This is a genomic window from Aestuariimicrobium kwangyangense DSM 21549, from assembly GCF_000421525.1.
Classification (GTDB): Bacteria; Actinomycetota; Actinomycetes; order Propionibacteriales; family Propionibacteriaceae; genus Aestuariimicrobium; species Aestuariimicrobium kwangyangense.
Genome location: NZ_ATXE01000003.1, coordinates 1 through 115,343 on the forward strand (window position 1 = coordinate 1; position 115,343 = coordinate 115,343).

At 67.1% G+C, this 115,343-nt stretch carries 83 protein-coding genes and 1 pseudogene; 54 read left to right on the forward strand and 30 right to left on the reverse strand.

All coding sequences use genetic code 11. The features are described 5' to 3' along the window. The 3 genes from H507_RS0110070 to H507_RS0110080 form a co-directional block, all read right to left on the reverse strand. A partial coding sequence (locus tag H507_RS0110070) for a PKD domain-containing protein (protein WP_169512705.1) occupies positions 1–4,457 on the reverse strand: 4,457 nt, incomplete at its 3' end. A 192-nt stretch (positions 4,458–4,649) separates the two neighbouring features. Next, a complete protein-coding gene (locus H507_RS0110075; RefSeq protein ID WP_022910590.1) occupies positions 4,650–5,447 on the reverse strand; it encodes a hypothetical protein in 798 nt (265 codons plus the stop codon). A 55-nt stretch (positions 5,448–5,502) separates the two neighbouring features. Next, positions 5,503–6,447, reverse strand: coding sequence for a glycosyltransferase family 2 protein (locus H507_RS0110080; protein ID WP_026378076.1), 945 nt, complete (start codon positions 6,445–6,447; stop codon positions 5,503–5,505). Between the two features lie 183 nt (positions 6,448–6,630). On the opposite strand from H507_RS0110080, the gene H507_RS0110085 reads away from it, so the two are divergent. The 9 genes from H507_RS0110085 to rfbA all read left to right on the forward strand — a co-directional run bounded on the left by H507_RS0110085 (position 6,631) and on the right by rfbA (position 16,470). After that, a complete protein-coding gene (locus H507_RS0110085) occupies positions 6,631–7,836 on the forward strand; it encodes a glycosyltransferase (protein WP_022910592.1) in 1,206 nt (401 codons plus the stop codon). A gap of 111 nt (positions 7,837–7,947) precedes the next feature. Further along, entirely contained in the window at positions 7,948–9,387 is a 1,440-nt protein-coding gene (locus H507_RS0110090) for a glycosyltransferase family 39 protein (RefSeq protein ID WP_026378077.1), read from the forward strand. Between the two features lie 125 nt (positions 9,388–9,512). After that, positions 9,513–9,887, forward strand: coding sequence for an adenylyltransferase/cytidyltransferase family protein (locus H507_RS17370; RefSeq protein WP_084707767.1), 375 nt, complete (start codon positions 9,513–9,515; stop codon positions 9,885–9,887). A 4-nt stretch (positions 9,888–9,891) separates the two neighbouring features. Continuing rightward, entirely contained in the window at positions 9,892–10,371 is a 480-nt protein-coding gene (locus tag H507_RS16050) for an FAD synthase family protein (RefSeq protein WP_040438372.1), read from the forward strand. A 4-nt stretch (positions 10,372–10,375) separates the two neighbouring features. Further along, complete coding sequence (locus H507_RS16055; protein WP_022910596.1) at positions 10,376–11,635, forward strand: DUF1972 domain-containing protein; 1,260 nt, start codon at positions 10,376–10,378, stop codon at positions 11,633–11,635. Further along, positions 11,632–13,689: a glycosyltransferase gene (locus H507_RS17705; protein WP_022910597.1), complete on the forward strand. Its 2,058-nt coding sequence runs from the start codon at positions 11,632–11,634 to the stop codon at positions 13,687–13,689. Before H507_RS16055 ends, H507_RS17705 begins: the two co-directional genes overlap by 4 nt. Positions 13,690–13,700: 11 nt before the next feature. Then, entirely contained in the window at positions 13,701–14,426 is a 726-nt protein-coding gene (locus tag H507_RS16065) for a CDP-alcohol phosphatidyltransferase family protein (protein WP_040438331.1), read from the forward strand. A gap of 114 nt (positions 14,427–14,540) precedes the next feature. After that, positions 14,541–15,539, forward strand: a complete 999-nt coding sequence (rfbB, locus tag H507_RS0110120; RefSeq protein ID WP_022910598.1) for a dTDP-glucose 4,6-dehydratase — start codon at positions 14,541–14,543, stop codon at positions 15,537–15,539. A 61-nt stretch (positions 15,540–15,600) separates the two neighbouring features. Further along, the gene (gene rfbA / locus H507_RS0110125; protein WP_022910599.1) at positions 15,601–16,470 is read left to right on the forward strand and encodes a glucose-1-phosphate thymidylyltransferase RfbA; all 870 of its coding nucleotides are present in this window, start codon (positions 15,601–15,603) and stop codon (positions 16,468–16,470) included. 12 nt (positions 16,471–16,482) lie between these two features. Here the strand turns inward: rfbA and H507_RS17375 are convergent, their stop codons facing one another. Both H507_RS17375 and H507_RS0110135 read right to left on the reverse strand, forming a co-directional pair. Then, positions 16,483–17,214: a C40 family peptidase gene (locus H507_RS17375; protein WP_022910600.1), complete on the reverse strand. Its 732-nt coding sequence runs from the start codon at positions 17,212–17,214 to the stop codon at positions 16,483–16,485. 249 nt (positions 17,215–17,463) lie between these two features. Further along, a complete protein-coding gene (locus H507_RS0110135) occupies positions 17,464–20,427 on the reverse strand; it encodes a PQQ-binding-like beta-propeller repeat protein (protein ID WP_022910601.1) in 2,964 nt (987 codons plus the stop codon). Between the two features lie 331 nt (positions 20,428–20,758). On the opposite strand from H507_RS0110135, the gene rplJ reads away from it, so the two are divergent. The 4 genes from rplJ (at position 20,759) to H507_RS0110155 (ending at position 27,394) form a co-directional block, all read left to right on the forward strand. Further along, positions 20,759–21,391: a 50S ribosomal protein L10 gene (gene rplJ, locus H507_RS0110140; RefSeq protein WP_022910602.1), complete on the forward strand. Its 633-nt coding sequence runs from the start codon at positions 20,759–20,761 to the stop codon at positions 21,389–21,391. 15 nt (positions 21,392–21,406) lie between these two features. Next, positions 21,407–21,796, forward strand: coding sequence for a 50S ribosomal protein L7/L12 (rplL, locus tag H507_RS0110145; RefSeq protein WP_022910603.1), 390 nt, complete (start codon positions 21,407–21,409; stop codon positions 21,794–21,796). 274 nt (positions 21,797–22,070) lie between these two features. Next, positions 22,071–24,182 carry an FkbM family methyltransferase gene (locus H507_RS0110150; RefSeq protein ID WP_022910604.1) on the forward strand — a complete coding sequence of 704 codons (2,112 nt, stop codon included), beginning with the start codon at positions 22,071–22,073 and terminating at the stop codon, positions 24,180–24,182. Continuing rightward, positions 24,179–27,394 (forward strand): glycosyltransferase family protein, encoded by a 3,216-nt coding sequence (locus H507_RS0110155; protein WP_022910605.1) that lies wholly within the window; start codon positions 24,179–24,181, stop codon positions 27,392–27,394. Before H507_RS0110150 ends, H507_RS0110155 begins: the two co-directional genes overlap by 4 nt. A gap of 28 nt (positions 27,395–27,422) precedes the next feature. Here H507_RS0110155 and H507_RS0110160 read toward each other — a convergent pair whose 3' ends face one another. After that, the gene (locus H507_RS0110160) at positions 27,423–29,075 is read right to left on the reverse strand and encodes a heparinase II/III domain-containing protein (protein WP_022910606.1); all 1,653 of its coding nucleotides are present in this window, start codon (positions 29,073–29,075) and stop codon (positions 27,423–27,425) included. Positions 29,076–29,239: 164 nt separating this feature from the next. Between H507_RS0110160 and H507_RS0110165 the strand changes: the two genes are divergently transcribed. The 5 genes from H507_RS0110165 to H507_RS17380 all read left to right on the forward strand — a co-directional run bounded on the left by H507_RS0110165 (position 29,240) and on the right by H507_RS17380 (position 38,455). After that, positions 29,240–29,998 (forward strand): DUF6270 domain-containing protein, encoded by a 759-nt coding sequence (locus H507_RS0110165; protein ID WP_157438956.1) that lies wholly within the window; start codon positions 29,240–29,242, stop codon positions 29,996–29,998. A gap of 227 nt (positions 29,999–30,225) precedes the next feature. Then, positions 30,226–31,878 carry a glycosyltransferase family protein gene (locus tag H507_RS0110170; RefSeq protein ID WP_051139774.1) on the forward strand — a complete coding sequence of 551 codons (1,653 nt, stop codon included), beginning with the start codon at positions 30,226–30,228 and terminating at the stop codon, positions 31,876–31,878. Positions 31,879–31,897: 19 nt separating this feature from the next. Beyond that, on the forward strand, positions 31,898–33,088 hold the full coding sequence (wecB, locus tag H507_RS0110175) for a non-hydrolyzing UDP-N-acetylglucosamine 2-epimerase (protein ID WP_245558901.1): 1,191 nt from the start codon (positions 31,898–31,900) through the stop codon (positions 33,086–33,088). Positions 33,089–33,101: 13 nt separating this feature from the next. Further along, positions 33,102–36,125: a hypothetical protein gene (locus H507_RS0110180; protein ID WP_022910610.1), complete on the forward strand. Its 3,024-nt coding sequence runs from the start codon at positions 33,102–33,104 to the stop codon at positions 36,123–36,125. Continuing rightward, positions 36,122–38,455, forward strand: coding sequence for a DUF6270 domain-containing protein (locus H507_RS17380; protein ID WP_157438957.1), 2,334 nt, complete (start codon positions 36,122–36,124; stop codon positions 38,453–38,455). The genes H507_RS0110180 and H507_RS17380 overlap by 4 nt, the downstream gene beginning before the upstream one ends. 47 nt (positions 38,456–38,502) lie before the next feature. Here H507_RS17380 and H507_RS16080 read toward each other — a convergent pair whose 3' ends face one another. Genes H507_RS16080 through H507_RS16100 form a run of 6 tightly spaced genes read right to left on the reverse strand, consistent with a single transcriptional unit; the run spans position 38,503 to position 50,483 of the window. Beyond that, the gene (locus tag H507_RS16080) at positions 38,503–41,175 is read right to left on the reverse strand and encodes a heparinase II/III domain-containing protein (RefSeq protein WP_022910612.1); all 2,673 of its coding nucleotides are present in this window, start codon (positions 41,173–41,175) and stop codon (positions 38,503–38,505) included. A gap of 11 nt (positions 41,176–41,186) precedes the next feature. Further along, positions 41,187–45,752 carry a glycosyltransferase gene (locus tag H507_RS0110195; RefSeq protein ID WP_022910613.1) on the reverse strand — a complete coding sequence of 1,522 codons (4,566 nt, stop codon included), beginning with the start codon at positions 45,750–45,752 and terminating at the stop codon, positions 41,187–41,189. 19 nt (positions 45,753–45,771) lie between these two features. Then, positions 45,772–46,674, reverse strand: coding sequence for an ABC transporter ATP-binding protein (locus H507_RS16085; RefSeq protein WP_022910614.1), 903 nt, complete (start codon positions 46,672–46,674; stop codon positions 45,772–45,774). After that, entirely contained in the window at positions 46,658–47,551 is an 894-nt protein-coding gene (locus H507_RS16090; RefSeq protein WP_022910615.1) for an ABC transporter permease, read from the reverse strand. The genes H507_RS16085 and H507_RS16090 overlap by 17 nt, the downstream gene beginning before the upstream one ends. Continuing rightward, the gene (locus H507_RS16095) at positions 47,551–49,278 is read right to left on the reverse strand and encodes a glycosyltransferase family 4 protein (protein ID WP_051139776.1); all 1,728 of its coding nucleotides are present in this window, start codon (positions 49,276–49,278) and stop codon (positions 47,551–47,553) included. Before H507_RS16095 ends, H507_RS16090 begins: the two co-directional genes overlap by 1 nt. Then, positions 49,275–50,483, reverse strand: coding sequence for a glycosyltransferase family 4 protein (locus tag H507_RS16100; RefSeq protein WP_022910617.1), 1,209 nt, complete (start codon positions 50,481–50,483; stop codon positions 49,275–49,277). Before H507_RS16100 ends, H507_RS16095 begins: the two co-directional genes overlap by 4 nt. Before the next feature lie 169 nt (positions 50,484–50,652). Between H507_RS16100 and wecC the strand changes: the two genes are divergently transcribed. Further along, complete coding sequence (gene wecC, locus H507_RS0110220; RefSeq protein WP_022910618.1) at positions 50,653–51,906, forward strand: UDP-N-acetyl-D-mannosamine dehydrogenase; 1,254 nt, start codon at positions 50,653–50,655, stop codon at positions 51,904–51,906. A 43-nt stretch (positions 51,907–51,949) separates the two neighbouring features. Here wecC and H507_RS0110225 read toward each other — a convergent pair whose 3' ends face one another. Next, entirely contained in the window at positions 51,950–52,684 is a 735-nt protein-coding gene (locus H507_RS0110225) for a hypothetical protein (RefSeq protein ID WP_022910619.1), read from the reverse strand. Positions 52,685–53,153: 469 nt separating this feature from the next. On the opposite strand from H507_RS0110225, the gene rpoB reads away from it, so the two are divergent. From rpoB to tuf, 6 genes are all read left to right on the forward strand, one after another. Next, positions 53,154–56,630 carry a DNA-directed RNA polymerase subunit beta gene (rpoB, locus tag H507_RS0110230; protein ID WP_022910620.1) on the forward strand — a complete coding sequence of 1,159 codons (3,477 nt, stop codon included), beginning with the start codon at positions 53,154–53,156 and terminating at the stop codon, positions 56,628–56,630. Positions 56,631–56,763: 133 nt separating this feature from the next. Further along, positions 56,764–60,654, forward strand: coding sequence for a DNA-directed RNA polymerase subunit beta' (locus tag H507_RS0110235; RefSeq protein WP_026378080.1), 3,891 nt, complete (start codon positions 56,764–56,766; stop codon positions 60,652–60,654). 398 nt (positions 60,655–61,052) lie between these two features. Next, positions 61,053–61,424: a 30S ribosomal protein S12 gene (rpsL, locus tag H507_RS0110240; RefSeq protein ID WP_022910622.1), complete on the forward strand. Its 372-nt coding sequence runs from the start codon at positions 61,053–61,055 to the stop codon at positions 61,422–61,424. Next, the gene (gene rpsG, locus H507_RS0110245) at positions 61,424–61,894 is read left to right on the forward strand and encodes a 30S ribosomal protein S7 (RefSeq protein ID WP_022910623.1); all 471 of its coding nucleotides are present in this window, start codon (positions 61,424–61,426) and stop codon (positions 61,892–61,894) included. The genes rpsL and rpsG overlap by 1 nt, the downstream gene beginning before the upstream one ends. 113 nt (positions 61,895–62,007) lie before the next feature. Continuing rightward, complete coding sequence (fusA, locus tag H507_RS0110250) at positions 62,008–64,110, forward strand: elongation factor G (RefSeq protein WP_022910624.1); 2,103 nt, start codon at positions 62,008–62,010, stop codon at positions 64,108–64,110. A gap of 193 nt (positions 64,111–64,303) precedes the next feature. Then, complete coding sequence (gene tuf / locus H507_RS0110255; protein ID WP_022910625.1) at positions 64,304–65,497, forward strand: elongation factor Tu; 1,194 nt, start codon at positions 64,304–64,306, stop codon at positions 65,495–65,497. 89 nt (positions 65,498–65,586) lie between these two features. Here the strand turns inward: tuf and H507_RS16105 are convergent, their stop codons facing one another. Continuing rightward, positions 65,587–66,660 (reverse strand): LacI family DNA-binding transcriptional regulator, encoded by a 1,074-nt coding sequence (locus H507_RS16105; protein WP_022910626.1) that lies wholly within the window; start codon positions 66,658–66,660, stop codon positions 65,587–65,589. Between the two features lie 55 nt (positions 66,661–66,715). On the opposite strand from H507_RS16105, the gene H507_RS0110265 reads away from it, so the two are divergent. Next, the gene (locus H507_RS0110265) at positions 66,716–68,158 is read left to right on the forward strand and encodes a DUF2252 domain-containing protein (protein ID WP_022910627.1); all 1,443 of its coding nucleotides are present in this window, start codon (positions 66,716–66,718) and stop codon (positions 68,156–68,158) included. A 31-nt stretch (positions 68,159–68,189) separates the two neighbouring features. Here H507_RS0110265 and H507_RS0110270 read toward each other — a convergent pair whose 3' ends face one another. Next, the gene (locus H507_RS0110270) at positions 68,190–68,996 is read right to left on the reverse strand and encodes a nucleotidyltransferase domain-containing protein (protein ID WP_026378081.1); all 807 of its coding nucleotides are present in this window, start codon (positions 68,994–68,996) and stop codon (positions 68,190–68,192) included. A gap of 52 nt (positions 68,997–69,048) precedes the next feature. On the opposite strand from H507_RS0110270, the gene gltX reads away from it, so the two are divergent. Next, positions 69,049–70,512, forward strand: a complete 1,464-nt coding sequence (gene gltX, locus H507_RS0110275; protein ID WP_026378082.1) for a glutamate--tRNA ligase — start codon at positions 69,049–69,051, stop codon at positions 70,510–70,512. 49 nt (positions 70,513–70,561) lie between these two features. On the opposite strand, the gene H507_RS16110 is transcribed toward gltX, so the two are convergent. The 6 genes from H507_RS16110 to H507_RS16115 all read right to left on the reverse strand — a co-directional run bounded on the left by H507_RS16110 (position 70,562) and on the right by H507_RS16115 (position 79,425). Then, positions 70,562–71,839, reverse strand: a complete 1,278-nt coding sequence (locus tag H507_RS16110; protein ID WP_022910630.1) for an AI-2E family transporter — start codon at positions 71,837–71,839, stop codon at positions 70,562–70,564. A 46-nt stretch (positions 71,840–71,885) separates the two neighbouring features. Then, a complete protein-coding gene (locus H507_RS0110285; protein WP_022910631.1) occupies positions 71,886–73,589 on the reverse strand; it encodes a glutamine--tRNA ligase/YqeY domain fusion protein in 1,704 nt (567 codons plus the stop codon). Between the two features lie 59 nt (positions 73,590–73,648). Beyond that, positions 73,649–74,395, reverse strand: coding sequence for an exonuclease domain-containing protein (locus H507_RS0110290; protein WP_022910632.1), 747 nt, complete (start codon positions 74,393–74,395; stop codon positions 73,649–73,651). Between the two features lie 3 nt (positions 74,396–74,398). Further along, on the reverse strand, positions 74,399–76,324 hold the full coding sequence (locus H507_RS0110295; RefSeq protein ID WP_022910633.1) for a putative nucleotidyltransferase substrate binding domain-containing protein: 1,926 nt from the start codon (positions 76,322–76,324) through the stop codon (positions 74,399–74,401). Positions 76,325–76,343: 19 nt separating this feature from the next. Further along, complete coding sequence (locus tag H507_RS0110300) at positions 76,344–78,146, reverse strand: potassium transporter Kup (protein ID WP_425393314.1); 1,803 nt, start codon at positions 78,144–78,146, stop codon at positions 76,344–76,346. A 397-nt stretch (positions 78,147–78,543) separates the two neighbouring features. Beyond that, a complete protein-coding gene (locus tag H507_RS16115) occupies positions 78,544–79,425 on the reverse strand; it encodes a ThuA domain-containing protein (protein WP_022910635.1) in 882 nt (293 codons plus the stop codon). A 434-nt stretch (positions 79,426–79,859) separates the two neighbouring features. Here H507_RS16115 and rpsJ point away from each other — a divergent pair, with 434 nt between their 5' ends. From rpsJ to rpsQ, 11 genes are read left to right on the forward strand one after another with little or no spacing between them, the layout of a single operon-like run. Continuing rightward, positions 79,860–80,171 carry a 30S ribosomal protein S10 gene (rpsJ, locus tag H507_RS0110310; protein WP_020488540.1) on the forward strand — a complete coding sequence of 104 codons (312 nt, stop codon included), beginning with the start codon at positions 79,860–79,862 and terminating at the stop codon, positions 80,169–80,171. An 11-nt stretch (positions 80,172–80,182) separates the two neighbouring features. Then, positions 80,183–80,842, forward strand: coding sequence for a 50S ribosomal protein L3 (gene rplC, locus H507_RS0110315; protein ID WP_026378085.1), 660 nt, complete (start codon positions 80,183–80,185; stop codon positions 80,840–80,842). Next, complete coding sequence (gene rplD, locus H507_RS16120) at positions 80,839–81,537, forward strand: 50S ribosomal protein L4 (RefSeq protein ID WP_022910637.1); 699 nt, start codon at positions 80,839–80,841, stop codon at positions 81,535–81,537. Before rplC ends, rplD begins: the two co-directional genes overlap by 4 nt. Further along, positions 81,534–81,842 carry a 50S ribosomal protein L23 gene (gene rplW / locus H507_RS0110325; RefSeq protein ID WP_022910638.1) on the forward strand — a complete coding sequence of 103 codons (309 nt, stop codon included), beginning with the start codon at positions 81,534–81,536 and terminating at the stop codon, positions 81,840–81,842. Before rplD ends, rplW begins: the two co-directional genes overlap by 4 nt. 34 nt (positions 81,843–81,876) lie before the next feature. Continuing rightward, entirely contained in the window at positions 81,877–82,713 is an 837-nt protein-coding gene (gene rplB / locus H507_RS0110330; protein WP_022910639.1) for a 50S ribosomal protein L2, read from the forward strand. Positions 82,714–82,728: 15 nt separating this feature from the next. Next, positions 82,729–83,010, forward strand: coding sequence for a 30S ribosomal protein S19 (gene rpsS, locus H507_RS0110335; protein WP_022910640.1), 282 nt, complete (start codon positions 82,729–82,731; stop codon positions 83,008–83,010). A 29-nt stretch (positions 83,011–83,039) separates the two neighbouring features. Continuing rightward, positions 83,040–83,474, forward strand: a complete 435-nt coding sequence (gene rplV / locus H507_RS0110340; RefSeq protein ID WP_022910641.1) for a 50S ribosomal protein L22 — start codon at positions 83,040–83,042, stop codon at positions 83,472–83,474. A gap of 2 nt (positions 83,475–83,476) precedes the next feature. After that, the gene (gene rpsC, locus H507_RS0110345) at positions 83,477–84,292 is read left to right on the forward strand and encodes a 30S ribosomal protein S3 (protein ID WP_022910642.1); all 816 of its coding nucleotides are present in this window, start codon (positions 83,477–83,479) and stop codon (positions 84,290–84,292) included. A gap of 3 nt (positions 84,293–84,295) precedes the next feature. Further along, a complete protein-coding gene (gene rplP / locus H507_RS0110350; protein ID WP_022910643.1) occupies positions 84,296–84,715 on the forward strand; it encodes a 50S ribosomal protein L16 in 420 nt (139 codons plus the stop codon). Further along, a complete protein-coding gene (gene rpmC, locus H507_RS0110355; RefSeq protein WP_022910644.1) occupies positions 84,715–84,969 on the forward strand; it encodes a 50S ribosomal protein L29 in 255 nt (84 codons plus the stop codon). Before rplP ends, rpmC begins: the two co-directional genes overlap by 1 nt. Positions 84,970–84,974: 5 nt before the next feature. Continuing rightward, positions 84,975–85,265 carry a 30S ribosomal protein S17 gene (rpsQ, locus tag H507_RS0110360; protein ID WP_022910645.1) on the forward strand — a complete coding sequence of 97 codons (291 nt, stop codon included), beginning with the start codon at positions 84,975–84,977 and terminating at the stop codon, positions 85,263–85,265. A 347-nt stretch (positions 85,266–85,612) separates the two neighbouring features. On the opposite strand, the pseudogene H507_RS17710 reads toward rpsQ, so the two are convergent. Next, positions 85,613–86,222 (reverse strand): annotated as a pseudogene (locus H507_RS17710) (transposase); the annotation flags it as partial. A 2,028-nt stretch (positions 86,223–88,250) separates the two neighbouring features. Continuing rightward, entirely contained in the window at positions 88,251–89,156 is a 906-nt protein-coding gene (locus H507_RS0110380) for an AraC family transcriptional regulator (RefSeq protein ID WP_022910647.1), read from the reverse strand. A gap of 134 nt (positions 89,157–89,290) precedes the next feature. Here H507_RS0110380 and H507_RS0110385 point away from each other — a divergent pair, with 134 nt between their 5' ends. The 16 genes from H507_RS0110385 to H507_RS0110460 all read left to right on the forward strand — a co-directional run bounded on the left by H507_RS0110385 (position 89,291) and on the right by H507_RS0110460 (position 104,121). Next, a complete protein-coding gene (locus H507_RS0110385) occupies positions 89,291–91,447 on the forward strand; it encodes an alpha-galactosidase (RefSeq protein WP_026378087.1) in 2,157 nt (718 codons plus the stop codon). Continuing rightward, on the forward strand, positions 91,444–94,914 hold the full coding sequence (locus tag H507_RS16130; protein ID WP_022910649.1) for a DUF5107 domain-containing protein: 3,471 nt from the start codon (positions 91,444–91,446) through the stop codon (positions 94,912–94,914). Before H507_RS0110385 ends, H507_RS16130 begins: the two co-directional genes overlap by 4 nt. Then, a complete protein-coding gene (locus tag H507_RS0110395) occupies positions 94,911–95,774 on the forward strand; it encodes an aldose epimerase family protein (RefSeq protein ID WP_022910650.1) in 864 nt (287 codons plus the stop codon). The genes H507_RS16130 and H507_RS0110395 overlap by 4 nt, the downstream gene beginning before the upstream one ends. 276 nt (positions 95,775–96,050) lie before the next feature. Continuing rightward, the gene (gene rplN, locus H507_RS0110400) at positions 96,051–96,419 is read left to right on the forward strand and encodes a 50S ribosomal protein L14 (RefSeq protein ID WP_022910651.1); all 369 of its coding nucleotides are present in this window, start codon (positions 96,051–96,053) and stop codon (positions 96,417–96,419) included. After that, entirely contained in the window at positions 96,420–96,830 is a 411-nt protein-coding gene (gene rplX, locus H507_RS16135; protein ID WP_022910652.1) for a 50S ribosomal protein L24, read from the forward strand. Continuing rightward, entirely contained in the window at positions 96,827–97,462 is a 636-nt protein-coding gene (gene rplE, locus H507_RS0110410; RefSeq protein ID WP_022910653.1) for a 50S ribosomal protein L5, read from the forward strand. The genes rplX and rplE overlap by 4 nt, the downstream gene beginning before the upstream one ends. Positions 97,463–97,476: 14 nt before the next feature. Further along, entirely contained in the window at positions 97,477–97,662 is a 186-nt protein-coding gene (locus H507_RS0110415; protein WP_022910654.1) for a type Z 30S ribosomal protein S14, read from the forward strand. A gap of 88 nt (positions 97,663–97,750) precedes the next feature. After that, entirely contained in the window at positions 97,751–98,158 is a 408-nt protein-coding gene (gene rpsH / locus H507_RS0110420; protein WP_022910655.1) for a 30S ribosomal protein S8, read from the forward strand. 29 nt (positions 98,159–98,187) lie between these two features. Further along, positions 98,188–98,730: a 50S ribosomal protein L6 gene (gene rplF, locus H507_RS0110425; protein WP_022910656.1), complete on the forward strand. Its 543-nt coding sequence runs from the start codon at positions 98,188–98,190 to the stop codon at positions 98,728–98,730. Between the two features lie 2 nt (positions 98,731–98,732). After that, the gene (gene rplR, locus H507_RS0110430) at positions 98,733–99,116 is read left to right on the forward strand and encodes a 50S ribosomal protein L18 (protein ID WP_026378088.1); all 384 of its coding nucleotides are present in this window, start codon (positions 98,733–98,735) and stop codon (positions 99,114–99,116) included. An 18-nt stretch (positions 99,117–99,134) separates the two neighbouring features. Further along, entirely contained in the window at positions 99,135–99,752 is a 618-nt protein-coding gene (rpsE, locus tag H507_RS0110435) for a 30S ribosomal protein S5 (protein WP_022910658.1), read from the forward strand. Beyond that, a complete protein-coding gene (gene rpmD / locus H507_RS0110440; RefSeq protein ID WP_022910659.1) occupies positions 99,752–99,934 on the forward strand; it encodes a 50S ribosomal protein L30 in 183 nt (60 codons plus the stop codon). The genes rpsE and rpmD overlap by 1 nt, the downstream gene beginning before the upstream one ends. A 1-nt stretch (position 99,935) precedes the next feature. Further along, positions 99,936–100,376, forward strand: a complete 441-nt coding sequence (gene rplO / locus H507_RS0110445; protein ID WP_022910660.1) for a 50S ribosomal protein L15 — start codon at positions 99,936–99,938, stop codon at positions 100,374–100,376. 291 nt (positions 100,377–100,667) lie between these two features. Beyond that, a complete protein-coding gene (locus H507_RS16140; RefSeq protein WP_022910661.1) occupies positions 100,668–102,035 on the forward strand; it encodes an extracellular solute-binding protein in 1,368 nt (455 codons plus the stop codon). A gap of 110 nt (positions 102,036–102,145) precedes the next feature. Next, entirely contained in the window at positions 102,146–103,189 is a 1,044-nt protein-coding gene (locus H507_RS0110455) for a carbohydrate ABC transporter permease (RefSeq protein ID WP_022910662.1), read from the forward strand. A gap of 107 nt (positions 103,190–103,296) precedes the next feature. Further along, positions 103,297–104,121: a carbohydrate ABC transporter permease gene (locus H507_RS0110460; RefSeq protein ID WP_051139795.1), complete on the forward strand. Its 825-nt coding sequence runs from the start codon at positions 103,297–103,299 to the stop codon at positions 104,119–104,121. Positions 104,122–104,220: 99 nt separating this feature from the next. Here H507_RS0110460 and H507_RS0110465 read toward each other — a convergent pair whose 3' ends face one another. From H507_RS0110465 to H507_RS0110495, 7 genes are all read right to left on the reverse strand, one after another. Beyond that, positions 104,221–104,883, reverse strand: coding sequence for an HAD family hydrolase (locus tag H507_RS0110465; protein ID WP_022910664.1), 663 nt, complete (start codon positions 104,881–104,883; stop codon positions 104,221–104,223). Between the two features lie 125 nt (positions 104,884–105,008). Then, a complete protein-coding gene (gene pntB / locus H507_RS0110470) occupies positions 105,009–106,415 on the reverse strand; it encodes a Re/Si-specific NAD(P)(+) transhydrogenase subunit beta (RefSeq protein WP_022910665.1) in 1,407 nt (468 codons plus the stop codon). Then, entirely contained in the window at positions 106,412–107,977 is a 1,566-nt protein-coding gene (locus tag H507_RS0110475) for a Re/Si-specific NAD(P)(+) transhydrogenase subunit alpha (protein ID WP_022910666.1), read from the reverse strand. Before H507_RS0110475 ends, pntB begins: the two co-directional genes overlap by 4 nt. Before the next feature lie 204 nt (positions 107,978–108,181). Beyond that, on the reverse strand, positions 108,182–110,113 hold the full coding sequence (locus tag H507_RS0110480) for an ABC transporter ATP-binding protein (protein WP_022910667.1): 1,932 nt from the start codon (positions 110,111–110,113) through the stop codon (positions 108,182–108,184). Beyond that, the gene (locus tag H507_RS16145; protein WP_022910668.1) at positions 110,110–111,288 is read right to left on the reverse strand and encodes an ABC transporter permease; all 1,179 of its coding nucleotides are present in this window, start codon (positions 111,286–111,288) and stop codon (positions 110,110–110,112) included. The genes H507_RS0110480 and H507_RS16145 overlap by 4 nt, the downstream gene beginning before the upstream one ends. Continuing rightward, the gene (locus H507_RS0110490) at positions 111,285–112,805 is read right to left on the reverse strand and encodes an ABC transporter permease (protein ID WP_022910669.1); all 1,521 of its coding nucleotides are present in this window, start codon (positions 112,803–112,805) and stop codon (positions 111,285–111,287) included. The genes H507_RS16145 and H507_RS0110490 overlap by 4 nt, the downstream gene beginning before the upstream one ends. Positions 112,806–113,101: 296 nt before the next feature. Continuing rightward, positions 113,102–114,967, reverse strand: coding sequence for an ABC transporter family substrate-binding protein (locus tag H507_RS0110495; protein ID WP_022910670.1), 1,866 nt, complete (start codon positions 114,965–114,967; stop codon positions 113,102–113,104). Positions 114,968–115,343 lie beyond the last annotated feature (376 nt).

The following is a 115,343-nucleotide window of genomic DNA, read 5'->3' on the forward strand; positions in this document are numbered from 1 at the left end:
GAACTGGGGTCGACCACCGAGTACGAGGTGACCGTGATCACCCGGTTGCCGTTGGTGGCGGCCGCCGACTGTGCCTTGACCCCCACCGCACCCGCGACCTGCATGGATGCAGTCGAGTCCGAGGCGGTCAGGTTGAAGGCCGTCGGCTCCGGGGTGCCGTTCACCCACACCTTGCCCTTGATGGTGGTGGGGCTGGTCCCAGTCACTTCCACCGACAGGTTGAGCACGTCGCCCGCCTGGTAGGTGTAGTTGGGGATGACGTAGCTGCCCGTGAGAGAGGTCTCGTCCCGCAGGAGGTACAGCCGGATGCCACCGGACTCGATCCTGGCGCGGGCCGAGTAGACCGACGAGCCCGCTTGGCGGCCGATCAGCGTGACCGCCTGCACGCCGCCGTCGTAGGCATGGTCGGACGAGAAGGACACCGTGCTCCGGGTGCTGGTTGAGGAGACACCTGGCAGGTTGGCCTGACGCGACCACGAGGGCTGAAGCAGGATGTGTCCCGTTCCGTCGACGGTGAAGGCTGCAGCGCCTCCGCTGGTCACCCAGTCCCCGCCCACGTCCGCGGTACCCCAGCCACCCGTGACGGAACGGCCGAACGAGTCGGACGCGATCACCCTGAACGCGCTCACCACCACCGCTTGGCTCGTGGTGCCTGTTCCTCCTTGGTTGTCAGTGACCGTCAAGGCCACCGTGTAGGTGCCCGCCGCCGCATAGGTGTGAGAGGTCTTGGCGCCGGTGCCGGTGGTGCCGTCCCCGAAGTCCCACGCGTACGAGGCCACGGTCCCATCCGGGTCGTTGCTGGCGGTGCCATCGACCGACATCGTCTTGCCGTCGGTGGTGGCGGTGAACCGCGCGTTGGGTGCCTGGTTCGGCGGCGCCGCGACGGTCACCGTCGTGGTCTTGACCGAACTGCCTCCGCGATCGTCGGTGACGGTGAGGCTGACCTGGTACTGGCCAGCCGCTGCATACGTGTGCTGCGCGGTCGCGCCGGTGCCCACCGTGCCATCGCCGAACGCCCACGAGTACGACTGGATGGTGCCATCGGAGTCGGTGCTGGACGATCCGTCGAAGGACAGGTTGAGGAAGTCAGCGACGACCGTGAAGTTCGCCACCGGCAGTTGGTTGGGTGCCCTGACCACGACAGGGGCCGTGGCGGTTGCCGTGGCACCCCGATCATCGGTCACCGTCAATGACACCTGATAGGTGCCCGCGGCGGCGTAGGTGTGCGTGGGTGTGACGCCGGTGCCGCTGGTGCCGTCCCCGAAGTTCCAGCTGTAGGAGGCGATCGTCCCGTCCGAGTCGCTCGACGTCGACCCGTCGAAGGTTGCAGTCAGGTCACTGGTCACCGTGGTGAACTGCGCGACGGGGGCGTTGTTCGGAGTGCCCGACGACCCGAGGAAGTAGTGCTCCTGCACCTGGGCGTCGGTCAGTGGGGCGGGGTACACGGCCGCCTCGTCGATGGTTCCGTCGAAGTACGTGTCACCAGCCCAGCTCGTGTCACCGCCCAGACGCCAGTAGCCCTGGTAGTCCTGCGACGCCGTGTTCGGGTTGGTTCCCTGCAGCACCCCGTCGACGTAGAACTGCATGCCCGAGGCCGAGATCTGGCCCACCACGTGGTGCCACACGCCGTCATTCAGGGCTCGCGTGCTTCCGATCGTGGCGGCCGACCCGTTCCAGACACCGAACTGGACGAAGCCGTTCGCGTCCATGTAGATGTGGCGGTCGTAGTTGGTGCTGGTGGACCCGGAGGGAGCGTTGCCGAAGCCGATGATCTTGCCGCCGGTCGTGCTGGTGCTCTTGAACCAGGTCTCGAGCGCGAAGGTCGTCGGGCCCGAGACCAAGGTCTTGGCCACGACCGTCCCATTCTTGCCGTTGAACAAGGCCGACTGGTTGCTCACGCCGACCAGGGCGCCCGGCTGACGCTGAGTGACACCGTTGGAGTAGGTGCCGGTGTAGCCGTTGATACCGGAGTCCGCCGCAGTTGTCCCCCCTTGGTCGTTCAGCCTCCAGTACAGCGAGGGGTTCAGGTTGTAGACCATGGCACCGTACGAATCGGAAGGAGCGGGCTGGATCGTCGACGTGCGGCCGCTGGCGACCCAGTGGTTGTCGATCTCTGTGCGGGTCAAGGCGCGGTCGTAGACGGCGACGTCGGCGATGCTTCCCGACAGGTAGTTGCTGCTTCCGGTGTTCGGCCAACCCGAGATGTTGTCGCCGCCGATCCGCCAGTAACCCGAGTAGGCCTGGGCGGAGGTGACGGACGCGTTGGTGCCGATGAGCCTCCCGTCCAGCCACAACTTCTGTCCGTCGCCGGCCAAGGATGCGACCACCTGGTGCCATTGACCGTCGTTGTAGCCGGTTGAGCTGCTGATGCTCTGCACGCCTCCTGGGTAGACACCGAACGTCACTCGCCCCTGATTGCTCAGGTACACGTGGCGGTCGTAGCTGCCCGACAGGCCAGAGGACGAACTACCGAAACCGATGATCTTTCCGCCGCTCGTGCTCGTGGTCTTGAACCAGGCCTCAATGGTGAACGTCTGGGGCCCGTTGACCGCCCCGCTCGTGGAAGCGAACGACGAACTGGTGCCACCAAACTGCGTCGCCTGACTGGTGGCGTTCAACTGCTGGCCGGCGACGTTTCGGGTGGCACCGGTGACGGTCTGGTCGTAGCCCCCAGCCCAGTCGTAGCCCAAGGTCCCTGAGGATTCACCGAGGGGCCAGTAATCGGTCGGAAGACTGTTCAGCACCGAGTCGGAATAGGGCGTGGCCTGGGTCGTGCTGGTCACGGTCACGGGGGTCCAGTCGGTCCTCGTGCTGTTGCCCGCCGGGTCGGTCACCTTGATCGTGTAGTTGTAGGTCTGGCCAGCGACCAGGTTCGAGTCGGTGTACTGCATCACGGGCAGCATCCAGAAGGTCGACTTCTGGGTGAAGGTGGCCAAGGGCGTGGTCAGGCCGAGGTCCTGACGGAACACCTGGTAAGTGAGCTGGGGATCGTCCGGGTCGTTGTTGGCGGCCCACGTCAGGCGGGCCTCGCCGGCGCGGAAGGACGAGGTCGTCAGCTTGTAGGCACCACCCTTGGTCTGGGGGCCCATCTTGTTCGGAGCCTTCGCTCTGGTCGTGAAGCGCACCAGACCCTGCTGGTTCGCCCCAGCGACGCCGAGGAACTCACCGCCCACAACCACGTAGTCGCCGGAAGCCTTGATGGTCCAGCCGGCCTGCGACTGCCCGGTGAACGTGCCGACCACCCAATTGGGGTACCACACCAGGGGCCTGGGAGCCTGCATACCGGTGTAGCTCTTGTAGCCGTAGATGTCGGGGGTGATCAGGTTGCCGGTCGGGTCCTTGCTGAACGCCAGCGAGTGATGGAATCCCCACGGGTTGGTCTGTGGGAAGCCGCCGATGTTGCCGCAATAGTGAGAATGGCTGACCACGTACACGGTCTTCGTCGTGTCGTTCGAGGCGACGTCGTAGGAGTCGCCGTGGCAGTCCTCGAGCCAGACGATCGAACCATCCGTCCACGACATGCGGACGGACCCCTCGAAACCATCCTCCGAACCGCCGCCGTAGTCCCACCCGGTCGCATAGACCGAGTCGCCATCGGACGACATGTTGTAGATACCAGCCTTCGTGTCGGCATTCCGCACGACGCTGTTTCCCAGCCAGGGCAACGAGGCGCCGGTGGACGAGTCGAGAGCGGCCAGCCCGCGGCCGGGATTGGTCGATCCGTTGGCCGACGTGAAGTCTCCGCCGACCACGACCTTGGAGCCGTCTGGGGAGACGACGACACTGCGCGCCCCGTAGCCACCGGCCAGGTCTGCCATGAACGGGAGCACTGCGCCTGTCGAGGCGCTGAGGGCAGCCACCCGGGGGCGGCTGATGCCGTTCACCGCGCTGAACTCTCCCGCGATGAAGACGACGCCGTCCTTCAGGACGATCGAGTTCACTCGGCCGTTGACCTCGGGTGCCCACGAGGTGAGCGCCCCGGTGGTGGAGTTGAGGGCTGCGACGCGATAGCGGGTCACGCCGTTGATCTGGGTGAACTGGCCGGCCACGTACACGGTCGAGCCGTCGGCCGACACGTTCAGGCCGCGAATGGGCGAGTTCGAGGTGGGGGCCCAGCCGGTGATGAGCGTGCCCGTGCTCAGGTTGTAGGCGAGCAGGTTGGTGCGCGGGGTGAGATTGGTACCGGCCGCCGCACCAGCCGGACGGGCGTTGGTGAACTGGCCGCCCACGAAGACCGTGTTGCCCGAGATCACCTGCGTCCAGGCCACGCCGTCCATCTGCACCGTCGGCAGCGGGTCGGCGGTGACCGGTGCCTGGTCGTAGATGATCGCGGGTGCGCTCGGCTCTGCTGCGCGGGCCGGTGATGCGGTGGGACCGAGCAGCGCCATGCTGGCGCCCAGACTCAGTGCGACAGCGCCGACCAGACCAGCCTTGAGCGCGCGAAATGATGACTTCACGAGAATTTCCCCCATTAACCTCTGACGCGAGTGCGACGCACCCGCCCAGCCCCCCAAGGCTGCATTGAAACTGCTGGTCGAGACCTAACCCAGTTCCAGTCGCGATGCTATCCCACCGCTGGGGGCACGACAATGCCCCCGTAAGGGTGATCTGTGAGGTCCTTTACCGGCGTCTGCGGAAGACGCCTGAAGTCACTGCCGAACGTCCCCGCGAAAAACCGATGCGGGTGTCCCGGCCTGCAGGTCGACTGTGATGGTGACATCCGATCGGTCGGAGGGGTCGACGGCGAACAGGTACACGGCCGTGGCCTCGGCGCCCGGCTTCACCGAACCCCCGAACGGTCGACCTCCTGGCGATGTCAGCGACTCCAAGGGGGCGCGAGACGCTCCCGCATAGGCGTTCACCACCACGGCATCGAGACCCACAGCGGCGTTGCTGTCGTTCTGCACCCGGATGGTCACCCGAATCGCCGCTCCCGCCACCTCTCCGGGCAATTGCGCCTGACCGGCGACGCTCTCGATCAGCGGGAGCGACACGACGACCCCGCCAGCCCGGTCAGAGTCGGCCGTGACGTCGACGGGAGGCATCTCCGGCAGTGCACCTGAGGCCTTCGGAGGCGTGGGAAGCCGTGTGGTGGCGGACGGGCCCGACGGCGCCGGTCGACTGCTCGAAGGGGCCGGCGACGTCGTCGGAGTGCCCGACGAAGCAGTGGTGGTCGGACCAGTGGCCCCGACAGAGGCGGTGGGACTCGTCGATGGCGTCTCGACGGAACTGGGGTCCTGCTGGCTCCTGACGATCAGCGCTGCTGCTGTGAGGGTGAGCACGAGAGCGGCGAGCACGAGCCAGACCCATCGACGCGGAGCGTGCGAGCGGACGAGTCCGTCGCCGCCTGCTGGACTCGCCTCGGAGCCGGGGTTGGATGCCGGCGGCACGAACTCGGGACCCTGGGCCTCGCCCCTGTCGTTCTCGTTCACGTCGTTCTCGTTCATGACCCCACCCCAGATCGATCAAAGGCCGAGCGGAGCACGGTCGGCGCGACACATGCTAGCGGGCCTTCTTGCGCCGGTAGGGGGAGGCGGCCACGCCCAGACCTGCGGCCAGTGCCCCCAACCCGCCCATGACGAAGCGCTCACCGTGGGCCCGTCTGCGCAGTGAGCCCCCCATTCGTCCTGACACGGCCATGGTCGTACCCATGCCGATCTGTGCGACCCCTCGGGCCAAGCACACCGCACGGGTGCCGAGCCGGTCCAGACCAGGGTCCGCGAGCATCAATTCGACGCGTGCGCTGGCGTTGGACAGGCTGAAGCGGCGCCGCAGGTTGTAGTCACGGTTGGCTCGCTCGGCCGGCACCAGGTCGTCGACCACTGCCTCGGCGCACCAGACCATGCGGGCGCCGGCCTTGTGCAGTTGGCCGGTGAAGAAGGAGTCCTCGCCGCCCGTGAGCCCGAAGCGCTCATCGAAACCCACGCCCAGCTCGCGCACCTTCGCCATGTCGAGAAGCAGGTTGTTGGTCGCGGCCCTGGTGATCTCGTCACCCGTCCGCAGATGGCTGCGATGCAGCCGCAGGTGCGAGTCGCTCGCCTCGAGCCATGGGTCAAGCGGCCCCTCGAACACGGACTGGACGGGTCCACTGACGACATCCGCGTCCCGTTCGAGGTAGGTGCGCAGCAGATGGGTGAGCCATTGGGGCTGGGGGAGTTCGTCGTCGTCGATGAAGATCAACACATCGCAGTCCGAGGCGGCGCGCAGCACCGCGTTGCGGGCGCTCGTGACCCCCGGCCGTGGCTCGATGGAGTAGCGGACACGGGAGTCACCGGTGGGGTTTGCGGCCTCTTCGCCGCTGCCGCCCGCGTCGTTGTCGACCACGATCACGGCCCACTCGCACTCGAGATCCAACTCGCGCGCGGCCTCGGCGGCCTGCTGCAGGACGGCCGGGACCAGCATTCGCAGGTTGCCCTGACGCTTGTAGGTCGCCATTCCAATGGCCACCAGGTTCGGCTGTCTCACAGTCGCACGCCTTTCCATGGGCGAACAATGTCGCCACGATTGAAGCAACCCTAGGATATTGACCGGGCCCGTCCGCTGCGGTCGAGGCGACCAACCGGTGGGTTTCCCCTTCGCACTGGTGTCGATCCGAAGCCACCGCCGGTGGCAGGGAAGTGGAGGAACCACGTGACCAGTCCACGCCGGCGTCGAGTCGTCATCGGTGCCTACGCGTGCGGCCCTCTGGAGGAGCCCGAGGCTGGCGCCGGCTGGGCCCACGCGGTGGCGGCGGCGGCCACCAGCGACGTCTGGGTCGTGACGCGCCGTCGCTTCGCCGAGTCCGTCGAGGCCGCGCGGCGCGCGGACCCCGAACTGGCCCGACACCTCACGGTCACCTACATCGACCTGTCGGATCGGGTGATGGCACTGCGCCGGCACGACTGGGACATGTACTGGTACTACCTCCTGTGGCAGCGACAGTTGGCCAGGACCGTCCGTGGGTTGCACGCCCAACACCACTTCGACGTGGCGCACCACGTCACCTTCGCCAACGACTGGTTGCTGTGCGGTCTGGCCGGTCTGGAGGACGTGCCGCTGGTGTGGGGTCCGGTGGGCGGCGCCAGCGACATTCCCTACTGGCGGCTCAGGCAGTGGCTGGGCCTGAAGGGGCTGCGCACCGAGATCGTCCGCGACCTGGTGACCACCCTGCCCAGGGCAGTCTGGGGTGAGTCGGCCGCCAAGCGGGCCTCGTTGGTGGTGGCCCAGAACGCGGACGTCGCGCGACGTTTTGCCCGGTTCGCCGACACCGTCGTAGAACCGAATGCCGCCCTCGAGCCAGTGGACCTGGCGAATGCGCCGCGGCGCGTCCGGGCAGAAGGTCCCAGGACGGCGGTCTTCGCGGGCAGGCTGATCGGGCTGAAGGGCGTCCGTCTTGCCATCGACGCCGTTGCCAGAACCCCGGCGCAGGCCTGGCGGCTGGTCGTCTACGGTGACGGACCCGATCGCGAGCTGTTGATCGAGCGCGCGCGGCGGCTCGGGATCGCCGATCGCGTGGAGTTCCGCGGCCATCGGCCCCGCACCGAGGTGCTGTCGGCCTTCGCCAGCGCCGACGCCATGCTCTTTCCCTCCATGCATGACCAGGCGGGTTGGGTGGCCGGGGAGGCCAGTTCCCTGGGATGCCCGGTCGTCTGCCTTCCGCTCGGTGGTCCGCCCCTGCTGGCGGGGCCGAACGCTTTCGTGGCCAGCCTGGATGGCGACATCGTGGCCAATGTGGCCGAACAGCTGGAACGGGCAGGCGAGGCCGGGGGCACGCGGCACAACCGCTGGTCCCACGACCGGCTCCCCGATCTCGTGGACGGGTGGTATCGACGGGCGACCGGGGCTGGGTCCTCGTGAACCATGGCTGAGCCTCCGTACGGTGCTCGAACCAATGCTTCGGGCGCTGCCGCGGACTGGGGGTGGGCCACAGCTCTTGGTGCACTCGCTGCGCTCTGGGCCTCGGTGCGCATGTCTGTGCCTTCACTGTGGGCGGACGAAGGAGCCACCCTCAGCGCCGTCCAGAGAAGTTGGCCTCAGCTGTGGGCACTGCTCGGGCACATCGATGCGGTGCACGGCGTCTACTACGCACTCATGAAGGTCTGGCTCGGTGTCGCGCCGATCAACGCCTTCACGTTGCGCCTACCCAGTCTGCTGGCGGTCGGTGCCCTCGTGGCCCTGAGCCACATGGTGGCGCGGGTCTGGTTCAGTCGGGGCTGGGCGACCGTGGTCGCCGTCCTTCTGGCTCTCCTGCCCCGGACAACCTGGATGGCGATCGAGGGGCGGTCATGGGCGATCGGCTCGCTCGTGGTGCTGGCTGCGACGTTTGCCCTGGTGAAGTGGGTGCAGAACCGACGCACCAGCGCGCTGGTGCTTCACGCGCTGCTGCTGGCGGTGGGGATCAGCATGAACATCTACGTCGTGTTCCTGGTGGTGGCGCACGGGGTCAGCCTGCTGATCCAGCGACTGCCCCGGCCCTCGCTGGTGCGCTGGGGGGTGGCGGTCATCCTGGCGATCGGCGCGGCCGCTCCCGTCGTGGTCGCGGCCGGGCAGCAGCGGGGCCAACTCGGCGATCGTCAGCCCCTGGGAGTGATCGGCTGGGCCAGGGACGTGGTGGTCAACCAGTTCGCTCTGGGCGACACCCCGGGTGGGGCGGCAACCTGGGTCCCGCAGACGCTGTGGGCGGTCGCTGCCGTCGGGTTCGCCCTCGTGGGTTGGTGCTTGGTGCTGGTGGCCACGGTCCGTGCCGTGATGGAGAGCCGATCGGGGGCCGAGCGCTCGCCATCGCGACAGGTACTCGTCTGGGCGCTGCCCTGGGTCGCCATCCCACCCTTCCTCGTCCTGGTGGCTTCCTTGGTCACCCAGGGCAACCTGTACCACCCCCGCTACTTCGCCTTCACCGCACCCGCCTTCGCACTCGCGGTGGCCTCGGGTCTGCAGTCCCTCGGGGGGCATCGGCTCTCCCTGCGGAGGGCCCGAGCAGTGGTGGCGGCTCTGCTGGTCGTCCTGAGCGTGCCGGTGCAGCTGTCCCAGCGCGACACGAACTCCAAGGGCGGCTACGACTGGTCCCAGGTCGCCGCCGTGGTCAGCTCACGCTCGCGCGCCGGCGACGGCGTGTACTTCGGCTCGAACCCGCCCACGCGTGTGGTGTCCCTGGCCTACCCGTCCGCCTTCGGTTCGCTGACCGACGTCACCGTGGTGCAGACGCCAGCCGCAGAGGGATCGCTGGATGGTGAGGCGGTTCGGCTGACCCCGGAGGTGCTGCAGAAGACGCCTCATCGCCTCTGGGCGATCTGGTCAGATCGCGACCGCGGCGAAGCCGCTGATCTCTCCATTCTGGTGGCGGCGGGATACAGCGAGGCATACCGCTGGTCGGGCACCGAATCGACAGTGGTTCTGATGGAACGCTGAGGGCACTCGACGTGGGGTGGGGAACTCCACGCGCAAAAGCGTGACCGAGGCCTTTTGTTTCTGGTCGACAGCTGTCAGGCTGAGCACGGGGAATTGTCTTTCGGGGGGAAGTCGAGGGCCGCGCCATGGACGCGCCGTCTGGAGTTGGTTACGTCATCGGCACGTTTGACATGCTCAACGTGGCCCACTTGAGCGTGGTCAACCAGGTCAGGGACCGTTGCGAGGTCTTGGTGATCGGGGTGCTCAGCGACGAAGCGGTGCTCCAGGAGACGGGGCATCGTCCGATCACCTCGGCAGCCGAGCGGGTGGAGGTGTTGCGGCATGTCCGCGGGGTGGATCAAGTGGTTGAGCACGATCCGCGCTGGCCGCAGGAGCATCCCGGGACCCGGGTCTATGCCCTCGGTGAACGGGGCGACGTCCACATCGACGACATCGTTCGGCCCGCCGAGTATCCCGCCAACGTCCTCCTCTGGTCCGATGGCCTCGGACGAGTCAGCTGAGCCGGTGGTAGCGGACACCATCACGGGGTACGTCCCGGGCGCCTGGGACATGTTCCACATCGGGCACCTGAACATCCTGCTGCGCGCCAGGGCGCTCTGCGACCGACTGATCGTGGGTGTGGTGACCGACCAGGCGCTGTTCGACGCCAAGGGCAAGCACCCCATGGTGCCCCTGGCGGAGCGGATGCAGATCCTGGCCGCACTGGGCATCGTCGATGAGGTGGTGATCGACCAGGGCAGCAAGCTCGATGTCTGGCACCGCCACAACTTCGATGTGTTGTTCAAGGGCGATGACTGGTTGGGGACCCCCAAGGGTGACAAGCTCGTGGCGGACATGGCGACCGTCGGCGTGAGGGTGCACTTCTTCCCCTACACACAGTCCACCTCGTCGACGAGACTTCGTGGCATCGTCACCTCGCGCGAGCCGGACCTCGGTGCAGCCACTGCACAGAAATCGGTCGATCATCCAGCGGGGAAAGAGTGACGTCATGAGAGTGGCACTCATCGGGACCAGGGGCGTGCCGGCCCACTACGGGGGCTTCGAGACTGCCGTCGAAGAAGTCGGACGACGGCTTGTCGACAGGGGCCACGAGGTCGTCGTGTTCTGTCGGCCCGTCGGCGGCGAGACATCTGCCGAGCAGTACCTCGGCATGCGCCTCGTGCACCTGCCGGCGCTCAGGCACCCTGCCGTCGAGACCTTGAGTCACACCGCACTGTCAGTGGTCAGCCCTCACCTGAAGGACGTCGACGCCGCGATCGTCTTCAATGCGGCCAACTCGCCGCTGCTGCCGGTCCTGCGGGCTCGAGGCATCCCCGTCGCCACCCACGTCGACGGACTCGAATGGAAGCGGGGGAAGTGGGGGCCGGTCGGGCGCGACTACTACCGACTGGCCGAGGCGCTCTCGGTGCGTTGGTCGGATGCGCTGATCGCGGACGCTCGCGGCATCGCCGACTACTACACCGAGGAGTTCGCCGCGCCGACCCGTGAGATCGCCTACGGGGCTCCGCTCATCACCGGGGCGGCCTCCGACAAGCTGGCCGGTCTCGGCCTGCAGCCCCGTGGATACCACCTGGTCGTCGCCAGGTTCGAGGTCGAGAACCACGTGCTCGAGGCCGTCGAGGGATACGCCCGCAGCAGTGCCACTGCGCCGCTCGTGGTCGTGGGGAGCGCTCCCTACTCGCATGGCTACGTGGCGAGCGTCCGGGAGGCAGCGCAGCGGGACAGCCGCATCAGGCTGGTCGGTGGCATCTGGGACAACGACCTGCTGGACCAGCTGTACGCCCACTGCCTGAGCTATGTGCACGGCCACTCGGTCGGCGGCACCAACCCCTCACTGCTGCGGGCTGCGGGTGCGGGCGCGCACGTCATCGCCTGGGACGTGGCGTTCAATCGTGAGGTGATCGGCCCGCACGGTCAGCTCTTCTCCAGCCCCGCCACCCTGGCTGAGGGCGTGGAGTGGGCGGAGGCGCATCCGCAGGAGGCGCGCGCCGACGGGGAGGGCCTGCAGCGCGACATCGCTCGTTACTCCTGGGACGACGTGGCCGACCAGTACGCACGGTTGCTGACCGATCTCGCCCGCGGGGGGCCCACACCTCGCACGGCTCGTCCGAGTGGCGCCCGGCGGGAGGGCACCTTGGCGGCGAGCGCGGCCACTGTCGGGCTGCGCATGCTCGAACGTGTGCCGCACGCTGCGGTTCGCGTCATGCGGACACTCATCGATCGATCCACCTCGGGAGCGCTCCCATGAGCACGGGCGTCGTCGTCGTCTCGTACGGTTCCTCGTCCATGGTCGACGAGAACCTGTCCGCACTCGATTCCAGCCTGACGGTCGTGCTGGTCGACAACTTCTCCGGCGACCAGGAGCGGCGGGCGGCGAGCGCATTGGCTGAGCGCCGCGGGTGGCAGTTCATCGGACAGGCGAACGTGGGCTTCGGTGGCGGGGTGAACGCCGGCTGTCGCCGTGCGGTCGAGTTGGGCTGCACCAGCCTGGTGCTGCTCAACCCCGACGCCAGCGCCACCAGTGAGGCGCTCGAGCGGCTGGCCGCCCGGGTCGAGGCCGAGCCAGATCTACTGGTCTCACCGCGGATCGTCGACGCAGATGGGGAGATCTTCTACCGCGGCTCGACCCTCGACCTGAGCACGGGACACCTACGCGGTGGTTGGGTCGAGGACGACGACCCCACCCGCACCAACTGGTTGAGCGGGGCATGTCTGGCCTTCAGCTCCCAGGCCTTCGAGCGCCTCCACGGCATGCGGGAGAGCCTGTTCCTCTACTGGGAGGATGTCGACTTCAGTTGGCGGGCCACCCGGGCAGGGCTTCGCCTGGCCGTGCTGCAGGACGTCGTGGTGACCCACGACGAAGGGAGCACCCATGGCTCCGCCGCCCCCAGGAATGCCAAGTCAGACCTCTACTACTACTGGAACACGCGGAACCGCCTCGCCTTCGCGGCCGACAACCTCGCCCCGTCGGTGGTACGAGCGTGGCTGCGGAAGACACCAGCCGAGTCCGCCCAGATCTGGCTCCGGGGCGGTCGACGACAACTGCTGCACCACCCTGCCGGTGCCTGGGCCGCCGTGCGAGGAACCTTGGCGGGGATCAGACTCGCGCTGCCGGCTGCCCTGCCTCGTCAGCAACCGCGTCGTGGCGCCACCGCCTCCCGGATGCGACGCAGGGTCCTGGTCGCCCATCCGAGCCCCGACCTGTACGGATCGGACCGCGTACTGCTCGACACGGTGCAGGCCTTCGTCCGGTCGGGTGACGAGGTCACCGTGGCCCTGCCGTCGGAGGGCCCCCTGGTCGCGCACCTGGAGTCCCGGGGTGCCTCGGTCGTGGGATGCCCCAGTCCCGTCATCCGCAAGTCGGCCCTGAGTCCTGGCGGATTCCTTCACCTGGTGGCCGAGGTGCTGGGCACGCTGGGCCCCACGGTTCGCCTGCTCCGCCGCACGCGACCCGACCTGGTGTTCGTCAACACCGTCACGATCCCGATGTGGCAGGTGATCCCCAAGTTCTTGGGCAAGCGCGTCGTCTGTCACGTCCACGAGGCCGAGGGTGGGCAGCGGGCCGTGGTCAAGAAGCTCCTGTACGCGCCCTTGCTCGTCACCGATCACCTGGTCGTCAACTCCCGCTATGCCCTGGAGGTGCTGGCGGGCGCGTGGCCGAGCCTGCGTCGGCGGTCAACCGTGGTCGACAACCCCGTTCCCGGTCCGCCTGAGCCCGCCCCGCTGAGGGAGACCTGCGAAGCACCCAGGCTGTTGTTCATCGGACGCCTTTCGCCGCGCAAGGGCCCGCAGGTGGCGCTTGCCGCCCTCAGGCGCCTGCACGATGCCGGGGTGCCTGCCCACCTCGACCTGCTCGGCGCCGTGTTCGAGGGCTACGAGTGGTTCGAGCGAGAACTCCACGAGCAGGTCTCCGAATTGCACCTCGACGACCATGTGCGCTTCCTCGGGTTCAGGCCCGACGTGTGGTCCGTGGTGGCGTCCGCCGACATCGTGGTGGTCCCCTCCGTGGCGGACGAGCCGTTCGGCAACACGGCGGTCGAGGCGATCCTCGCCGGGCGTCCTGTGGTCGTCAGCGACACGTCGGGACTGAGGGAGGCCGCAGGCGGTTATCGATGGGCGCGCAGGGTGACGCCCAACGACCCTCAGGCGATCGCCGACGCCGTCGTCGACATCGTCGGCCATTGGGACGAGGTCCGGGAGTCGATCGACGACGACACGAATCGGGCGCGGACGCGTCACGCCCCGGACCTCTATCAGGGCAGACTGGTCGAGGTGGTGGGTTCGTCCATCACGCGCCAGTAGAGAGGCCCCCTGTGCCGGGTTCCTTCGCCGACAACCACCGTCAACTCGCACTCGCCCAGAAGTCGAACGCGGGCGCGCCCATCTACTCCGTGTTGGTGAATCGGCGATTGGGGCGGTTCTTCGCCGCCCTCGCCCACGTGGTCGGCCTCACCCCGAACGCAGTCACCGTGATCTCGGCGGTCTTCACCTACGCGGGCATTCTGGTTCTCGGAACCGCCCGACCCAGCTGGCCGATGGCCGGCATCGTGACGGCCTGTCTCGTGCTGGGCTATGGGCTGGACGCGGCCGACGGACAGCTGGCAAGGCTGCGCGGTGGGGGATCCTTGCTGGGGGAGTGGCTCGACCACGTCATCGACTCCGGGAAGATCGTGCTGCTGCAGGTCGCGGTGACCGCTATGTTCTACCGCCACTATGGGGATCGCTCCTGGTGGCTGCTGGTGCCGGCCCTCTTCCTGGTGGCGACGGTCGTCCACTTCTTCGGGATGCTGCTCACCGAGTTGTTGACGCGGCTCGACCTCGCCCGGCGCGGTGAACCCACGCCCCCCAAGCGGGCGGGTTCGATGCTCATGTCGTGGGCGAAGCTCCCCACCGACTACGGGTTGCTCTGCTGGGTGTTCCTGCTGGTGCCGCTGGCGACCGTCTTCCACTGGGTGTACCTGATCCTGGCGGTGCTCACCTCCGCCTACACGCTGCTGGTGCTGGTCAAGTGGGCCAGGGGACTGCCGCGCACCCGCTGATGCCACCGGCCCGCGGGGCGCTGTCGGCGTCATCGGGCCAGTTCGTGCCACAGCGCTGCACGAGGCGTCCTGCCGCCACGCCAGTTGGTGCGCCACCATGCAAGGATGACGGCCATGGGAAACATCGTGGTGACCGGCGGTGCAGGATTCATCGGCAGCAACTTCGTCCATCACCTGCTGGCGCACACCACGCACGATGTGACCGTACTGGACGCCCTCACCTACGCCTCGAACACCGCCTCACTCGACGGGGCTGACGAATCGAGGATGCATCTGGTGGTGGGATCGGTCGCCGATGCCGACCTGGTCGACAGCCTCGTGGCCAAGGCCGATGCCGTGGTGCACTTCGCGGCCGAGAGCCACAACGACAACTCGCTGGACGACCCGAGCCCCTTCATCGAGACCAATGTGACCGGCACGTTCGTGCTGCTCGAGGCCGTGCGCCGCCACCACACTCGCTACCACCACGTCTCGACTGACGAGGTCTACGGTGATCTGGCCCTCGATGACCCGCATCGGTTCACCGAGGCGACGGCCTACAACCCGTCCAGCCCCTACTCGGCGTCCAAGGCTGCCAGCGACCACCTGGTACGTGCCTGGGTGCGCAGCTTCGGGGTGGAGGCCACGCTCAGCAACTGCTCCAACAACTACGGTCCCCGCCAGCACGTCGAGAAGTTCATCCCGCGGCAGATCACCAACGTGATCGACGGGGTTCGTCCCAAGCTCTACGGAGCCGGCCTCAACGTACGCGACTGGATCCACGTGGACGACCACAATGCGGCGGTCCTGCGGATCCTGGAGTCGGGCCGGATCGGGGAGACCTACCTCATCGGTGCCGACGGCGAGAAGAACAATGTCTCGGTGATCGAGCTGATCCTGGCGTTGATGGGCCAGCCGACCGATGCCTACGACCACGTCAACGACCGCGCCGGTCATGACCTGCGCTACGCGATCGATTCCAGCAAGCTGCGCTCCGAACTGGGCTGGCAGCCGCAGTTCACCAGTTTCGAGGATGGTCTCGCCGACACCATCGCCTGGTACCGCGACAACGAGGCCTGGTGGCGACCCATGAAGCAGGCCACCGAGGCCAAGTACCAGAAGGTGGGCCAGTGATCGTCGGGGCACACGGCCGTGGGTCAGAGGACGCCTGGGTGGCGACCGAGGAGGAGATCTGATGAAGGGCATCATCCTGGCCGGGGGCACCGGCTCGCGGCTGCACCCGATCACGCTGGCGACCAGCAAGCAACTGGTCGTCGTCTATGACAAGCCGATGATCTACTACCCGCTGTCGACGCTGATCTTCGCCGGGATCCGCGAGGTGCTGGTGATCACGACCCCGCACGAGGCCGAGGGATTCCACCGGCTGCTGGGGGACGGGTCGCAGTTCGGACTCGAGATCAGCTACGCCACCCAGCCCGAACCCCAGGGTCTGGCGCAGGCGTTCACGATCGGTGCCGAGTTCATCGACGGCGACTCGGCGTGTCTGGTGCTCGGCGACAACATCTTCTACGGCACCGGACTGGGCAGCCAACTGAGCCGTCACCACGACGTCGAAGGGGCCAAGATCTTCGGCTACTGGGTCAGCGACCCGACGGCCTACGGCGTGGTCGAGGTCGACCCCCAGGGTCTGGCCGTCTCCATCGAGGAGAAGCCGGCCCACCCGAAGTCGAACTATGCGGTGCCGGGCCTCTACTTCTACGACCCGCAGGTGGTCGAGATCGCGAGGGGGCTGCAGCCCTCCGCGAGAGGTGAGTACGAGATCACCGACCTGAACCGGGTCTACATGCAGCGTGGCCAACTCGCGGTGGAGATCCTGCCGCGGGGAACGGCGTGGCTCGACACCGGTACGTTCGACTCACTCAACGACGCCAGCAACTACGTGCGGACGATCCAGGCCCGCCAGGGCCTCCAGGTGGGATGTCCCGAGGAGGCGGCCTGGCGGGCCGGACTGCTGACCGATGAAGAGCTGCGGCAGCGTGCCGAACCGCTGGTCAAGTCGGGCTACGGCAGCTACCTGCTCAACCTGCTGCAGTTCGGTCGCTGACCCGGGCAGGGGTCAGCCGACCGGACGAACGGCCTTGTAGAACGGCATCGAGCTGACGGCAACCTTGCTCACGGGCTTGCCCGGACGAGAGCTGTGGATGACGTAGCCGCTACCGACGTAGATGCTGACGTGGGATCCGGAGTAGAAGCCCACGATGTCTCCGGGCTGCAAGGACGACCGCGACACCGAGCGGTAGTTGCTCAGCTGCGCCTGGCTGGTGCGCGAGATGGTGAGACCCGCCGACTTCCACGAGGCGCCGGTCAGTCCCGAGCAGTCGTAGGACGAGGGACCCGTGGCGCCATAGGCGTAGGGCTTGCCGATCTGGGCGTAGGCGAACTTGACGGCGACCTGTCCCTTGGTCAGTGCCGGACGAACGGGGCCTGCGCCGACGCGCATCCACCGCAGCGTCTTGTAGTTCAGGGCGCCGGTCACCGTGAGCCCGCGGGATGACTGGTACCGCTTCACGGCGGTGACGGTGTAGGTGTTGTAGTGCCCCGTGTCACCCACGGCGAAGCCAGCCTGGGTGAGAGCGCGCTGCAGGGCGTGCACGTAGTAGTTGCGGGCGTTGTACCTGGCTGCGTACGTGGTGCGATTGGCCCAGTACATCGAGCAGTGGATGTTGGCCGGGCTGGGCGTGCAGGTGACAGCGGCCGAGGCGTTCGGGACTGGACCGGCGACGAGCATGCCCGCACCGAGAGCCAGGGAAGCCGCAGCAGCGGCCATGGTGTTGCGGAGCTTGGACATGACGTCCCCTCTGGTCGTTCGCCGGGGGTCGACAGGACCGGCGATTGGTTGCTGGTGCCGTCGTTCCGTCCAACGGCTCACGCAGCATAAGCTTCATCTTCCTCTCAGGCAAAACTCAGCTTCAACCACAGTGACCGATTCGCCCCGCCGTTACTGCCAGATGGCTACGGAGAAGGTGACGTGAGCGAGCTCACCGTCCCGCATCAGGGCCGATCTTCTCTCAGGAACGGCTCGGGTGCGCCGGGGAGCTCAGCGGACGATCCTGCGCAATTCGGGGCCGCTGGGGTAGTAGACGTCGTTGCCCACGACGGCAAGGTGTCGATGGGTGACGCCGCTCGGAACAGGGGTCTCCACCCGCAGGCTGATCGGGTCGATGGTGTACACCCGGTCGATCGCCGCCAGGTACAGCAGGCCGTTCACGTATTCGAGGTCGACGTTCTTCCAGGTCGTCTCCACCGGCTGCGGCAACGTGTTCACCATGATCCGACGCAGCACCCGCCCGGAGTATCGGTCGAGTTGGTAGAGCACCGGCCCAGCCGCCGCCCACAGCTTTCCGTCCGGGGCGACCAACACCGCACCGTAGCTCTGCACACCGGCCGCCGGGGCCACCGACCACAGCAGTCGATTGGTGGAGGCGTCGTAGGCGAACAGACGAGCAGTGTCGGTCGTCGGGGTGGAACCCATGCCGCCCCAGCGGGAGGTACCCCCGTAGACCACATTCCCGGACGCCGCCAGCGAGACGACTGACTGGTCCTTCACCGGTGCCGGGACGATTCGTGGTGTCGAGGTCGGGGTGTCGATGATGCCCAACACCCCACCGAGCCGGCCATAGGCGGGAACGGTCCCGAAGAACGTTCGTTGGCCGCTCACGGCCCATCCCTGCGGCCGGTCCTGACCCTGCGACGACAGATCGACGAGCAGCGTGGGATTGCTGCCGTCCACCCACGGCTGGGTGGTGTCCTGCCGGAAGATCTTGGCCCGCGTGTAGGTGCCGAGGAACTGGTACTGGCCTTGGTTGATCGAACCCTCGACCTCACCGATCACGTTCTTCGCGCCGGGATCATTGGGGTACGTCTCGTGGGCCCCGGTTGCGGTGTTCACGACGGCAAGGCTGGCTCCGCCGTAGCCACCGGCATAGACCGAGCCGTTGGCCCCGGGGGCCAGCGACTTCATGCGCAGGCTCACCGGGGTGAAGACCAGGGGGTATGTGACCTTCTGGTACGTGGCAACGTTCACCGCCTCGACCCCGCGAGCAGGGTCATGGCTCACCAGCCACTCTCCCTTCACCCCGCCCAGCGTGCCGGCGTAGATCTGCCGGTTCCGCCCGGGATTCAGGTCGGTTCGGGCCAACGGGGTGTAGGTGCCGTACTGGTCGACCGCGTTGAGGTAGTTGGCCGCGAGGTAGAAGAAGCGCTTCTTCGAGTCCATCCCGGCGGGCGACTGGCCCGGCACGTTCGCGGGCACGTCCCACGTCTGCTTCGTCAGGTCGTAGAGGTAGCGCTGTGAGCTGTAGCTCTGGCCGGACTCGGTGGTCCCGGCCGGCAGGGCGGTGGCCAGGAATCGTCCGTACACCTCGAGTTCGGTGATGTTGCCCGAGGTCAGCTGCACCGGGGGAGCGATCTGCACCTTGGTGCTGGGGGAACTCTGGTTCAGCCGCCAGATGGTGGGGCGAACTGATCCGACGGCCACGTACACGTACTGGCCGTCCACCGCAAGGCTGCGGGCATACGAGTCGCCCTGCGCCACCTGTCCGTGGTTGACGGTTCCGCTGGCTCCGGGGGTGTAGCTGAAGACCTCCCCGCCGGGGTAGGTGCCACCCCAGATGCGTCCGTCAGGTGCCGTCTCGAGGTCGTAGACGTTGGACGAGGTGGGCGTGGCCCGTCCGAGGGGGTCGAGGCTGGTGGACCCCGGGCGCCATCGGAACAGGTAGCCGCCCTGGGTACCGAGGTAGACGTTCCCGTCGAGCCCGGTGGTCATCGCGCCACTCTGGCTGTTGTTCTCGTTGTCGAAGGGGATGTCGACCTCGACCCTGCCCGTCTGCACGTCGGCCACCTCGAAGTGGGCCGGATAGCCCGACACGACGGTGTACAGCTTGGGGCGACCGCCGACCGTGGTCATCACCGAGGTCTGGCTGTTGCTGAACGTGTCGAGCGGCTCACCGAGACTCTCGGTCCTCGTCGTGGTGACGGAGGTACCGCTGGCGGGCTTGAGGGTGAAGGCGTCGAGGGCCCCGACTCCCGTCTGTGTGGACGAGGTCCAGAACTGCGCCGAGACGTAATGGGCGTTCTCGGGGGCGATCGCCGTGCGCGCGACGAGCTGCCACGAACCCGGCGTGAGGTTCAGGGAGAATCCCTCCGACCCCACCAACGCGCGGTTGGCGTCGTACCACCGCATCGTCAGGGTCACGCGGCCCTGACTCAGCTTCATCCAGAAGCGCGCCTGGGTGCCTGCGGCGGGGAAGGCTGGCACCAGGGGCGACTGCAGCAGCGCCTTGCCGGTGGTGCTCGTGTCGTTGATGAGCGCGGACTGTTGACCCGACCTGCTCCCCGTCGTTGCCGTGGTGACGCTCGCGCCCGAGCTGGCGCTGCTGGTCCACTGCGCCACCGGCTGGTCGGCGGTGGGTTGCTCCTCGAAACCCGAGTTGGGGGTGGTCGGTTCGAGGTGAGCGATGGCGTCCCACCATCCCTCCGAGAGCATCGTGCTGCTGCTCGAGACCTGGATGCGTGCGGTCGCAGCGGTGCTGGGCGTCACCCCGCGGAGTGAGATGCGTGACCAGGCCATCCCGGCGGTCGAGGCGTTCGACGTCACCCGGTGCACGACGGCACCACTGGCGTCGTAGTAGAGGATGGCCAGGGTCTGGGACCCCGTCGTGATGTAGGCGTAGCCCTGGACGAAGACGTCGACGGACCGGGTCACGGGAAAGGATGGGCCGGTCGCGACGGCGCCGAGGCTGGTGGAGGTGTCCTGGACCCGCATCGACCTGAGTCCTGAGATGGCCCGACTGCCCGACGCCACGATCGAGTTGGGCGAAGGGGCGCTCACGGACCAGCCGCGCACTGTCGTGCCGGTGGTCTCGAAGTCACCGACGGCGTCGGTGGAGGTGACCTGCTCCAGCGCGGACGCTCCCGGAGCGCTTGGGGCGACCGTCGAGAAGATGACGATGAAAATGGTGGCAACGATGGCCAGGGCGGATCGGGCCGAGCGGACAGACACTGTCGGACTCTCTTCTTGAGCCCCCTGACGCAGCCCCCACGCGGGAGTCTAGGTCGATCGGGGTCCGAGGAGCAGATCGCCCATGATGTTGGCAGGATTTGGTCGCCCTCACGGGTTGCCGTACTGTTCAGTTCGTACCGAAGACCGCCGGTGGAGGAATCCCCAAGGTTGGTGGCAACACCAACGCCTGCGCAGGACTGCTGAGATGGGATCGTGCCCCGCACGTCCTCGCCCCGAAGCCCTGTGCTCGGGGCTTTTTTGTTGGGTCCAGATGTCTGGCCCGACTTCCGGCTGACGACGGTGTCAATCCAGGAAGTGGGAAGGAGACCCAATGGCGAGGCCTGACAAGGCAGCCGCGGTCGCCGAGCTGACGGAGAAGTTCTCCTCAGCCGACGCGGTCGTGCTGACCGACTATCGCGGACTCACTGTGGCGAACCTCAAGGACCTTCGCCGGTCCCTTGGGCAGGACGCCACCTACGCCGTTGCGAAGAACACCCTGACCACGATTGCTGCCCGTGAGGCGGGCATCGAGGGACTCGACGACCAGCTCGTCGGCCCCACGGCAATCGCGTTCGTGAACGGAGACGTTGCCTCCGTCGCGAAGGGTCTGCGTGACTTCGCAAAGGCCAACCCGCTTCTGATCATCAAGGGTGGTGTGATGGACGGTCGCGTCCTGAACGCCGACGAGGTCAAGAAGTTGGCCGATCTCGAGTCGCGCGAGGTTCTGCTCGCGAAGCTCGCCGGTGCCATGCAGGCCAACCTGCAGCGCGCCGTGTTCTTGCTTGCCGCCCCGCTCTCGCAGGCCGCCCGTGCACTGGGTGCCCTCGAGACCGCCGCACAGGCAAACCCTGATCTCATCGCCGGGGCCGGAGAGGCCGCCGCCGTCGAGATCGATCAGAAGCAGGACGAACCCGCCGCTGATGCGGCAGACGACAACACCGCCGTCGCGGCGGAGACTGAGTAAGGAAGGACGCCCAACATGGCAAAGCTCAACAACGAAGAGCTCCTTGAGGCTTTCAAGGAGATGACCCTGATCGAGCTCTCTGAGTTCGTGAAGCAGTTCGAGGACACCTTCGGCGTCACCGCCGCTGCCCCCGTGGCCGTCGCTGCGGCCGCTGCCCCCGCCGCCGCTGGTGGCGAGGAAGCTGTCGAGGAGTCGGACGAGGTCGACGTGATCCTCGAGGCCGCTGGTGACAAGAAGATCGGTGTCATCAAGGAGGTGCGCGCGCTGACCAGCCTCGGCCTGAAGGAGGCCAAGGACCTGGTGGAGGCCGCCCCCAAGGCGATCCTCGAGAAGGTCAAGAAGGACGTCGCCGCCAAGGCCAAGGAGCAGCTCGAGGCTGCCGGCGCCACCGTTTCGGTCAAGTGATCTGGGCGGGTTCGCCCGCTTGCGTCACCCCCGCCCGGTGAGGGCGGACGAGACACAGCTCAAGGCTGGTTCCCTGCGGGGAGCCAGCCTTGAGTGCTTGTGGGGAGGAATTTCGAGGGCGGACCGGCGGTGAAGGGCTGGTTGCCGAGGTGAACGCAGTGAGGCGCATCGAGCCGTCTGCTCTTCCCTGAACAGGGGACGACCCTGACACGGGTTTCGCTATGGTTCGGGAGGAACCGGCCAGACCGTGGTCGACTGGGTTCGAGGAGCCAACGTGACAGACACGGAGTCAAAGCATGGGTCCGACGTCTTCCAAGTGCGCCTTGACGAGCTCGACTACTGCCTCAGTCTCCCCTCGTCCGACGAGGACTCGATCCAGCAGATCATCAGGAAGAGCGGTGCTCCCTACGAGCCCGAACTCGTGCGAGACGTCATTCGGCGGTGTCCTGCCGGCGGGCTGGTCTTCGATGTCGGCGCCAACATCGGCAATCACACCGTCTCGTGGGCTGTCGCCGGCTTGGACGTCTGGGCATTCGAGCCACTTCCCGAGCTCCGATCCACCATGGAGCGATCCGTCCAGTTGAACCATGTCGAAGAGCGCGTGCGCCTGTTCGACGTGGCCCTGTCGGATCGTGACGGACACGGCCTGCTCGTGCCTCCCGACTCCACGAACCTCGGCACGGCCCATCTGGTCGACGACGGCTCGGCCGAGTCGACCCGGGCGACCTCCGTCACCTTGGTGCCCATGCCTGACCCAGGACGTGACCTGGTGGCCGTCAAGATCGACGTGGAGGGCAGCGAGGGGGCTGTCATCTCCGGTGGCGTCGCCGTCCTGAGCAAGTACCGCCCCCTCCTCTACGTCGAATGTCTCGACCGTGCGTCCTTCATGGAGGTGTGGCGCCTCATCCAGCCGCTGGGCTACAGGTACCGAGCGACGTTCAACGCGTCTCCCACGCACCTGTTCGTCTGGGAGGGCGCTCCAGCTGAAGGGGACGACCCTGTGCTGGGGCTGATGGACCGCTTCTACCAGGACCACGCCGCCTATGTGACCACGCGCGACCGGCTGCTGGCGGCCAACCAGAAGTATCGGGAGGTGACGGCCACGATAGGCACCCTTCAGGGGCAGGTGGCTTCGATGCGCGAGAAGGCGGCGTCAGACCCCTTGAGCGCGCTCAGTGCGCATGACGCGCTCATCTCTTCCATGGAGCTCACGCAACGGCTGGAGCGCCAACTCCTCCAACAGCAACAGGACGGACGGGAGGCGCGCAGGCAGGCGGAGGCGGCAGCAGCCGAATCGGCCGACCTGAGGCTCCGACTGGAGGAGGCGCGGGCCGCGCTCGCATCCATGGCGGCGGACCGGGAGTCACTCCAGTCGGTCTTGGGCCAGGTCGAGGCCGATGCGTTGGCCAAGGGTCAGGTCGCCGACACGGCCGTGGCCGATGCCGACCGTCTGCAGACCGAACTGGACGAAGCACGGGTGGAGCTGGCAGCGGTCACCGACGAGGTGAGCCGGATGAGCGCGCACCGACAACTCGAGCGCCAACAGTACGAGGACGAACTGAGCAGGCTGCGCCAGCGGTCCGACCAGACGCTGAGGTTGGAGGGCGAGGTCGCGAGGCTGGGGCTCGTCGTGTCCGAATGGGTCGAACGGGCTGACATCGAAAGGGTGAAGGCAAGGCAACTACCCGAGCAGGTGAGCGCTGACTCAGCGACGAGCGTCGGGCGGGTGCGCGTCAGTCGCGAGGATCTCACCTATCTGCGCGAGTGGATTCAGGGGCGCCAGGAGGCGGAGGCTGCGGCTGATCAGGAGACGGCGAGGCTGCAAGAGCGGTGGGAGTCGACCACGGCTGAACTGAAGAAGGTACGGGCCGAGGCCGAGGAGAGCACGAAACGTTCGATCCGGACGGCCGAGCAGCGCGACGAGCAGCTCGCCCTCCATGTGCAGGAGATCGATCGCCTCCAGCAGCACCTGAGTGAGGCGCACCGACGGCTGGAGGCTGAACAGGAACAAGCGCTCTCGCTGCGCGAGTCGTTGTCGGAGAGCAGTGCTCAGGCGGGCCGGTTGACCAGCGAGATCGAGGAAATGAGGGCGGAGTGGGACGCGCACCGGAGTGATCTGGAGTCGCGATCCTTGAAGGCCGAGGCGACATCGCAGGAACTCCAGGGCCTCGCGGCGCGACTGGAGCGTGAACTGGCGACGGTGAGCGCAGAACGGGCCTCCCTCCGGGCCACTCTCCACGAGGTTCGAGGCAGCCGGACATTCCTCTCTGGGAAGGCACTTCGGGAGACGCGAGGTCCTCGGGGGGCGATCACCCTGCCGTGGCGACTCTGGAAGGCCGTGCAAGCGGCGCCCCGAAGCGATGAACCGAAGGAGATCGACAAGTGAGCAATGTCCCGGCCTTCATGGCAGAAAGGCAGCTCAACCGATCCGAGGTCCCGATCCGCAGGCGCAGCGGGCCGGCTGGGCACCTCACGGTGGCGTGCATCCTGGACGACTTCTCCGCAGCCTGTTTCTCGCCGGAGGTGGACCTCTCTCCCCTGACCATGCGCGACTGGAGGGCGGAGTTGATCGCCACCCAGCCCGACATGCTCCTCATCGAGTCAGCATGGCGAGGGCATCGACAGACTTGGTGGAACCAGGTGTTCCGCATGGGCCCCGAGATCCGAGGGGTGCTGGAGTGGTGCAGGGAGCGCAACATTCCGACCGCCTTCTGGAACAAGGAGGACCCGGTCCACTACCGCACGTTCCTGACCCTCGCCAAGGAGTTCGACGCAGTCTTCACCACCGACCTCGACATGGTCGGCCACTACCGTGCGGCCCTGGGACACCACAACGTCCATTTCCTGCCGTTTGCCGCTCAGCCGAGCATCCACAACCCGATCGAGGAGTTCCGGCGGATCGAGGGCTGTGCATTCGCGGGGGCCTACTACAAGAAGTATCCGGAGCGGACCGAGGATCTGGGAAACCTCTCGGAGTCTCTCGCGAGTGTGGCGCCGTTCCACATCTACGACCGCAACTTCGGTGGCAGTGATCCGGACTACGCCTTTCCTGAGTCGTACCAGACCTTCATCGTCGGGGGATTGGCGCCCGACCAGATCAACGTTGCCTACAAGGGGTACACGACAAATCTGAATCTCAACTCCGTGAAGCAGAGCCAGTCCATGTTCGCCCGAAGGGTGTACGAACTGATGGCCTCCGGCACCTTGGTCGTGAGCAACTTCTCCCGTGGCCTGCGGACCATGTTCGGCGAGTTGGCCATCGTGTCCGATTCTCCCGGCGAGATCCAGACGACCCTGCAGCGTGTGGATTCGGTACCGAATGGGCGTGAGCGACTGCGAGCCATGGCCCTGCGCAAGGTGATGGCCCAGCACACGTATGGGGAGCGCATCGCCTTCATCGCTCACTGCCTGGGTCTGATCGAGGCGCCGCGGGCGACGGCACCCCGGGTGTTGATGGTTGCTCCATGCGGTGATGAGGAAGACGTCGAGGCCAGCGTGCGCACCGCCCTGTCGCAGAGCCACCCCGAGTGGCTGCTGGCCACCGTCGGACCGGCTGGCGGTTCGCCGCGTGACGACCGGGTCCGCCATTTCGTCGATGACGAACAAGCCATGCAGTGGGGCAGGTCCCAAGGGGCTGAACATGCAGCCCTGCTCGATCCCAAGGACTGGTACTCACCCAGCTACTTGTCGGACTTGGTGGCGACCTTGGAGTGGGCTGACGTGAAGTGCGTCGGCCTCGACGAGCACTTCCGACTGATTGACGGGATCCCGACCCGCACCCGGGCCGGGCACGGTTGGCAGATGGCGCGCGAACTGGCTCCGACCCGCTGCATGGTCACCGGGGAAGCGTGGCACAGGATCTCCAGCCTCTCGGAGTGGGCGAACGCCACGTTCGACGGATTGGCTGTCGGCGCGCTCGGCTACTGTGCAGGCGGGCGCCAGGCCGGAGCCGAACACCTTGCGAGTCTGGACGACCTGCAGGTTGACCTCGGGAGTGACCTGGCCGTGCTCCGAGACCATTCCCGCGCACTTGATCCACCGGACATGCCCACCAGCCCATGGGACTTCGATCTGCCGAGACTTCAGGAGTTGTTCCCGGCCACCGCAGAGGTGGCGGTCGAACTCGACGACTTGGGGCGGGTGCACGTGCGGTCCGAACTCGAGCCCGGAATGCACAGATACGTCTACCTCCCGCCGATGGACATCGATGGCAACATCAACCCACTGGATCGGACCGTGATGTTCTCGGTGGGTCCCGGCTTGGACGTGACGCTCGCGGTGATCTTCCTCGACGGCGCTGGCAACAGGCTGGGGCATGCCATGGCCAACAACGGCCACAACACCCCCATCGTGGCTCCCCCTGGGGCAGAGCTGATGCAGCTCGGACTCCGCGTGAAGGGACGCGGAGACGCGATCTTCGAGAGACTGACGGGGGAGACGGTACTGACCGCCCCCAGCCCCGTCATTGTTCCCTCGTCGACGCTGCTGGTGAGCAACATCTACCCCGACTACCACCAGCTCTATCGCAACGCGTTCGTTCACTCCCGGGTCAAGGCCTATCGTCGCCACGGAGCGGACGTCGACGTCATGGTGGTCGACCCCCGGATCGCGGGTCGACGTTTCCGAGAATTCGAGAACGTCGATGTGACCGTCTGCGACGCCGCCACGTTGGATGCCACTCTGCAGCTTGGACAGGTCAGCAGTGTTCTGGTGCACGGCCCCACGCCTGAGGTCTGGAACGTGCTCGCCAGCCACCCCGAGTTGGATCGGGTCGCGGTCTGGGTGCACGGGTTCGAGATCCAGCCGTGGTGGAGACGGGCCTTCAACCTGTCCACTGAGGCAGAGCGAAACGCCGCGAAGGAGGTCTCCGACGCCCGCATGGCCTTCTGGCGGGCTGCCTTCGAGAACTTCCCGGCCAACTTCGAAATGGTCTTCGTGTCGCGGCAGTTCGCTGCCACGGCGTTCGAGGATGTCGGGAGGACCCTGGAACCCCATCAGTACCGCGTCATCCACAACCCCATCGACACTGATCTGTTCCAGTACGTGGCCAAGGATGCCGCCCAGGCGACACGCGTGCTGTCGATCAGGCCCTACGTGAATGCGACCTATGCGAACGACTTGGCCGTCGCTGCCGTCCTGCATCTCTCCGAGCGGGAAGGTTTCGAAGACCTGAGCTTCTCGTTCCATGGTGATGGCCCGCTGTTCGACGCGACCCTCGCCCCGTTGCAGAAGTTCCCCAACGTGACCATCCACAAGGGGTTTCTGCGACATGACGAGATTGCCGCGCTGCACCGCTCCCACGGCATCTTCCTCGTGCCCACCCGGATGGACACCCAAGGTGTCTCCCGCGACGAGGCGATGTCCTCGGGGATGGTGCCGGTGACGACCGCGGTCGCCGCAGTGCCGGAGTTCGTGGACGAGACCTGCGGAGCCTTGGTCCCCGGCGAGGACTCGTGGGCCCTCGCCGAGGCGGTCTGGTCGCTGGCGCACGCTCCGGACGTCTTCCTGGAGAAGTCGGAGAAGGCCGCGAAGCGAGTGAGAAGGCAGACCTCCGTCGACGTCGTCATCCCACAGGAGTTGTCGATCCTGCCGACGTGACGAGAAGGTGTCACCCGCGACGCAGGCTTCACCAATCCAGGTAGAGCGCCAGGGCCGTGGGGGAGCAGTCATGCAAGGAGTGGGCGGGACCCAACTTGAGTAGCGTCGCGAACCTGCCTGCGACGGCGTCGGTCGCGAAGTCGAGCCCTGTGGTCGGGGTCTTCACGCCGTTGGTGACGGAGCGCCATCCTCTGGGCTGGTCGCCTGCAACTCCTCGGTACTCCTCCACTGGTCTGGATGGATCACTGAAGAGCGTCGCGCTGATGACACCATCCGCGAGGCCGATCCTGCCTGGGCTGGTGTTCGTCACCTGCATTTCGGGCCCCAGGAGGAAGCGGCTGACCCACCCGGGGGAACTCGTGGAGGAGTCATGGAGGTAACTGTCGACCACCACGATCTCGTCGGGCCAGACAACGGACACCTCCCGCTTGGCGCGAAACGCCCCGTCCTGTGTCGAGGCGGTTCCCACGACCTGCGAGAGGAGTTCGGACTCGACGAACTGATCAGTGACGTCGTGCCTGCCCCCGTGCTCACGGACGATCTCTCGGCGCGTGCGCCAGTCGTAGGCCTTGGGAAAGATGCCGGAGTGGCCCCGAGTTGACTCCAGACACCTACGGTAGGGATCGGTGTGATCGTAGTTGTACGAGCCTGCGTCAATGAGTACGTCGTGGTTCCGGAAACGAACAGTCAGGGCTGTGTCATCCATGTGCTTGTGGGCCTCTGAAGCGGAGCCGCACACAAAGCTGACGTAGAGCTCATCGTCCTTGATAACAGTGAGTCCACTCGCGGAGAAGCTGCGCGAGGTGTTCTTTGGCGCGAGTCCTGGCCGGTAGACGGGGGAGTCACCGATGGGCGGAACGGAGCCGTCCTGCCACAAACAGTGCGCCAACGCCTCTCTCGCGCTCTCGACCACCTTTTGCAGGTGTTCGACGAGCCCCGGGCTGATGTCGACCGCGGTGATGAATCTGAGGATCTCGTTGTAGAGGATGATGTTGAAGTTCAAGTATCCCGGCGTGTTCTCATTCGCCATGCCATCAGCGTCGAAGCACTCGTCAGCCAACCGGGTGATGCGCTCACGCGCCACCTCAGTGTAGAGCCTGCCACGTTCACCATCGAACAATGCGCCAGCGTGAAGAAGAGCCATCGCAGCCATCACTCCGTGATTGTTGATCGCAAAGGGCGCCTCGTTCGCAAGCCAGTCGGCGTTGTCGCCGATGGCGTCAACGACCGCCGCCACGAGTGATTCCTCTACAGCCTCGTCCGGTGTCTGCTGAATGCAGCGCAGATAACTGATGAGACAGGTCACCCGGACTGCGGCAGAGTGGTCTGCACTCGGCATGCGCTTGCTGAGTGTCCGCAACTCGGAGTCGACCTCCGCGCGAAGGTACGAGCGGACGATCGCGGTCGCGTGGCTTGCACCGTGCCCGCTCACGAGCTGTGTCTTCGCCAACGCGCCGACGGCCCACAGTGACCACAGCCACATCCTGTTGCTTCGCTCTTGTCGCTCGAAGTCCTGCAGGAAGTCCACCCCATGTGACAGCGAGACTTCTACGGGGTCGCCACTCGGCAGTGTGATCCAGAATGACGAACTCAAGGGGTCGATGGTCAAGGCCTTGGGCTGGAGTGGCTCCATGAGGAACGGGATCCCAGACGCCCGGTCGAGCAATTCCTGGTAGTGCATGATTCTCCTGTGTTCTCCCCGGGCAGGTGTATGGCGAGTCGCCATGGTCGTCGCACATGGGCCATCCACCCTTGATCGACGCTGCCCTGACGAGTCTAGGCGAGCGGTCGCGCCCCCATGTTCCCATCCAGGCCTGCGCACAGCGCCCGTGGTAACCTTGGACGGTGAAGTCCCCTACCGCCGTGGCCATCTTGGGTAGCTGCGTCACGCGCGACGCTTTCGAGTACGCCGAACAGGGGCGCTTCGAGGTCGCTGAATACATGGCGAGGTCGGGACTCGGCAGTTTCTTCGGCCGGCGTAGCGAAGCCTTCTCGCCCAACTTCGACGTGATTGATTCGGCCTTTCAGCGTCGAATGGTGCAATGGGACGTGCTGAAGTCCGGGCGTGGCATCCTGCGGCGAACAGCATGGGACGTGCTGGTGTATGACCCCATCGACGAGCGGTTCGCGCTGGCAGTCTTCCCAGACCTCGGCATTGCCACGATCTCGAGCGAATTCAGCAAATTGGGCGTGGCCGAGTCGGAGTTCAGCACCATCCGCCCGTGGTCCGCGGAGCACTTCGACAAATGGCGCGCGGGTTGGTCGACCTTCATGGTGCTGCTCGACCAGATCGGAGCCAGGGAGAGGCTGGTCGTCCATGACGCCTCGTGGGCCACCAAGGTGCGTGGTAGCGATGAACCGCCCATGGCGATCGGCGCGATCGATCGGGCCAACGACTGGCTCAGAAACGCCAAGCAGGTCATGGCGAGGGACATCCCCGCCGACCAGTTCATCACCGTGTCGGAAGACCTCAGGGCGGCCGAGCCCGACCACAAGTGGGGTCTTTCCCCCTTCCACTACGTCGAACCCTACTATCTCGAATTCCTAGAACGCCTGACCGAGATCTCCGGCCGCATTGCCGGCGAGCGCGTCGCTTCCTCCTGATTCCTGTCCCAGTGTTTGTCGTGAGCAGTGTGAGTCGTAGCCTCGACCATCTCCGACGGATGCTGTGGCATGCCCGCCACGGGGGCTGGCGGCAGGTGCGGCGATACCTTGAGAACGTCCGGTTCGGCTCCCTTCGTTCGCGCAAGGTGCTACGCACTTCTGACGGTGTCTCAGTGGCCCCTTGGAGTTGGCCTGAGCGCGCCCCGGCCAGGCAACACGCTGCCTTGGTGATTGCTGACGACTTCACGCTCGCCGCCTTGCGCTACGAATGGCGGCAGATCGAGGCCGACCCCACGACATGGCCCGAGCAGATCGACGGCATTGACGTGCTCTTCGTCGAGTCAGCCTGGTCTGCGAACGGCGGTAGGTGGGCCCATCATCTGACGGGGCCCAAGGCACCGTCCTCCGAACTCCGCGCCCTCGTGGATGCCTGCAGGAGCCGTGGTGTCGCCACCGTCTTCTGGAACAAGGAGGACCCTGCTCACTTCGAGGACTTCATCGAAACTGCCGCCCTGTTCGACCACGTGTGGACGACCGACCTCGATGTGGTGGATCTCTACCGAGAGCGGCTGGGTCATGATCGAGTCGGGGTGCTCCCATTCGCGGTGCAGCCTGCGGTGCATCACCCGCTGCGCACCCTCACGGACAAGCCAGCGGGAATCGCGTTTGCCGGCACCTGGTTCCAACACAAGTTCCCCGAGCGGCGTGAACAGATGGAACTCCTCTTCCCCGCTGCGGAGGCCGTCGCCACCGAGACCGATCCGTTCGAGATCTGGTCACGCTTCGCGGGCAAGGGTGAGCAGTACGAGTTCCCCGAGCCGTGGGCCAGCCACGTGGTCGGGTCTCTCGGCTACGACCAGATGCTCAGTGCCTATCGCGCCTACAAGGTCTTCCTCAACGTCAACACCATCACGCGTTCGCCGACCATGTGCGCGCGGAGGGTCCTCGAGATCACCGCTTGCGGCACACCGGTGGTCTCGCCTCCCGCATCCGCCCTCCGATCCTTCCTGGGCGACGGAGTGGCCGTCGTCCGCTCGACCGCCGAGGCCACGGACGTACTCGGCCGGTTGACCAAGGACGACCACGAGCGCGCCCGCCTCGTTCATCTCGGACAACGGGAACTGTGGCGCCACCACACCTATTCGCACCGCGTCGATGACGTTCTCGCGCCGTTGGGCCATGAAAGACGTGCCGGTGTGCGCCCCACGGTGAGTGTCGTCAGCGCGACCAGGCGCCCGGGGCAGATCGTCCACCTATTGCGCCAGGTCGGGCAGCAGTGCGAGGTCGAGTACGAGCTTCTGTTGGGCACCCACGGCTTCGAGCCGACGGCAGCCGAACTCGGTCTCGCGGCCGAGCTTGGGCTGGCGGTCAAGGTTCTCCCGCAGCCGCCCGAACGGCTGCTGGGAGCGATCCTCAATGACCTGGTGGCGCACGCGGATGGCGACGTGGTCTCGAAGATGGACGACGACGACCTGTACGGCCCCCAGTACCTGGCCGACCTACTGGACTGGAGATTCGTCAGTCAGGCCGACATCGTCGGGAAGCAGGCACGCTTCGTGCACCTCGCTGGTTCGGGTGAGACGCGCTTCATGTCCGGGCACATGGAGCACTGCCCTACGACGTTCGTGGCCGGTCCCACGATCACCCTCGCCAAGGACGCGGCACTGGAGCTCCGGTTCCCGGACGTCTCGACGGGTGAGGACTCCGGACTCCTGAAGCGGGCACGCGAGTCCGGGCTGACCCTGGCCGCTGCCGACCGTTTCAACTTCGTGCAGATGCGCAGTGCCGACCTCAGTGGCCACACCTGGATGGCCACCGACGAGAACTTCTCACACGGCGAGTTGGTCCAGAGTTCACCCACCGACCTGATGTTGCTCTGACGGATCGGTACCGTCGCCCATGGCGGCATCACACGAGGAGAAGAGGCATCCCATGGCGGGCAAGGTACTGGTCGTGTACGGCACGCGCCCCGAGGCGATCAAGGTGGCGCCCCTGATCGCGGAACTGGGCCGCTCAGAGGTGCTCGAGGTCAAGACCGCCGTCACAGGCCAACACCGAGAGATGCTCGACCAGGTGAACGAGTTGTTCGGCATCGTGCCCGACGTCGACATGGACCTGTTCGCTCCCGGACAGTCCCTCAACACACTGGCTGCCAAAGTGATCCGCGGTACGGACGAACTGCTCGACCACATGTCCCCAGATGCGGTCGTGGTGCAGGGCGACACCACCACGGTGGCCATGGTCGCCATTGCTTCGTTCATGCGCGGGGTCAAGGTCGTACACCTCGAGGCCGGGCTCCGGTCCCACGACATCCTGTCGCCCTTCCCGGAGGAGGCCAATCGCCGCCTCGCGGGGCAGGTGACGGCCCTGCACCTCGCTCCCACCACCCAGGCGCGTGACAACCTCGTCCGCGAGAACTTCAACGTCGACGACATCGCCGTCACGGGGAACACGGTGATTGATGCGCTCCTCGAAGCCGCAAAGAAGCCGGTGGTCTTCGACGATCCGCGCGTGGCCCAGGTGGTCGAGTCGGGGGAGAAGATCCTGCTGCTCACGGTTCACCGGCGCGAGAACCTCGGGGAACCGATGGCGCAGATCGCTCGCGCCATCGCCGACCTCGCCCGCTCCTACCCGAGCCTGCAGGTGGTCTTCCCGGCGCATCGCAATCCCAAGATGCGCGATGTCGTCTTCCCCATTCTCGAGTCATTGCCCAATGTCACGATCACCGAACCGCTCGACTACCTCCAGTTCGTGCACCTGCAGAAGGCGGCCCACATCGTGCTCACCGACTCCGGCGGCGTCCAGGAGGAGTCACCGGGGCTCGGCAAGCCCGTGCTGGTGCTCCGCGAGAACACCGAGCGTCCAGAAGCCGTGCAAGCCGGCACCGCGCGCCTGATCGGCACCGACACCGATCGCATCGTCTTCGAAGCGCGCCGCCTGCTCGATGACCCCGCCGCCTACCTCGAGATGGCTCAGGCGACGAACCCCTACGGTGACGGCAAAGCCTCGCAGCGGGCCGTGGCGGCCATCGCCCACCTGCTCGGGCTCGGAGTGAGGCTTCCCGACTTCGGAGCCCCCGTCGCCCCATGACCAGCGGTTCGACGTGACACCGCGCAACCGCTGGACGATCCTCGCCGTGGTCGGCGTGGTGGTCATCGTGCTGGTGAGTGCAGCGATCCTGCGGGTGACCGGATCGTCGCGAGCACCCGGCCCGACCCCGACCAGTCCATCGGGCAGAGGGGCCACGCCGCGGCCGCAGTCGAGTTCCACGACCGACTTGGGTCAACTCGGGGACTTCGAGGCAGGCAACCCCATCCCTCTCGGATGGCAGGTCAATGCTCCTCGCGGCGTGACCGTCGAGACGTCGTCCACGAGAGCCGTGACGGGGAAGCGCTCCCTGTATGTTGCCGACGAAACGCCCAGTGCTGGCGCGACGGTGATGGGGCCGGCCCTCACCATGGTCGGCGGAGCCGTCACCTACCTGCGGGGCCGGGCCTTCATCACCCAGGGCCAGCAGGACATGTCGCTGGTCTTCTACGACCGACTCGGCAAGGAACTGGGACGAGTCAGCGGATCCGCCGTGCCCTCGGCGGGTCGCTGGTCGACCGTGACCCTGCGGGGGGTCGCACCCGAGGGCGTCGCTGTCGCACAGGTCGTCATCTCGACAGCGGACAAGGGCTTGTCCCAAGGGTGGTGGGACGCGTTGGCGTCACTCGAGCCTGCCCTGCGAAACGGCGGGTTCGAGGATGCGCCATCGAGGACGGAGCCGGTACCCGGATGGACCGATGCCTCCAACGCTGCTGGATCGGCTCGGGTGGTGACCGACGATCCCCGAACAGGGAGGAGGGCTCTGGAACTGCTTGCGGCCGAACCTGCCGACACCGCCCGGGTCACCAGTTCCCTCACTCCTGTCTTCGGGGGCGGGGCAACCCGCCTGAGGATGTGGGTGAGGCAGGGGACCAGAGCCCTGGAGGTCACCGTCGACTGGTTTGCCTCCGATGGCACGCCAGCGGGAACCGAACATGTCGACCTGACCTCGCCCGGTACCCAGTGGCGTTTGGCCTCGCGCGATCTGAACGCCCCCACCCTCGCCTCCACCGCTCGCGTGACCTTCACGGCGTGGGGTCCGTCGAGCGTGACCCTCGATGGCGTGACACTGCTGCCGATCGTGGACGGTCTGTCGCTCCCGGGCGAGGGTGGCATCGTCGGTGACCCTCTGGACGACTTCAGCAACGTCGTGCAGACAACCCTGACCACGGTCGATGGACGACTGAAGGCCTGCGCCATCGTCTCGGGATATCCCGCCCACTTCCAGGTCGTCGACGTGGTCACCGGCGATCTGGAGGCCGACCTACCGTTCGACAACCCCAACTTCAGTCAGAGCGGCGCGATCGCGGTGGCTGACGACGGCAGCGTCTACACCGGTAGTCAGGGCGGGCACGTGTACCACTGGGACCCTGTGACCAACACTTTGCAGGACCTGGGCCGGGCCACGGCGACGGCCACCGCCGTGTTCGACCTCACCCCGGGGCCGGACGGCCGTATCTGGGGCGGAACCTATCCAGGGGGTGAACTGATCAGCATTGATCCGACCAGCCACCTGGTGAGCAACCATGGACAGGTCGCCCCGGGTCGTGACTACGCCCGCGCCATCGCGGTGGATGAGAGCTACGTGTACGTCGGTGTGGGCAGCAGCACCCCAGCCATCGTCCGCATCCAGGCCGATGACACGACGAAGAGGACCACCATTCCGCTCCCGGTACCGGTCACGACCGGAACGGTGTCGGAACTGTCCGTCTACGGGAACTTCCTGGCGACCAACGTGCCGACCGGCAAGACACCCGACGGGACCTCGCACCCCGGTCAGCGCTATCTGTACGACCTCACCAGGAAGACATGGGACGTTGCGGCCAACGTGCCGGGTCAGGCGCCGGTGGGGGAGGACTCCAAGGGCCGCTTCTTCTACCTGCGGGGCGGCTCGCTGGTCGGAGTCGACTCGAGCAGTGGGCGCGCCTCGACGATCGCCCGCCACATCAAGGTCGATCCCTGGCAGGGGCGCACCATCCATCAGGGCGTCATGGCCGGTCTGGACGGCGAGTGGATGGTCCTGTTCCAACCGGCATCGGGACTGCAGGCGGTGAATCTCGCGAACGGCAAAGTGGTGACGGTGAACTTCAGCTTCAGGCCCGTGAGCCTGAGGATGAAGTCCTTGGCCGTCGGTCCGGAAGGCTCCCTGTACGTCGGTGGCTACGGCGGAGCCAGCCTCGCGGTCGTCGACCCCGCCACCGGGGAGGCCTCGCAGTACCCCCTCGATCGCACCGCCAGGGGAGTCATCGGTGAGGTCGAAGGCATGATCAGCCAAGGCAGGTACCAGTTCCTCGGCACCTACACGAGGGGCAAGATCTTCCGGTACGACACGACCCAACCATGGGTCGACGGTTCGAACCCCACGCTCGTCGCCGACCTCTCCGGCGACCTCCAGGACCGTCCGCAGGCCTGGGCGACGAGCGGAGGGAGAACCTACTTCGGAACCGTGCCGGCCTACGGCCATCGGGGCGGGGTGCTCGGAGTCATCGAGACCCCGACGTCAGCCCCCCGGGTCATCGAGCAGCCAGTGCCGGGACAGAGCGTGGTCTCCTTGGCGGCCTCCGGCGACATCGCCTACGGCGGGACGTCGCGCTGGGGGGGTCTGGGTGCAACCCCGATCAAGGGCGATGCTCGCGTCTTCGCGTATGACACCCGCTCTGGGCGGCTCCTGTGGTCAGTGGCACCCGTGTCTGGCGCCCAGAGCTTCGGTGGCATGGTGCTGACCCACGACGGACAACTGTGGGCCGCGACCGGAGGGACCCTGGTTCGCCTCGATCCCACCACCGGTCGGGTGATGAAGACCGTTGTTGCGGCGAAGTTGAGTCAGCCCGAACGGGTGGCGTGGCGCAACGTCGACCTGAAGGAGGCCGAGGGCAGGCTCTACCTGGCTGCTGGTGGGTCCATCCACCGAGTCGATCTCGCGAGCGGGGCTGTCACCACCCCCGTACCCTCAGGGGTGACCCACCAACTGTTGGCGGTGGTCGATGGTGAGGTCTATTTCCCGACCGGCGCATCGTTGCGTAGGGTGCCTGTGTCGTGAGCACACCGCTGAAGGGAACCGGTACTGGTATGGCCAACTCGGGGCTTCCGGCTGCTTCGGACTACGGACGATGGGGGGAAGCCCCTGCCGCCTGGGACTCTCTGAAGTCGTTCGGCGAGGCGGCTCAGTGGCGGCCCGGGGTTCACGTGATCTGGCTGTCGCCGGCCACTCACCTCGACGTGCTCGTCGTCGGGGACCTGCATGAGGCGGCGGCCGATCGCGCGGTCCCGGTGTTCCTGAGTGGTGCGGTGACGGGGCGCAACGGCGCGTCCGGGCCGTTCTTCTCAGGCTTGGGCGTGATGTCCGAGGTGGGTGGCCCGTACCTGTGCTTGTCGGACCCGACCCTGGACCACGACTCCGAACTCGCTCTGGGCTGGTACACGGGACTTCCCGGCGAGGGCGTGCGTGAAGCCATGGCCCACTTCCTTGCGGCCGTCCACACCCGATTGGGTCGGGAGTTGTTGTTGGTCGGGGGCAGCGGTGGTGGCTTCGCGGCACTCTCTCTGGCCGAGGTCACTTCGGTACCCACCTCGGTCTTCGTCTGGAACCCCCAGACCGACATCCTGCGGTACTCGCCCGGTCCCGTACTCGACTACCTCTCTGCCATCACCGGCTTCACCACAGCGGACCTGCGTGCGCTGAATGACGACGACCGCGCCGCGTTGTTGTCTGAGCGCGGGATCACCCATGCGGTGAAGGCTCGTGCAGTGGCCGCGAACCCACACGTACGACGGCTGATGTACGGCCAGAACGCCACTGACTGGCATGTCGGCAGCCACTTCTTCCCCTGGCTCGACGACTCACCCCTCGAGGCGAGCGGACGTGACTCGTATGTCCGTGGTGACACCCACGTGGCGCTCCTGTCCGAGATCAGCGTCGGGCACGACCCGTGGCCGAAGCCCGTCATCGTTCGGGTGCTGCAGGTATTGGTGAGGTGCGAGAACAACCCCGTCCCGCTGGTCGACCGCCTGAAGCAGGAGGGTCTGCTTCCGGCCGACGGGCTCGACAACCTGCCCCGCCGCTGGGATGCGCGAGAGGGTCTCGAGCAAGACCTGCGGGCGATTGTCTGGCGAGCAACGGATGGAATCCGAGTGCGAGCCACGTGCGTTTCCGGGGCCACCCAACCAGCTGGGCTCTCGGCTCTCGCTGACCCGGCGCCCGAGGGCGAACTGGTGACCGTGTCGCTGCGAGACGGGCTGGGCGTCGAGATCGGTCAGCGTCAGGTGCCAGCGGTGACCCCTCCTGCTCGGCTCAAGATCTTCGTGTACGGCAGTTGCGTCTCCCGCGACACGTTCGCCTACTTCGACAGCACCGTCTTCACCCTCAGCAACTACGTGGCGCGACAGAGCCTGGTGTCGGCCTTCGCTCCCGCCGGCGATCCCCTCATCGACCCGGCCAAGCTGTCGAGCTCCTTCCAGCGCAGGATGCTCGAGTGGGACGCTGAGTCTGCGCTGCCACGCCTTCTGTCCCAGCGGGCGCCAGAAGTTGACCTGCTCCTCTGGGACCTCACCGACGAACGACTCGGCGTCTGGCTGTACGACGACGGCCACGTCACCACGTCGTCGGTCGACATCGCCCCGCACCTGCCCGACGGGCTCGTCAACCGGCGGAGGATCCCGTTCGGTACCGACGAGCATTTCTCACTGTTCCGGGCGGCCCTTCACCAGTGGCGGTCTCTGTTGGAGCAATGCGGAGTGCTCCACAAGGCGGTGCTCCTCGCGCCACCGTGGGCCACGCAGACTCTTCCAGTTGGCGTTGCCGTGGAGGGGCGCGGACCCACGGCCGAGGAGGCGAACCGTGTCATGCCCCGCTACCTCGACCTGATCGAAGAGGTCACGGGAGTGCCTGTCGTGGGACGGGGCCTGAGCGACGTCCGGTCACCCACGGCGCATCGTTGGGGAGTGGCACCCTTCCACTATGACGAAGCCACCCACGTGGAGCTCGCCCGTGCGGTGCTCGGCCTCCACGGTGGCCTGATCCGTGAACGAGTGTCTTCCGCGATCGACCCGCTCGCCCTCGTCACCCGCGTACCTCCACGCCCACCCATCGTGGAGGCGGAACGACGGTCGGCCGTCAACCGAGGCGGTGCAAACATCCGCCAGGTGCGCCGACAGATCGAGGTCACCCTGTCAGGCGTCCCATTCGCTTCGGTGAGGATCGACCTCTATCGGGGCAGCGAGCGGGTTTCGGCCGGCCCGTGGTCGAAGGAGGCGAGCGCCACCATCCCGATCGACGAGGCAGGTCTGTATCGGGCCCGGGTGCACGTGCTTGATCGCCAGGGATCCCGGATCGCCATTGCCTCGAACACCTTGCGGGTCAGCCGGCTCTGACGAGAACGGTGCCTGGGCGGCGACATCGCCCCGCGGCCGGGCGCGCGTCATCCGCCGGCAGGGACGACGACCCAATTGCTCGTGAGCGCAACCGGCTGGTCGTCGGCCCCACCCCGCCCGAACACGCGAACGCGGTAGCGGCCGGGCGACAGGCCCTCGAAGACGAATTCGCGTCGCGGACCATACGCAACGGTGGCCACATGGTCGCCGCCGCGAAACAGCCGGGCCGAGTACTCCCGCCAGCTGCCCTGGACGACCCTCGCCGTCACCCCACCCGACTCAGCCGCTGCCTGGATGACCAACAGGTCTGCATCGGTGGGCGTCGAGTCGCCGTGCAGCACCTGGGCCAGGTGGCTGGCCAGAGCGTCACGGTAGGCCGGCCCGAAGTCCCCGTGGGTGAGTCCGGGCAGGGTCACCAGGGAGGGCGTACCACCCAGCGCCTGCACGTGCTCGATGAACGGAAGCACGTGACCCTTGTAGTGGTGATCCTTGTCGCCGACCAACACGGTGATGCGGGAGTTCCGCCAGAGCCCGAGGTTGTCGGATGCGAGGTCGTAGAGGGCACGGTTCAGCTCCTCGATGTTCTCCTCAGAGGTGCCGCCCGTCATGAACTCGAGCACATTGGGGTGGGGTGTCGCGACGAAGTTGCCGATCAGCGTCTGGGGCCCTCCGACGAAGATGTCTCCCGCCCCGAGGGCCATGCCGTGCATCAGCGCCGCCGTCGCACCCTTCGAGGACCCGACACACACCAAGTCGTCCGGGGTGAGGCCCAATTGCTCCAGGGTGCGGCGGATCAGCGCCTGCACTGAGCGGAAGATGGCGCGGTCCCCGTGGTCCTGCAGGTAGTACGCGCCCTGGTCGCCGAAGTCGTCGAGGATGTACAGGGCCTCGGCCTCGGCGGCATCGATCACGGGCTTGTAGTTGTAGGTGAAATCCCCGCGCTGGTGCATGCTCGTGAAGGCCACGACCAGCCGACGCTGCGTCCTGCCCTTGGTGCGCAGGTGGTTCACTCCCACCTCTGACTCGAACCGTCGCCAGCCTGAGCGGGGGCCGACGCCGCGGTCTCGGTAGGTGAAGTCGTGCAGACGGATGCTGGTCCCGATCTGCACATCAGTTCCTGCGAATGACACCACCGCCACGTCGTTGGGCTCGTGCTGACCCATCGCCGGGAATCGCCAGCCCAGAGGCTTGCGACCGGCGACCCCCTTCTTGACGCTCGTGCGAGTCGGGACGTCGGCTTGCCACCACGCGTCCATCACCTTGGTGCCGTGATGGTGAACCTCGTAGCCCTGTCCATGGGGAATGACCTCGAGGTCCTCACCCGCGTGCCAGAGCAGTTCATAGGCGTGAGGCGAAGGGGCCGTGATCCGGTCGGTGACCTCGATGACAGGTCCGCCGTCGGCGTCGACCACGTCGACCGTGCGCTCATGCACGACACCGTCACGGAGTCGCGCGTTGCGGCCGGTTGCGGTGAACCCGTCGTCATCTGCGCTGCTCACGCTCATGGTCACGGTCGCCAGGTCACCACCGGTGCGGGGGATGCTCGTGCCGTCGACCACCAGGGTGCTGTGGGCGTACTGGGAGTAGGCGTACTTCGTGAGCGGATCGCCGTAGTTGTAGCCGTTGGGCCCGGCCTCACTGATGAGGTCGAGGCGCTCGTGGCGCAGGAACAGGGAGTTCTCGTCTGCGTGCTTGTGGTAGTCACCGTTGTAGGCGGAGCTGAAGAAGACGTAGGTGGCGTCGGGATCTCCCCAGGCGCTGCGGTGGATGGCGTACCCCGATTGCGGCAGGACCAAGGTGCGCGTGTCTGGCTCGACGCCCCGCTTGCCGACGGTGGCGGCGTACGAGAAGTGGTCGTCGCCGAAGCTGCTTGCTCCGCCGGCGAGCGGAGCGACGGTCGTGTCGCTGACCGGTGGGTAGACGCCGGTGGGTGTGACGGCGTGGGTGGCGTAGGCGAGTGTGCCCGCGAGCAGGTCTTCGAAGCTGGTGAGCTCGACATGGTCGACGGCTCGCAAGACCTCCAGGTGGGCCATCAGCTGTCGCGACACCATCAGGTGGTAATTGGGGGCGTGCTCGATGTGGACGCCCTCGGCGGTGAAGGCGTGCCGGAAGTAGGCGTTGAGTCGACCCAGCGCGGTCGCCAGGAGGGACTGCCTGAGTTCCTCGGATTCCCACGTCGCCACTCCGGCCCAGTTGACCACGGCGATGTCCTGGAACATCCCGTGGTTGTTGAGGCCCGCGTGGAAGGCGTCTGAGGCCAACAAGTCGGCTGTCTGGTCGACGAACTCGTGCAGTTCACGCAGTCGACCCTCGTCCAGGTGCTTCGACCAAGCGTCCATCATGGCGAGATGCATCGTGAGCCGCTGGGCTGTCGTCTCGTCGTGGAACGCCATGCTCGAGGGGTCGCTGCGCCATTCGTCGGCGTGGGCTCGCCACTGACGGGTCAGCTCCAGGGCCGTTTGGGCCAGTTCCGCGTCGTCGCCCGCTGCAGCGACCCAGTCGGTGAACCAGAGGAAGCCGTGCGCGTAGCGGGCCCGCGAGCGATCGGTCTGCTCGGTCCACATCCCACCTTCGTGGAAGGCGATGTCACCGAACTGGGCAGACTCGAACACGCGCTCCGCCATGAACCGGCGAGCTCGCGCAGCGGCAGGCCCGTTGGTCGCGTGGGGGAGGCGGCGACGTACCACCGGCTCCAGTGCGCCCAGCGACGACGTGGCCATGACCGGCCCCGTCATCCGGCCAGCACGCCGCGCAAGGCGGCGAGGACGTTCGACTGGGCGAAGTGGGCGCGGACGAATGCCTTGCCCGCCTCGACGTCATGGTCGCCGGCGATGATGTGGTCCACCAGCTCGTCGACCGTGGGCTCGATCCACGCAGCGGGATAGATCAGGTCGGCGCCCGACCAGGCCACCGTCACCGGCAGGGCGCCCGAGGCGGCCCCGTCGGCGATCGTGAGGTGGAAGGACTCGAAATCGCTGGTCGAGAGGACCACACCTATGGAGCGGTACCACTGCGGCATGTCGTCGCCGTGGCCGTCGAAGACGACGGTTCCCGGGGCGGCCTCGTTCAGGCGGTCGATCCGTTCCTGCTGGGCGGCGTACCACTTCATCTCGTCGGGCCGCTGTGCCATCCAGGGGTAGTCCTCCAGTCGCTTCCCCTTGATCCGCAGCCGGTGGTCGTGGCCGCGGTCACGCAGTCGCTCGACCACCTCGATGGCTCGGTCGAGTCGCTTCGTCTGGGGCACGATACCGACGAAGCCGATGGTGTGTTCCGCTCCGGGCAGCTTGGGCAGGTCGAGTGCATCGACATCGACAGGGTTGGGGATCACCACCGCCTTGTGGGCGGGCACCCCGTGACTGCGAATGGCCGCCTGCCGGATGAGTTCGCCGACGAACACGTAGCGATCGACGGCAGCATGTCTGATCTGCGACAGGTACGGGCGTCGAAGTTCCTGGGAGTGCACCCGCACGACCAGGCGCTGCTGCGCTGAGACGTGCTTGGAGTACCACACCGCGTTGCCCAGCCCCCACTCGCAGAGCACCACATCGGCCTGCGCCAGCAACTGCAGTGAGGTGGCTTCGTCGTGTTTGGTGTGGGACTGCCAGACGTCGGTGAGCACGGTGGCTCCCGCCTTTTCCAGCGACGTGATCAGGGCCGTCGCGAACTTCAGGTCATGGCCGGCGACCAGCACCGTGCGGCCTTCGAGGGACTGACCTGCGGTCTTGTCAGTCATGTCGACGATCCCGTGGTTCGAGTCGTGCGGGGGTGCACTCATCGTGGTCAGCCTCACCCCGGTCACCCCGTTGCGATGCAGGGCCTCGTCCAGGCCCATCTCGTCCACCAGGACGCGGGCGACCAGGCCTGCCGAACTGCTCGGTGCGTCTGTCGGCGTCGCCAACGGGGACGAGAGCGACAGGCCCTCGTCCGCTGCGGGCTCGATCCGTTCCCATGGCCCGTAGGCATTGCTCAGCAGCAGGTCCTCGAACCACGTACGCGTGAGTGCGGCGAGGGTCGATTCGTCCAGGATTCCGACGTAGTCGGCCGTGGCCTCACCGCGCGGCACCACCTCGATGCCCAGCTCGGCCAGCAGGGCGTGGGTTTCCTGATCGACCTCGCCCATGACCTGACGAGGCAGAACCGACTGCTGCGCCACTGCTCGGAGCGCGAGGGCGGGATCCGAATGGCGAATGTCCAAGGCGTAGGTCGCCAAGGTCACTCCCTCCACCGACAGCCCGGCTGTACGGGTCAGGATGGTGAGTGCGCTGGCGACGGTGTGCGCCCGCAGCACCGACCGAACTTGCAGCCATGCCTCCGCGAGCCTGGCCTGGGGGTTGCGGGACCAACGGCCGAGCCAGGCGCGCCACATCAGCGGATCGGCACTGACGGGGATGGCTGAGCCGAAGGTCTCCTCGATACCGCGACCGGGACCGGAGAGAACCACCCCACCGCACGCGGCGATCTCGACCACGCGTCGGGAGAACATGGAGGGCGAGTCAGAGACGCTGTTGACGTTCAGGTTCGCGAGGTGGGTGGAGTAGGCATCGATCACCTCGTCGTAGGGCAGGCTGCCGCGGACGAAGGGCTGCAGCGAGGCGGGGAATCGGTAGGGAGAATCGGGATCGTCTGCCTGCCGGTCGTAGATCGTCAGGCCGAACGGCTCGGCTGTCGTGAGCAGCGAGGCGAGTTCCGCCGAGCGCTTCTTGTAGCGGTCACCGTAGAACGTTCCGGCGTAGGCAACCGTCGGCTCGAAGGTGCGCGACCTCGCCAGGGGATTGTGAATCCTCGGCTGGGCGTAGAAGGGAAGTGCCGAGGCTGTTCTCACCGTCCCGAGCCCAGCCCGCAGGTACGGGCCGATCATGTCGGCGTCGGTGGTGAACACGTGATCGCAGAGGGCAGCGGTGTCGACGAAACGCGCGAAGTGGACTGGGTCCTCCTTGTTCCAGAAGACTGTCGGGATTCCGCGTTCGCGCGCGGATGAGAGCAGCGCGGCGATGTCTGCGTGTTCGTCGTCCTCGTACCGTCCGACGCCCCTGAACCACTGACCGTGGTTGCCCTTCCAGGCCGACTCGATGAAGACGAGGTCGAGTCCTGCCAGTTGGTCGGCCCAGCGGTGCCTGTCCAAGGGTTGGGTCTGCATGGAGGCCGCCAACGTCTGGCTCGTGAACTCGTCGGCGATGAGTCCGACCCGCAGGTCGGACAGACTGCGCGCCGGGGTGGCATCGGCGAGGCGCTGCTGCTCCAGCCCGGCGTCGGTGTGGGCCTGTCGCACCTGGGCGGCGACGACGTCCCACGTGCGCTCTCGCAGGCACCACTGCCTCCCGGCCCGGCCGAGATCGGCCCGGCGGTCAGGATCGTCGATCAGGTCTGCCAGCGCGTCGGCCAGGCCCACGGGGTCGCCAGCGGGGACGAGCAACCCGCGGGGCGGCGCCGTGGGATCGTCCGCCCCGGCGTAGATGCGGTGCGGTTTCACGTCGGAGAGCACCACTGCCTTGGCGCTGCTCAGGGCCTCCAGCGGCTTCAGTGGTGACACCATCTCGGTGACGGGAAGACTGAGGCGGGGGAGCGGCATGATGTCGAACAGACTGAGCAGCCGGGGCATTTCCGCGTTGGGCAGCCGTCCGAGCAGTCGCACCCGGTCGCTCAGTCCCAACCTGGTGACCTGCTTGGCGAGGTCGGCTTCGGCCTTCCCGCTGCCAGCGATCGCGATGGTGAACTCGCGGCCCCGGTCCCGCAGCAGGGCAGCCGCGTCGAGCAGGGTTGCCAGTCCTTCGTAGGTGACCAGGCTGCCTGCGAACCCGATGACAGGGTGCTCCAGTGGGATTCCGTGGCGGGCTGCGTAGGCCTCGTCCTTGGGCAGGGGGAGGAACTCGTGGGGATGCACCGCGTTGGGTGCGAGACGGATGCGCGCGGGGTCGACACCCCGAACGACAAGTTCGTCCCTCAATTCCTCGGTGATGGCCAGCACTGCATCTGCTTCGGTGAGCACCAGGTTCTCGAGCGAGACCTGCATCTCGTAGCGTTCTGTGCCCTCGAAGCCGGGGCGGTCGGAGGCCTCGGTGATCTCCCAGAGACCGCGAACCTCGTAGACGAACGGCAGCCCGAGGCGTCGCGCGGCGATCAAAGCGGGCAGGGCAGTGCGATGGTTCGAGGCGGCGTGGATCAGGCTCGGGCGCTGCAGTCGCGCCTCCCTCACGTAGGCGTCTGCCGCCTGCAACAGGTAGTGGTCGAGAGGGGTGCGCGTGAGGTCGGGGCCGGGCAGGTGCACGTACTCCACGTCGTTGATGGTGCGCGACCACCGCTTGCGCCTGGGGTGCTTGGCCTCGGTCTTGGTGTCCCAGGGGTAACCGGCGCGTGCGACCACCGTGACATCGTTGCCGCCGGACCGTAGGGCCGAGACGATCCCGCCCGTGCGCGTGGAGTATCCGTTCGTGTGGAAGGCCGGGGTGGAGTGTGCGCAGTACATGATGCGCCCCCGCTCCGGGTGGTACGCAGCACCGGGGCTGCGCGGCGGCACCACCACGGCTCCCGTGATGATGCGTTCGTCCCCCAACGCTCGGGCGGCGAGGGCCTGGCCCCAGTCGCCCATCGCACCCACGAGCTCGGAGTGCCGCCGCAGGGCGGCGCAGACTTCGGAGACATGTCCGCCGACGTTCCACCCGTACTGGAGCACGTCCAGCAGGTTCGCAGGGGCCGGATCCGCATCGAGGGCTGTCACCAGCAGCTGCAGTTCCCGCGCATTCGACGTGCCCGTGGACGTCGCCGTTGGGCGGGGCGAGGAACTGCCCGGAGCGGCCGCGGTCGCCGACCGGTGCGCGGGTGGCCCGTTCGAAATGGCGGGGGCGCTCTGGGAAGGAGCGGCGGGCGGGGGAGTGGACGCAGTGCTCGCGAGCTGCGCAGCGGTGGCCACGGTGGAAGGGCGGCCGACGGCACGACGGGTTGCCGATGCCCGCTGCTTGACCATGGCCAACGGATGCAGCGCCCACCTGCCCACGAGCCAGGTGCGAGACCCGCGGAGTCGCTTCAGGTCGTCCTTGAGGCGCTTGTTCTCCACCCGGTAGGCGGCCAGGGCCGCGTTGGCCTGGGCCAACTGGGACTTCTGCGCAGCAAGGGCAGCGCGGGCACGCTCCGCCTCCCGCTTGTTCGTCTCGGCGTCCTTGCCCTTCGCGGAGCCCTTGGGTGAGGTGGAGCGTGCCGCCATGCCGAGGTACTTCGTCCAGAATTCGTCGAAGTGGGTCAAGGCGTCCTCACGGCGCAGGTCGTCGATCTGTCGTGGGTCGCGCGTCTCGTCAGCGTGCACGTCTCGTCCTCATCGGGGGTCAGATCTCTTCATCAACGACCCAACCCTCGGGTTCCTCCCGAGGTTTGGCCGCCAGTTGCTCGCGTTCCCTCTCGGCCCACAGGTCGCCCGCAAGGGTGTCGCGCATCACCTTGTCGGCCTCGGCGAAATTCTCCTGCGCCACCTGCCAGGCCCACTGCCGGTACGTGCGGGCCACGATGACGGCGTCACCGTCGGTCACCAGTTCACCCTCATGCAACCACACTGCGCGGGTGCACAGCCTTTCGATCGTCTGAGCGGCGTGCGAGACGAGGAAGATCGTGCCCGCCTGTTCACGCAAGCGCTTGATGGTGCGGGCCGAGCGCTCCGCGAAGGAAGCGTCTCCCGTGCCGAGGGCCTCGTCGATCAGCAGGATCTCCGGATTCGAAGCTGCGGCGATGGCGAAGCGCAGCCGGGCACCCATTCCCGAGGAGTAGGTCGACATGGGACGATTGATGGCGTCCCCGATACCGGCCAGTTCCAGGACGCGCGGGGTGATCTGGGCAACTTCCACCGGGGAGAAGCCCAGCGCCAACAAGCCGAGTCGCACGTTCTTGCGGCCGCTCATGTGGGGGAGCAGCGCGGCGTTCACGCCCAGCAGCATGGGAGTCGCCGTGGCGAGCACCTGGCCGTGATCGGGTGGCTGCACGCCGGCAATGACCCGCAGCAGGGTGCTCTTTCCCGATCCGTTGGATCCCACGATCCCGACGTGCTCGCCCTCCCGCACCGTCAGCGACACGTCACGCAGGGCGTGCACCTTGGTGCGCGAGACCCGGCTGACGACGCTGTGCGCCAGTCGGTGAAGGGCGTTGCCGTCGGGCGGTGGCTCGATCTCGCTGTCGTAGGTGACCGAGACATCCGTGATGACCACGGAGACCTGGGCTTCCTCAGCGGACTCGACCATAGGAGACCTCCCCACGCCAGAACCAGACGAGCCCGAACGTGCTGACACCCACCGCCCACATGGTGAGTTGGATCCATTCCCCGGGTCGTGGCATGTAGCCGCGCATGAGCAGTTCGCGGTACATGTTGATCAACAGGAACAAAGGCTGGTGTTGCACCACTGCCTGGGCGTGGGGAATGGCTGCGAACCGGTCGACGGACCACATGACTGCTGATCCGTACATCAGAATTCGAATGAGATATCCCAACAAGTGCCGCGCATCGGGAAAGGCAGCCCCGATGCGCGCCGTGATGAGGGCGGCGCCCACGTTGAACAATGACTGCAGGGCGAACAGGAACGGCACCATGATTGCCGTGGAATGGGGCCAGTGCTGCGAAAGCACGTGAACGACGATGAACATCACCACCACGACCGGCAGCGTCTGCAGGGCCTCACGCAGGGTGGAGGCAAGCGGGAGCGATGCCCGAGGGAACGAGAAGGCCCGGATCAGGCCGGTGCTGTTGTGGACGCTGTTGACTCCGCTGGTCAGGGCGCGCGTGGTGAAGCTGAACATCAGCACGCCGATCACCACGTACGACGGGAAGTTGGCGATGCGTGACTGGAACAGCACCCCGAAGATGAGGATGTAGATGCCCGCGTCGAACAGCGGGTTCAGCACGAGCCAGAGATTGCCCAGCACCATGCCCCGGTTGCCCGAGAGGGCTTGGGCCCTGGACTGCGCCCAGATGAAATGGCGGCGATCCCACAACTGCCGCATGTAGTCGCGCAGGGGTGGCCGGCCACCCACCCTTCTCAGTTCGGCGTAGTCGAGGCCACGCCGGGGAGTCTCGCGGCTCAGCCTGGGCAGCGCGAATGCGGCCCTCCGAGACGGTTCCATCAGTCAGCTCCCAACGTGGCGTACACCCGATCGTAATGGGAGGCGGCCCGCCGCCACGTCCGCTCGGCTGCCCATGAACGTCCCAGCAGTCCTGCTCGTTGGAGCGCGTCGGGGTCGTCCAGCACCGCTGAGAGGTGCTCCGCCAGACTCAGCGGGTCGCCCGCACGAGCCAGGGATCCGCCCGCCGGTGACACCACCTCCGCCAACGCCGGAAGGTCGCTCGCGACCACGGGGCGAGCCAGGGCCCACGCCTCCACAGGCTTCAGCGGGGTCACCATGCGACACACCGGGGTGTCGAGTCTGGGCACGGCCACGACGTCAAGAGCCTCGACCCAGGTCAGGGCACGAGCGCGGTCCTGACGCCCAGGGAACTGGCAGACCCTGTCCAAACCCAGGTTGTGGGCCAGGGATTGCAGCGAGGGCAGCGCCACTCCGTGACCGACGATGGCACACCTCACGTCCCTGCCGCCGGCGCGCAGCAGGTGCACGGCTCGTAGCAGTACGTCGAACCCCTCGTAGCCGACCACCGAGCTGACCGATCCCACCCACTCACCCTCCCGCGGCAGTCCGAGCTGGGCACGCGCCTGGCTGGGTGTCGCGTCGCGGTTGAAGAGGGATTCGTCCACTGCATTCGGCACCACCGTGATGTGGTCCTCGGGGACGCCTCGCTTGAGCAGGTCGGCACGCTGCACCTCGGACAGCACCACCACTGCGTCGGCCGACATCGCCAGTTCGGTCTCACGGTCCCGCTGCAGGCGCAGGCGTTCGCTGGTTTCGGCTTCGTGCCGGGCCCAGTCGGGGCGGCTCGCCAGCCAGGTGTACTCAAGTTGCCCGCGCATCTCGTAGACCCACGGCAGTCCGGTGCGTTCGGCGACCTCGCGAACGGCCACACCGTTGGTGTGGTCGGTGGTCGTGTGCAGCACCCGGGGGCGGAACTCCCCGACGAGGTCGGTGAGCAGGTCGGCCTGCAGGGTCAGTCGCTGCATCAGGCTGGCTGGCTGATGCCAGGGCAATAGCCGGTGCACAGGAACCGTGCCGACCTGTTCGAGGTGTGGGCCCCCCAGGCGACCGATGGTGGTGGGGTAGCCCAGCCGGGTCGCCGCCTGCACCTCCCACCCCGCTTGTTGCACTGCCTGCATCACGGCTTGGCTCCTGCGGGTGTAGCCCGACTGGGTGTGCGGCAATGAGTTGGTGAGCACGAACAGCACACGTCGGCCGGCGGCGCGCACGTGGAGCGGGGGGCGCTCGGGGAGTCGCACGCCGGGGGTCATGGCATCCCGCTCGCTGCGGATGCGCTGAGCCAGGGGGCTGGCGGGGTCGAGCTCGGCGAGGGCGCCGCGGAAGTCACCTGCCTGCAGGCGCAATCGGGCCCGGTCACGGTTGGTCAGCAGGTCGGCGGGGACGAGTTCGGCCAACCCGCGGTTCACCGCGACCGACACCGCCAAGGCATCCCACGCCCGCCTCGCCCGCGTGCCCGGCATCGGGGATGGACCCCACCAGGCCTCGAGTTGGGTCCTGACGGCATCCGGACGGTCAGAGATGTGGGCCATCAGTGCCTGCCAGGCGGCATTTCCGTGGTGGGGGAGGTGGGTGACGCCCACCCGGCGGGCAACTTGGACGACCGCATGGGCGGCGTCGTCGTGGAGCAGTGCGGCCCCGGTCGAACCCGCCAGCCATAGGTCACGGACCATCGAGCCGAGTCGCCCCGGCCTGCGGGAGGCGGTCATGCACGACCCAGCGCTTCACCGCGCGCGACGCCCGGGCGTGCCGACGCCACTTCGCAGGCGGCCTCCACCTCGGCGGCGTGCAGCAGCGCCGACCCATGGGTCAGCACCCAGTCGCGGGCAGCGGATCCGACCCGCAGGCGAGATCGGTCACCGGCGAGGTCCCGCCAGAGTCGGGCCAGTGCCTCCGGATCCTCCGGCGGGACGACGTCCCCTGCGCCGGACTGTCGGACGATCTCGGCCGTCTCACCCTCGAGGCTCGCGCTCACGTGCCGCTGCACGACCATGATGTCGTACAGCTTGCTGGGAACGGTGAGTTCCATGCCGTGCCACCGGCGCAGGCAGACCAGCACCGTGTCGGCCCATTCCAGGTGTGCCCGCGTCTCGGGCTTGGGCACCTGGTCGATCCATTCGACGTCGACTCCCTTGCGCGCGGCATAGGTGTGCAGCGAGTGACTGTGCGCGCCACGGCCGACGATCCGCAGCCGCACGGGTGTGTCGGACTCCTTCAGCAACGCCGCAGCGTCGATGGCGACAGCCAGGCGCTGCGCACGGCCCATCACGCCCATGTAGAGCACGTTGAGCCCGTCGTGGTCGTCCACGGGTGGCAGGGGATCGTCGGGCGTGGCGATGTTGCGGGCCACCCTCACCTGACGCATGCCGTGGCCGCGCAAGTCCTGCGCCAGCGATTCGGTGGTCGTGACGATCGCCGACGCGTCGCGCAACATGCCCCAGTACCAGCCCGTCAGGGTGGGCGTGAGCGCGTTGCTGAACGGTGGCGGAGGCAGTTCGTGGGTGCCGTCGTCGTTCCAGTGCTCGACGTCGGCGAACAGGTGGGGCCAGGCGTCGCGGAGTTCGACCACCAAGGGCAGCCGACGCAGCTTCGCGACGAGCCAGCCCACGGGCAGGCTCGTCAGCGCCGGCACCGTGGTCAGCACGACGTCGGGACGGGACGAGCGCAGCGCGGCCAGCAGGGTCTGGGCTCCGGTCACCGCCTCGTTCATCAGCCTCCGGTGCAGCCCGAGCCCGGGCACCAGGGCCCGCACCTCGCGGATGCGCAGACCTGACGTGTCGGACTGGCGCTCGGGGTGGTGGCCCCAGCGCGGCACCACCACGTCGAGGGAGTGCCCCTTGGCGAGGAGTTCTCGTGACAGCCACGACCATCGCCCCGCGTGGGCCCCGCCCTCGGGGGGAAAGTGCTGCGTCAACAGCAGAATGCGAATGGTCGGCTCCCGGTGACAATCAGGGGATGGGTGGCAATCGGATCACGAGGCGCAAATGGGCGCAATGATGGGGTGATACCCTCTCGGAGAACTTAACAGACCTCGTCCCCGGCGTGTGAGACGAGCACTCCCTATGGTGAGGAAACCAGAATCCATGGATGACACCATCGTCGTGATCGGGCTCGGCTACATCGGCCTGCCCACCGCCGCCGTGCTGGCGCGAGCCGGCAAGAACGTGATCGGCGTCGACGTCTCCGATCGGCACGTGAATGCCGTCAATGCCGGGGAGCTGCCGTTCATCGAGGACGGGCTGGGCGAGGTCGTGGCCCAGGTCGTCCGGGAGGGCCACCTGACCGCCCGCAAGGACACCCCGCAGGGTGACGTCTTCATCATCGCCGTGCCCACCCCGTTCGCGGAGGGCCACAAGGCCGACCTCAGCTACATCGACGCCGCCACCAAGGGCATCGCGCCGCAGTTGCAGGGCCATGAGCTGGTGATCCTCGAGTCGACCTCCCCGCCCGGAACCACCGAGCACGTCCGTGACCTGCTGGCCCAGTTGCGTCCGGAGCTCACCGACCTGCAGTTCGCCCACGCCCCCGAGCGGGTACTCCCGGGGCGGATCATGGTCGAGATGGTCACCAACGACCGCATCATCGGCGGCATCACCCCCGAGGCCGCCGAGCGCGCTGCCAGGCTGTACGCGTCGTTCTGCCAAGCCGAACTGCACCTGACGGACGCCACCACGGCCGAGATGGCCAAGCTCACCGAGAACGCCTTCCGCGATGTCAACATCGCGTTCGCCAACGAACTGTCGCTGATCTCCGACCAACTCGGGGTCGACGTCTGGGAGCTCATCGAGCTCGCCAACAAGCACCCGAGGGTCAACATCCTCCAGCCCGGCCCCGGGGTGGGTGGGCACTGCATCGCCGTCGACCCGTGGTTCATCGTGTCGAGTTCGCCGGACCACGCGAAGCTGATCAACCAGGCCAGGCACGTCAATGACGGCAAACCCGACTGGGTGATCGACCAGGTTCGCGCTGCCCTCGACGACCCGTCCCTGGCAGACAAGGCAATGAAGACGGTCGCCTGCCTCGGGCTGGCCTTCAAGCCCGACATCGACGACCTCCGCGAATCTCCCTCGCTGCACATCGTCGAGCGACTTGCGGCCGAGCTCGACAACGCCGATGTGGTGGCGGTCGAGCCCAACGTGAGTGAACTGCCCGAGAGTCTCGCCGGTCGAGGCGTCACCCTGGTCGACCTCGAGGATGCCAGCGACGCCGACGTGATCGTGTTGCTGGTCGACCACAAGGAGTTCAAGGCGATCCCAGCTGAGCGACTCGACGGGCGACTGCTGGTCGACACCAAGGGGCTGTGGCGTCGCCGCCGACCCCAGACGCTCGCCCGCTGAGACGCTCGCTCGCTGGGGCGCTCGCCCGCTGATGCGGCCTGCGTCAGCCTTGGGCTGCTCCAGTGGTGGTGGGCTGGTCCGAAGCACTGGGCAACACGGCGCTGGGCACGATCACGTCCGTGGGGATCACCGTGGGCAACCCACCGATGGACGGACGGGTGCTGGTCGGGCTCGTCGAAGCCGTGGTGGGCTGCACCGGCGGGGCGATGGTGCTCGAACGGGTGGCCGTGGGAGCGGTTGTCGTCCTGGTCGTCGTCGGAGCCTGCGGCCGGGAGGTCGTCGGCGGCACGTACTGAGTCGTCCGGGTCGCGCTGGTGGCTGGCGGCTGCGCGGTGGTGGTCACCTGGGAGGCGCTCGACGGGGCTGCTGAGGTCGCCGCCGGGGTCAGGGAACCCGCGGGGGTCGAGGACCGGGTCGTCACGGTGGCTGAGGAGGGGACAAGCGAGCTGGTGCTGGGGGACGAGACCGGGGTCGAGTCCTGCGGTGCGGACGACTGGTTCTCGGCCGGCACGGCATCGAGCGCGACACTGGGCCGCAGCCAGGCAGGCTGGGCGCCGACGACGTAGCCCGAGGCGCACAACGCCACTCCCAGCACCGCCACGCCCGCTCCGGCCTGCTGCCTCAGCCGCTTCGGCGACAGCCACAGGGCCAGTGCCGCCACGAGTGCGAGCAGGCCACCGGTGAACAGCGCGAACCATGGCCCGGCGATGATGACGGCCACCAGCAGGTAGGCGACGACGAGTGGAATCACGAACTGGGGCTTCAGCAGCTTCTTCACGGCACCTCCCGGGGCAGCGTCGGGGTGGGGGAGTGGACGACCACCGGGAGTGCCCACACCCGGCCGCATGATGGTAACCCGCCCGCCCGGCCTGCCCGGAATGGGGAGCGGCCACGCTCTGGTCGAGGTTGAGGGTTGCGGGCTGGACCGGCGGTGACGACAAGCCGGGTAGGGTGCTTGCCACCGCGCCCCCGAGGACTACCATGGACTGCGACGCGATGGTCGTCCGGTACGAACCCATGAGCCGCCTGTGACGGGCTCAGATCGAGGGCATCCGCACCGACTCCGATGTCGCGGTTCCCGACCGGGTTGCGTTTGACAGCCCGAGCCCCGCTGTGCGCTTTGCAAAGTTGCCGCGCACGGCGTATCGTGGTTGTTTGCCCCATCGCTGCCGACGACCCGTGATGCTTGACGCGGGACAGTTCTGCATGCACAGCACTACGTGTTGAGTTCTTGGAAGGACCGCATCTTGGCCGCCTCGCGCACCGCCGCAAAGAACACCAACGTCATCTCCTCCAGCGGACGACTCTCGTTCGCGAAGATCCCCGAACCGATGGAAGTGCCGAATCTGCTTGACCTGCAGATCGACGCCTTCGACTGGCTCGTGGGCAACGAGGCCTGGCAGAAGCGCGTCGAGGAGGCCCTCGCTGAGGGGCGCACCGACGTGAACACCAAGTCCGGACTGGAGGAGATCTTTGAAGAGATCTCTCCCATCGAAGACATGGCCGAGACGATGTCGCTCTCACTGCGCGACCACCGTTTCGAAGATCCGAAGGCCTCGATCGACGAGTGCAAGGATCGCGACATCACCTATGCCGCGCCGCTGTTCGTGACCGCTGAGTTCATGAACAACGACACCGGCGAGATCAAGTCCCAGACAGTCTTCATCGGCGACTTCCCGCTGATGACCGACAAGGGCACCTTCGTCATCAACGGCACCGAGCGCGTGGTCGTCTCGCAGCTGGTGCGTTCCCCGGGCGTCTACTTCGAGCAGACCCCCGACAAGACGTCCGACAAGGACATCTTCTCGACCAAGATCATCCCCTCGCGTGGTGCCTGGCTCGAGTTCGAGATCGACAAGCGCGACCTGGTCGGCGTCCGCCTCGACCGCAAGCGCAAGCAGAACGTCACGGTGCTGCTCAAGGCCCTGGGCTGGAGCGAGGAGCGCATCCTCGAGGAGTTCGCCGGATACGAGTCGATCCGCCAGACGCTCGAGAAGGACCACGTCCACACCCAGGACGAGGCGCTGCTCGACATCTACCGCAAGCTGCGCCCCGGCGAGCCGCCGGCACGTGACGCGGCCGAGACGCTGCTGAACAACTACTACTTCAACCCCAAGCGCTACGACCTGGCCAAGGTTGGTCGATACAAGATCAACAAGAAGCTGGGCCTCGACCTGCCCTTCGACAAGCAGGTGCTGACCGTCGACGACATCGTCCAGGCGATCCACTTCGTCTGTGCGCTGCACGAGGGCCGCGAGACCCTGGCCAACGGCACCCCCGTCGAGGCCGACGACATCGACCACTTCGGCAACCGTCGTCTGCGCACCGTGGGTGAGTTGATCCAGAACCAGCTGCGTACCGGTCTCGGTCGTATGGAGCGCGTCGTGCGTGACCGCATGACGACCCAGGACATCGAGGCGATCACGCCGCAGACCCTGATCAACATCCGTCCGGTGACCGCCGCACTCAAGGAGTTCTTCGGAACCTCGCAGCTGTCGCAGTTCATGGACCAGAACAACCCGCTCGCGGGCCTGACCCACAAGCGCCGTCTGTCGGCCCTGGGCCCGGGTGGTCTGTCCCGTGACCGCGCCGGCATGGAGGTCCGTGACGTCCACCCCTCGCACTACGGACGCATGTGCCCCATCGAGACCCCTGAGGGCCCGAACATCGGTCTGATCGGCTCGCTGGCCTCGTTCGCCCGTGTCAACGCGTTCGGCTTCATCGAGACCCCGTACCGCAAGGTGGTCGACGGTGTCGTCACCGGCACGATCGACTATCTGACCGCTGACGAGGAGGACCGTCAGATCGTCGCGCAGGCCAACGCCCCGCTCGACGCCGACGGCCGATTCATCGAGGAGCGGGTGCTCGTCCGCAAGCGCCACGGCGACGTCGACAACCTCGACCCGTCCGAGGTCACCTACATGGACGTCTCCCCTCGCCAGATGGTGTCGGTGGCCACGGCCCTGATCCCCTTCCTCGAGCACGACGACGCCTCGCGCGCCCTGATGGGTGCCAACATGCAGCGCCAGGCCGTGCCGCTCATCCGCAACGAGTCGCCCTTCGTCGGCACCGGTATGGAGTACCGCTCCGCCACCGACGTCGGCGACGTCACCCTGGCCGCCAAGGCCGGTGTGGTGGGCAACGTCTCGGCCGACCTGATCGAGATCGCGAACGACGACGGCACCTACTCCAGCCACAAGCTGCAGAAGTTCAAGCGGTCGAACGCGGGCACCTGCATCAACCAGCGTCCGCTGGTCGCCCCCGGCGACCGGGTCGAGGTCGGCTCGCCGCTGGCCGACGGACCCTGCACCGACCAAGGCGAGATGGCGCTGGGCAAGAACCTGCTGGTCGCCTTCATGCCCTGGGAGGGTCACAACTACGAGGACGCGATCATCCTGTCGCAGCGTCTCGTGCAGGACGACGTGCTCACCTCGATCCACATCGAGGAGCACGAGGTCGACGCTCGTGACACCAAGCTGGGCCCCGAGGAGATCACGCGGGACATCCCGAACGTGAACGAGGACATGCTGGCCAACCTCGACGATCGCGGCATCATCCGCATCGGCGCCGAAGTCGGCACCGGCGACATCCTCGTCGGCAAGGTCACCCCCAAGGGCGAGACCGAGTTGACCCCCGAGGAGCGCCTGCTGCGCGCCATCTTCGGTGAGAAGGCTCGCGAGGTGCGCGACACCTCGATGAAGGTGCCCCACGGCGAGACCGGAACCGTCATCGGCGTGCGCGTCTTCGACCGCGAGGAGGGCGACGAGTTGCCCCCCGGCGTGAACCAGATGGTGCGCGTCTACGTGGCCCAGAAGCGCAAGATCTCCGACGGTGACAAGCTCGCCGGACGCCACGGCAACAAGGGCGTCATCTCGAAGATCCTGCCCGTGGAGGACATGCCCTTCCTGGAGGACGGCACCCCCGTCGACATCGTGCTCAACCCGCTCGGTGTTCCCTCGCGTATGAACCTGGGCCAGGTGCTCGAGAACCACCTCGGGTGGATCGCGAAGACCGGCTGGGACATCTCGGGTCTCGAGGACGAGTGGGCCAAGCGTCTGCAGGAGGTCGGCATGGGTCGCGCCGACTCCGACTCGCGCGTGGCCACCCCGGTCTTCGACGGCGCCACCGAGGAGGAGATCGCCGGACTGCTCGAGCACGGCCTGCCCACCCGCGACGGAGACCGCCTGGTCGACGCCGACGGCAAGGCTCGTCTGTTCGACGGACGTTCCGGTGAGCCCTACCCGCAGCGCATCGGTGTCGGCTACATGTACATGCTGAAGCTGCACCACCTGGTCGACGACAAGATCCACGCCCGTTCGACCGGTCCGTACTCGATGATCACCCAGCAGCCGCTGGGCGGCAAGGCACAGTTCGGTGGCCAGCGCTTCGGTGAGATGGAGGTGTGGGCCCTCGAGGCCTACGGCGCCGCCTGGGCACTGCAGGAACTGCTGACCATCAAGTCGGACGACGTTCCCGGCCGTGTGAAGGTCTACGAGGCCATCGTCAAGGGCGAGAACATCCCCGAGCCGGGCATCCCCGAGTCGTTCAAGGTGCTGGTCAAGGAGATGAAGTCGCTCTGCCTGAACGTCGAGGTGCTCTCCAGCGATGGCACCGTCGTCGAACTGCGTGACTCCGAGGACGACTACCGCGGCGCCGAGGACTTCGGCATCGACCTGTCTCGCCGTCCGGGCGCCGATTCGTTCGCCCTGGTCGACGAAGTCTGAGTTCTCAGCCGACCCGACGCGGTCGTCCCCCTGGTGAGGACGACCGCGGCGGGCCCGGCAGGACCAGTCCAACCCCCAGAACTCAGACACATATTCAGCACCTGCGAAGAGCAGGGAAATGGAGACAACCACCGTGCTGGACGTCAACTACTACGACGAACTCCGGATCGGCCTCGCCACCGCCGATGAGATCCGTGGCTGGAGCCACGGAGAGGTCAAGAAGCCCGAGACCATCAACTACCGCACGCTGAAGCCCGAGCGTGACGGCCTCTTCTGCGAGAAGATCTTCGGCCCCACCCGTGACTGGGAGTGCTACTGCGGCAAGTACAAGCGTGTGCGCTTCAAGGGCATCATCTGCGAGCGCTGTGGCGTCGAGGTGACCCGGTCGAACGTCCGTCGTGACCGCATGGGCCACATCGAACTGGCCGCCCCCGTCACCCACATCTGGTACTTCAAGGGTGTTCCCTCGCGACTGGGCTACCTGCTCGACATCGCCCCGAAGGACCTCGAGAAGGTCATCTACTTCGCGGCCTACATGATCACCGCCGTCGACGAGGAGGCCCGTCACCGCGACCTCTCGTCGCTGCAGGCCAAGGTCGACGTCGAGCGTGGTCAGCTCGAGAAGCGCAAGAACGTCGACGTCGACAACAGGCTCAAGAAGCTTGAGGAGGACCTCGGCCAGGCCGAGGCCGACGGGCTCAAGGCCGATCAGAAGAAGCGCATCAAGGACGGCGCCGAGAAGGAGGCCAAGCAGATCCGTGACCGCGCCCAGCGCGAGATCGATCGCCTGGACGCCGTCTGGGACCGCTTCAAGTCCCTCAAGGTGCAGGACTTCGAGGGCGACGAGATCCTCTACCGCGAGATGAAGGCGCGCTTCGGCAAGTACTTCGAGGGCTCGATGGGTGCCGAGGCGATCAAGAATCGTCTGGCCACCTTCGACCTGGCCGCCGAGGCCGAGTCGCTGAAGGAGACCATCAAGACCGGCAAGGGGCAGCGCAAGACCCGCGCCCTGAAGCGGCTGAAGGTCGTCTCGGCGTTCCTGAACACCGGCAACTCGCCGATGGGCATGGTGCTCGACGCCGTCCCCGTCATTCCTCCGGACCTTCGTCCGATGGTGCAGCTCGACGGTGGACGTTTCGCGACCTCCGACCTCAACGACCTGTACCGCCGCGTCATCAACCGCAACAACCGCCTCAAGCGCCTGCTCGACCTCGGTGCCCCCGAGATCATCGTGAACAACGAGAAGCGCATGCTGCAGGAGGCCGTTGACTCGCTGTTCGACAACGGACGACGCGGTCGTCCCGTGACCGGACCGGGCAACCGTCCGCTGAAGTCGATCTCGGACATGCTGAAGGGCAAGCAGGGTCGTTTCCGTCAGAACCTGCTGGGCAAGCGCGTGGACTACTCGGGCCGTTCGGTCATCGTGGTCGGTCCGCAGTTGAAGCTGCACCAGTGTGGTCTGCCGAAGGCCATGGCCCTGGAGCTGTTCAAGCCGTTCGTGATGAAGCGTCTGGACGACCTCAACCACGCCCAGAACATCAAGTCGGCCAAGCGCATGGTCGAGCGTCAGCACCCCGTGGTGTGGGACGTGCTCGAGGAGGTCATCACCGAACACCCGGTGCTGCTGAACCGTGCACCCACCCTTCACCGACTCGGCATCCAGGCCTTCGAGCCGCAGCTGATCGAGGGCAAGGCCATCCAGCTCCACCCGCTGGTGTGTGCTGCCTTCAACGCTGACTTCGACGGTGACCAGATGGCCGTGCACCTGCCGCTGTCGGCGGAGGCGCAGGCCGAGGCCCGCATCCTGATGCTGTCGACGAACAACATCCTCAAGCCGGCAGACGGTCGTCCTGTGACGCTGCCCTCGCACGAGATGATCATCGGCATGTACTACCTCACCCAGAGCCTCGACGGGCTCAAGGGCGAGGGCCGGGCGTTCAGCTCGGTGGCCGAGGCGATCATGGCCCACGATGCCGGCGAGCTCGACATGCGCGCCAAGATCAAGGTGCTGGTCAAGGGATACGTGCCCGGACCCGGCTCGACCGCTCGGATCCGTCCGGACGGCACCGCCCTGCTCGACACCACCCTGGGCAAGATCACCTTCAACGAGGCCATGCCGGCGGAGTTCCCCTTCGTCGAGGACCACGTGGGCAAGAAGCAGCTCGGCGCTCTCGTCAACGAGCTCGCCGACGGCTACCCCATGTCGGTCGTCACCCAGACCCTCGACCACCTGAAGGACCTCGGCTTCCGCTGGGGCACCCGCTCGGGTGTGACCGTGTCGATCGGTGACGTGCAGATCCCGCCGAGCAAGCCCGAGATCCTCGACACCTTCGAGAAGAAGGCGCTGAAGATCGACAGCCTCTACGACCGCGGTGCTGTCACCGAGGACGAGCGTCGTCAGGAGCTCATCCAGATCTGGACCGACGCCACGGCCGACCTGACCGAGGCCATGGAGAAGAACTTCGTCGCCACGAACCCCATCGTCATGATGGTGAACTCGGGCGCTCGAGGCTCCATGACCCAGATGCGTCAGCTCGCGGCCATGCGAGGACTGGTGGCCAACCCCAAGGGCGAGATCATCGCGCGTCCGATCAAGTCCAACTTCAAGGAAGGTCTGTCGGTCCTCGAGTACTTCATCTCGACTCACGGTGGCCGTAAGGGCCAGGCCGACACCGCATTGCGCACGGCCGACTCGGGTTACCTGACCCGTCGTCTGGTCGACGTCTCGCAGGACGTGATCATCCGCGAGGAGGACTGTGGCACGCAGCGTGGTCTGAACAAGACCATCGCGCACGTCGACGAGTCGGGACGGGTGACCATCCCCGACAACGTCGAGACCGCTGCCTACGCCCGCACGCTGGCCGTCGACGTGGCGGACCCGCAGGGCAAGGTGGTGCTCACCGGCGGGGCTGATCTCGGCGATGCCGAGATCCGCATGCTGGCTGCCGCGGGTGTGACCGAGGTCAAGGTGCGCTCCGTGCTCACCTGTGACGCGGCCACTGGCACGTGCGCGAAGTGCTACGGACGCTCGCTCGCCACCGGCAAGCTGGTCGATGTCGGCGAGGCCGTGGGTATCGTCGCCGCGCAGTCCATCGGCGAGCCCGGCACCCAGCTGACGATGCGTACCTTCCACACCGGTGGTGTGGCCGGGGACGACATCACGCAGGGTCTGCCGCGTGTGCAGGAGCTGTTCGAGGCTCGTCAGCCCAAGGGCAAGGCCCCGTTGGCCGAGGCCTCGGGTCGCATCGAGATCGAGGAGGCCGACCGCAGCCGCAAGCTCATCCTGAAGCGTGACGACGGCGGTGAGGACATCGAGTACGTGGTGCCCAAGCGCGCCCGTCTTGAGTTCGAGGCGGACGGCCAGCAGGTCGTCATCGCCGATGGTGTGCACGTGGCCGCTGGCCAGCAGCTCACCGCCGGCACCAAGGACCCCCAGGACGTGCTGCGGATCAACGGTCTGCGCAAGGTGCAGGAGTTGCTGGTCGACGAGGTGCAGAAGGTGTACGCCACCCAGGGTGCGCCGATTCACGACAAGCACATCGAGATCATCATCCGGCAGATGCTTCGCCGCATCACCGTCATCGACGGTGGCGACACCCGCCTGATGCCCGGTGAGCTCGTCGATCGTCAGGGCTTCGAGAACGCCAACCGCGAAGCGGTGGAGTCCGGTGCTCGTGCGGCCGAGGGTCGTCCGGTGCTGATGGGTATCACCAAGGCGTCGCTGGCGACCGAGTCGTGGCTCTCCGCGGCCTCGTTCCAGGAGACCACCAAGGTGCTGACCGACGCGGCCATCCACGGCAAGTCGGACTCGCTGAAGGGCCTCAAGGAGAACGTCATCCTCGGCAAGCTGATCCCGGCCGGTACCGGTCTCGACCGATACCGCAACATTCGGGTGGAGCCCACCGCGGAGGCGAAGGCCAGCGCGTTCACCATGAACTACGACCCCTACGACTACGACTTCGGGTCGGGTTCGGGTGCCGCGGTTCCGCTGGAGGACATCGACTTCGGCGACGGCGTTCGCTGATCGTCAGCCGGTGACCCGGTGAGGTCGCGATCCGGTGAGGTTGTGAGGGCCGCTCCACTTCGGTGGGGCGGCCCTCGTCCGTTGGTGGGGGAGTGGCGGGCCGTGCACCACGGGCTGCCGTGCCGTCCAGCACGGGCTGCCGGAGCCCCCCGGGACCCCTGCTTTTGACCCTCGGGTGAGCGTGAACTAATCTTGGAGACTGTGCTCGGAGTTGCACGAGCATCTGTGCGTGCCCTGGCGTGGTACCACCTTCTTGGTTGCACAAGGAGTGCTGGAACCTTTGCGGAGTTCGCACGGCATCCTGCTTGACGCCTGCCGCGGTGACGGTGGCCAGCGGTGGTTCGAAACGGATGCAAGCCAGGGAACAACCTCAGGATCAACGAAAGAGATACCAGCCGGTGCCTACCATTCAGCAGCTGGTCCGCAAGGGCCGCAGTGACAAGGTCAGCAAGAACAAGACCGCTGCGCTCAAGGGCTCGCCCCAGCGTCGCGGCGTGTGCACGCGTGTGTACACCACCACCCCCAAGAAGCCGAACTCCGCTCTGCGCAAGGTCGCCCGTGTGCGCCTGTCGTCAGGTGTCGAGGTGACCGCCTACATCCCAGGCGTCGGGCACAACCTGCAGGAGCACTCGATGGTGCTCGTCCGCGGAGGCCGTGTGCGCGACCTGCCCGGTGTCCGCTACAAGATCATTCGCGGCTCGCTCGACACCCAGGGTGTCAAGAACCGCAAGCAGGCTCGCAGCCGCTACGGCGCGAAGAAGGAGAAGTAATGCCTCGCAAGGGTCCGGCGCCGAAGCGCCCGGTCATGGTCGACCCCGTCTACGGGTCGCCCGTTGTCTCCCAGCTGGTGAGCAAGGTGCTCCTCGATGGCAAGAAGACCATCGCCCAGGACATCGTGTACACCGCCCTCGAGGGCTGCCGCACCAAGAACGGTGTCGATCCCGTGCAGACCTTGAAGAAGGCGCTCGACAACATCAAGCCCTCCGTCGAGGTCAAGAGCCGCCGCGTCGGTGGTGCCACCTACCAGGTGCCGATCGACGTGAAGCCGGCCCGTGCCACCACGCTGTCGATGCGTTGGCTGGTCAGCTTCAGCCGCGCCCGTCGCGAGAAGACGATGGCCGAGCGCCTCATGAACGAGATCCTCGACGCCAGCAATGGCCTGGGCGCCGCCGTCAAGCGCCGCGAGGACACGCACAAGATGGCAGACGCCAACCGCGCCTTCGCGCACTACCGCTGGTGATCCGCCGCCCCCTCGTCCTTCGCGGGACGAGGGGGCGCACCCCCGCTCGGGCACAGAAGCGCCGGGCACTCATGACATTCCGAGTCCCACAATTGAGATTGAGGTAGAGGCCAATGGCCACCACTGACCTGGGCAAAGTTCGCAACATCGGCATCATGGCGCACATCGATGCCGGCAAGACCACCACCACCGAGCGCATCCTGTTCTACACCGGCATCACCTACAAGATCGGTGAGGTGCACGACGGCGCCGCCACCATGGACTGGATGGAGCAGGAGCAGGAGCGTGGCATCACGATCACCTCCGCTGCCACCACCTGTTTCTGGCACGACCACCAGATCAACATCATCGACACCCCCGGTCACGTCGACTTCACCGTCGAGGTGGAGCGTTCGCTCCGCGTTCTCGACGGTGCCGTCGCGGTGTTCGACGGTGTCGCAGGTGTCGAGCCCCAGTCGATGACCGTGTGGCGTCAGGCGTCGAAGTACAAGGTGCCCCGCATCTGCTACGTCAACAAGCTCGACCGCACCGGTGCCTCGTTCGACCACTGCCTCAAGACCATCCGCGAGCGCCTGCAGGCGACCCCGCTGGTGCTGCAGCTGCCGATCGGTGCCGAGTCGCACTTCATCGGTGTCGTCGACCTGCTGGGCATGCGCGCGCTGACCTGGCGCGGTGAGACCAAGATCGGTGAGGACTACGCCGTCGAGGAGATCCCCGCCGACATGCTCGAGGCCGCCGAGGCCGCTCGCGAGGAGCTCATCCACACCCTCGCCGACCACGACGACGAGTTCGCCGAGCTGTGGCTCGAGCGTGAGGACAGCGGTGAGGAGTTCACCGTCCTCGAGCTCAAGCACGCCATCCGCCGCTGTGTGCTGGCCAACAAGGCCAACGCCGTGGTCTGTGGCTCGTCGTTCAAGAACAAGGGCGTCCAGCCCCTGCTCGACGCCGTCATCGACTACCTGCCGGCCCCCACCGACGTCCCCGCCATCGACGGCTTCAAGCCCGGTGACGAGTCCGTCGAGCTGCACCGCAAGCCGCAGGACAGCGAGCCCCTGTCGGTGCTGGCGTTCAAGATTGCCGCCGATCCCCACCTGGGCCGGTTGACCTTCGTCCGCGTCTACTCGGGACGACTCGAGGCCGGCGCCCAGGTGCTGAACTCGACCAAGGGCAAGAAGGAGCGCATCGGGAAGATCTACCAGATGCACGCCAACAAGCGTGAGGAGATCGACTCGATCGGCGCCGGCATGATCTGCGCCGTGATGGGCCTGAAGGACACCACCACCGGTGAGACCCTGTGCGACCCCGCCAACCCGATCGTGCTGGAGTCGATGGAGTTCCCGGCCCCGGTGATCGAGCAGGCCATCGAGCCGAAGACCAAGTCCGACCAGGAGAAGCTGGGCATGGCGATCCAGCGCCTGGCCGAGGAGGACCCGACCTTCCGCGTCCACACCGACGAGGAGACCGGGCAGACCATCATCGCCGGCATGGGCGAGTTGCACCTCGAGATCCTGATCGACCGCATGAAGCGCGAGTTCAAGGTCGAGGCCAACATCGGCAAGCCGCAGGTGGCCTACCGCGAGACCCTGCGTCGGGCGGTGCAGAAGGTGGAGTACACCCACAAGAAGCAGTCCGGTGGTTCGGGCCAGTACGGCCGCGTCATCATCGACCTCGAGCCCCAGCCCGCGGGCACCGGCTACGAGTTCGTCAACGCCGTCACTGGTGGACGCATCCCTCGTGAGTACATCCCCGCCGTCGACGCCGGCATCAAGGACGCCATGCAGTTCGGTGTGCTGGCCGGCTACCCCGTGGAAGACATCAAGGTCACCCTGACCGACGGTGCCTACCACGACGTCGACTCCTCGGAACTCGCCTTCAAGATCGCCGGTTCGATGGCGTTCAAGGAGGCCGCGCGCAAGGCCGATCCGGCCCTGCTCGAGCCCATGATGGCCGTCGAGGTCACCACTCCCGAGGACTACCTGGGCACCGTCATCGGTGACCTGAACGGTCGTCGCGGACACATCCAGTCCATGGACGAGCTGCACGGCAACCGCGTCGTGCACGCGCTCGTGCCGCTGTCGGAGATGTTCGGCTACGTGGGTGACCTGAGGTCGAAGACCTCGGGCCAGGCCTCGTACTCGATGGAGTTCGACTCCTACGCCGAGACCCCCAAGTCCGTGGCGGACGAGATCATCGCCAAGACCCGCGGCGGGGAGTGATCCCAGCGGGTTGCCGGGCGTGAGGGTCAGACAGGCCGTTTGACTCTCACGCACCGGTGCAGAAAAATGGGACGGGTACCTCGCCCAAGGGTGAGGTCCGTCCTGGACCAAGTCAGGTCTCGCGGGCAGAGCGCCGGCGGGAACAAACCGGAACGCCTCGCGGCCAGCGTGGCGACATCAAGAAGGAGCCCCAGTGGCAAAGGCCAAGTTCGAGCGGACCAAGCCGCACTGCAACATCGGCACCATCGGACACATCGACCACGGCAAGACCACTCTGACCGCGGCGATCTCCAAGGTGCTGCACGACAAGTACCCGACCCTCAACGAGGCTTCGCCGTTCGACCAGATCGACAAGGCTCCCGAAGAGCGTCAGCGCGGTATCACCATCTCGATCGCCCACATCGAGTACCAGACCGAGAAGCGCCACTACGCGCACGTCGACTGCCCCGGGCACGCTGACTACGTGAAGAACATGATCACCGGTGCTGCCCAGATGGACGGCGCCATCCTGGTCGTGGCCGCGACCGACGGCCCCATGCCCCAGACCCGTGAGCACGTGCTGCTCGCCCGTCAGGTCGGCGTGCCCGCGATCGTCGTCGCGCTGAACAAGTGCGACATGGTCGACGACGAGGAGCTCATCGAGCTCGTCGAGATGGAGGTCCGCGAGCTGCTGTCGTCGCAGGAGTTCGACGGTGACAACTGCCCCGTCGTGCGCGTGGCCGCCTTCCCCGCCCTGCAGGGCGACGCCAAGTGGGGCGAGTCGGTCCTCGAGCTCATGGACGCTGTGGACGAGTACATCCCGCAGCCCGAGCGCGACACCGACAAGCCCTTCCTGATGCCCGTTGAGGACGTCTTCACCATCACCGGGCGTGGCACCGTGATCACCGGTCGTATCGAGCGCGGCATCGTCAAGACCGGCGAGACCGTCGACATCATCGGCATCCACGACGCCAAGCAGACCAGCACCGTCACCGGTGTCGAGATGTTCCGCAAGATCCTCGACGAGGGTCGCGCGGGAGAGAACGTCGGCCTGCTGCTCCGCGGCACCAAGAAGGAGGACGTGGAGCGCGGCATGGTCGTCATCAAGCCGGGTTCGACCACCCCTCACACGGACTTCGAGGGCTCGGTCTACATCCTGACCAAGGAGGAGGGTGGCCGTCACAAGCCGTTCTTCTCGAACTACTCGCCTCAGTTCTACTTCCGCACCACCGACGTCACCGGTGTGGTCCAGCTGCCTGAGGGCACCGAGATGGTCATGCCCGGCGACAACACCGACATGACGGTTCACCTGAACAAGCCCATCGCCATGGAGGACGGACTCAAGTTCGCCATCCGTGAGGGCGGCCGCACCGTTGGTGCCGGTCGTGTCGTCAAGATCCTCAAGTGATCTGACTCACTCAGGCGCACATCGCTCCAGCGCGAGGCCCGCATCCCTTCGGGGGTGCGGGCCTCGTGCCGTTGCGGTGTCCGCTGGGCTCAGTCCTCGATCCGGTCGGGTACCTCGGACGACTCCCGCACCACCAGGGTCGTCCGATGCCCTTCGTCCTCAGGCGCGGAGCCCGCATCTGTGGCCGCCGCCCCCGACCCACCCCCGACCAGGCTCAGCAGCAACCGGCCCACCTGTCGTCCGGTCGACTGCGGGTGGCGGTTGAGGGCTGTGATGCCGGGACGCATGTAGGCACACAGCAGCGAGTCGTCCCACGACACGATGCGCACGTCGGCGGGGTCCTGCAGGGCCGAATCGGCTCCGGTGAGGTCGCCGAGGGCGCGAGCCACACCCACCGCCAACAGGTCGTTGGAAGTGATCACGGCGTCGGCCCAGCCGTCCGCGAGCAGGTCGCGACCGTGCGCCAGGCCCTGTTCCTGGGAGTAGTCGGTCTCGATCGTGCGCAGCGGCATCCCGTGCGCGCGGGTCGCCGCGCGCATCGCCGCGAGCCGGTCGATCTCGTGGGTGAAGTGGGTCGGTCCGTGAAGGAAGATGACCCGGCTGGCCCCGCGCGAGCGCACGTGCTCGATGATCATCCGGACCTCGGCGTGGACGTCTCCGTTGACCACCGGGTGGTGGGTCGAGGTGGTGCTGCCCTGGATCACCGCCGGCAGCCCGAGTTCGTCCATCAAGGGGGGACGAGGGTCGTCGGCCTGCAGGTCGAACAGGGCGACGGCGTCGACCCGGTGTTCCCGGGCCCACTGGCGGTAGACGTCGAGGTCGCGTCCGGTGGGCCCCACCAGCCGCAGGAGCAGGGCGTGGTCGGAGTCGATCAGCACCTCCTCGATGCCCGCGATCACCCGTTGGTAGTAGGACTCGCTGCCGAGCACCCGGGAGTCGCGGGCGATGCACAGACCGAACGCGCCTGCCTGGCCGGTCGAGAGCGCCTTGGCCAACGCGTTGGGACGCCACCCGGAGCGCTCCGCCGCTGCCTGCACACGTGCCCTGGTGGCCGGGCTTACCCCGGGCCGGTTGTTGAGGGCGTTCGACACGGCCGACTTCGACAGCTTGAGCGACGCCGCAAGGTCGGCGATCGTCGCGGGGCGGGTGGAGCGGGTCGTCATGGCGTCAGTATGTCGCCCGGGCGCGCGTTGGGCGTGGCGCCCCTACGATCAGGGAATGGAGAATCTGGCGCAGCCGAGCAGCGACTACTTCTCGATCCGTCGCATGCCTCCGGCGCGCACGGAACGGCTCGCCTGGGGCAAGAGCAGGCGGCAGGAGGTGAAGCGCTCCGAACTGGGGGCGTGGCGGGCTGCCGATGATCGTCCCGACCCGGTGCAACAGATCATCGACTCCCACGTCGACCGCATCGAGTGGCTCATCCCGCTACGGGTGCAACGCATGATCGAGAGCCCGTTCGGGTTCCTGCGGGGCGCCTCCAACGTGTGTGCCTGGGACTGCGCGTCGCTGCCGTCGACCGGCATCCAGCCTGTCATCTGCGGTGATGCCCACCTGGGGAACTTCGGTTTCTACCGCTCTCCCGAGGGTGAGCTGGTGATCGACCTGAACGACTTCGACGAGGCCCACCCGGGCGCGTGGGAGTGGGACCTTCGCCGGCTGACCGCCAGCGTCCACGTCGCCGGGCGGCAGAACGGGCACACCGAGGCCCAGTGCGAGCAGGCCGTCTTCGAATGCGTGGCCGCCTACCGTGACGAACTGCGCCACCTGGCGCAGACCCCGTTGCTGAGCCGGGCCTTCGCCAGGCTCGACGTGACGAGGTTGACCAAGGCGGTGAAGACAGGCAGCCTGCGCGACGAGGTGGCGCGTGCGACCACCAAGGCGCGTCGGCAGACGTCGGACCGCTCCCTGCCCAAGCTGACCGAGCCCGACAGCGACGGCACTCGTCACCTGGTGGAGAACACCCCCACCGTTCGACTGCTGTCACCGGCACGGTTCGACCAGCTGGCCGAGGCCCTCGACCAGTACCTGACGACCCTCCCCGAGCAGTGGGCGAGGGTGGTCGGCGGCTACCGACTGGGCGACATGGCGCACAAGGTGGTGGGGGTCGGGTCGGTCGGGCTGCGTGCCTTCGTCGCCCTGCTCGAGGGATCGAGCCCCGACGACGTGCTGTTCCTGCAACTCAAGCAGGCGCGACGCTCCGTGGTGGCCCCGTTCGTGCACGGCACCACGGCCCGACACCAGCACCAGGGTCAGCGGGTGGTGGAGTACCAGCATGCGCTGCAGACTGCCTCGGACCCGCTGCTCGGGTGGTGCTCGACGGCGGCCTTCGAAGGGCTGACCACGCGCACGCGGGTGGACGACGAACCCGACGGAGCCCCGGCCATGCAGTTCTACGTGCGCCAGTACCGCAACATGAAGGGGGCGGTGGTGGTCGACGGACTCAAGCCCGCAGCCCTGGCCGACTACGCCCAGGTGCTGGGTCTGCTGCTCGCCAAGGGGCACGCCCGCACGTCGGGTGCCTCGCTGATCGCCGGCTACATCGGACGGTCGGATGCATTGCCGCAGGCGTTCACCCAGTTCGCGCGCGGCTACGCCGACCAGACCGAGATCGACCACGCTGCCCTGGTGGCCGCGGTGAAGGCCGGGCGACTCCCCAGCTGAGCTCGGCAGGGAACGTGGTCGTGGTACGAGGTCAGTTCTCGAGGGCGCGGCGGGTGTCCTGGACGAGCTCGCGACAGGACGTGACGATGGCCGACAGGTCGGCGTGGGCCAGCACGGCCGAGGCCCTGCTGGCCAGATCAGTGGGTGCGTGGGGGAGGGCCGCGGCGGCCGCCACCAGTCCCTTCTCGTTGGTGGCCCAGCGATCGTCGACCGCATGGATGGCGTGGGCGCAGATCAGCAGCGCATGCGCGCAGGTCAGCGAGACGAACACCCGGTCATCGCGCCGCACCCCCTTCTCGGCGACGTCGACGTCGAAGTCGGCCTCCCACAACCGGGCGACCATGGTCTCGCGCAGCGCCGGTGGCAGGCTCGCGAACCTCTGTTGGCGGGCCACCAGTTCACCCTCGGTGTCCTTCTTGACCAGAGCCAGGGCGAGTTCGCCGCAGTAGCTGGGCTCCCAGAACCCGAACGGATGCCCGGGCTGGGGGTGGAAGGTACCCGCTCCCTGCTCGGCTCGTTGCCAGGCCAGGTCGATGCGCGTGAGGTCGCGCACGATCCAGTCCACGGGGCTGTCGTCCACCGTCAACCAGGCACCGGAGTCGACCCATGGACCCCAGCTGCCCGGTTCGCCGACCGCAGCCTCTGTGGACGACCACTGCGCGACCAGTGCGTTGAGTCGCTCCCGGTCGAGGGTGCCGTCGTGCACGATGCCGAGGTCGACGTCGGATCCCTCGACCGCGTCGCCGCGGGCGCGACTGCCACCCACCGTCACGCCCACCACACCGGGCACCTCACCGATCTGCTGGGCCATCGAGGTGATGCAGTCGCTTGAAATCACGGTCCCTCTCCTGATCGGTGGTCTGGCCCTGATCGGTAGTCTGGACCCCATCATGACTGAGCTCAGCCCCGCCCGCACCAGAGTGGCCCCTTCCCCCACCGGGGACCCGCACGTCGGCACCGCCTACCAGGCCCTCTTCGACTTCGCCTGGGCGCGCCGCACGGGTGGCCAGTTCGTCCTGCGCATCGAGGACACCGACCGGGCCCGACTGGTCGAGGGGTCCGAGCAGCAGATCTACGACTCCCTCAGCTGGCTCGGTCTGGAGCCGGACGAGTCACCCGTGGCCGGCGGTCCGTACGGCCCCTATCGGCAGAGTGAGCGGCTCGAGACCTATCGTCCCTTCGTCGACCAACTGCTCGCCGACGGCCACGCGTACCACTGCTGGTGCACCCCTGAGCGGTTGGCCGAGATGCGCGAGCAGCAACAGGCGAGCAAGCAGGCCACCACCGGGTACGACCGCCTGTGCCATGGCAAGACCGCCGAGCAGCGTGCCGCCCTTCCCGGCTTCCAGCCCACACCGGTGGTGCGCATGTTCGTGCCCGACGACGTGCCGCTGGTCTTCGACGACCTGATCGGTGGTGAGTTGTCGGCCCCTCGTCCCGATGACCAGGTGATCCTGAAGGCCGATGGTTTCCCGACCTACCATCTCGCCGTGGTCGTCGACGACCACCTGATGGGGATCACCCACATGGTGCGCGGGCAGGAGTGGATCAGTTCCACGCCCAAGCAGATCCTGCTGCACCAGTGGTTGGGCTGGCAGGTGCCGGCCTTCGCGCACACCCCCCTGATCCGCAACACCGACCGTTCCAAGCTGGGCAAACGCAAGAGTCCCTGGGCCAAGCTCAGCTGGTTCCGCGAACAGGGCTACCTGCCCGAGGCGTTGCTCAACTTCCTGATGCTGCTCGGTCATCCCCCCGTGCACGAGGGCGACGACGTGCAGTCACTGGACGAGTTCGTGCAGCACTTCGACTGGTCGCGGATCAACCCGGCCGGTGCCGTGTTCGACCTGAAGAAGATGGACTGGCTGAACGGTCACTACCTGCGTGAGCTGTCGACCGAGGAGTTGACGGCCCGGATCATCGAGTTCGAGGCCGCTCGCGGCAGGGCCCTCGACCACAACCAGCGCGCTGTGTTGAGCCACGCGGTGCCGCTGGTGCAGCCACGCATGACCCTGCTCGGTGACGCGCTGTCCGCGATCGAGTTCCTGCTCACCGAGGACGATCAGCTCACCGTCGCCGAGGACGCCCGCGCCTCCCTGCCCCCGAATGCCGGTGAGGTGCTCGCGGCCGCGTTCACCGCGCTCGAACACCTCACCGACTGGGACCACGAGATGATCCAGGCCAACCTGCGCGAGGCCCTCGTCGACGGGCTCGGGCTGAAGCCCAAGGTTGCCTTCGCACCCGTCCGGGTCGCCATCGCAGGCTCCAAGGTGTCGCCGCCGCTGTTCGAGTCGATGGAGATCCTCGGACGCGAGTCGTCCCTGCGCAGACTTGTGGGTCTCCGCGAAACCCTCTGACGACTCCTCCGGTCCAGGACAGCGGTGGGCCGGTGGAGATCGGTGCCGCTCAGTTGACCGGGTCCTCCTGGGCCGAACCGGACGCCGGATCGCTCGGGTCGACCGGGAACTGGTCGCTGGCTGCGGGTGTGGCCGCAGCTGGGAGGTCGTCCCGCAGGCTGCGAAGGAACGCGTTGCCGAAGGCGATCAGGGGCACCGCGAACAGGCCGCCCACGATCCCGGCGACCGAGATGCCGATCGCCAGCCCGTAGAGCACAGCCAGCGGGTGTACCTCGACGGCGCGCCCCAACAGGAAGGGCTGCATGACGTGCCCCTCGAGCTGCATCACCAGGATGAAGACGGCCAACATGATCAGCGCCTTCCAGAAACCGAGCGTGACCAGCACCACACCCGTGGCCACGGCCCCCGACATCAAGGCGCCCACCAGCGGGACGAAGGCGCTGACGAAGGTCAGCGCCCCGATGGCCAGGAACAGGTTCGAGCCGAGCGCGGCCGCACCGAGACCGGCACCGGCCCCGTCGCACAGGGCCACGATCACCGCGGCGCGCACGTAGGCCACCAGTGAGGTCCAGCCGCGGCCCGAGGCGTCCATCAGGCGTGACCGGCCCGCCTTGGGAACCAACGTCGAGATGCCGTGCGCGAGCCGACGCCCCTCGAGCAGCAGGAAGAACAGCGTGAACGCTGCCAGGGCGAAGCCCGCGAGGAAGTGCCCGACGCCCAGCCCGGCCGAGGCGGCCATGCTGGCGATCCGGCCCTTCGAGTCGGCCAGGTACTGCTGGCCCTTGTGCAGGTAGTCGGTGATCTGCTGCTGGTGCAGGTGGAGGGGCCCGTGGGTGAGCCAGTCGATCACCTGCGCGTAGCTCTTGAGCGCCTCGACCCCGAGCTGGTCGGACTGGGACACGATCTGGGCGCCCACCAGGGTGAAGATGCCACCCACCAGCACGAGCACCATCAACATCGACAGCGCGACAGCGAGCCCGCGCGGGACCCCACGCCGCTTCAGCCACTCGACCATCGGCCACAGGGCAGCGGTGAACAGCACGGCCACGAACAGAGGCACGGTGACCTCGTGCAGCCGCTGGAACAGCCACATGATGCCGGCGATCAGGGCTGCCACCAGCAGCAGGCGCCATGACCATCCCGCAGCCAGGGTCAGGGTGGCCGGGATCGGATCCGCGGTCACGGCCCCGTTGTCGGAGACGCGTGACGGGGTGGTCACCCGGAACGGGGACCGAGCGGCGACCGCCTCGGCGATGCGGCGACGCTCGCGCCGGCTGGCTGCCGACCTGACTGGCGGCACCCGTTGATCCTCTGCGTGGTCGGTCATGTCATTCCCATCTGCGGGCCACCCATGCAGGAACTGTCGTGAAGGGTCAGCGATCCTGGCGCTTCTGGATGGAGGCCCACTCGTCGCGCAGCCCCACCGTACGGTGGAAGACGACCGGCCGGGCATCGTCCGCGCCGGTGACGGCGTCGAGGTCCTTGGCGAAATACCCCAGGCGTTCGAACTGCACCACCTGACCGGGCTCGACGTCGGCGATCGACGCCTCGCCCAGCGCCTCGTCCAACCACGTGCGGGCGTTCGTGTTCAGGTCGTCCAAGGGTTCGCCGGTGGCTGCCCCCGGTACCTCGGTGGTGAACAGGCGCTCGTAGAGCGCGGCGCGAACGGGCACCGCGTGCGGGACCGAGACCCAGTGCATCGTCGACTTCACCTTGCGCCCATCCGGGGCGTCGCCGCCGCGGGTGGCCGGGTCGTAGGTGGCGAGCACCTCGACCACGTTGCCCTCGGAGTCCTTGACCACGTCGGTGGCGGTGACCAGGTAGGCGCCGCGCAGACGCACCTCCTTGCCGGGCGACAGGCGGAAGAACTTGGGCGGTGGCACCTCGGCGAAGTCGTCGGCCTCGATCACCAACTGGCCCGAGAAGGCCACCGACCGGGTGCCGTCCTCGGAGTTCTCGGGGTTGTTGGTCAGGTCGAACCACTCGACCACCGGCTCGCCCCGGTCGTCGGTGGGCCAGTTGGTCAGGGTCAGCCGCAGCGGACGGGTGACCACCATGCGACGCTGCGAGGTGGCGTTGAGCTGGCGTCGGACGACGGCCTCGAGCGCCTCGATGGCGTGTCGGGAGTTGGTGCGGGCGGTGCCGATCTCACGGCAGAACGAGACGATGGCCGAGGCCGGGTAGCCGCGCCTGCGCAGTCCCGCGAGGGTGGGCATGCGCGGGTCGTCCCACCCGTCGACGACCCCGTCGTTCACCAGCTTCTTCAACCGACGCTTGGAGGTCACGATGTGGGTGAACTCCAGCCGGGCGAACTCGTACTGCTTGGGCTGGTCACCGGGCAGCGGCAGGTGGTCGAGGCACCAGTTGTAGAGCGGACGATGGGAGTCGAACTCCATCGTGCAGATGGAGTGCGTGACCCCCTCGATGGCGTCGGACTGGCCGTGGGCCCAGTCGTAGGTCGGGTAGATGAACCAGGAGTCGTGGGTGCGGTGATGGTGTCCGCGACGGATGCGGTACAGCACCGGGTCGCGCAGCCACATGTTGTCTGACTGCATGTCGATTCTGGCCCGCAGGCACATGGCGCCGTCGGCGAACTCGCCGGCGCGCATCCTCGTGAACAGGTCTCTCGACTCGGCGACCGGCCGATCCCGGAAGGGACTCTCGACGCCCGGCTTGCCGAACCCGCCGCGCTGAGCCGAGATGGTCTCGCCGTCCTGCTCGTCGACGTAGGCCAGACCCTCGGAGATCAGGTGGTGGGCCCACTCGTAGAGCTGCTCGAAGTAGTCGGAAGCGAACAGCACGGCGGCGGGGCGGAAGCCGAGCCACTCGATGTCGCGCAGGATGCCGTCGACGAACTCCGTCTCCTCGGTGTCGGGATTGGTGTCGTCGAAGCGGACGTTGCAGGTGCCGCCGAAGTCCTCGGCGATCGAGAAGTCCTGGGTGATGGCCTTGGCGTGCCCGATGTGGAGGTAACCGTTGGGCTCAGGTGGGAAGCGGGTCTGCACCCGTCCACCGTTGAGACCAACCGCAAGGTCACGTTCCACCTGGTCGTGGATGAAGTCCGAGGCGCCACTCATGCGGGGGAGTCTATCCGTGCCCACAGGGCCCTCCGCGCCTGAGGTCCCTGCTCGACCAGCTACTGGCGAAGGTCGCCGAGTCGGCCTCGTCCCCGCGGCAGGTGCTCGTCCTGCAGTTGGGCGAGGAACAACTCGGCACAGGCCAGGGCATCACTGAGGGCGTCGTGTGGTGGTGTCTCGGGCAGCCCGTACTGCTCCCGGGCTGCCCACAGTCGAAGCGCCCCGGGAGGGATCCGGGCCTGGTCGCCGCCCAGGATGGCGAACTGCAGTTCGAGGGTGTCGAGGGTGACCAGCGGGAGTCGGATCCCGTGGATGACGCGTGCGGCCCGAGTCAGCTGGCCGACCTCGATCTGGGTGAAGTGGGCCACCAGCACGCGTCCGGCCAGCGCGTCGAGCACGCGGTCGAGGGCATCGGGCAGGGGGAGCCCGGAGGCCACGGTGTCGTCGGTGAGGCCGTGGACGACGGCGGAGTCACCGACCCCCCGGTCCTCGCCGACGAGTTCGGGCCTGACGAGTGCTTCACCGGCGCCACCGAGCACGATCTCGTGGCCGCCGGGACCCGGGTCGATGGGCACGAAACCGACCGACAGCCACCGGTCGCGATCGGGGTTGAGACCCGTGGTCTCCATGTCGATCGCGAGCAGGTGCAGGTCACTGATCCGGGTCGACTCCCCGGGAAGGGGAGTGGACAGGTAGCGGCGCAGGGCCGGCGACCCGCGCGGGCCGAGCCCGGTGAGTTGGCGCCGGCGCAGGCGGTCGGGGGTGTCGAAGGGTCGAGGCCAGTGGCGCGCGGACAGTGGGGTCATCGCTCAGGTGACCGTTCTGGTGGCGAACCGCTGCGCGAGCACCGTCTGCGCCGACCTGATGACGCCGAATGCGTCGCGCAGGTGCCGACGGTCGGAGCGGGAGAGTGCCTGCGGGTCGATCAGGTTGGACGGAGGCTCGCCCGCGCTGACCTGCTGGGCCTGGTGGCGCAGCCGCACCTGGGTGATGAACTCGAAGGCGTCGCGCAGTTCGCTCGCCGCCGGAGCGCCGAGGCCCTGCGGGGTGCCCAGGCGTGCCAACCGCTGGTCGGTCGACACCTCGGTGATGCCGGCGGAGAGGGCGTGGACCCGGGCCAATTCGATGATCGCGTGTGACCCGCCCGCCTTGAGGTCGATCGCGCCGCTGTGGTCACCGCGGCGTTCCACCACGAGGTTGCCGAGGAACCCCAAGGGGGGTTGCCGCAGGGTGGCGTGCGCCGCCAGGTGGGTCAGGAAGCGGGGGCGCTCGGGGGCTGTCTCGGCCACCAATCGCTGCAGCGGGTCGAACAGCGTGTGCTCGCCGAACAACGGGCGCGCGTCGAAGAAGGTGCCGGCGTGGAAGAGGGCCTCGGAGGTGGGGGTGTCGAGCCAGTCGAGGAACTGGTGGCGCCACTGGGTCTGCGTGAGCCGCCAGCGCGGATTGCTCGCCATCATCCTTCCGGGGCAGGGGGGATAGCCACACGCTGCCAGGGCGGCCTCCATCCGTTCGGCCAGGGCGGCGTACCAGGCGAGGGGGTCGACGTCCGGACCGTCCGCGGCCGCCTCTGGGTTCGTCCCACCGTCGGGATGGATGGCTTCGTCCGACACCACCAGCGCATGGTCCTGGTCGGACGACAACCCGGTCTCGTACCGAGCCTGGGAGCCGAGGGCGAGCCAGCACCAGCGCCGCGGGGCCTCGCCCAGGTCCGCCGTCACCTGTTGGCTGAGCAGCGTCAGCAGTCGGGACGAGATGGCGTCGGCGATCGCGGTCAGCACTCGTCCGATCTCGTCGGCGCTGGCGCCCTGCTGCACGTAGCCCGAGACAATCCCCGGCACCCGTGCAGCCACGGCGGCAATGCCGTCGACGTCGGACTGCCTGGCCACGTCCTGGGCGATGTGGACGGGATGGGCGCGCTCCAGACGGACGAGGTCACCGGTGGACACCATGCCGACGGCGCGACCCTCGTGCACCACGGGCAGGTGGTGGATGCGCCGGTTGGTCATCTGCAGCATCGCCTCGAAGGCGCGGGTCTGGGTGGAGACCGTCACCGGGTCGGCGGTCATGATCGTGCGGATCGGTGACCCCGGGTCGAGGCCCGCGGCCACCACCTTGGTGCGCAGGTCGCGGTCGGTGACGATCCCCACCAAGCGCTCCTCGTCGGTCACCAGCAGTGCCGAGACCTGCTGCTCGGTCATCACCTCGGCCGCCCGCCGAATGCTGAGCTCGGCCGATGCCGTGACCGGCGCCCGTCCGTGCCCGAGGTCACCGACCCGGGCGTTGAGCGCGGACGAACTGGGGTCTCCCCGGTGCTGTTGCTCGGCCACGGCGCGGGCCAGGCGGCGCTGGGTGTTGCGGTCGAAGAAGGCCGCGAAGGGCTCGTGAGAGCCGAGCAGGGAGCGGAAGGTCTCACCGGGCACGACCAGGACGAGGGTGTCCTCGACGGCGAGCAGGCCAACCGCCGAGGGAGTCTGGGTGGTGGCGCTCGAGACGCCGATGGCTGTGCCGACGTCAGCCCGCTCGACGAGCACCCCGCCCGAGGTGATGTCGACGACTCCCGAGCGGATCACGAAGACCGAGTCGTTGCGCTGCCCCTCGGCGAGCACCACCGAACCGCGGCGGAAGTAGCGCTGCCGCAGCCGTGGCAGCAGGTCGTCGAGGGTCGCCGCGGGCAGACCCGACCACGGCTCGTGACCGCCCAGGAAACGGGCGATCTCCTTGACCTCGACCTCCATGGGTGCAGGCTATTCCGACTCACAGGTCGACGTGGGCGCCCATGATCACGGTGCGGTCGGGCGGCAGGCCGAACACCGAGGCGCGGTTCGCCGCACTCGCCGCGAGCCACATGAACAGGTGGGTGCGCCAGTCACGCAGCCGGAACGGTCCGTCGTGCTGCAGGCGCACCACCGACATGAAGTAGCGGCACTGGTCGACGTCGAAGTCGTCCAGTTCGGGGTTCTTGCCCTTCGCCCACTGCAGTGCGCCCGGAACGTTCTGGGTGTCGTTGAACCCGACGTGATAGGCCACGTGGGTGATGCCGTCGTGGCTGTCGCCCAGGTCGTCGACCTCGGCGCGCTCGACGTGGTGGATGTGGGGCACCATCTCGGTCACGATCGTGACGATCACCACGTGCTCATGGACGACACCGTTGAAGCGCAGGTTGTCGCGGAAGGCCAGCGGGGTGGTGGTCTGGTTGGGGTGCGGGTAGACGGCCACGCCCGGGACCCGGGGCAGGTCGGACGTGCGCACGGTCTCGAGGAACTCGTCGAGGGGACCTTCGAGTTGTTGCCTGCGCTCGGTGACCAGACGGGCCCCCCAGCGCCAGGTCAGCATCACCGTCACCAGCGCTGTCGCGATCAGCAGGGGCAGCCAACCACCCGAGGCGACCTTGGTCAGGTTGGCACTGAAGAAGAGCACCTCCACCCCGCCGATCACCACGGTGGCCAGCACCATGCGCCACGCCGACCAGCCCCAGACATGTCTGGCCAGGAACAGGAACAGACAGGTCGTCAGGATGAGGGTGCCCGTGACGGCCAGTCCGTAGGCGGTGGCCAACTTCGCGGAGCTGCCGAACGTCAGCACCAGCACCAGCACCCCGATGAAGAGCATCCAGTTGATGGAGCCGATGTAGATCTGGCCGCCCTCCTCACGCGAGGTGTGGCGCACGTTCATCCTGGGCAGCAGGCTCAATCTGGCCGCCTGCTGGGAGACGGAGAAGGCTCCCGAGATCACCGCCTGGGAGGCGATCACGGTGGCCATGGTCGCGAGTACGACCAGAGGGATCCGCGCCCACGCCGGGGCCATGTGGAAGAAGGGGCTGCGGGAGGTGCTCGGGTCGACGAGGATCATCGCCCCCTGACCCAGGTAGTGCAGCAGCAGGGAGGGGAAGACCACGAAGGCCCACGCGGTGCGGATGGCCCGGGACCCGAAATGACCCATGTCGGCGTACAGCGCCTCGGCGCCGGTGATCGTCAACACCACGGCGCCCATGGCGACGAAGGCGACGAACGGACGATCGACGGCGAACAGCACCGCCCGGTGGGGACTGAGCGCTCCCAGGATCTGTGGGTGCGCCACGATCTTCGGCACCCCCATCGCGGCCAGGGCCACGAACCACGCCAACATGACGGGGCCAAAGGCTCGTCCGACCTTCTCGGTGCCGAAGCGTTGGCTCGCGAAGAGAACGGTGAGGATCGCGATCGAGGCCGGGAGCACGAACTGCTCGGCCGAGGGCGAGACGATGGTGATGCCCTCGATGGCAGACATCACCGAGATGGCAGGGGTGATCACCGAGTCGCCGTAGAACAGGGCCGCCCCGACGATGCCCATGACGCTGGCAGCTGCCACCAGGGCGGGACGGGTGAGCAGCCGCGCCCTGAGCAGCGCCACCAGGGCGAGGATGCCACCCTCTCCCTCGTTGTCGGCGCGCATGACCAGGCCGACATACTTCACGGTGACCACCAGGGTGATCGACCAGAAGACCATCGAGATGATGCCGTACACGTCGAGCGGGGTCGGGGCCACCGTGTTGTGGTCGATCGAGAAGACGGTCTGCATGGCGTACAGGGGGCTGGTGCCGATGTCGCCGAAGACCACCCCCAGGGCGCCCAGGGCGAGCAGGCTGGGCTTGCCCGAGGGGACGTGCGGATGGTTCAGCCACGGGCGGGTGGGGGTTCCGGGGTCGTCCGGTCGTGGCGCCTCGTCCGGGCGGAGTTCGTTGGCCCGGAGTCCGTCGGCCCGGAGTTCGTCGTTCCCGGCTTCCTGGGGCTCCGGGGGGTTCTCGGGCTGGGAGACGTCCGCATCGGGGGGCACCTGCTGACTCATGGGCACCATCGTGCACCCACGCAAAGCTCCAGGATCACCACGCGGGCTCGACCAACCCTCGAAAATCAGGGGTTGGTCGAGCCCGCGTGGTGATCCTGGCGTGCAGGAGCCGGGAGAGAGTCCCCTTGGCTCAGAGCTCCACGGAGGTGACGAAGCCGCCGGCTCCGCGCAGGGTCACCTGACGGTCGGACTGGTTGATCACCTCGAGGCCGTGACGCTCCGCCATCGCCAAGGCGTCATCGAGCGAACCCTCCTCGAGCTGGTCGGCGTAGCCCTTGCCCTTCTTCCAGACCACGGGCGGGGCGCCGCGCTGGGGGAGCGCCGGCGCCACCCACTCGACGGCGTTGGCGATCACCTTGAGCACGTCGTCGTTGTGGTAGATCGGGTACTCCTGGTCGCCGGGGGAGAAGTAGAAGATCTTGCCGTGGCTGCGACGGAAGGTGCAGCCACCGCGGAAGGCCTCGCCACCGTCGAAGGCCGAGATGAAGATGAGGTCATCGGGGGTGGGGATGTCGAAGAACTCCCCGTACATCTCGTGGCTCGGCAACACGATGGGGTTCGGCACGCCCTGGGCGATGGGGTGGGTGGGGTTGACCGTCCACACGTGCTCCCGGTTCGTGCCACCGCGCCAGCGCAGGTTGCAGGTGGTGCCCATCAACTTGCGGAAGATCTTCGAGTGGTGACCGGAGTGCAGCACGATCAGTCCCATACCTGCCAGCACGGCCTGCTGCACCCGATCGACGATCGCGTCGTCGACGTCCTGGTGCACCCAGTGACCCCACCAGGTGAGCACGTCGGTCGAGGCCAGCACCTCTTCGGTGAGGCCGTGCTCCGGCATGTCCATGGTGACCCACCGCACCTCGACGGCACTGCCGAGCTGCTTGCTGATGCCGGCGGCGAGCGCGCCGTGCATTCCCTCGGGGTAGAGCTTCTGGACGCTCTCGTCGTGGCGCTCGTGGTAGTTCTCGCCCCACACGGTGACGCGGATGGGGGTACGGTCATTCGTCTGCATGGCTCCCAGCCTAGGGCCGCCGGCGGGGACGCGGGGGTGAGGGCAGGGTTTGGCCGTGAGTGGTTCCCCTGACCGTGGAGGCACCCCGGACGATCGTCCTGACCACCCCCGCGAGGGGGCCGCGGTCGAGGGCCGACCCCGATTTGGCGTGGACGCGCGGGCATGCCAAAATGGTCAGGTTGCTCCGAGCCGGAGTCACCATGTCGCGTCGCGGCGAACCGTACGAAAGTCCCGGTTCAGGCCACGTGTGACCGGGTGGCCGGGTTCGCAGGAGGGCTGTGGTCCCCGGGAGTGCATTCAATCGAAGAGTGGATGTTCGACCAGGGCGCAGAGCGCGACACGCCCGACCTCGGGGGTCGGAGCAACAAGCCGGTGACAAGCCGGAACGCGAAAGCCGGAACACCGGAATGAGCAGGACGAGAGAAGGAACAACTGTGGCGGGACAGAAGATCCGCATCAGGCTCCGGGCCTATGACCACGAGGTGATCGACTCGTCGGCGAAGAAGATCGTCGACACCGTGACCCGTACGGGTGCCAAGGTCGCCGGGCCGGTGCCGCTGCCGACCGAGAAGAACGTGTTCTGTGTGATCCGTTCTCCCCACAAGTACAAGGACAGCCGCGAGCACTTCGAGATGCGCACCCACAAGCGGCTCATCGACATCCTCGACCCCACGCCGAAGACCGTCGACTCGCTGATGCGACTCGACCTCCCGGCCGGTGTCGACATCGAGATCAAGCTTCCGTGAGGAACTGAGCAATGACTACTGAACGCAAAGTGAAGGGCCTGCTGGGCACCAAGCTCGGCATGACCCAGCTCTGGGACGAGAACAACCGCCTGGTCCCGGTCACCGTGATCCAGGCTGGCCCGTGTGTTGTCACGCAGGTGCGCACCCCCGACACCGACGGCTACTCGGCCGTCCAGCTCGGGTTCGGTGCCCTCAAGGCCAAGCATGTGACCAAGCCCGCAGCTGGTCACTTCGACGCCGCCAAGGTGACCCCCCGCAAGCACCTCGTCGAGCTGCGCACCTCCGATGCCTCGGAGTACAGCCTCGGCCAGGAGCTGACCGCCGAGTCCTTCGAGGCCGCCGAGGTCGTCGACGTGACCGGTGTCACCAAGGGCAAGGGCACCGCCGGTGTCATGAAGCGCCACGGCTTCAAGGGCCTGCGCGCCACGCACGGTGTGCACCGCAAGCACCGTTCGCCCGGCTCGATCGGCGGGTGCTCCACCCCCGGTCGCGTGTTCAAGGGCCTGCGCATGGCCGGCCGCATGGGCAACGACAAGATGACCGTGCAGAACCTCTCCATCCACGCTGTCGACGCCGATCGTGGGCTGATCCTGGTTCGGGGTGCCATCCCCGGCAACAAGGGTTCGCTCGTGGTCGTCCGCAGCGCTGCCAAGAAGGGTGATGTCGCATGAGCGAGACCGTGAAGGCCGCCACCTCGGCCGAGCTTCCCGCCGAGTACTTCGACGTCCAGACCAATGTGCCGCTGATCCACCAGGTCGTCGTGGCCCAGCAGGCTGCCGCACGTCAGGGCACGCACTCCACCAAGACCCGCGGCGAGGTCCGCGGTGGTGGGGCCAAGCCGTGGCGCCAGAAGGGCACCGGCCGCGCCCGTCAGGGTTCGCGCCGTTCGCCCCAGTGGGTCGGTGGCGGAATCTCGCACGGGCCGCAGCCGCACGGCTACGCCCAGCGCACCCCCAAGAAGATGGTGGCTGCCGCACTGCGTGGGGCCCTGTCGGACCGCGCTCGCGACGGCAAGATCTTCGTGCTCGACCAGATCGTCTCGGGTGAGACCCCCTCGACCAAGCAGGCCCTGGCCCAGCTGTCGAGCGTCGGTGACCTGGGCAAGTTGCTGGTCGTCCTGGACCGCAGCGATGACGTGGCCTGGCTGAGCCTGCGCAACGTCGCCGAGCTGCACGTGCTGGCCGTTGACCAGCTGAACACCTACGACGTGCTGCTGTCCGACGCGGTCGTCTTCACCCAGGCCGCCCTCGACGCCTACGTCTCGGGCCCCGCCAAGGGCAAGACCGTCAAGGGCCACGCCACCGAGTCCGAGGCCGCCGAGGCCGCGCTCGTTGACGCGTCGGATGACGAGGAGACGAAGAAGTGAACGACTTCAAGATCAAGGACCACCGCGACGTGCTGCTGGCACCCGTGGTGAGCGAGAAGAGCTACGGGCTGCTCGACGAGAACAAGTACACGTTCCTCGTCGCACCCGACGCCAACAAGACCGAGATCAAGATCGCCGTCGAGAAGGTCTTCGACGTCAAGGTGACCTCGGTGAACACCATCAACCGCCAGGGCAAGACCCGTCGCACCCGCTTCGGTCTGGGCAAGCGCCCCGACAGCAAGCGCGCGATCGTCACCGTGGCTGACGGACAGCGGATCGACATCTTCGGGGGCCCGGTCTCCTGACCGGACCATCGCTGAGTAAAGGAACGACAACCTCATGGGTATTCGTAAGTACAAGCCGACCACGCCGGGCCGTCGCGGCTCCAGCGTCGCGGACTTCGTCGAACTGACTCGCAACACGCCGGAGAAGTCGCTGCTGGCCCCGAAGTCGAAGACCGGTGGCCGCAACAACACCGGCCGCATCACCACCCGTCACATCGGTGGTGGACACAAGCAGGCCTACCGCCTGGTCGACTTCAGGCGCTACGACAAGGACGGCGTGCCGGCCAAGGTCGCTCACATCGAGTACGACCCCAACCGCACCGCCCGGATCGCGTTGCTGCACTACGCCGACGGCGAGAAGCGCTACATCATCGCGCCTCAGGGCCTGGTGCAGGGTGCTCCCGTCGTCGCCGGTGAGGGCGCCGACATCAAGCCCGGCAACAACCTGCCGCTGCGCAACATCCCCGTGGGCACCACCGTGCACGCGGTCGAGATGCGCCCCGGTGGCGGAGCCAAGCTCGGCCGTTCGGCCGGTGCCTCGATCCAGCTGGTCGCTCGCGAGGGCAAGTTCGCCACCCTGCGCATGCCCTCGGGCGAAATGCGCATGGTTGACGTCCGCTGCCGCGCGACCGTGGGTGCTGTCGGCAACGCCGAGCAGTCCAACATCAACTGGGGCAAGGCTGGCCGCAGCCGCTGGAAGGGCGTCCGCCCGACCGTGCGTGGTGTGGTCATGAACCCCGTCGACCACCCCCACGGTGGTGGCGAGGGCCGCACGTCGGGTGGTCGTCACCCCGTGTCGCCCTGGGGCAAGCCCGAGGGTCGCACCCGCGACAAGAAGAAGGCGTCGAGCAAGCTGATCGTCCGTCGTCGCAAGTCCGGCAAGAAGCGCTGAGAAGGAGCCTGAACAATGCCACGCAGCCTGAAGAAGGGCCCCTTCGTTGATGAGCACCTGGCCAAGAAGGTCGATGCCCAGAACGAAAAGGGCAGCAAGAACCTGATCAAGACCTGGTCACGTCGTTCGATGATCATCCCGGACATGCTGGGACACACCATCGGCGTGCATGACGGTCGCAAGCATGTCCCGGTGTTCGTCACCGAAGCGATGATCGGGCACAAGCTCGGTGAGTTCGCCCCGACCCGCACGTTCAAGGGTCACATCAAGGACGACAAGAAGTCGCGCCGGCGCTGATTGACGCGAGACAAGGAACTGAAACTTTCATGAGCAACACAGAACGACCGAGCCGTCGCGCTGCCCTGCTCGGCGATCGTCCCGGTTCGTACGCCATCGCGCGTCACGTCCGGATGAGCCCGACCAAGGTTCGTCGCGTCGTTGATCTGGTCCGTGGCATGCCTGTGCAGGATGCCCTGGTGACCCTGAAGTTCGCCCCGCAGGCCGCTTCGGAGCCGGTGTACAAGGTGGTGGCCTCGGCCGTCGCCAACGCCGAGCAGACCGATGCCCTGCGTGCCGAGCAACTCTTCATCTCGCAGGCCTTCGTCGACGAAGGTGTGACCATGCGTCGCATCCGTCCCCGTGCCAAGGGCTCCGCGAGCCGCATCCTGAAGCGCGCCGCCCACATCACCGTGGTCGTCGAGCCGAAGGGCGCAGCCGTCCAGCCGGCCAAGAAGACCCCCAAGACCGAGAAGGAGGCCTGAGCATGGGCCAGAAGATCCATCCCATCGGCTTCCGTCTCGGGACGACCACCGACCACACCACCCGCTGGTACTCCGAGAAGAACTACGCGGACTTCGTGGCCGAGGACGTCAAGATCCGGGCCTACCTGACCAAGACCCTGGAGCGCGCCGGCATCTCGTCGATCGAGATCGAGCGCCGCTCCGAGCGAGTGAGCATCTTCCTGCACGCGGCCCGTCCGGGCATCGTCATCGGGCGCAATGGCGCCGAGGCCGAGCGTGTGCGCGGAGAGCTCGAGAAGCTCACCGGCAAGCAGATCCAGCTGAACATCCTCGAGGTCAAGAACCCCGAGACCGATGCCCAGCTGGTCGCCCAGGGCGTGGCCGAGCAGCTCGGCGCCCGCGTGGCCTTCCGCCGCGCGATGCGCAAGGCCCAGCAGACCGCCATGCGTTCGGGTGCCAAGGGCATCCGCATCAAGTGCTCCGGTCGTCTGGGTGGAGCCGAGATGAGCCGGTCCGAGGGGTACCGCGACGGCCAGGTGCCGCTGCACACCCTGCGTGCCGACATCGACTACGGCTTCTACGAGGCCCGCACCACCTTCGGCCGCATCGGCGTGAAGGTCTGGATCTACAAGGGTGAGGTTTCGGGCACCCGCGCCGAGCGTGCTCAGCAGCGCGACGCCCGCAACACCGCTCCCGGTGGACGTCAGCGTCCGGGCCGTCGTCCGGCCCGTGGCGAGGGTCGCACCGATCGTCCCGAGCGTGGCGGACGCCGTCGCGCCGAGGCCGCCGAGGGCGCTGCGCCCCAGGCTGCCGCCACCCCCGAGACCGCAGGAGCCTGATCCATGCTGATTCCTCGTCGCGTGAAGTACCGCAAGCAGCACCACCCCCATCGCGACGGTGCCGCCAAGGGTTACACCAAGCTCGCCTACGGTGAGTTCGGCATCCAGGCACTGGAGACGTCCTACCTGACCAACCGTCAGATCGAGGCCGCTCGTATCGCCATGACCCGTCACATCAAGCGTGGTGGAAAGGTGTGGATCAACGTCTACCCCGACCGCCCGATCACCAAGAAGCCTGCCGAGACCCGCATGGGTTCCGGCAAGGGTTCCCCCGAGTGGTGGGTCGCCAACATCAAGCCGGGCCGGGTGCTCTTCGAGCTCTCCGGCGTGTCGGAGGACGTGGCCCGCGAGGCCATGCGTCTGGCCATCCACAAGCTGCCTTTCAAGGCTCGCTTCATCAAGCGGGAAGCAGGTGAACTCTGATGCCGAAGACCACCACCTCGGCTGCAGATCTGCGCGGCCTCAGCCGTGAGGATCTCAACGGCAAGGTCCGTGAGCTGAAGGAAGAGCTGTTCTCCCTGCGCTTCCAGTCCGCCACCGGCCAACTCGAGTCGCACGGCCGCCTGCGTGAGGTCCGCAAGGACATCGCTCGCATCTACACCGTGCTCCAGGAGCGCAACCTGGGCATTGTCGTCGAACCCGACGCTGAGAAGCCCGAAGCTGGGAAGAAGGCCTGACTGCCATGACTGACAAGACTACTGAGAACACCGGGGCTCCCCAGCGGGAGAGCTTCCGCAAGGTGCGCGAGGGCGTCGTCGTGTCCGACAAGATGGACAAGACGATCGTGGTCGCCATCGAGGAGCGCGTGAAGCACGCCCTCTACGGCAAGATCATGACCAAGACCGCCCGCCTGAAGGTGCACGACGAGAACAACGAGGCCGGCGAGGGTGACCGCGTGCGCGTGATGGAGACCCGTCCGCTCAGCGCCACCAAGCGTTGGCGTCTGCTCGAGATCGTCGAAAAGGCCCAGTGATCCACCAGGCCCAGTGACCCGCTCCGCTCGGTGATCCTGCTCTGCAGGTGAGCCCGATCGGCTGTGGTCGACATCAGGAACGGCTCGCCCCCTCCGGGGCGGGCCGTTCCGTCATGGTCGGGGGTCGCGCGGCGACTGGCGCCCCGTCCTGGTCCCCGGCGCCCGGCCGACCCGCCGGTTCCACATGACGCGACTCCAGCCCCAGCCTTCTGGCCCCACTCGGGGCGCCCCTCGCCCTCTGGCCCGACCCAACGTGGCTTCAGTTGTTCAACGCGTCGTCCGTTGTAGACGGAAGCCAATCGGCAACTGAAGCCACGTGGGAGTGGGAGCGGCAAGGGTGGTCTTCGCAGACGAGGGGTGTAGTTGGCGGCTGAACCCTCGGTTTCGAAGAGTGACGGGGCCAGATAGTTGGTCAGGTTCCGAAAGCCGAGGGCGGTGCCGCGGAGGGTGTTCGAGGCGGCCGTTGATCGCCTCCATCGGCCCGTTGGAGCACCCAAGCAGGTCGAGGTACGCCAAGATGTCGACGGTCCTGGTTCTCAGGGTCCGACCGAGGGTAGTGAGCTCCCTCAGGTCGGCCTGGATGTCGCGGCTGATGGCGGCGATGGGCCTGGTCATGAGGTGTCGTCCCCTGATCCGGTCGGGTTGCCGTCGGCGGCGATCCTGGTTTGTTATTTGGCCCAGGTGGCTGCCCCTTCGACGTGTTCGTCGTCGGAGAGCATCGAGTCGAGAGGGCCGCGTTGGTTGTCGGTGAGCAGGTCGGAGCCGGTATGGAGCACTCGCCAGGTGGAGAGGGTTGCTGGCCCGTCCGTGGTGGCCATGGGGGATCTGTAGTTTGCGTCGCCTGCAGAGGTCGAGCGCGCCGCCTTCGAGACGGACCACATGGAACGGGTCGATCACCGCGACCGCGTCGGGAAGCTCTTCGGCAGCGGCGGCGTTGAACCCAGTGAAGCCGTCCATGGCGACGACCTCGGCCGCAACTGTAGTGAGGACGCCGCCGGGCAGATGGTCAGTGACCGCGGCCGGACTGCTCCCTGGCAAGGTACTGCGACGGGGTGAGCTGGCGGATCCGCCAGTCTGTCGCGAGAAGTAGAGGCTGTCGGGATAGCCGACCCGGTGGCGATCGAGGCCACGGTGCGTACGGTGACCCGACGAAACCTTGACACTGGTGGCCTACGGGAGCAGCATGCCTCATGGCATCAACGAGCCCAAAGCCTTGGGCCTGTAGGTTTTTGGTTGGGGTGTTCGCCCTGACCTGCGCTCTCATGCCGTCGGCCACCCCCGCTCTCGCGGATCCCACCTCGCCGCCGCAGTTGCCGTCGGTGCCCGGTTTGGAGGTACGGCCGCACGACCCCGCGGTGGCGTCAGTTCCGTCGGAATTGGTTGAAGCGCTGGCGGCCGCCAGCTCACTTCAGGATTCCCACCCCAATGAATTTGGCAAGGCTCATGTCGCTGGGGGGCAGTCATTCTTCCGGTGGTTGGCTCCGCTGGTGGTGAGATTCTGGCGAATGCAATGACGTCGGCAACTCTCGAAAGAAGAGCAAAGCTTGCCTTGATCCAACCCGGACAGGCCGCGCGATCCTACTCAAGTTCTCTGGAGTCAGCGGATCGTTTGGGTGCATTCCTCCAGCATGGGGGGCGGCCTTGGGTCTGATTTGGATTCAACCTGGGTGAATATCGATGGTCGCAGCGTTGCACTAGTTCGCAAACTTACTGAGACAACTGGGGCCAGAATTGTGCAGGAGTTTGGGGCAGGCCAAGTGATTGTCGAAGTTGCCCCCGAACTTGGGATCGGGCAGGCTGGGTTCTCACGCCAAGATGACACGGGATCCGTGCACTGGGGGGCTTCTCGCATCGTATCCGCGGATGGTTCATACTGGTGTTCGTCGGCATTCATGGGGGACTCTGGAAGGCCCGATGGTGTCATCACTGCTGGTCACTGTGCCCCGAATGGTGAAGGCTTAAAGTGGCCGAATGGTGACGCTATTCAGGTCTACGCGACGAGTCGTGAGAACTACAATCCCGGGGTGGGACCGTCCGCTGGAACTCCACCGGGATCCTGGCTGGCGACCTCGCGTGGGGGTATAATCGGTCAGCGAATCTCGGTCGCGCTCACATATATACAGGCGGGATGACTTCTACTATTGGTGCGAGTGTCGGTGGAGTGTGGGGGAGGAAATCTGTCAATGGTGACCAGTACTGTATGGGTGGGGCCCGTACCGGTGAAACGTGTGGGTGGAGGGTCTATCAGTATGACATTCGATATTACTACTTCAATGGCGACGGCTCGCCCGCAGGGTCGGTGTACCCAGTGACTCGAGGTCACAAGGCGACAGGTACTGGTCACGGAGGCGGGGACTCAGGGGGTGCTGTGTACACGGTAGACTCTGCCGGGAAGGCATGGGCAAAGGGTATCCATTCTGGTGGAGTATTTTCGGGTGGCGCAACGAAGAATCCCGCGTCCTGTACATCGGCCAACCCGTGCGTCGAGGTCTTCACGGAGATGTACTGGGCGAATCAGGTGTTCCCAGGCGATGTGATGACCGAATGATATCGGTTCCAGAGGGAAATGTGACGAGACGCGGGATGCTCTCTTTGATCGCAGTTTCCCTGATCGGGTCGGGGTGCAGTGCGCGACCCGAATCCGTGGCACGCAAGGCATGGATCACCTCGGTGGCGCCCACGGCCGACCCTTTCGTGTTCGAGGCCGAGGTCGTAGGAGCGGAGAACTGTCAGATCAGCTTGGCGCTGAACGAGACAGCGGACGTCGTGCGGATCGTGGTGCACGTAGACATGTGCGACACCTCCACAGGGGTCGGGCAGCCGGGCGCTCCCGTGGGGACAAGTCGATGGCTTGGGTTCCGGCTGCGTTCGGCTCGTGGGGACAGGCTGTTTGTCACTCCCGACCCGGATGATCTGGCGACGGACATGACCCCGCGGGTCCAGTTGACGCCCAGGGATTGAGTGAGGCTGCCGCCGGACAGTTGGTCAGTAGCTGCGGCCAGACTGCTCACGGGACCGGTACTGCGAGGGACTCACCTGGTGGATCCGTCGGAACTGCCGCGAGAAGTAGAGGCTGTCGGGGTAGCCGACCTCGGTGGCGATCGACGCGATCGTCCGGTCGGTGGTGTCCAGCAGGGTACGGGCCGTGCTCATGCGCAGCCGGGTCTGGTACTCCAGCGGGCCGAAGCCCGTGGCCCGTCGGAACATGGCCGAGAAGTGCGAGGTCGACCACCCGGCCAGGGCCGCCAGTTCGGGAACCGACAGGTGCGCGCTGACGTTGGTCTGGATGTGGGCGATCACGTCGGCGACGGGGTCCTGCCGCGACCCCAACCGGGTGAGGGGACGACCGTCGGCGACCAGGGCGGTCAGCAGGTGCCAGGCGGCACCCGAGGCAGCCACCAGCGACGTCATGGTCTCGTCGGTCTCGAGCCGACGAAGGATGGAGTCGACCAGAGCACTCACCCTGGTGACCTCCGCCACCCTGAACACCGGTTGCTGGGGGGTGGCCCGAAGGGCCGCGATCAGCGCGTCGGCCCTGGTGCCTGTGACGTGCACCCACCAGATCGTCCACGGCACCTCGGGGTCCGCGTGGTAGCGGTGTGGTCTGCCGGCAGGTAGCACCACCACCTCACCTGCCCGCACCCGGTGATTGGTGCCGTCGAGGGTGACTTCGCCCTCACCCTGGGTGCACAGGATCACGATGTGCTCGGCGCAGGAGCGCCGCGACTTGGAATGGTGCCGCGCCTTGGGGAAGAAGCCGGCGTCGGTCACCAACAGCGGACCGGTGAGGGCTCTCTGTCGTGCCTGGTCGACCACCGGCCGGGGCAGCACCCGCAGTCTCTGGCCGGGAAAACCCTCGGGATAGTCCTCCTGGCTGACACCGTCGTCCATGGGGCGATTCTGTCAGAACCGTCCATGTCTGGGGCGCACTCAGGCTCAGTTCCAGAGCGTGGATCATGGAAATCTCCATCCATCTCCCGCAACCTGACATGGGCCGGGGCCGCTCGGCGCGGCACAGTTGTGCCGTGAACAATGCAGCCCAGCCTTCGACGGAACCCTCCACGAGCGGGAACCCCACCCGCGTGGCCCACCTGCGTCGAGACGGGGTGTCAGTCGTCGTCGAGCTCGGGCGAGGACTGCCCCGCATCCTGCACTGGGGTGCCGACCTGGGTGAGCTCACCGAGAGCGACCTGGCGGCGGTCGAGCTGCAGACCCGAGCCACCACGGGGGACTCCCGGGTGCATGCCCCGTACCCGGTGACGGTGTTGCCCGCCCTGGCGGAGGGCTGGGTCGAACGTCCGTCCCTGTCGGGGCACCGGACCGACCACACCGCGTGGGCGCCCCTGTTCACGGCCGCGGGCCACGAGCTCACCGACCACCAGGTCGTCGCCCGGGCAGACGACGAGGCGTCGGGGCTGGCCCTCGCAGTGCACCTCGCGCTCGAGGTCGGGGGAGTGCTGACACTGACCTGCACGCTCACCAACACCGGTGACACCGACTTCGAGCTGACCTCCCTCGAGCCGCACCTGCCGGTGCCCTCGCGGGCAACCGAACTCGTCGACTTCACCGGACGCTGGGCGCAGGAGCGCACCCGTCAGCGTCGCGAGTTCCTGGTGGGGCATTGGGTCCGGGAGTCCCGGGGTGGCAAGCCCGGTTTCGAGAGCCCGTGGGTCACGATGGCGACCACCCACGAGGCGGGTCACCGGTCGGGCGAGGTCTGGGGCATCCACCTGGGTTGGTCCGGTTCGCAGGTGACCGCCGCCACCCGCACCCCCTACGACACCCGGGCCCTGTCGGCCGGCGAGATGCTCCTCCCCGGCGAGGTGGTCCTCGCCCCCGGACGGAGCCACACGAGTCCCACCCTCTTCGCCGCCTGGGGCAGAGGCCTGGACGCGATGGCCGAGCGCTTCCACACCCTCGTCCGGTCATGGCCCAACCAGCGGGCCGCCCGTCGTCCGGTCACGTGGAACTCATGGGAGGCGGTCTACTTCGACATCGACCCCGACACCCTGATGGCGGCCGCCCGGCGTGCCGCCGAGATCGGGGTCGAGCGGGTCGTGGTGGACGACGGCTGGTTCACCGGGCGCCGCGACGACACGTCTTCGCTCGGTGACTGGGTGGTCGACACCCAACGTTGGCCCCAGGGCATGAAGCCACTGGCCGACCTGGTGCACTCGCTGGGGATGGAGTTCGGGCTGTGGGTGGAGCCCGAGATGGTCAACCTCGACTCCGACCTGGCCCGCAGCCACCCCGAGTGGTTGTTCGACGCCGGCCACGGCGTGGGGCTTCCCAGTCGCCACCAGCACGTGCTCGACCTGACGCATCCGGAGGCCTGGCGGCACGTGCGTGACCAGATCTCGACGGTCATCGGCGAGGTGGGCATCGACGCGCTCAAGTGGGACCACAATCGCTACCTGCTCGATGCCGGCCACCAGCCCTCCGGTGCACCCGCGGTGCGGGCCCAGACCGTGGCGGCACTGTCGCTGATGCGTGACCTGATCGAGCGGCACCCCGGGCTGCAGATCGAGTCCTGCTCCTCGGGTGGGGGTCGGGCAGACCTGGGTGTGATGCAGATCGCCACGCGCATGTGGCCGAGCGACATCAACGACCCGCACGAACGCACCTCGATCCTGGCGGCCACCGAACTGCTGCTGCCGCCCGAGGTGACCGGCACCCACCTCGGTGCCTCCCCCGACCACATCACGGGTCGTTCCTTCTCCTTGGCCACCCGGGGGTTGCTCGCCCTCGGGGGTCACCTCGGGATCGAGGCTCCCCTCGAGCGCCTGCCCCAGGCTCAACTCGATGAGCTGGCCGCCTGGGTGGCCCTGCACCGACGCCACCGCAACCTGCTGCACAGCGGCAGGGTGGTCCACGTCGACACCGATCCCGCGATCGCCGTGCGCGGCGTCGTGGCCGAGGATTCGTCGGAGGCGCTCTTCAGCCTCGTGGTGCTGAACCGGCCCGTGACGTGGCCCGCCGAGCGCTGGCGCCTCGAGGGCCTCGACCCCCACCGCCGCTACCGGGTCAGCGAGCTGTCTGCCACCGGTGCCGCTCGCAGCGAACCTGCCTGGCTGGCCGAATCGATCACGGCGTCGGGTGCAGCCCTGATCGAGATCGGGCTGGAGTGCCCACGGCTGAACCCCGACACCGGCGTCCTCGTGCACGTGGAGGAGGTCCGATGACGACTCCCACGGACACCCCCGGCGAGGGCGACTTCGTCCCGCACGACGCTCCCGGTCTGCCGACCCGTCCGCAACGCTGGAGGGACGCCCCGGTGGCGGTCTGGGAGGAACCGCTGACGCTGCCCACCTACCATCCGGACAGTCCCTCGCCGCATCCGGCCTTCCTCGGCAACCGGGTCTACCAGGGCTCCTCGGGTGCGGTACATCCCATGCCGCTGTACGAGTCGATCGAGCCCGTCGCCCGTCCACGGGACTGGCGGGCAGTGCACCTCGAGAACGACTGGTTGCGCATCGTCGTGCTGCCGGAGCTGGGTGGCCGCATCCACATCGGCTACGACCGGGTGCGTGACCACGACTTCTTCCATCGACAGGACGTGATCAAGCCTGCGCTGGTGGGGTTGGCCGGTCCCTGGATTGCCGGTGGCGTCGAGTTCAACTGGCCGCAGCACCATCGTCCGGCGACGTTCCTGCCCACGGACGTCGAGATCGAGCACGGGGACGACGGCTCCGTCACCGTCTGGTGCAGTGACCACGACCCCCTCACCCGCATGAAGGGTATGCACGGCATCAGGTTGGCCCCCGACCGGGCGGTGGTCGAGGTGCTGGCCCGCGTGCACAACCGCACCGACGTACCCCAGACCTTCCTGTGGTGGGCCAATGTCGCCGCCCGGGTCGACGAGAACTACCAGTCGTTCTTCCCCACCGACGTGCACTTCGTCGCCGACCACGCCAACCGCGCCACCACCGGCTTCCCGGCAGCGGATCGTCCCTACTACGGGGTCGACTACCCGGCCCGGGTCACCCCCCAACATCCCGACGCGGACCGGCTCGACTGGTACCGCAACATCCCCGTGCCCACCAGCTACATGGTGCTCGAGACCGACGACGAGTACTTCGGCGGCTACGACCACCGCCGGGGCGCGGGCTTCGTGCACTGGGCCTCGCGCGAGGTCTCGCCGGGCAAGAAGCAGTGGACCTGGGGCAACCACGAGTTCGGCCACGCCTGGGACCGGGCGCTCACCGACGACGGCGGCCACTACATCGAACTGATGGCCGGAGTGTTCACCAACAACCAACCCGACTTCAGCTACCTGCAACCGGGGGAGACCAAGACCTTCAGCCAACTCTGGTACCCCATCGGCGAGCTGGGTCCGGTGCAGCAGGCCAACCCCGATGCCGCCGCCAGCCTGGTGGTCGAGCCGCTGCCCCGCGGTGACGGCGATGACGACGACCCCGCGGGCGCAGAGCTGGACGAGCGTCGGGTGACGGTCCGTGTGCAGTCGACCCGGGCCCTGGCCGACTGCTCCGTCGAGCTCCTCGTGGGCGGGGAAGGGGCGGAGGTCCGACAGGTGGAGCAGTGGTACCTGGGTGACCTCGACCCCGCCCACCCCGTCACCCGCACCGCCACGGTGCCCTCGGGTGCCGGCGTGCGCGCGATCGTCCGGCAGGGCTCCTCACCCCTGCTGACAGTGCTCCCCGTCGAGCAGCCGGACAGCTTCGAGGTACCTCCCCCCGCCGTGGAACCGGCGCCCCCCGAGCAGGTGGCGAGCAATGACGAACTCTGGTTCATCGGCTCCCACCTGGAGCAGTACCGGCACGCCACCCGATCACCTGAGACCTGGTGGTCGGAGGCCCTGCGACGCGACCCGGGCGACTTCCGCTGCAACGTCGGCATGGGCCTGCGACGCTTCCGGGCTGCCGACTTCGAGGCAGCCGAACGCCATCTGAATGCCGCGGTGGCGAGGTCCAACACCCACAACTTGAACCCGCGTGACGCCGAGGGTCACTACCTGCTGGGCTTGACCCTGATGCGGCTGGGTCGACTCGATCAGGCGTGGACGATCCTCGCGCGCGCCGGCTGGGACGGTCACTGGTGGGTGCCCGCACAGCTGGCCATGGCGCGCATCGAGTTGCTGCGCCGTGACGACCAGACCGCGGTGGAACGTCTGTTGACCCTGGTGCAGCGCTCGCCTGAACAACTGGAGGCACGCGACCTTGCCGTGGTCGGTCTGCGCCGGTTGGGTCTGGCGGACGAGGCGACCGACCTGCTCGACGGGACCCTCGCGCTCGACCCCCTGGACGCGTGGGCGCGGGTCCTACGGGTGCTCCCTGCCGACACTGCTCCCACGCGTGAGGATCTCAACCGGGTCGGGCTCGACCCCGTGACCTGGCTCGACGTCGCCAAGGAATTCAAGCGCTGTGGGGCCTGGGACGAGGCCCTGGCGGTGCTGGCCGCCGGTGATCGGGCGGCCCCCGTTGAGGGCATGACAGGGGTGGCCCCGCTGTTGTCGCACCACCGTGCCCACGTGCTGGCCCTCCGATCGGGCGAGCACTCCTCACCGGCAGTGGCCGAGGCGCTCGCCGAAGCCGTGGCCAGCGACCCCAGGTGGGCGCTGCCCATCGATCATGACGACGTGGCTGCCCTGCGGTGGGCGGTCGACCTCGACCCGGGCGACTGGCTCGCCCACTCGATGCTCGGCAGCTGGAACATGCACTGGCGGCGGTTCGACCAGGCACAGCGGCACTGGTCGGCCAGTTGGACGACCCACCCCACGGCGGTGGTGGGCCGGTGCCTGGGCCTGCTCGCCCACAACCACGACCACGACCCGGCACGGGCGTGGCAGTTCTACGAGCGAGCCCGCGCCCTCGCCCCCGATGATGCGCAACTCCTCTCCGAACTCGACCAGTTGGCGCAGTTGCGCTCTGAGCCGGTCGCGTCACGGTTGGCCCGGCTGGACCGGTACCCCGAACTGGTGGGGCGGCGTCACGACCTGGCGGCACGTCACGCCGGGCTGAAGGTGGTCATCGGACGAGCGGACGAGGCCCTCGCAGCCCTCGCCCGCCGGCAGTTCCAGCCCTGGGAGGGCGGTGAGGGCCAGGTGCTGGCCACGTGGGAGGCAGCCAGCCTCGCCGCCACCCTGCAGCACCCCCACCGAGCACTGGCGCTGGTCGACTCGGCCCTTCGTCCGCCGGCATCGTTGGGGGAGGACCGGCACCTGCTGGCCAATCCCGCGCACCTGTGGCTCGCCCGGGGCGACGCCCTCGCCCGGCAGGGCGAGAGGCGGGAGGCCCAGCAGGCCCAGCAGGCCTGGCGCCGTGCGGCGGAGGCCGTCGGCGACTTCCGTGAGATGGCCACCACCCCGCACTCGGACCTGAGCTTCTTCCGGATCGTGGCGCTGCGCCGACTCGGGGAGGGCGAGCGAGCCGATGACCTGACCGCCGACCTGGCCGACTTCACCGACCACGTCGCCAGTGCCCCCGCCCGCATCGACCACTTCGCGACCTCGCTTCCCCAGCTGTTGTTGTTCGTGCGACCCCCGGAGGCCGACCGCGACGACCAGGTGGCGGTGTTGCGCGCCCAGCTTGAGCTCCTGGCCGGCGTCACCGACGGCCCGGCGCTGCAACACGCCAGCCACCGACTGCCGCACCACCTGCTGTTGTGGTGGAGCGCGCAGGTCTGCCGATGACCCCCGACCTGCGACTGGCCGGGGCCGGGGGAGAGGTGAGGGTCCGGCCCGAGCGGGGGGCGAAGCTGACCTCACTGCGATCTCCCGACGGGCTCGAGTGGCTGTCGACCGGGCGCGAGAGCTGGTCCGGCCCGGGCTTCACGGAGTCCGAGATGGGCGGCTGGGACGAGTGCGCGCCGACCATCTCGGCGGCACGGCTGCAGGACGGCCGGGCGCTCGGGGACCACGGCGACGTCTGGGACGAACCCTGGCGCGTCGTCCGCCACGACGGGGTGGAGCTCACCTGTGAGGTCGACGTGCCCCGGCTCGGGTTCAGCCTGCGCCGCCGCATCACGCCCACCGGGGCAGGCTTCCGACTCGACTACCGGGCGCGCAGCCTGCCCGCCGCACCTCCGCTTCCCTTCCTGTGGGCGGCCCACCCCCAGTTCATCGCGCCCGAGCGACTGCTGGTACACCACCTGCGTGAGGTGCTGCCGACCCACCCGGTCGTCGCGGACGCACCGGTCCCGTGGGACGGTCCTCCGCCGATGGTGGCGACGGGTGGTGCCGCTCCCGAAGTGCCCCGGGCGCACAAGGTGTGGGCGCACAAGGTTTGGGCGCACAGGCCGCGCCTGCCGGCCGAGGTGGTGCTGGGGCGCGAAGGCTGGGACCTCGTCCTCGGCTGGGGAGGTGCACCGCTGCGCTCGGTCGCCCTCTGGTTCGACCCGGCCGAGTACGCCGAGACCCCCGTGGTGGCGGTCGAACCCGCGACCGGGACGGGAGACGACGTGAGCCGTCTCGTCCCCGGTGACGAGGTGGCAGTGCTCAGCCATGAGCACCCGCTCGAGTGGTGGGTGGAGCTGTCCTTCAGGCGTACCTGAACAGTCCGGACGAGGCTCCCGATCCGCACCTCGGAGGGTGCTGGGGAGGCTCCCGGGGAGGCCACTGGCGCGATTAGGCCGCAGCTCACCGCTGGGATACTCTTGACCAGTTGTGTCCAGGTCTGTGCCCTCGGCTTCATCGTCGGTGGGGACCTTTCCTGGAGTTTGGCAACTCCCGCACGTTCGCGAGCGGGGCGCCTCCTGGCAAAATCCAGGGGGTCAACCACGAGCTCGGACAGGCCCCGCCAGAGGAACCGGTCGAGCAGAGGAGAATCAATGATCCAGCAGGAGTCGCGGCTGAAGGTCGCCGACAACACTGGTGCCAAGGAACTCTTGTGCATCCGTGTTCTCGGTGGGTCGAAGCGCCGTTACGCCGGCCTGGGGGACACCATCGTGTGCAGCGTCAAGGACGCCATCCCCGGCGGCAATGTCAAGAAGGGCGATGTGGTCAAGGCCGTCATCGTCCGCACCGTCAAGGAGTCGCGTCGTGTCGACGGCTCCTACATCAAGTTCGACGAGAACGCCGCGGTGATCCTGAAGAACGACGGGGAGCCCCGTGGCACCCGCATCTTCGGCCCCGTCGCCCGCGAACTGCGCGAGAAGAAGTTCATGCGCATCGTCTCGCTCGCCCCGGAGGTGATCTGAATGAAGGGTCTCCACGTCAAGAAGGGTGACCGCGTCAAGGTGATCGCCGGCAAGGACCGCGGCACCATCGGCGAGATCATCGCCGTTGACATCGAGCGTCAGCGCGTCACCGTGCAGGGCGTCAACATCGTCAAGCGCCACCTGCGCGACCAGGCCAACTCGTCCGGTGCCCAGGTCAAGGGCGGCATCGTCGCGTCCGAGGCTCCCATCCACGTGTCGAACGTGCAGCTGGTCGTCGGCTCCGGTGCCGATGCGCAGGTCTCCCGGGTGGGCTACCGCCGCGAAGAGGTCACCAAGCGTCGCGCCGACGGCAGCGAGTACACCGCCTTCCGCTCCGTGCGCTACCTCAAGAAGGAAGAGCAGGCGAAGGCCGACAAGCCCGCCAAGGCCAAGAAGGAGGCCGACAAGTGACCACCACCGAAGCCCCCCAGGTCAAGGCTGTGCCCCGCCTGAAGCAGAAGTACCGCGAGACCATCGCGCCCGCCCTGCACCAGGAGTTCGAGTACGCCAACGTCATGCAGATCCCCGGTCTGACCAAGATCGTGGTCAACATGGGTGTCGGCGAGGCCGCTCGCGACTCGAAGATCATGGACGGCGCCATCCGCGACCTGACGGCCATCACCGGTCAGAAGCCGCAGGTGACCAAGGCCCGCAAGTCGATCGCCCAGTTCAAGCTCCGTGAGGGACAGCCGATCGGCTGCCACGTCACGCTGCGTGGGGATCGCATGTGGGAGTTCGCCGATCGTCTGCTGAGCCTCGCGCTGCCCCGTATCCGTGACTTCCGCGGTCTGAACTCGAACCAGTTCGACGGTCAGGGCAACTTCACCTTCGGTCTCAACGAGCAGGTCATGTTCCTCGAGATCGACCAGGACAAGATCGACCGCACCCGCGGTATGGACATCACCTTCGTGACCACCGCGAAGACCGATGCCGAAGGTCGCTCGCTGCTCAAGCACCTCGGCTTCCCCTTCAAGGAAGTTGACGATCCCAAGAAGACCGGCCCCAAGCGCGGCAAGGCCTTCTACTCCAAGAAGAAGAAGTGAGCTGAGGTACTGAGATGGCAAAGACCGCTCTGAAGGTCAAGCAGTCGCGCAAGCCCAAGTTCGCCGTTCGTGCGTACACCCGCTGCAACAAGTGTGGACGGCCCAAGGCCGTCTTCCGCAAGTTCGGCCTGTGCCGCGTCTGCGTGCGCGAACTCGCCCACCGTGGCGAACTGCCCGGCGTGACCAAGTCCTCCTGGTGAGAGACCTCGAACCTTCCACATCTGAGCGCCACAGGTCGTCGTCCGTCGAGGACGAACGAAACCGGGGCGAGAAAGAGGCTGAACAGCCATGACCATGACTGATCCCATCGCAGACATGCTGACTCGTCTGCGTAACGCCAATCAGGCGTACCACGACAAGACCAGCATGCCCAGCTCGAAGATCAAGGTCGGCATTGCCGAGATCCTGAAGTCCGAGGGCTACATCGCGGACTTCGAGATCAAGGATCCGACCGAGGGCGAGGTCGGCAAGACGCTGACCCTGACCCTCAAGTACGGCGACTCCCGCGAGCGTTCCATCGCTGGCGTGCGTCGCATCAGCAAGCCCGGTCTGCGCGTCTACGCGAAGTCGACCAACCTCCCCAAGGTCCTCGGTGGCCTGGGCGTGGCGATCATCTCGACCTCGCAGGGACTGCTGACCGACCGACAGGCACACGAAAAAGCCGTGGGCGGCGAAGTTCTCGCCTTCGTGTGGTGACCGAACGAGACTGAGGAGGAGAAGAACAAATGTCACGAATTGGCAGGCTCCCGATCACCGTCCCGTCCGGTGTCGAGGTGAGCATTGATGGCCAGACCGTCGCGGTGAAGGGTCCCAAGGGCACCCTGAACCACGTCGTCGCGGCTCCGATCACGATCGGAAAGAATGACGAGGGCCAGATCGAGGTCTCCCGTCCCAACGATGAGCGGCTCTCGAAGTCGCTGCATGGCCTGACCCGAACCCTGGTGAGCAACATGGTCACCGGTGTCACCGAGGGCTATGAGAAGAAGCTCGAGATCGTCGGTGTTGGTTACCGCGTGATCTCCAAGGGCCCCAAGCAGCTCGAGTTCGCGCTCGGGTTCTCGCACCCCGTGATCGTCGACGCCCCCGAGGGTGTCACGTTCGCCGTCGAGAACAACACCAAGTTCTCGGTGCAGGGCATCGACAAGCAGGTCGTCGGCGAGGTTGCGGCCAACATCCGCAAGATCCGCAAGCCCGAGCCCTACAAGGGCAAGGGCGTGCGCTACGCCGGCGAGCACGTGCGCCGCAAGGTCGGAAAGGCTGGTAAGTGATCATGGCTCTCTCGTTTGGTCCCCGCAGGGGAATGGCGAGCCGCGTTGCATCGCGTCTGCGTCGGCAGGCTCGGGGACGCAAGAAGATCTACGGCTCGCACGAGCGTCCCCGCCTGGTCGTGACCCGCTCCGCCCGCCACATCGGCGTGCAGGTGGTCGACGACGTCGACGGTCGCACCCTGGCCAGCGCCTCCACCATGGAGGCCGGCCTGCGCACGTTCGAGGGCGACAAGTCGGCGAAGGCCGCCAAGGTGGGCCAGCTGATCGCTGAGCGCGCCAAGGCAGCCGGTGTCGAGTACGTGGTCATGGACCGCGCTGGCAACAAGTACCACGGTCGGATCGCCGCGCTCGCTGATGCAGCGCGCGAGGCCGGTCTGGGCCTCTGACGGACGAAAGGAACAGCGATGAGTGGAACTCAGCGCCGCGGTGGCGGCGCAGCTGGTGAGCAGCAGCAGCGTCGCGGCCGTGACGACCGTCGTGGCGGACAGCAGCAGCGCGAAGAGAAGAGCCAGTACCTGGAGCGGGTCGTCGCCATCAACCGTGTGGCGAAGGTCGTGCAGGGTGGTCGTCGGTTCAGCTTCACCGCCCTCGTGGTGGTCGGCGACGGCGAAGGCACCGTGGGTGTCGGCTACGGCAAGGCCAAGGAGGTGCCCGCGGCAATCGCCAAGGGTGTCGAGGAGGCGAAGAAGAACTTCTTCCGGGTGCCGTTGATCCAGCGCACCATCCCGCACCCCGTGCAGGGCGAGAAGGCTGCCGGTGTGGTCATGTTGCGTCCGGCTTCGCCCGGTACCGGTGTGATCGCCGGTGGTTCGGCCCGCGCCGTGCTCGAGTGTGCGGGTGTGCACGACGTGCTCGCCAAGTCCCTCGGTTCGGCGAACGCCATCAACGTGGTGCATGCCACCGTTGCGGCGCTCAAGGGACTCGAGACCCTGGAGGCCGTGGCCAAGCGCCGCGGCAAGTCCGTCGAGGACGTGGCCCCTGCAGCTCTGCTGAAGGCGTCGCGGGTGGAGGTGGCTCACTGATGGCACGTCTCAAGGTGACCCAGACCAAGTCTGGCGTGAATCGCAAGCAGAACCAGCGAGAGACCCTGCGTACGCTCGGTCTCAAGCGAATTGGCGACGTGGTGGTGAAGGAGGATCGTCCCGAGATTCGCGGGATGGTCAAGTCCGTCGCCCACCTGGTCGTCGTGGAAGAGGTGGAATGACATGGTGTTGAAGCTTCATCACTTGCGCCCTGCCCCGGGTGCCAAGACCGAGAAGACCCGTGTGGGTCGCGGTGAGGGTTCGAAGGGCAAGACCGCTGGCCGCGGTACCAAGGGCACGGGAGCGCGCAAGAACGTTCCCCAGTTCTTCGCAGGTGGCCAGATGCCGCTGCACATGCGCATGCCGAAGCTCAAGGGCTTCAAGAACCCGTTCCGCGTCGAGTACCAGGTCGTCAACCTGGCCAAGCTGGGCGAGCTCTTCCCTGAGGGTGGCACCGTGACCGTCGACGACCTGGTGTCCAAGGGCGCCGTTCGCGCCGGCCACCTGGTGAAGGTGCTCGGCAACGGCGACCTCAGCGTCAAGCTGAACGTCACCGTCGACGCCTACTCGGCCTCGGCCAAGCAGAAGATCGAGGCCGCCGGCGGAACCGCCGACACCCTCTGATCAACGTTCGATCCTGATCGTCGACGACGGCGGTCCCTCCTCGTGGGGGGCCGCCGTCGTCGGCGTTCGGGGTGGTGGAACACCCTTGGCGAGCGCTTTCCGCGAGGGGGCCGGCGGAGGATGGTGCGGCGTCCCTCACTTTCTCGACACGACTAGGGGCAACACCCGTGGTCGAAGAAGGTCACGAACGGGACACAATGACGGGGTGGGGGCTTGCGTGCGGCGGCGGCGGCGCTACGTTGGACCCAGTCCGTGGCGAAGGCGCCATGGAAATCCTGTGGAGGGACATTGATGACCACTCTCAACCGACGCACCCTGTTGGGTGCTTCTGCCGCCGGGATCTCGGCGGTCGCTCTGACTGCTTGTGGCGGTGGATCGGGCGCAGGACCTGGCGGTGGCGGCACCACTGGCGGTAAGTCCGGTGACGCCAAGGCCGACTACATGAAGGCCGAGGGCAACAACTTCGGGGGAAGCATCTCCTGGGGTTCGTGGGCCAACCCGGGTGAGGCCAAGCGCTTCAACGAGTACGCGGCCAGCTTCAAGCAGAAGTACGGCACCGACGTGAAGTTCCAGGTCGTCTCCGGTGACTACGCCTCGAAGATCCAGACCCAGCTGGTGGGCAACGCAGCCCCCGACGTCTTCTACGTCGGTGACAACATGATGGCCAAGCTGGTGGAGAACAACGCACTCGTCGAGATCGGCGAGTACATGAAGTCGTCGGCCTCGCGCTCGCCGTTCGACCAGCACCTGACCAACCTGCTGGACTGGTGCCAACCCAAGGGTGACGGCAAGTTCTACGGCATGACCGTCGACTGCAACCCGGCCACCTTCTGGTTCAACCAGGACCTGCTGCAGGAGGCCGGTTACGGCGACGACCCCGCCAAGCGTTTCGAGGGCGGAGCCTGGACCCAGGAGGCCGTCGACGAGCTGTTCACCAAGGTGACCGCCAAGGGCAAGAAGGCCCACGTGCTCGAGTCGGGCTACGGCCACTGGCTCTCGTGGATGACCACCTTCGGTGGCAAGCCCTGGGCCGACAACGGCGACTGCCAGATCGACAAGGACGATGCCTGCATGAAGGCCATCGAATGGATGTGGGGCCACCTCGACAAGGGGACCATGACCTACGGTGGTTCGCTCCCCAAGGGCCAGGGCGTCGACGCGCTGTTCTACGCGAAGCAGCTGGCGACCATTCCCTACGGCCGCTGGATCCTGCCGAACCTGAAGGAGCTGAAGTTCAACTACGACATCGCTCCCTACCCGACGATCGACGGCAAGGAGATCATGCCGACCGTCGTGTACGTGGCCGCCATGGGTGTCAACGCCAAGGCCAAGAACGTCGACCTGGCGAAGGCGTTCACCGCCATCTACACCGGTGTCGAGGGTGAGAAGGCCCGTCTTGCGGGCGGCGGCAACGCCGTGCCCGCCGTGAAGGGCCTCGAGAACCTGGTGGAGGAGGACAACCCGCCGCTGCCGAAGCACGCCAAGACGTTCAACGACTTGGCTGGCAAGGGCTACGCCATCCCGCTCAAGATCGCCAACAACGCGGTCGTTGCCTCCAACCTGGGCACGGTCGTCGACAAGTGGATCAAGGCCAAGGTGTCTGCTGCTGACTTCGGCAAGAAGCTCACCACCTACATCAACACTGGCAAGGAGTCCTGAGTCGTTCGTGAACTGAGGTTCACGACGCTGCAAATGTTGCGCTACTGGGGGCGAGGATCCCTCGCCCCCAGTAGTGTCACGCCTGACACAACAGAAGGAGGTGCGTTGCGATGACGGAACGTCCCCAAGCCGACGGCGAGGTCGTGGGCGTGCAGCCCGCGGCCGCAGATGCCGTGACCGAGACCTTGGCGGTGGCCAACAAGGCCAAGGCAGACCTGAAACTGCAGCAGCGCGTCGAGCAGACCGCCGGCGAGACCCACCGCAGGGCGCTGCGCAAGCGGCGAATGCGCGACAACCTGCATGGCTACGCGTTCATGGCGCCCCAGCTCGTGGGCCTGCTGGCCTTCATGATCGGCCCGCTCGTGTTCGCCATCATCCTGGCGTTCATGAAGTGGGACGGATTCGGGAACCGGACCTTCATCGGCTTCGGCAACTTCGAGACGGTCTTCCAGAACGAGCAGTACCGCAAGTCAGCCCTGAACACCTTGTGGTTCACCGCGCTGCAGGTGCCCTCCCTGATGGTCTCCGCGTTCCTCTTCGCGCTGCTGCTGCAGCGGACCGGGCCCATGAAGAACGTCTACCGCACCGCCTTCTTCGCCCCGCAGGTGACCGCCACCGTGGCCGTCTCGGTGGTCTGGCTGTGGCTGCTGAATCCCGAGATCTCCCCGCTTACGGCTGGCCTGCGCAAGTTGGGCTGGGCGGCTCCTCCGGACTGGCTGAACGATCCGACGTTCGTGATCCCCGCCGTGGTGCTGGTATCCGTGTGGCAAGGTCTGGGCTATCAGGTCGTCATGTTCATGGCCGGTCTCGAGAACGTGCCGTCGTCCATGTACGAGGCCGCCTCGATCGACGGCGCCTCAGAGGTGCAGAAGATGTTCCGCATCACCCTGCCACTGATCTCGCCGACCATCCTGTTCCTGTCGATCACCTCGATCATCGGATCGTTCCAGGTCTTCGACTACATCTACGTCTTCTTCGACACCACTGCACCGGCCTACGGACGAACCATCGTGTACGAGATCGTGCAGGTGGCGTTCCGTGAGTTCAACTTCGGTGTTGGTGCCGCCCTGGCGTTGCTCTTGTTCATCGCACTGCTGCTCCTCACGGGCCTGCAGCTGATTGCTCAGAAGAAGTGGGTGTTCTACACAGAATGAGTACCGCAGTCGAAACCCGAACCGAGTCAGCCGTCGATCAGCCCGTCAGGGGTCATCGAATCGGTCGCTCCTTCCGCAACCCCGCCCTGTGGATCATCCAGGTCCTCATGGCTGTGGCCAGCATCTTCATGGCGCTGCCGTTCCTGTGGATGCTCTTCTCGTCGGTCAAGCCGCTCGACGAGATCTTCCAGCAGCCTCCGAAGCTGTTGCCGCAGGGGATGCCGTGGCACTGGAAGTGGAGCAACTACACCGACGCCTTCGACCAGGCCTCCGCAGGCGGCGCCTGGTGGAGCTCCGGCTTCCCGTTGGCGTTCTGGAACAGCTTCTACATCGCCACCTTGGTGACGCTCGGCACCTTGCTCACCAGCTCGATGGCGGCGTACGCCTTCGCTCGCATCCGCTTCTTCGGGCGCGGATTCTGGTTCATGCTGTTCCTGGCCACCATGATGGTGCCGGCCCAGCTGACCATCATCCCGCTGTTCATCATCATGGGCCAGCTCAAGTGGGTCGACACCCACCTGCCCCTGATCGTCCCGCCGATCCTGTTCAACGCCTTCGGGGTGTTCCTGCTGCGTCAGTACGTGCGTGGCATCCCCGTGGAACTGGAGGAGGCGGCACAGATCGACGGTGCCTCGAGGTTCCGCATCTTCACGCAGATGATCCTGCCGCTGCTCAAGTCACCGATGGTGGCGCTCGGCATCTTCACCTTCCTGGGGCAGTGGAACAACTTCTTCTACCCGTTGATCTTCCTGAACAGTTCCGACAAGTTCACGCTGCCGCTGGTGGTCAACCAGTTCAAGGGTGCGTACTCGTCGAACTGGACCGGCATCATGGCCGCGGCGACCCTGTCGGCGCTGCCGCTGCTGATCGTGTTCATCTTCGCTCAGCGTCAGATCGTCGAGGGCATCGCGCTCTCGGGATCGAAGACCTGATCGTCCCATCCGCACTACGACAGCAGGGGCCGCACTCAGCCGAGTGCGGCCCCTGCTGTGTAGTGAGGGCGTGGCACCGGCGCCGGGGAGTCCGCGCCGTCAGCCGGCGATCGTCGTGGCGAGCACAGCGGCGGCCACCTCGTCCCAGGTGTCGACCGCCAGTGTCGGCTCCTCCGGCCCTGCAGGCCAGGGCCGGCCACGGGTGAGCCAGATCGACCTCATGCCGACGGCACGGGCGCCGGCCACGTCGGACTCGGCCGAGTCACCCATCATCCAGTCGTCTGTGCCGATCGGTTCCCCGACCACTGCGGCCGCCCGCCTGAAGATCTCAGGATCCGGTTTGGACACGCCGGCGGCTTCACTGATCACCCAGCCATCCACCATGTCGGCCAGGTGCAGACGTTCGATCTTCGCGGTCTGCTGAGAGGTGGCCCCGTTCGTCACGATCACGACGCGCCAGCCTGCCCCGCGGATCGCGGACAAGGCGTCGGCGGCACCCTCCATCAACTGGAGCCGCTCCACGATGCCGGCGCGGAACCGGTCCAGGATCTGCTCCGACTCCTCGGGGCCGAGGTCGAGCAGCCGGGTGAGGTCGTCCACCGTGTCCTGCTTGCGGCCCAGCCCGTCGCGGTCCGCAGCGACCATCGCGTCGAGGAGGCTGGGGTCGGCCCCTCTTTCGGCGAGGTAGTCGACGGCCCACGCCCGGTAGGCGCCGGCGCGGTCGGCCAGGGTGTTGTCGAGGTCTACGTAGAAGGTCGGCACTCGGCGAGCCTATCGACCCGGGCGGGCTGGCGACCCGGGCAGCCGCATGGGTGGACCGGCGACTGGACTGGCCCGGTGACCGGGGCAGCCGCAGGGGCCGCGGGTCCTCCCCAGGAAGGGACGGCTCAGAGGGCGGCGGTGATGTCGGTGACCCGGTCCTTGGCGTCACCGAACAGCATCACGGTGTTCTCCCGGAAGAAAAGCGGGTTCTGCACCCCGGCGTACCCGGCATTCATCGAGCGCTTGAACACGACCACGGTCTCGGCCTTCCACACCTCGAGCACCGGCATGCCGGCGATGGGGGAGTCCGGCTCGTCCAGGGCCGCCGGGTTGACGGTGTCATTGGCCCCGATCACGAGCACCACGTCGGTGTCGCTGAAGTCATCGTTGATCTCGTCCATCTCGAGCACGATGTCGTAGGGCACCTTGGCCTCGGCCAGCAGCACGTTCATGTGCCCCGGCAGGCGTCCGGCGACGGGGTGGATGCCGAACCTCACCTTGATGCCACGGGCCCGCAGTTGGCGGGTGAGCTCCGCGACGGGGTACTGGGCCTGCGCCACTGCCATGCCGTAACCGGGGGTGATCACCACCGACTGCGCGTCGCGCAGCAGTGCGGCCACCTCGGACGCTGACACCTCCCGGTGCTCCCCGTAGTCGCGATCGACCCCGGAGACGGTTGCCCCCTCTCCGAAACCGCCCAGGATCACCGAGATGAACGAGCGGTTCATGGCCTTGCACATCAGGTAGCTCAGGATGGCACCGGACGACCCCACCAGGGCACCCGTGACGATCAGCAGGTCATTGCCCAGCATGAAGCCGGCGGCCGCGGCAGCCCAGCCCGACCACGAATTCAGCATCGACACCACGACCGGCATGTCACCCCCACCGATGGACGAGACCATGTGCCAGCCCAGGGCGAACCCCAACAGCGTCACCAGGCCCAGGGGCCACAGTCCCTGGCCATGGGGAGCCATCACCAGCCACACGATGGCGGCCACGGAGGCGAGGAAGGCCCCGAGGTTCAGCCAGGTACGTCCCGGAAGCATCAGGGGACGACCCGCCAGTCGTCCACTCAGTTTGCCGTAGGCGACCACCGAACCGGTGAAGGTGTAGGCGCCGATCAGTACGCCCACGCCCACCTCGACCAGGTGTGCGGTCTCTGAGCCACCCGTCGAGGCGGCCGTGTCGAGGAAGGAGCTGAAGCCCACCAACACCGCGGCCAGACCCACGAAGGAGTGCAGCATCGCGATCAGCTGGGGCATGCCCGTCATCTGCACCCGCAGTGCCAACCAGAGCCCGATGGCCGAACCGATCAACAACGGGACCACCAGCAGGACGAGCGTGAGCGGGATCCCGCGCTGGGAGTGAGTGAGGGCGTATCCCACGGTGGCCACCCCCGCCAAGGTCATGCCGACCATGCCCGCCAGGTTGCCCATCCGTGCCGACTCGTGCCGGCTCAGCCCGGCCAGGGCGAGGATGAACAGCAGCGCCGCGATGATGAAGGTGGTCTGCACCAGCGATTCGGCGGTCACTTGGAGGCCTCCTGGGTGTGGCCGGAGCGGAACATGTTGAGCATCTTGCGGGTCACGATGAAACCGCCGGCGATGTTGACCGAGGCCAGCAGGATGGCGGCCATGGCGACGACCGTGACCGCCCAGTTGGCCGATCCGACCTGTAGCAGCGCGCCGACCATGATGATGCCCGAGATGGCATTGGTCTCAGCCATCAACGGGGTGTGCAGGGCGTGGGAGACGTTCGAGATGACATAGAAACCCGTCACCACGGCCAGCATCAGCACCAGCCAGTGGGCGAGCAGCGGCAGGGGCGACACGGCCCCGACCAGGGCGAAGAGCACCAGCACGAGCCCGCCACCGTAGAGGGTGCGCTGATGCTTGCGCCGCGCCAGCACCTGCGGGTCCTCAACCGGTGCGACCACGGTCGTCCGGGGGACCACGGCTGGTGCCGCGGACACGTGCACGGGGGGCGGCGGCCACAAGACGTCGCCTGCGTGGCTGACGGTCATCGAACGGATCACCTGGTCCTCCAGGTCGATCACGACCGCGCCGTCCTTGGCGGGGGTGAGCAGCTTCATCAGGTTCACCAGGTTGGTGCCGACCAGTTCCGAGGCCTGCCTCGGCAGCCGGGCGGCCAGGTCGCTGATGCCGATCACCGTGACCTGGTTGTCGGAGACGACGATCTCGTCGACCCTCGTCAGGGCGGCGTTGCCGCCCGTCGAGGCCGCGAGGTCGACGATCACGCTGCCGGGGCGCATCGCCGCGATCATCTCGTCGGTGATCAGCAGGGGAGCGGGCTTACCCCGCACCTGGGCAGTGGTGACCACGATGTCGGCACGCGCTGACTCGGCGGCGTACATGCGAGCGGCCACCTCGGCCTGTTCGGCACTCATGCCGCGGGCGTACCCGTCGGAGGAGATCTCGCTGTCGACGGCGTCGACGCGGACGAAGTCGGCTCCCATCGACTCGATCTGTTCGGCCACCTCGGGGCGAACGTCGAAGGCGCGCACCTCCGCACCCAACGAGCCGGCCGTCCCGATGGCTGCCAGACCGGCGACGCCGGCACCGACCACGAAGACATGGGCGGGTGGCATCTTGCCTGCGGCCGTCACCTGGCCGTTGAAGACGCCACCGAAGTGCTCGGCCGCCTCGATGATGGCGCGGTAGCCGGCCAGGTTGGCCATCGAGGAGAGCACGTCGAGCGATTGGGCACGGGAGATGCGCGGGACGGCGTCGAGCGACATGGCCGTCACTCCATCGGCCGCCAGTCGAGCGACGAGGTCCGGGTGCGCCGCGGGGTCCAGGGTCGAGACCAGCAGGCTGCCGGGGCGGAGCCATCCGAGTTGTTCGTCGGTGGGGCTGTCGACCGAGAACACGATCTCGGCGCGCCAGGCATGGTCGGCCTCGACCAAGCTGGCTCCGACAGCCTCGTAGGCCGCATCGGGGAAGGCGGCCTGGGCTCCGGCGCCTCGTTCGACGACCACCTCGTGGCCGAGCTTGATCAACTGGGTGGCCGTGGCTGGGGTTGCCGCCACCCGGGTCTGGGCGGGGCGGATCTCCCGCGGGATGCCGATCAGCATGGAACCTCCTGGACGTCCGGCCGACAGGTCGACCCTAGTGGCCGCCAGCGCCGGGGGAGTGGCGGGGTACCCGAATGTGAGGCCCGTCACCGAGGGTGGCCTCACCCGACTCGGGTCCAGCATCCGAGGGCATCCCCGAAGCGAACCGGGCCGCCCTCCCGAAGGAGGACGGCCCGGCGGGAACGACTGCACGCAGATCGTGGCTCAGCTGACCTGGTCAGCCATGATCTGGTCGCGCAACTCGCGGCGCTTGCGCTGCTCGTCGGGGTCCGGCACCGGCACGGCGGCCAGCAGGCGCTGGGTGTACTCGTGCTGGGGGCGACGGACGATCTCGTTCGTCGGGCCCACCTCGACCAGGTGGCCGTGACGCATCACGGCGATCCGCTTCGAGAGCATCTCGACCACGGCCAGGTCGTGACTGATGAACAGGCACGCGAAACCGTACTCGGCCTGCAGGTCCTGGAAGAGCTTCAGCACGGTGGCCTGCACCGACACGTCAAGAGCCGAGGTCGGCTCGTCGGCGATCAGCAACTTGGGCTGCAGGGCCAGCGAGCGTGCGATACCGATGCGCTGGCGCTGACCACCCGAGAGCTCGTGCGGGTAGCGGTTGCGCATGGCGCGCGGCAACTGGACGCTGTCGAGGAGCGCCTCCACCCGCTTCGACAACGCCTGGCCACGGAGCTTCTCGTGCAGCAGCAGCGGCTCGCCGATCGACTCGCCGACGGGCAGGCGGGGGTTGAGCGACGACCCGGGGTCCTGGAACACGATCCCGACCTCGCGGCGGAAGGGCAACAGCTCCTTCTGGGTCGCGTGGGTGATGTCTCGTCCGGCAACCGACAACTTGCCCTCGACCGCGGGGAGCAGGGCCACCGCGGCTCGTCCGATGGTGGTCTTGCCGGACCCGGATTCACCCACCAGCCCCACGACCTCACCGGGATCGACCCGCAGGTTGATGTGGTGCGCCGCGCGGAAGGCAGGGTTGCGTCCCTGCTTGGGGTACTCGATGGCGACGTCCTCCATCAGCAACGCCGGGGTGACGTCGGCGGGGCCGTCGGTGAGCGGAATCGCGTTCTCGCCCACCTTCACCAGCGTCCGCGAACTCAGTTGGGAGGCGTCGACCTGCTCGATCGCCTCCTCGTTGATCGAGCCGAGGTGCGGCACCGACGCGAGCAACTGCCGCGTGTAGGGGTGCTGCGGGTCCCCGAAGATCTGCTGCGAGGTGCCGTGCTCGACGACCACGCCGTCCTTCATGACGATGATCGTGTCGGCCATGTCGGCCACCACGCCCATGTCGTGGGTGATCAGGATGATGCCCGCGTCGACCCGTTCACGCAGGTCACGCATCAACTTCAGGATCTCGGCCTGCACCGTCACGTCGAGCGCGGTGGTCGGCTCGTCGGCGATCAGCAACTTCGGCTCACACGACAGGGCCTGGGCGATCATGATGCGCTGACGCTGACCACCGGAGAGCTGGTGCGGGAAGTTGTTGTAGCGACGCTCGGGTTCTGGGATCTCGACCAGCCGCATCAGCTCGAGAGCGCGCTCCTTGGCGTGGGCGGGGCTCATCACGAAGTGCGCGCGCAGCGTCTCGGCAATCTGGAACCCGACCGTGTACAGCGGGTTGAGCGCCGTCATCGGTTCCTGGAAGATGACCGCGATCTCGCGTCCGCGGATGTGGCGCAGCTTCTCGGCGCTGATGTCGATCAGCTCGGTGCCACGCAGCTTCGCCGAGCCCGAGGCTCGTCCGTTGCGGGGGAGCAGGCCGAGCAGCGACATGGACGACTGGGTCTTGCCTGACCCCGACTCGCCCACGATGGCGAGCACCTCGCCGGCCTTGAGCTGGTACGACAGTCCCTTGGCGGCAGCGAACCAGTCGCCGTTCACCCAGAAGTTGACCGACAGGTCGTTGACGTCGAGGATCACCTCTCCGCGCTGCACCGGCTCGGGTCCCTTGCTGCCACGCGACGTGCGCTTGGCGGCTGCGGTGCCGAGGTCGTGTTCACTGCGGGCACGGTCCTCCCGCTCGAACGAGGTGTCCGACTCGCTCTCCGGGCCCTCGGTGGTGGAGGCGTGGCGCGGCGCGCTGCTGGCCACGTCCTCGGCGGGTTCGCCCGCGTGCACCATGTCGTCGTTCACTTCGACGCTCCCTTCTGCGAGGCCTGGCTCTTCAGGGTCCGGTTGGACTGCCTGTCCATCTGCCGCTTGCTCGGCACCTTCTTCGTCCGGGGGTCGAACGCGTCGCGCAGACCGTCACCGATGAAGTTCACGCTGAGCGCGATCAGCACGATGAACAGACCCGGCCACCAGAACAACCACGGACGGGTGTCGAAGGCGGTCTGGTTCTGGCTGATGAGCTGGCCCAGCGACACGGCCGGGTAGCTGATGCCGAAGCCGAGGAACGACAGGGCGGTCTCGAGCACGACCGAGGCGGCCATCAGCAGCGAGACGTTCACGATGATCACGCCCATGGTGTTGGGCAGGATGTGCTTGGTGATGATGCGGAAGTCGCTGGCACCCGCCACCCGGGCCGAGTCGACGAATTCGCGTTCGCGCAGGCTCAGGAATTCCGAGCGGACGAGGCGCGCGAGTCCGGTCCACAGGATCAGTCCCAGCGCGATCGCCAACTCGACGGGCATCCAGCGGTCGAGGAGACCCTTGGTGGAGTCCGACCAGCCCCACTTGGTGGGGAGCACGGTGATCAGGCGGCCCAGGACGGCGCCCAGCACGATCACCGGCAGGGTGATGACGAGGTCCGTCAGACGCATCAGCACGTTGTCGATGCGGCCGCGGTAGTAACCCGAGAGGGCCCCGACGGTGGTGCCGATCAGCAGCACGACGATGCTCAGCACGATCATCACCGTCAGCGAGGTCTGGATGCCCAGCATGACGTTGGCGAAGTTGTCACGGCCGATGGTGTCCTGGCCGAAGGGGAACTTGCCGATGGCGAATCCCTCACCACCCAACCACTTGGGCATGTGCAGGGTGGGGGCGGAGCCGTTCTCGGGGGTGTGCGGGTTCTGGGGGTCCTGCTCCCACCACAGGCCGTGGATCGGACCGATGCCCATCGTGATCAGGCTCAGCAGGGCGATCGCGGTGATCGTGACCATGCCGAACAGGGCCCCGGAGTGGCGCACGAAGCGGCGGAAGACGATCGTTCCCTGCGAGAGACCCTGCACTTCCTGGGCTTCGCCGACGCCCTCCCCGCGTCCGTGGGACTCGTCGATGGCGCTGGTCTCCGACACGGTGCCGGCGCCGAGGCCGCCTTGGGCCCGCTGGTTCTCGAGGTCGTCGAGGTTGGGATTGTTGGTCATGCGTTCACCCGGATTCGTGGGTCGAGAAGGGCGTAGAGCAGGTCGGCCAGCAGGTTGGCGACCATGGCCAGACCGCCGGTGATCATGACGTAGATCATGACGGGGTCGACCTCGGAGCCGCGCAGGCCCTCGATGAACATGCGGCCCATGCCGCGCCATCCGAAGATGGTCTCGGTCAGCACGGCGCCACCGATCATCGCGATGAAGTCGGGCGGCACGATCGAGGCGAGCGGCATCAGCGCGTTGCGCAGGGCGTGGCGGACGATGACGACCCGCTCGGGCAGCCCCTTGGAGCGGGCCGTGCGGATGTAGTCCTGGCCGAGCACCTCGAGCATGGCGCCGCGCTCGTAGCGCACGTAGCCGGCGAACGAGATCATCACCAGGGCGATCGTGGGCAGCACCAGGTGCGTGATCCGGTCGAGTGAGGTCAACCAGTAGTCACCGGTGAAGTTCGGGGTGGAGGTGCCCATGGTGGGGATGGGACGTCCACCCAGCGCCTTGAAGTAGTCGGGGTAGTTCCACATCAACTGGTCGAGCCAGACGGCCACCGACATCACCAGGGCCACCAGCGCACCGCCGCGCATCGAGACCCCGCGGTCGGGGCCTCCCCACAGGAAGCCGATCAGCAGGCCGACGCCGATCGCGATCAGCAGCAGCACGAACAGGATTCCGTCGTTGACGGAATACAGGAAGAAGAACCACCGCAGTCCCAGGTAGCTGCCCACGCCGACGACGGCAGTGGTCAGGGCGGCGTAGAGGGCCCGACGGTTGTGCATGCCGGCGAACAGGGCGGTGACGCCGAGCGCAGCGGCGATGCCGATGACGGCGATGCCGAGGGGGCCGAACTGTGGCTCGTTGATCCAGTTGGTGCCCATCACGACGAGGAGGGCGGCCAGCGAGGCGACGAAGGCGACCGCGAAGGTGATCAGCTTGCGGCGGGTCTCACCGCCCAGTGCACCGGCCCAGAACAGGGCCGAGACGAGCGCCAGGACGATGGCCAGGGGCCACATGATGTGCGGTTTGACCAGGTAGTCGTTCACGCCGATGGCCAGGAACTGCTTGAGCAGCACGGCCACCCAGAAGACCGGCAGCGAGTAGAGCACGAACGAGACGAAGGTGATCGCGTAGTCGAAGGTCGTGTACTGGCGAAGGGCCGAGATCACACCGACGGTGACACCGATCAGCAGGGCGAGCACGGTGGCTGCGAAGACCAACTGCACCGAGGTCTTGACGGCCCCGGGGAGGATGTCGTTGACATGCTGTTGGGTTCGCCATGCCATGCCGAAGTCACCCTGCAGCACGTGGATGACCCAGCTCGCGTAGCGGCGGTACCACGGCCAGTCCAGGTGCAGGGCCCGGATGCGGGAGTTGATCAGGTCTTGCTTGTTCAGCGCTGTCGAGATGCGCAGGTCATCCAGCGGGTCCATGGCGATGCTGAGCAACGCGTACATCATGAATGACAGAACCAGCAGCAGCCCGATTGCGGTCAGCAGTCGTCGGGCGAGGAATCGAATCATCGGTTGGCGGTCCTTCGTGTCGCGGACGCCCCGGAGCCGTACCGGGGGCAGCCGGGGCTGCCCACCAGTCGGACAGGGCGTGTGAGCGACCCCACACCATGCAAGGCGTCCTCGTCAAGCCGAGACTGTGTGGGCTTCGCCTGGCGGCCGCGGTCGCAGGGCCTCGGGAAGTGCTCGTCCGATGGTGTCGGGTCGTGTGGAGTATGACAGGGGATTGTTTCAGGAACATGACAGCGGGGCGCCCTCTCGAGAGCGCCCCGCTGCCGTGACATCAGGTGTCGGTCAGTCTGGCTTGATCAGCCGACCAACTCCCAGTCCCACACGTTCCAGAAGTAGTAGGGAACGAACGACATCTGCGACACGTTCTTGACCTTGGTCTTGTCGTAGGCGTCGATGCCCGGGTGCTGGAAGAGGACGGTGCCGAAGGCGTCGTCCACGAGCTGCTTCTCGATCTTGATGTTCAGCTCGTCCTGCTTGGCCTTGTCGGTCAGGGAGTTCATCTCGGTGTACATCTTCCCGACCTCGGGGTTGTTGTAGTTGCCGAAGTTGTTCTGACCCTTGGGGACGAAGTTGGCCGCGGCGCCGGTGACGGCGTCGTTGTTGGAGGCCCAGGCGAACAGCGAGGCGTCGTAGACGTTCGGGGTGCCCAGCTTGTTCGACCAGTCGTCGTCACCGCCGTTGATGACCTCGATGCCGGCCTGCTTGGCCGACGCCGCGATCAGCGCGTACTCCTGCTGGCGGCGGGGGTTCGACTTGGCGTAGAGCAGACGAACCTTGAGGTTGGAGACACCGGCCTCCTGCAGGAGCGACTTCGCCTTGGCGATGTCGACCTTGCCGTAGGCGGCCGAGAGACCGTTGCCGGCGACGGTGGCGTCGTAGGCGGGGGTGCCGGGGGTGACGTTGAACGAGTCACGCACCTTGGCGTCGGGGTTCAGCGGCTTGATCAGGGTGTCGACGATCTGCTGACGGGGAATGGTCAGCAGGAATGCCTGGCGAACCTTCTTGGCCTTCTCGGCGTCGCCGCCGTACTTGGCCGGGTCGAAGGGGCCACCGTTCTTCATCTGCAGGTCGACGTGCTCGTAGGTGGCGGTGGTGCCGGTGAGCACCTCGATCTTCTCGTTGCCCTGGAGCGACTTCAGCAGGTCAGCGGTCGCCTGGGGCTCGATGATCGAGACCTCGCCGTTCTTGAGGGCCTGCGCCGAAGCGGTGGGGTCCTCGTTGTAGACGACGGTGATGTCCTTGATCTTCGGCTTGCGGGTGCCCTTGTACTCAGGGTTGGCCGTCATGGTGAGGGACTGCTTGTCCTTCATGTCCTTGATGACGTAAGGGCCGTTGGTGACCAACAGGTCCTTGTCGGAAGGCATGGCGGTGAAGTTGTAGGAACCGTTCCAGACGTCGGCGATCTTGGCGAGGGCCGTCTTGTCCTTGTCCTTGAAGGCCTTGGTCACCGCGTCACAGCCGGCCTGGTCGTCGGCAGCGCCGAGGGCCTTCTTGCCGATGATGTGGGCGGGCAGACCAGCACCGTTCGAGAACAGCGCGTACTCCCAGTCGCCGTAGGGGGCGGAGTACTTGTAGGTGACGGACTTGCCGTTGTCACCGACCTCGGGGAAGTCCTTGATCAGCTTCCAGGCCTCGGAGGAGGAGTCGAAGTAGACGCCACCCTTCTGGTCGACCTTGCCGGTCTCCTCGTTCGACGCGCCCTCGGCGGTGTTGAACAGGGTCGACTGGGCGCCGTAGGCGAGGATCAGGTCACAGGCCTGGACCGGGACGCCGTCCGACCAGGTGGCGGTGTCCTTCAGGGTCTCCTTGACCGTCAGGGGGGAGTCGCTGACCTTCTCGTAGGTGGCGAACGACTCGTCCTTGACCTTCTTGAGGTCCTTGTCGTAGTACCAGGCGGCCGAACCGGTCGAGTAGGTGATCAGCGAGTTGGTCACGTTGTTGCCGAAGCTGGTGGCCGAGTTCAGGGCGTAGAAGTACTGGTTCCACAACACCGTCAGCGAACCGGTGGCTTCCCCGCCGGTGCTGGCCGAGGCCGAGGTCGAGGTGGACGAGGTGGCCGAGGAGCTGGGCGTGTCCGACTTGCGTTCGGGTGCGGAGCAGGCACTGGCCGTGAGCGCTGCCGCGCACAGAACAGCGGCGGCTCCAATGAGCTTCTTGCTCAAGGTTCCTCCAAGGGTGAGGCCGAGGATCGATGGCGCGCGCAAGCGGGCAGTCGTCCCCGGTCGTTGTTGGTGATTGTGAAGTTAGTAGCCCAATCGGCTTGCGGGCCAGCCCACGACCGCCCCGGAAGGGGGATCGTTACGCAGTTGCAACCCAAGTGTGTGCGGTTGTCACGTCGAGGTCTCGGGCTCGTCCGGGGGGCCCGTCGCGAGATCGGGTACCGCCGGTACCGTCACGGGCCGTCGTCCGCCGGAGGACGTGGCCCGGAACCGGTCGGACGATGTGGGGATTGTCGGCCCCCAAGGTATGCTGCCAAGGCGTTGTTCCACGCGTGGACCCGTCGCGCGATCGTGCGTGGACCACCCGGAGCAGTTCATC

Coding starts and splice junctions, on each gene's coding strand:
- H507_RS0110075 (WP_022910590.1), bottom strand. CDS start 5,447: ATGAACGAGAACGACGTGAACGAGAACGACAGGGGCGAGGCCCAGGGT.
- H507_RS0110090 (WP_026378077.1), top strand. CDS start 7,948: ATGTCTGTGCCTTCACTGTGGGCGGACGAAGGAGCCACCCTCAGCGCC.
- H507_RS17370 (WP_084707767.1), top strand. CDS start 9,513: ATGGACGCGCCGTCTGGAGTTGGTTACGTCATCGGCACGTTTGACATG.
- H507_RS16055 (WP_022910596.1), top strand. CDS start 10,376: ATGAGAGTGGCACTCATCGGGACCAGGGGCGTGCCGGCCCACTACGGG.
- H507_RS17705 (WP_022910597.1), top strand. CDS start 11,632: ATGAGCACGGGCGTCGTCGTCGTCTCGTACGGTTCCTCGTCCATGGTC.
- rfbB (WP_022910598.1), top strand. CDS start 14,541: ATGGGAAACATCGTGGTGACCGGCGGTGCAGGATTCATCGGCAGCAAC.
- rfbA (WP_022910599.1), top strand. CDS start 15,601: ATGAAGGGCATCATCCTGGCCGGGGGCACCGGCTCGCGGCTGCACCCG.
- H507_RS17375 (WP_022910600.1), bottom strand. CDS start 17,214: ATGTCCAAGCTCCGCAACACCATGGCCGCTGCTGCGGCTTCCCTGGCT.
- rplJ (WP_022910602.1), top strand. CDS start 20,759: ATGGCGAGGCCTGACAAGGCAGCCGCGGTCGCCGAGCTGACGGAGAAG.
- rplL (WP_022910603.1), top strand. CDS start 21,407: ATGGCAAAGCTCAACAACGAAGAGCTCCTTGAGGCTTTCAAGGAGATG.
- H507_RS0110160 (WP_022910606.1), bottom strand. CDS start 29,075: ATGCACTACCAGGAATTGCTCGACCGGGCGTCTGGGATCCCGTTCCTC.
- wecB (WP_245558901.1), top strand. CDS start 31,898: ATGGCGGCATCACACGAGGAGAAGAGGCATCCCATGGCGGGCAAGGTA.
- H507_RS16080 (WP_022910612.1), bottom strand. CDS start 41,175: ATGGCCACGTCGTCGCTGGGCGCACTGGAGCCGGTGGTACGTCGCCGC.
- H507_RS16085 (WP_022910614.1), bottom strand. CDS start 46,674: ATGGTCGAGTCCGCTGAGGAAGCCCAGGTCTCCGTGGTCATCACGGAT.
- H507_RS16090 (WP_022910615.1), bottom strand. CDS start 47,551: ATGGAACCGTCTCGGAGGGCCGCATTCGCGCTGCCCAGGCTGAGCCGC.
- H507_RS16095 (WP_051139776.1), bottom strand. CDS start 49,278: ATGACCGCCTCCCGCAGGCCGGGGCGACTCGGCTCGATGGTCCGTGAC.
- wecC (WP_022910618.1), top strand. CDS start 50,653: ATGGATGACACCATCGTCGTGATCGGGCTCGGCTACATCGGCCTGCCC.
- rpsG (WP_022910623.1), top strand. CDS start 61,424: ATGCCTCGCAAGGGTCCGGCGCCGAAGCGCCCGGTCATGGTCGACCCC.
- fusA (WP_022910624.1), top strand. CDS start 62,008: ATGGCCACCACTGACCTGGGCAAAGTTCGCAACATCGGCATCATGGCG.
- H507_RS16105 (WP_022910626.1), bottom strand. CDS start 66,660: ATGACGACCCGCTCCACCCGCCCCGCGACGATCGCCGACCTTGCGGCG.
- H507_RS0110265 (WP_022910627.1), top strand. CDS start 66,716: ATGGAGAATCTGGCGCAGCCGAGCAGCGACTACTTCTCGATCCGTCGC.
- gltX (WP_026378082.1), top strand. CDS start 69,049: ATGACTGAGCTCAGCCCCGCCCGCACCAGAGTGGCCCCTTCCCCCACC.
- H507_RS16110 (WP_022910630.1), bottom strand. CDS start 71,839: ATGACCGACCACGCAGAGGATCAACGGGTGCCGCCAGTCAGGTCGGCA.
- H507_RS0110285 (WP_022910631.1), bottom strand. CDS start 73,589: ATGAGTGGCGCCTCGGACTTCATCCACGACCAGGTGGAACGTGACCTT.
- H507_RS0110290 (WP_022910632.1), bottom strand. CDS start 74,395: ATGACCCCACTGTCCGCGCGCCACTGGCCTCGACCCTTCGACACCCCC.
- H507_RS0110295 (WP_022910633.1), bottom strand. CDS start 76,324: ATGGAGGTCGAGGTCAAGGAGATCGCCCGTTTCCTGGGCGGTCACGAG.
- H507_RS0110300 (WP_425393314.1), bottom strand. CDS start 78,146: ATGCAGACCGTCTTCTCGATCGACCACAACACGGTGGCCCCGACCCCG.
- H507_RS16115 (WP_022910635.1), bottom strand. CDS start 79,425: ATGCAGACGAATGACCGTACCCCCATCCGCGTCACCGTGTGGGGCGAG.
- rplC (WP_026378085.1), top strand. CDS start 80,183: ATGACTACTGAACGCAAAGTGAAGGGCCTGCTGGGCACCAAGCTCGGC.
- rplD (WP_022910637.1), top strand. CDS start 80,839: ATGAGCGAGACCGTGAAGGCCGCCACCTCGGCCGAGCTTCCCGCCGAG.
- rplB (WP_022910639.1), top strand. CDS start 81,877: ATGGGTATTCGTAAGTACAAGCCGACCACGCCGGGCCGTCGCGGCTCC.
- rpsS (WP_022910640.1), top strand. CDS start 82,729: ATGCCACGCAGCCTGAAGAAGGGCCCCTTCGTTGATGAGCACCTGGCC.
- rplV (WP_022910641.1), top strand. CDS start 83,040: ATGAGCAACACAGAACGACCGAGCCGTCGCGCTGCCCTGCTCGGCGAT.
- rpsC (WP_022910642.1), top strand. CDS start 83,477: ATGGGCCAGAAGATCCATCCCATCGGCTTCCGTCTCGGGACGACCACC.
- rplP (WP_022910643.1), top strand. CDS start 84,296: ATGCTGATTCCTCGTCGCGTGAAGTACCGCAAGCAGCACCACCCCCAT.
- rpmC (WP_022910644.1), top strand. CDS start 84,715: ATGCCGAAGACCACCACCTCGGCTGCAGATCTGCGCGGCCTCAGCCGT.
- rpsQ (WP_022910645.1), top strand. CDS start 84,975: ATGACTGACAAGACTACTGAGAACACCGGGGCTCCCCAGCGGGAGAGC.
- H507_RS0110380 (WP_022910647.1), bottom strand. CDS start 89,156: ATGGACGACGGTGTCAGCCAGGAGGACTATCCCGAGGGTTTTCCCGGC.
- H507_RS16130 (WP_022910649.1), top strand. CDS start 91,444: ATGACGACTCCCACGGACACCCCCGGCGAGGGCGACTTCGTCCCGCAC.
- H507_RS0110395 (WP_022910650.1), top strand. CDS start 94,911: ATGACCCCCGACCTGCGACTGGCCGGGGCCGGGGGAGAGGTGAGGGTC.
- rplN (WP_022910651.1), top strand. CDS start 96,051: ATGATCCAGCAGGAGTCGCGGCTGAAGGTCGCCGACAACACTGGTGCC.
- rplX (WP_022910652.1), top strand. CDS start 96,420: ATGAAGGGTCTCCACGTCAAGAAGGGTGACCGCGTCAAGGTGATCGCC.
- H507_RS0110415 (WP_022910654.1), top strand. CDS start 97,477: ATGGCAAAGACCGCTCTGAAGGTCAAGCAGTCGCGCAAGCCCAAGTTC.
- rpsH (WP_022910655.1), top strand. CDS start 97,751: ATGACCATGACTGATCCCATCGCAGACATGCTGACTCGTCTGCGTAAC.
- rplF (WP_022910656.1), top strand. CDS start 98,188: ATGTCACGAATTGGCAGGCTCCCGATCACCGTCCCGTCCGGTGTCGAG.
- rplR (WP_026378088.1), top strand. CDS start 98,733: ATGGCTCTCTCGTTTGGTCCCCGCAGGGGAATGGCGAGCCGCGTTGCA.
- rpsE (WP_022910658.1), top strand. CDS start 99,135: ATGAGTGGAACTCAGCGCCGCGGTGGCGGCGCAGCTGGTGAGCAGCAG.
- rpmD (WP_022910659.1), top strand. CDS start 99,752: ATGGCACGTCTCAAGGTGACCCAGACCAAGTCTGGCGTGAATCGCAAG.
- rplO (WP_022910660.1), top strand. CDS start 99,936: ATGGTGTTGAAGCTTCATCACTTGCGCCCTGCCCCGGGTGCCAAGACC.
- H507_RS16140 (WP_022910661.1), top strand. CDS start 100,668: ATGACCACTCTCAACCGACGCACCCTGTTGGGTGCTTCTGCCGCCGGG.
- H507_RS0110455 (WP_022910662.1), top strand. CDS start 102,146: ATGACGGAACGTCCCCAAGCCGACGGCGAGGTCGTGGGCGTGCAGCCC.
- H507_RS0110460 (WP_051139795.1), top strand. CDS start 103,297: ATGGCTGTGGCCAGCATCTTCATGGCGCTGCCGTTCCTGTGGATGCTC.
- H507_RS0110475 (WP_022910666.1), bottom strand. CDS start 107,977: ATGCTGATCGGCATCCCGCGGGAGATCCGCCCCGCCCAGACCCGGGTG.
- H507_RS16145 (WP_022910668.1), bottom strand. CDS start 111,288: ATGACCAACAATCCCAACCTCGACGACCTCGAGAACCAGCGGGCCCAA.
- H507_RS0110490 (WP_022910669.1), bottom strand. CDS start 112,805: ATGATTCGATTCCTCGCCCGACGACTGCTGACCGCAATCGGGCTGCTG.